Source organism: Pseudomonas sp. S2_H10 (genome assembly GCF_054668285.1).
The window spans coordinates 747,595-862,937 of the sequence record NZ_CP162754.1; the positions used below are offsets into that span (position 1 = coordinate 747,595).

89 protein-coding genes, 1 tRNA gene and 3 pseudogenes (2 of these 93 only partly in view) are annotated in these 115,343 nt (G+C 61.4%); 52 read left to right on the plus strand and 41 right to left on the minus strand.

From position 1 onward, the window contains the following. The 4 genes from AB4O16_RS03315 to cobM form a co-directional block, all read left to right on the plus strand. Nucleotides 1-144: the 3' portion of a CbtB domain-containing protein gene (locus AB4O16_RS03315; RefSeq protein ID WP_160386219.1), read on the plus strand. Its footprint begins 48 nt before the window's first position; 144 of the gene's 192 nt are visible here — the last part of the coding sequence; its start codon lies off the left edge, out of view; the stop codon is at nucleotides 142-144. An 11-nt stretch (nucleotides 145-155) separates the two neighbouring features. Then, nucleotides 156-863: a CbtA family protein gene (locus AB4O16_RS03320; RefSeq protein WP_460156984.1), complete on the plus strand. Its 708-nt coding sequence runs from the start codon at nucleotides 156-158 to the stop codon at nucleotides 861-863. Beyond that, complete coding sequence (locus tag AB4O16_RS03325) at nucleotides 860-1,273, plus strand: cobalamin biosynthesis protein (protein WP_160386221.1); 414 nt, start codon at nucleotides 860-862, stop codon at nucleotides 1,271-1,273. The genes AB4O16_RS03320 and AB4O16_RS03325 overlap by 4 nt, the downstream gene beginning before the upstream one ends. A gap of 86 nt (nucleotides 1,274-1,359) precedes the next feature. After that, complete coding sequence (cobM, locus tag AB4O16_RS03330; RefSeq protein ID WP_460156985.1) at nucleotides 1,360-2,106, plus strand: precorrin-4 C(11)-methyltransferase; 747 nt, start codon at nucleotides 1,360-1,362, stop codon at nucleotides 2,104-2,106. 142 nt (nucleotides 2,107-2,248) lie between these two features. Here the strand turns inward: cobM and nfuA are convergent, their stop codons facing one another. Then, nucleotides 2,249-2,833, minus strand: a complete 585-nt coding sequence (nfuA, locus tag AB4O16_RS03335; RefSeq protein ID WP_460154653.1) for a Fe-S biogenesis protein NfuA — start codon at nucleotides 2,831-2,833, stop codon at nucleotides 2,249-2,251. A 128-nt stretch (nucleotides 2,834-2,961) separates the two neighbouring features. Next, nucleotides 2,962-5,259 (minus strand): fatty acid cis/trans isomerase, encoded by a 2,298-nt coding sequence (locus AB4O16_RS03340; RefSeq protein ID WP_460156986.1) that lies wholly within the window; start codon nucleotides 5,257-5,259, stop codon nucleotides 2,962-2,964. Nucleotides 5,260-5,415: 156 nt separating this feature from the next. Here AB4O16_RS03340 and metH point away from each other — a divergent pair, with 156 nt between their 5' ends. Further along, nucleotides 5,416-9,126, plus strand: coding sequence for a methionine synthase (metH, locus tag AB4O16_RS03345; protein ID WP_460156987.1), 3,711 nt, complete (start codon nucleotides 5,416-5,418; stop codon nucleotides 9,124-9,126). A gap of 116 nt (nucleotides 9,127-9,242) precedes the next feature. Here metH and AB4O16_RS03350 read toward each other — a convergent pair whose 3' ends face one another. After that, nucleotides 9,243-15,836 carry an NEL-type E3 ubiquitin ligase domain-containing protein gene (locus AB4O16_RS03350; RefSeq protein WP_460156988.1) on the minus strand — a complete coding sequence of 2,198 codons (6,594 nt, stop codon included), beginning with the start codon at nucleotides 15,834-15,836 and terminating at the stop codon, nucleotides 9,243-9,245. 167 nt (nucleotides 15,837-16,003) lie between these two features. Between AB4O16_RS03350 and AB4O16_RS03355 the strand changes: the two genes are divergently transcribed. Then, nucleotides 16,004-16,222: a DUF2970 domain-containing protein gene (locus AB4O16_RS03355; RefSeq protein ID WP_160386226.1), complete on the plus strand. Its 219-nt coding sequence runs from the start codon at nucleotides 16,004-16,006 to the stop codon at nucleotides 16,220-16,222. A gap of 6 nt (nucleotides 16,223-16,228) precedes the next feature. Here the strand turns inward: AB4O16_RS03355 and AB4O16_RS03360 are convergent, their stop codons facing one another. Next, nucleotides 16,229-17,314 (minus strand): ABC transporter substrate-binding protein, encoded by a 1,086-nt coding sequence (locus tag AB4O16_RS03360; RefSeq protein ID WP_460156989.1) that lies wholly within the window; start codon nucleotides 17,312-17,314, stop codon nucleotides 16,229-16,231. A gap of 524 nt (nucleotides 17,315-17,838) precedes the next feature. Here AB4O16_RS03360 and AB4O16_RS03365 point away from each other — a divergent pair. Together AB4O16_RS03365 and AB4O16_RS03370 are read left to right on the plus strand one after the other, a co-directional pair. Beyond that, nucleotides 17,839-19,497, plus strand: a complete 1,659-nt coding sequence (locus AB4O16_RS03365; protein WP_460156990.1) for a nitrite/sulfite reductase — start codon at nucleotides 17,839-17,841, stop codon at nucleotides 19,495-19,497. Next, a complete protein-coding gene (locus tag AB4O16_RS03370; protein ID WP_150719222.1) occupies nucleotides 19,481-19,975 on the plus strand; it encodes a DUF934 domain-containing protein in 495 nt (164 codons plus the stop codon). The genes AB4O16_RS03365 and AB4O16_RS03370 overlap by 17 nt, the downstream gene beginning before the upstream one ends. Nucleotides 19,976-20,060: 85 nt before the next feature. On the opposite strand, the gene sohB is transcribed toward AB4O16_RS03370, so the two are convergent. Beyond that, nucleotides 20,061-21,083: a protease SohB gene (gene sohB, locus AB4O16_RS03375; protein WP_160386230.1), complete on the minus strand. Its 1,023-nt coding sequence runs from the start codon at nucleotides 21,081-21,083 to the stop codon at nucleotides 20,061-20,063. A 201-nt stretch (nucleotides 21,084-21,284) separates the two neighbouring features. On the opposite strand from sohB, the gene AB4O16_RS03380 reads away from it, so the two are divergent. From AB4O16_RS03380 to AB4O16_RS03400, 5 genes are all read left to right on the plus strand, one after another. Continuing rightward, entirely contained in the window at nucleotides 21,285-21,998 is a 714-nt protein-coding gene (locus AB4O16_RS03380; protein WP_460156991.1) for a histidine phosphatase family protein, read from the plus strand. Nucleotides 21,999-22,058: 60 nt separating this feature from the next. Then, the gene (locus tag AB4O16_RS03385) at nucleotides 22,059-22,373 is read left to right on the plus strand and encodes an SCP2 sterol-binding domain-containing protein (protein ID WP_007976511.1); all 315 of its coding nucleotides are present in this window, start codon (nucleotides 22,059-22,061) and stop codon (nucleotides 22,371-22,373) included. Nucleotides 22,374-22,509: 136 nt separating this feature from the next. Further along, entirely contained in the window at nucleotides 22,510-23,373 is an 864-nt protein-coding gene (locus tag AB4O16_RS03390) for a LysR family transcriptional regulator (RefSeq protein ID WP_160386234.1), read from the plus strand. Between the two features lie 106 nt (nucleotides 23,374-23,479). Next, nucleotides 23,480-24,625 carry a sterol desaturase/SRPBCC family protein gene (locus AB4O16_RS03395; protein ID WP_460156992.1) on the plus strand — a complete coding sequence of 382 codons (1,146 nt, stop codon included), beginning with the start codon at nucleotides 23,480-23,482 and terminating at the stop codon, nucleotides 24,623-24,625. After that, on the plus strand, nucleotides 24,622-25,704 hold the full coding sequence (locus tag AB4O16_RS03400; RefSeq protein ID WP_160386238.1) for an SMP-30/gluconolactonase/LRE family protein: 1,083 nt from the start codon (nucleotides 24,622-24,624) through the stop codon (nucleotides 25,702-25,704). The genes AB4O16_RS03395 and AB4O16_RS03400 overlap by 4 nt, the downstream gene beginning before the upstream one ends. A gap of 140 nt (nucleotides 25,705-25,844) precedes the next feature. On the opposite strand, the gene AB4O16_RS03405 is transcribed toward AB4O16_RS03400, so the two are convergent. Continuing rightward, nucleotides 25,845-26,078: a DUF465 domain-containing protein gene (locus AB4O16_RS03405; RefSeq protein ID WP_160386239.1), complete on the minus strand. Its 234-nt coding sequence runs from the start codon at nucleotides 26,076-26,078 to the stop codon at nucleotides 25,845-25,847. A 217-nt stretch (nucleotides 26,079-26,295) separates the two neighbouring features. Here AB4O16_RS03405 and AB4O16_RS03410 point away from each other — a divergent pair, with 217 nt between their 5' ends. Beyond that, nucleotides 26,296-26,817 carry a DUF4142 domain-containing protein gene (locus AB4O16_RS03410; protein WP_460156993.1) on the plus strand — a complete coding sequence of 174 codons (522 nt, stop codon included), beginning with the start codon at nucleotides 26,296-26,298 and terminating at the stop codon, nucleotides 26,815-26,817. Between the two features lie 16 nt (nucleotides 26,818-26,833). Here AB4O16_RS03410 and AB4O16_RS03415 read toward each other — a convergent pair whose 3' ends face one another. Next, the gene (locus AB4O16_RS03415) at nucleotides 26,834-28,945 is read right to left on the minus strand and encodes an ATP-binding protein (RefSeq protein ID WP_460156994.1); all 2,112 of its coding nucleotides are present in this window, start codon (nucleotides 28,943-28,945) and stop codon (nucleotides 26,834-26,836) included. 228 nt (nucleotides 28,946-29,173) lie between these two features. Further along, nucleotides 29,174-29,863 (minus strand): GntR family transcriptional regulator, encoded by a 690-nt coding sequence (locus AB4O16_RS03420; RefSeq protein ID WP_460156995.1) that lies wholly within the window; start codon nucleotides 29,861-29,863, stop codon nucleotides 29,174-29,176. Nucleotides 29,864-30,003: 140 nt separating this feature from the next. Here AB4O16_RS03420 and AB4O16_RS03425 point away from each other — a divergent pair, with 140 nt between their 5' ends. The 7 genes from AB4O16_RS03425 (at nucleotide 30,004) to AB4O16_RS03455 (ending at nucleotide 37,388) form a co-directional block, all read left to right on the plus strand. Beyond that, on the plus strand, nucleotides 30,004-31,089 hold the full coding sequence (locus AB4O16_RS03425) for an ABC transporter ATP-binding protein (RefSeq protein WP_160386246.1): 1,086 nt from the start codon (nucleotides 30,004-30,006) through the stop codon (nucleotides 31,087-31,089). A gap of 1 nt (nucleotide 31,090) precedes the next feature. Next, nucleotides 31,091-32,008, plus strand: a complete 918-nt coding sequence (locus AB4O16_RS03430; protein WP_160386248.1) for an ABC transporter permease — start codon at nucleotides 31,091-31,093, stop codon at nucleotides 32,006-32,008. Further along, nucleotides 32,005-32,793, plus strand: coding sequence for an ABC transporter permease (locus AB4O16_RS03435; protein ID WP_007995935.1), 789 nt, complete (start codon nucleotides 32,005-32,007; stop codon nucleotides 32,791-32,793). The genes AB4O16_RS03430 and AB4O16_RS03435 overlap by 4 nt, the downstream gene beginning before the upstream one ends. A gap of 17 nt (nucleotides 32,794-32,810) precedes the next feature. After that, the gene (locus tag AB4O16_RS03440) at nucleotides 32,811-33,878 is read left to right on the plus strand and encodes an extracellular solute-binding protein (protein WP_160386250.1); all 1,068 of its coding nucleotides are present in this window, start codon (nucleotides 32,811-32,813) and stop codon (nucleotides 33,876-33,878) included. A gap of 154 nt (nucleotides 33,879-34,032) precedes the next feature. Beyond that, the gene (locus tag AB4O16_RS03445) at nucleotides 34,033-35,229 is read left to right on the plus strand and encodes an amidohydrolase family protein (RefSeq protein ID WP_460156996.1); all 1,197 of its coding nucleotides are present in this window, start codon (nucleotides 34,033-34,035) and stop codon (nucleotides 35,227-35,229) included. After that, complete coding sequence (locus tag AB4O16_RS03450; protein ID WP_160386254.1) at nucleotides 35,226-36,713, plus strand: amidohydrolase family protein; 1,488 nt, start codon at nucleotides 35,226-35,228, stop codon at nucleotides 36,711-36,713. The genes AB4O16_RS03445 and AB4O16_RS03450 overlap by 4 nt, the downstream gene beginning before the upstream one ends. Nucleotides 36,714-36,725: 12 nt before the next feature. Continuing rightward, a complete protein-coding gene (locus tag AB4O16_RS03455) occupies nucleotides 36,726-37,388 on the plus strand; it encodes a flavin reductase family protein (protein WP_160386256.1) in 663 nt (220 codons plus the stop codon). 130 nt (nucleotides 37,389-37,518) lie between these two features. On the opposite strand, the pseudogene AB4O16_RS03460 reads toward AB4O16_RS03455, so the two are convergent. The 4 genes and pseudogenes from AB4O16_RS03460 to lexA form a co-directional block, all read right to left on the minus strand. Beyond that, nucleotides 37,519-40,595 (minus strand): annotated as a pseudogene (locus AB4O16_RS03460) (error-prone DNA polymerase). Continuing rightward, nucleotides 40,592-42,007, minus strand: coding sequence for a Y-family DNA polymerase (locus tag AB4O16_RS03465; RefSeq protein WP_460156997.1), 1,416 nt, complete (start codon nucleotides 42,005-42,007; stop codon nucleotides 40,592-40,594). Before AB4O16_RS03465 ends, AB4O16_RS03460 begins: the two are co-directional and overlap by 4 nt. A gap of 7 nt (nucleotides 42,008-42,014) precedes the next feature. Beyond that, entirely contained in the window at nucleotides 42,015-42,632 is a 618-nt protein-coding gene (gene imuA / locus AB4O16_RS03470) for a translesion DNA synthesis-associated protein ImuA (RefSeq protein WP_160386262.1), read from the minus strand. Further along, complete coding sequence (gene lexA, locus AB4O16_RS03475; protein ID WP_007987463.1) at nucleotides 42,632-43,249, minus strand: transcriptional repressor LexA; 618 nt, start codon at nucleotides 43,247-43,249, stop codon at nucleotides 42,632-42,634. The genes imuA and lexA overlap by 1 nt, the downstream gene beginning before the upstream one ends. A gap of 1,196 nt (nucleotides 43,250-44,445) precedes the next feature. On the opposite strand from lexA, the gene AB4O16_RS03480 reads away from it, so the two are divergent. After that, on the plus strand, nucleotides 44,446-45,165 hold the full coding sequence (locus AB4O16_RS03480; RefSeq protein WP_460156998.1) for an AAA family ATPase: 720 nt from the start codon (nucleotides 44,446-44,448) through the stop codon (nucleotides 45,163-45,165). A gap of 102 nt (nucleotides 45,166-45,267) precedes the next feature. On the opposite strand, the gene AB4O16_RS03485 is transcribed toward AB4O16_RS03480, so the two are convergent. The 11 genes from AB4O16_RS03485 to AB4O16_RS03535 form a co-directional block, all read right to left on the minus strand. Continuing rightward, nucleotides 45,268-45,543: a DUF971 domain-containing protein gene (locus AB4O16_RS03485; protein ID WP_460156999.1), complete on the minus strand. Its 276-nt coding sequence runs from the start codon at nucleotides 45,541-45,543 to the stop codon at nucleotides 45,268-45,270. After that, a complete protein-coding gene (locus tag AB4O16_RS03490) occupies nucleotides 45,540-46,502 on the minus strand; it encodes a HEAT repeat domain-containing protein (RefSeq protein WP_460157000.1) in 963 nt (320 codons plus the stop codon). The genes AB4O16_RS03485 and AB4O16_RS03490 overlap by 4 nt, the downstream gene beginning before the upstream one ends. Beyond that, the gene (locus AB4O16_RS03495; RefSeq protein ID WP_460157001.1) at nucleotides 46,499-47,347 is read right to left on the minus strand and encodes an ABC transporter ATP-binding protein; all 849 of its coding nucleotides are present in this window, start codon (nucleotides 47,345-47,347) and stop codon (nucleotides 46,499-46,501) included. Before AB4O16_RS03495 ends, AB4O16_RS03490 begins: the two co-directional genes overlap by 4 nt. Further along, entirely contained in the window at nucleotides 47,347-48,129 is a 783-nt protein-coding gene (locus tag AB4O16_RS03500; RefSeq protein ID WP_160386270.1) for an ABC transporter permease, read from the minus strand. The genes AB4O16_RS03495 and AB4O16_RS03500 overlap by 1 nt, the downstream gene beginning before the upstream one ends. Nucleotides 48,130-48,246: 117 nt before the next feature. Then, nucleotides 48,247-49,671 carry an ABC transporter substrate-binding protein gene (locus tag AB4O16_RS03505; RefSeq protein WP_460157002.1) on the minus strand — a complete coding sequence of 475 codons (1,425 nt, stop codon included), beginning with the start codon at nucleotides 49,669-49,671 and terminating at the stop codon, nucleotides 48,247-48,249. Between the two features lie 204 nt (nucleotides 49,672-49,875). Next, nucleotides 49,876-50,121, minus strand: a complete 246-nt coding sequence (locus tag AB4O16_RS03510) for a 4Fe-4S dicluster domain-containing protein (protein WP_007946457.1) — start codon at nucleotides 50,119-50,121, stop codon at nucleotides 49,876-49,878. A gap of 26 nt (nucleotides 50,122-50,147) precedes the next feature. Next, entirely contained in the window at nucleotides 50,148-51,878 is a 1,731-nt protein-coding gene (locus AB4O16_RS03515; RefSeq protein ID WP_160386274.1) for a fumarate reductase/succinate dehydrogenase flavoprotein subunit, read from the minus strand. A 2-nt stretch (nucleotides 51,879-51,880) separates the two neighbouring features. Beyond that, a complete protein-coding gene (locus AB4O16_RS03520) occupies nucleotides 51,881-52,627 on the minus strand; it encodes a GntR family transcriptional regulator (RefSeq protein ID WP_460157003.1) in 747 nt (248 codons plus the stop codon). Between the two features lie 210 nt (nucleotides 52,628-52,837). Then, nucleotides 52,838-53,806, minus strand: coding sequence for a Gfo/Idh/MocA family protein (locus AB4O16_RS03525; protein ID WP_460157004.1), 969 nt, complete (start codon nucleotides 53,804-53,806; stop codon nucleotides 52,838-52,840). A 15-nt stretch (nucleotides 53,807-53,821) separates the two neighbouring features. Next, complete coding sequence (locus tag AB4O16_RS03530; RefSeq protein ID WP_160386280.1) at nucleotides 53,822-54,709, minus strand: Dyp-type peroxidase; 888 nt, start codon at nucleotides 54,707-54,709, stop codon at nucleotides 53,822-53,824. Nucleotides 54,710-54,818: 109 nt separating this feature from the next. Further along, the gene (locus AB4O16_RS03535; RefSeq protein ID WP_160386282.1) at nucleotides 54,819-55,859 is read right to left on the minus strand and encodes an AraC family transcriptional regulator; all 1,041 of its coding nucleotides are present in this window, start codon (nucleotides 55,857-55,859) and stop codon (nucleotides 54,819-54,821) included. A 208-nt stretch (nucleotides 55,860-56,067) separates the two neighbouring features. Between AB4O16_RS03535 and AB4O16_RS03540 the strand changes: the two genes are divergently transcribed. Beyond that, on the plus strand, nucleotides 56,068-57,015 hold the full coding sequence (locus AB4O16_RS03540) for a SphA family protein (protein WP_160386283.1): 948 nt from the start codon (nucleotides 56,068-56,070) through the stop codon (nucleotides 57,013-57,015). A 200-nt stretch (nucleotides 57,016-57,215) separates the two neighbouring features. On the opposite strand, the gene AB4O16_RS03545 is transcribed toward AB4O16_RS03540, so the two are convergent. From AB4O16_RS03545 to AB4O16_RS03555, 3 genes are all read right to left on the minus strand, one after another. Then, nucleotides 57,216-58,424 carry a DSD1 family PLP-dependent enzyme gene (locus AB4O16_RS03545; protein ID WP_460158028.1) on the minus strand — a complete coding sequence of 403 codons (1,209 nt, stop codon included), beginning with the start codon at nucleotides 58,422-58,424 and terminating at the stop codon, nucleotides 57,216-57,218. Nucleotides 58,425-58,503: 79 nt separating this feature from the next. After that, nucleotides 58,504-59,892 carry a D-arabinono-1,4-lactone oxidase gene (locus AB4O16_RS03550; RefSeq protein WP_460157005.1) on the minus strand — a complete coding sequence of 463 codons (1,389 nt, stop codon included), beginning with the start codon at nucleotides 59,890-59,892 and terminating at the stop codon, nucleotides 58,504-58,506. Nucleotides 59,893-59,914: 22 nt separating this feature from the next. Further along, nucleotides 59,915-60,301 (minus strand): c-type cytochrome, encoded by a 387-nt coding sequence (locus AB4O16_RS03555; RefSeq protein ID WP_460157006.1) that lies wholly within the window; start codon nucleotides 60,299-60,301, stop codon nucleotides 59,915-59,917. Between the two features lie 266 nt (nucleotides 60,302-60,567). On the opposite strand from AB4O16_RS03555, the gene AB4O16_RS03560 reads away from it, so the two are divergent. After that, the gene (locus tag AB4O16_RS03560; RefSeq protein ID WP_160386286.1) at nucleotides 60,568-62,193 is read left to right on the plus strand and encodes an NADP-dependent glyceraldehyde-3-phosphate dehydrogenase; all 1,626 of its coding nucleotides are present in this window, start codon (nucleotides 60,568-60,570) and stop codon (nucleotides 62,191-62,193) included. Between the two features lie 44 nt (nucleotides 62,194-62,237). Further along, nucleotides 62,238-63,278, plus strand: coding sequence for an FUSC family protein (locus AB4O16_RS03565; RefSeq protein WP_160386396.1), 1,041 nt, complete (start codon nucleotides 62,238-62,240; stop codon nucleotides 63,276-63,278). 15 nt (nucleotides 63,279-63,293) lie between these two features. Here AB4O16_RS03565 and AB4O16_RS03570 read toward each other — a convergent pair whose 3' ends face one another. Next, on the minus strand, nucleotides 63,294-64,187 hold the full coding sequence (locus tag AB4O16_RS03570) for a DMT family transporter (protein WP_460157007.1): 894 nt from the start codon (nucleotides 64,185-64,187) through the stop codon (nucleotides 63,294-63,296). Between the two features lie 136 nt (nucleotides 64,188-64,323). Between AB4O16_RS03570 and AB4O16_RS03575 the strand changes: the two genes are divergently transcribed. Continuing rightward, on the plus strand, nucleotides 64,324-64,761 hold the full coding sequence (locus tag AB4O16_RS03575) for an Lrp/AsnC family transcriptional regulator (protein ID WP_160386290.1): 438 nt from the start codon (nucleotides 64,324-64,326) through the stop codon (nucleotides 64,759-64,761). 56 nt (nucleotides 64,762-64,817) lie between these two features. Continuing rightward, nucleotides 64,818-65,147 (plus strand): YceK/YidQ family lipoprotein, encoded by a 330-nt coding sequence (locus AB4O16_RS03580; protein WP_160386292.1) that lies wholly within the window; start codon nucleotides 64,818-64,820, stop codon nucleotides 65,145-65,147. Between the two features lie 59 nt (nucleotides 65,148-65,206). Here AB4O16_RS03580 and AB4O16_RS03585 read toward each other — a convergent pair whose 3' ends face one another. Continuing rightward, nucleotides 65,207-65,878 (minus strand): Bax inhibitor-1/YccA family protein, encoded by a 672-nt coding sequence (locus AB4O16_RS03585; protein ID WP_103393095.1) that lies wholly within the window; start codon nucleotides 65,876-65,878, stop codon nucleotides 65,207-65,209. Between the two features lie 123 nt (nucleotides 65,879-66,001). On the opposite strand from AB4O16_RS03585, the gene AB4O16_RS03590 reads away from it, so the two are divergent. From AB4O16_RS03590 to AB4O16_RS03610, 5 genes and pseudogenes are all read left to right on the plus strand, one after another. Beyond that, nucleotides 66,002-66,089, plus strand: a tRNA-Ser gene (locus tag AB4O16_RS03590). Nucleotides 66,090-66,649: 560 nt separating this feature from the next. Beyond that, nucleotides 66,650-67,156: a sigma-70 family RNA polymerase sigma factor gene (locus tag AB4O16_RS03595; protein ID WP_160386294.1), complete on the plus strand. Its 507-nt coding sequence runs from the start codon at nucleotides 66,650-66,652 to the stop codon at nucleotides 67,154-67,156. Beyond that, complete coding sequence (locus tag AB4O16_RS03600) at nucleotides 67,153-68,121, plus strand: FecR domain-containing protein (RefSeq protein ID WP_460157008.1); 969 nt, start codon at nucleotides 67,153-67,155, stop codon at nucleotides 68,119-68,121. The genes AB4O16_RS03595 and AB4O16_RS03600 overlap by 4 nt, the downstream gene beginning before the upstream one ends. Nucleotides 68,122-68,216: 95 nt before the next feature. Then, nucleotides 68,217-70,643: a TonB-dependent siderophore receptor gene (locus AB4O16_RS03605; RefSeq protein ID WP_460157009.1), complete on the plus strand. Its 2,427-nt coding sequence runs from the start codon at nucleotides 68,217-68,219 to the stop codon at nucleotides 70,641-70,643. Between the two features lie 93 nt (nucleotides 70,644-70,736). Next, a pseudogene (locus tag AB4O16_RS03610) lies at nucleotides 70,737-70,829 on the plus strand (patatin-like phospholipase family protein); the annotation flags it as partial. Between the two features lie 443 nt (nucleotides 70,830-71,272). Here AB4O16_RS03610 and AB4O16_RS03615 read toward each other — a convergent pair. Together AB4O16_RS03615 and AB4O16_RS03620 are read right to left on the minus strand one after the other, a co-directional pair. Then, nucleotides 71,273-71,752 carry a VOC family protein gene (locus tag AB4O16_RS03615; protein ID WP_460157010.1) on the minus strand — a complete coding sequence of 160 codons (480 nt, stop codon included), beginning with the start codon at nucleotides 71,750-71,752 and terminating at the stop codon, nucleotides 71,273-71,275. A 96-nt stretch (nucleotides 71,753-71,848) separates the two neighbouring features. Further along, entirely contained in the window at nucleotides 71,849-73,984 is a 2,136-nt protein-coding gene (locus AB4O16_RS03620; RefSeq protein ID WP_460157011.1) for a calcium-binding protein, read from the minus strand. Between the two features lie 632 nt (nucleotides 73,985-74,616). On the opposite strand from AB4O16_RS03620, the gene AB4O16_RS03625 reads away from it, so the two are divergent. From AB4O16_RS03625 to AB4O16_RS03635, 3 genes are all read left to right on the plus strand, one after another. Then, nucleotides 74,617-75,177 carry a lipid-binding SYLF domain-containing protein gene (locus AB4O16_RS03625; RefSeq protein WP_160386304.1) on the plus strand — a complete coding sequence of 187 codons (561 nt, stop codon included), beginning with the start codon at nucleotides 74,617-74,619 and terminating at the stop codon, nucleotides 75,175-75,177. A 193-nt stretch (nucleotides 75,178-75,370) separates the two neighbouring features. Further along, complete coding sequence (gene gltS, locus AB4O16_RS03630; protein WP_160386306.1) at nucleotides 75,371-76,585, plus strand: sodium/glutamate symporter; 1,215 nt, start codon at nucleotides 75,371-75,373, stop codon at nucleotides 76,583-76,585. A 58-nt stretch (nucleotides 76,586-76,643) separates the two neighbouring features. Continuing rightward, nucleotides 76,644-77,537, plus strand: coding sequence for a LysR family transcriptional regulator (locus tag AB4O16_RS03635; protein WP_460157012.1), 894 nt, complete (start codon nucleotides 76,644-76,646; stop codon nucleotides 77,535-77,537). Here the strand turns inward: AB4O16_RS03635 and AB4O16_RS03640 are convergent. From AB4O16_RS03640 to AB4O16_RS03650, 3 genes and pseudogenes are all read right to left on the minus strand, one after another. After that, nucleotides 77,525-78,691, minus strand: a complete 1,167-nt coding sequence (locus tag AB4O16_RS03640) for a (R)-mandelonitrile lyase (RefSeq protein WP_460157013.1) — start codon at nucleotides 78,689-78,691, stop codon at nucleotides 77,525-77,527. The two genes, AB4O16_RS03635 and AB4O16_RS03640, sit on opposite strands and share 13 nt — an antisense overlap. Before the next feature lie 18 nt (nucleotides 78,692-78,709). After that, nucleotides 78,710-79,765 (minus strand): alpha/beta hydrolase, encoded by a 1,056-nt coding sequence (locus AB4O16_RS03645; RefSeq protein WP_460157014.1) that lies wholly within the window; start codon nucleotides 79,763-79,765, stop codon nucleotides 78,710-78,712. Nucleotides 79,766-79,825: 60 nt separating this feature from the next. After that, a pseudogene (locus tag AB4O16_RS03650) lies at nucleotides 79,826-80,919 on the minus strand (alpha/beta hydrolase). Between the two features lie 207 nt (nucleotides 80,920-81,126). Between AB4O16_RS03650 and AB4O16_RS03655 the strand changes: the two are divergent. Together AB4O16_RS03655 and AB4O16_RS03660 are read left to right on the plus strand one after the other, a co-directional pair. Further along, complete coding sequence (locus AB4O16_RS03655) at nucleotides 81,127-81,426, plus strand: hypothetical protein (RefSeq protein ID WP_460157015.1); 300 nt, start codon at nucleotides 81,127-81,129, stop codon at nucleotides 81,424-81,426. A 159-nt stretch (nucleotides 81,427-81,585) separates the two neighbouring features. Continuing rightward, nucleotides 81,586-83,325 carry a dipeptidase gene (locus AB4O16_RS03660; protein ID WP_160386319.1) on the plus strand — a complete coding sequence of 580 codons (1,740 nt, stop codon included), beginning with the start codon at nucleotides 81,586-81,588 and terminating at the stop codon, nucleotides 83,323-83,325. 237 nt (nucleotides 83,326-83,562) lie between these two features. On the opposite strand, the gene AB4O16_RS03665 is transcribed toward AB4O16_RS03660, so the two are convergent. Both AB4O16_RS03665 and AB4O16_RS03670 read right to left on the minus strand, forming a co-directional pair. Continuing rightward, nucleotides 83,563-87,960: a response regulator gene (locus AB4O16_RS03665; RefSeq protein WP_460157016.1), complete on the minus strand. Its 4,398-nt coding sequence runs from the start codon at nucleotides 87,958-87,960 to the stop codon at nucleotides 83,563-83,565. Between the two features lie 51 nt (nucleotides 87,961-88,011). Next, the gene (locus AB4O16_RS03670; protein WP_460157017.1) at nucleotides 88,012-89,169 is read right to left on the minus strand and encodes an HD-GYP domain-containing protein; all 1,158 of its coding nucleotides are present in this window, start codon (nucleotides 89,167-89,169) and stop codon (nucleotides 88,012-88,014) included. Nucleotides 89,170-89,442: 273 nt separating this feature from the next. Here AB4O16_RS03670 and AB4O16_RS03675 point away from each other — a divergent pair, with 273 nt between their 5' ends. From AB4O16_RS03675 to AB4O16_RS03695, 5 genes are all read left to right on the plus strand, one after another. Beyond that, nucleotides 89,443-90,144 carry an EthD domain-containing protein gene (locus AB4O16_RS03675; RefSeq protein ID WP_160386330.1) on the plus strand — a complete coding sequence of 234 codons (702 nt, stop codon included), beginning with the start codon at nucleotides 89,443-89,445 and terminating at the stop codon, nucleotides 90,142-90,144. Between the two features lie 173 nt (nucleotides 90,145-90,317). Then, complete coding sequence (locus AB4O16_RS03680) at nucleotides 90,318-91,730, plus strand: NAD(P)/FAD-dependent oxidoreductase (protein WP_460158029.1); 1,413 nt, start codon at nucleotides 90,318-90,320, stop codon at nucleotides 91,728-91,730. Nucleotides 91,731-91,746: 16 nt separating this feature from the next. After that, nucleotides 91,747-92,706: an alpha/beta fold hydrolase gene (locus AB4O16_RS03685; RefSeq protein WP_460157018.1), complete on the plus strand. Its 960-nt coding sequence runs from the start codon at nucleotides 91,747-91,749 to the stop codon at nucleotides 92,704-92,706. A gap of 162 nt (nucleotides 92,707-92,868) precedes the next feature. Then, nucleotides 92,869-93,690 (plus strand): hypothetical protein, encoded by an 822-nt coding sequence (locus AB4O16_RS03690; protein WP_460157019.1) that lies wholly within the window; start codon nucleotides 92,869-92,871, stop codon nucleotides 93,688-93,690. Then, a complete protein-coding gene (locus AB4O16_RS03695) occupies nucleotides 93,687-96,674 on the plus strand; it encodes a beta strand repeat-containing protein (protein WP_460157020.1) in 2,988 nt (995 codons plus the stop codon). Before AB4O16_RS03690 ends, AB4O16_RS03695 begins: the two co-directional genes overlap by 4 nt. Nucleotides 96,675-96,863: 189 nt before the next feature. On the opposite strand, the gene AB4O16_RS03700 is transcribed toward AB4O16_RS03695, so the two are convergent. The 5 genes from AB4O16_RS03700 to AB4O16_RS03720 form a co-directional block, all read right to left on the minus strand. Continuing rightward, a complete protein-coding gene (locus AB4O16_RS03700; protein WP_460157021.1) occupies nucleotides 96,864-97,511 on the minus strand; it encodes an amino acid ABC transporter permease in 648 nt (215 codons plus the stop codon). 1 nt (nucleotide 97,512) lies between these two features. Beyond that, nucleotides 97,513-98,193 carry an amino acid ABC transporter permease gene (locus AB4O16_RS03705; RefSeq protein WP_460157022.1) on the minus strand — a complete coding sequence of 227 codons (681 nt, stop codon included), beginning with the start codon at nucleotides 98,191-98,193 and terminating at the stop codon, nucleotides 97,513-97,515. Nucleotides 98,194-98,196: 3 nt separating this feature from the next. Continuing rightward, nucleotides 98,197-98,973 (minus strand): amino acid ABC transporter ATP-binding protein, encoded by a 777-nt coding sequence (locus tag AB4O16_RS03710; protein WP_460157023.1) that lies wholly within the window; start codon nucleotides 98,971-98,973, stop codon nucleotides 98,197-98,199. 16 nt (nucleotides 98,974-98,989) lie between these two features. After that, on the minus strand, nucleotides 98,990-99,955 hold the full coding sequence (locus tag AB4O16_RS03715) for a substrate-binding periplasmic protein (RefSeq protein WP_460157024.1): 966 nt from the start codon (nucleotides 99,953-99,955) through the stop codon (nucleotides 98,990-98,992). Between the two features lie 85 nt (nucleotides 99,956-100,040). Then, nucleotides 100,041-101,474: an amino acid permease gene (locus AB4O16_RS03720; protein WP_460157025.1), complete on the minus strand. Its 1,434-nt coding sequence runs from the start codon at nucleotides 101,472-101,474 to the stop codon at nucleotides 100,041-100,043. A 349-nt stretch (nucleotides 101,475-101,823) separates the two neighbouring features. Here AB4O16_RS03720 and AB4O16_RS03725 point away from each other — a divergent pair, with 349 nt between their 5' ends. From AB4O16_RS03725 to AB4O16_RS03770, 10 genes are all read left to right on the plus strand, one after another. Continuing rightward, nucleotides 101,824-103,242: an aminotransferase-like domain-containing protein gene (locus AB4O16_RS03725; protein ID WP_460157026.1), complete on the plus strand. Its 1,419-nt coding sequence runs from the start codon at nucleotides 101,824-101,826 to the stop codon at nucleotides 103,240-103,242. A 4-nt stretch (nucleotides 103,243-103,246) separates the two neighbouring features. Then, the gene (locus tag AB4O16_RS03730; protein ID WP_460157027.1) at nucleotides 103,247-104,491 is read left to right on the plus strand and encodes an NAD(P)/FAD-dependent oxidoreductase; all 1,245 of its coding nucleotides are present in this window, start codon (nucleotides 103,247-103,249) and stop codon (nucleotides 104,489-104,491) included. A 28-nt stretch (nucleotides 104,492-104,519) separates the two neighbouring features. Beyond that, entirely contained in the window at nucleotides 104,520-104,870 is a 351-nt protein-coding gene (locus tag AB4O16_RS03735) for a RidA family protein (RefSeq protein WP_460157028.1), read from the plus strand. Between the two features lie 199 nt (nucleotides 104,871-105,069). Then, complete coding sequence (locus AB4O16_RS03740; RefSeq protein ID WP_460157029.1) at nucleotides 105,070-107,196, plus strand: TonB-dependent receptor family protein; 2,127 nt, start codon at nucleotides 105,070-105,072, stop codon at nucleotides 107,194-107,196. 703 nt (nucleotides 107,197-107,899) lie between these two features. Further along, nucleotides 107,900-108,364: a MarR family winged helix-turn-helix transcriptional regulator gene (locus AB4O16_RS03745; protein WP_460157030.1), complete on the plus strand. Its 465-nt coding sequence runs from the start codon at nucleotides 107,900-107,902 to the stop codon at nucleotides 108,362-108,364. Next, nucleotides 108,357-109,424 carry an HlyD family secretion protein gene (locus AB4O16_RS03750; RefSeq protein ID WP_460157031.1) on the plus strand — a complete coding sequence of 356 codons (1,068 nt, stop codon included), beginning with the start codon at nucleotides 108,357-108,359 and terminating at the stop codon, nucleotides 109,422-109,424. The genes AB4O16_RS03745 and AB4O16_RS03750 overlap by 8 nt, the downstream gene beginning before the upstream one ends. Continuing rightward, the gene (locus AB4O16_RS03755) at nucleotides 109,417-110,955 is read left to right on the plus strand and encodes a DHA2 family efflux MFS transporter permease subunit (protein ID WP_160386338.1); all 1,539 of its coding nucleotides are present in this window, start codon (nucleotides 109,417-109,419) and stop codon (nucleotides 110,953-110,955) included. The genes AB4O16_RS03750 and AB4O16_RS03755 overlap by 8 nt, the downstream gene beginning before the upstream one ends. 161 nt (nucleotides 110,956-111,116) lie before the next feature. Then, nucleotides 111,117-112,391, plus strand: coding sequence for a flavohemoglobin expression-modulating QEGLA motif protein (locus tag AB4O16_RS03760; protein ID WP_160386340.1), 1,275 nt, complete (start codon nucleotides 111,117-111,119; stop codon nucleotides 112,389-112,391). Between the two features lie 171 nt (nucleotides 112,392-112,562). Continuing rightward, on the plus strand, nucleotides 112,563-114,110 hold the full coding sequence (locus AB4O16_RS03765; RefSeq protein ID WP_460157032.1) for a DUF3300 domain-containing protein: 1,548 nt from the start codon (nucleotides 112,563-112,565) through the stop codon (nucleotides 114,108-114,110). Between the two features lie 14 nt (nucleotides 114,111-114,124). Further along, nucleotides 114,125-115,033 (plus strand): DUF2950 domain-containing protein, encoded by a 909-nt coding sequence (locus AB4O16_RS03770; RefSeq protein WP_460157033.1) that lies wholly within the window; start codon nucleotides 114,125-114,127, stop codon nucleotides 115,031-115,033. 14 nt (nucleotides 115,034-115,047) lie between these two features. Here AB4O16_RS03770 and AB4O16_RS03775 read toward each other — a convergent pair whose 3' ends face one another. Further along, a protein-coding gene (locus AB4O16_RS03775) for a GNAT family N-acetyltransferase (RefSeq protein ID WP_460157034.1) crosses the window boundary here: on the minus strand, nucleotides 115,048-115,343 show its 3' portion. Its footprint extends 205 nt past the window's final position; 296 of the gene's 501 nt are visible here — the last part of the coding sequence; the start codon falls outside the window, past its right edge; its stop codon occupies nucleotides 115,048-115,050.

Genomic DNA, 115,343 nt, shown 5'->3' on the forward strand with positions numbered 1-115,343 from the left:
ACCCTGACTCAACGTCTGACCGCCGCCGCCTGCGCGTCGATTTTGGGCGCGTGCCTTGTGTATTTCGCCGGTTTCTCGCACATCGAAGCGGTGCACAATGCCGCCCACGATACCCGTCACAGCTCCGCGTTCCCGTGCCATTGAGACCTGACGACATGATCAAGCGTATTGCGCAAACCGCAGGTTTCACCGGGCTGCTGGCCGCCCTGCTGCTGACCCTGCTGCAAAGTTTCTGGGTTTCTCCCCTGATCCTGCAGGCCGAAACCTACGAAAAAGCCGAACCGGCCGTTGTTGAAATGCATGAGCACGCCGACGGTGCGATGGCGGCCCATACTCACGATGCGCAAGCCTGGGAGCCGCAAGACGGCTGGCAGCGCGTGCTGTCGACCACCGGCGGCAACCTGGTGGTGGCCGTCGGTTTCGCCCTGATGCTGGCCGGCCTTTACACCTTGCGCGCGCCGACCAAAACCTCCCAGGGCCTGCTCTGGGGCCTGGCCGGTTATGCGACCTTCGTGCTCGCGCCGACGCTTGGCCTGCCGCCTGAACTGCCCGGCACTGCCGCCGCCGATCTGGCACAACGGCAACTGTGGTGGATCGGCACCGCCGCCTCCACCGCCGTCGGTATCGCGCTGATCGTGTTCAGCCGTCACTGGCTGATGAAAGTCCTTGGCGTGGCGATCCTTGCCGTTCCCCATGTGATTGGCGCACCGCAACCGGAAGTGCATTCGATGCTCGCTCCGGAGGCGCTGGAAGCCCAGTTCAAAATCGCTTCGCAACTGACCAACGTGGCGTTCTGGCTGGCCCTGGGCCTGATCAGCGCCTGGTTGTTCCGGCGCAAAAGCGATGGCCAGTACCACGCATGACTGATGTCAGCACAGCGCCGACCCTGGTGGTCGGCCTGGGCTGCCAGCGGGGCTGCCCCGTCAGCACGCTGCTGGCGCTGCTCGACCAGGCATTGGCGGCGCACCGGATTGCACGCCATGAAATAAAGGCGCTGGCCAGCATCGATTTGAAGCGCGACGAACCTGCGCTGGTCGAACTGGCCCAGCAGCTGGGTCTTGAATTGATGTATTTCACCAGTGAACAACTGGCCGCCTATGAGCCGCAACTCAGCCATCAATCGCAAATAGCGTTTGAACGCACCGGTTGCTACGGCGTGGCGGAAAGCGCCGCACTGGCCCTGGCTGAACAACTGGCCCAAGGCCCGGCGAAACTGCTGATTCCACGACAGAAATATGCCCAGGCAACACTGGCATTGGCCGGCGCCGCCTGAAAACCGCGATAATCCCCACCTTTGATCATGAACATTCTTCATCTGAAGCCCTGTTCAGCCCCTTTTTTTTCCGACAGGAACCGACGATGACCGTCTACTTCATTGGCGCAGGTCCCGGCGACCCCGAACTGATTACCGTCAAGGGCCAGCGGCTGATTCGCAGCTGCCCGGTGATCATCTACGCCGGCTCTCTGGTGCCTGCCGCGGTGCTGGAAGGCCACAGCGCCGAACAGGTGGTCAACAGCGCCGAGCTGCACCTGGAACAGATCATCGAGCTGATCAAGAGCGCCGACGCCAAAGGTCAGGATGTTGCCCGGGTGCACTCCGGCGATCCGAGCCTGTATGGCGCCATCGGTGAGCAGATTCGCCATCTGCGTGAGTTGGGCATTGCGTTCGAAATCGTACCCGGCGTCACGGCCACAGCCGCGTGTGCAGCGCTTTTGGGCGCGGAACTAACGCTGCCGGACATCTCCCAAAGCGTGATCCTGACGCGCTACGCCGACAAGACCGCCATGCCACCCGGCGAGGAATTCGCCAGCCTGGCGCAGCACGGGGCGACCATGGCGATTCATCTGGGGGTCAATCACCTGGCGAAGATCGTTGAGGAACTGCTGCCGCATTACGGCGCCGATTGCCCGATAGCCGTGGTTCACCGCGCAAGCTGGCCGGATCAGGATTGGGTGGTGGGCACGCTCGAGGACATTGCCGGGAAGGTTCAAGCCAAGGGCTTTCGCCGTACGGCGTTGATTCTGGTGGGTCGGGTGCTGGGCAGTGACAACTTCAGCGAGTCATCGCTGTATCGCGCCGGGCATGCGCATCTCTATCGCCCATAAGGCCCCTTCGCGAGCAGGCTCGCTCCCACATTGGAATACTGTCAACTGTGGGAGCGAGCCTGCTCGCGAAGGCGTCAGCGAAGTTCACCCATAAAAAAACGGCGCTCACGGGGCGCCGTTTTTTCAATCCGCAGCGAACACCTTAGTAGTAGGCGTTTTCTTTCTGCGTGTGGTCGGTCACGTCGCGAACGCCTTTCAGCTCAGGGATGCGCTCGAGCAAGGTGCGCTCGATCCCTTCCTTCAGCGTCACGTCGGCCTGGCCGCAGCCCCGGCAACCGCCGCCGAACTGCAGGACGGCGATGCCGTCTTCGACCACGTCGATCAGGCTGACCTGGCCGCCATGGCTGGCCAGCCCCGGGTTGATTTCGGTCTGCAGGTAATAGTTGATGCGCTCGTTGACCGGGCTGTCGGCGTTGACCATCGGTACCTTGGCGTTTGGCGCCTTGATGGTCAGCTGGCCGCCCATGCGGTCGGTCGCGTAGTCGACAACGGCATCGTCCAGGAAAGCTTCGCTGAAATGGTCGATGTACGCGGTGAAGCTTTTGAGCCCCAGCGCGGTGTCTTCGGGTTTTTCTTCGCCCGGCTTGCAGTAGGCAATGCAGGTTTCGGCGTACTGGGTGCCAGGCTGGGTGATGAAGACGCGGATGCCGATGCCCGGGGTGTTCTGCTTGGAGAGCAGATCAGCCAGATAATCGTGGGCGGCGTCAGTAATGGTAATAGCGGTCATGGAAACTCCTCGCAGGCTTGGGCGCAGTTTACGCCAATCGACGCGCCGGACAAAGTCCTAGTATTTTTGTCGGGAAAAGAAACACCGATCCCCCTGTGTCGGCGCCTCCACAGGGGGGTGGGGGTGGATCAGAGATTCTCGTAGCGGTTCATGTCCAGCACGCCCTCTTCCACCGGATCGTTTTCCTGGATGTAGCGACTCATGTCATGAAAATAAACCCAGAATTGCGGATGACTGCGACGGATCCCCCAACGTTCGACGATTTTCTCGAAGCTGGCGCTGTCCCCGGCATTTTCCATCGCATCCACAAACGCCGGCACCTGCCCGGCCGGGATGTTGAACATGAAGTTCGGGTAACTGCTGAGTACGCCCGGGAAAATCGTCAGGGTGTCGAGCCCCGGTTGATAGCGCAACGATTCACCGAGCAGGAACGCCACGTTGCTGTGGGCACGATTGCGCAGCAGGCTATAGACCTCGCGCTTGCCGCCGGCGGTTTCGATGCGCAACAGGGTCGCTTCCGGCAGTTGGTCGATGACTTTAAGCCCCGCCGCCGGGCGTGAGGTCAGGCGACTCAGCGCCTGCTCGGCACTTTGCAGGTCCGGATCGATGTTCGGCCGCGAGCAGTAGGCACCATCGCAGCGATTGATCGGATCGGGCCTGGCATTGAGGTCGCCATAGCGGTCCAGCAACTGCATGGCAAAGTCGCGCTTGGGGTCTTGTGGGTCCAGCTTCAGTGCAGTTGGCTTGTCATCGTCGATGGACTCGTAGTCCAGCCACATCTTGAATTTGCCACTGTTCTGATACCAGTCGTCGAGGTAGCCGTCGCGGGAGTCGGCGGGCATCAGCCGCAGGAAGTTCTGCTCGGCACCGTTGCGAATCAGGTCGAAATACAGGCGCGTCTGGGCCTGATGGGACACGTTGCCGAACACATCGAAGTTCACCGCCAGTTGATAGTAGGTGCGTTCCAGCAGCGGATAGTCGAACAGCCACATCGTCTGCGGCACGTCGCCGATCAGGCCCTTGGTCACCGAAGCGCTGTCGAAATGGCGGAAGATGCTCAGCAGCGCGTTATCGTTGCCGGCCCACAGGCTCGACCAGCTCGGTGCAGGCTCGTCGGCGTAGCTGTCGCGGCGCAGGGCCTCGTATTCGTTGCGTTTGTCGCGGTAGTCGTGCCACAGGCTCAGGACGCTGCCGACATCATCATTCTGCCCCGGCATCGCCAGCAACGGCGTGGCTTGCCCGCGATAGTTCGGGTCGGTGACGTAGAGGTCGTGTTCAGGCGCCTGGAACAGCGCCCAGAAGTTGTCGCGAATCACATCCGTGGCGATCTGCCCGCGGCACACCGGGCCGCGGATAAACGTGCGCACAAAGTACTCGGCGTTATCGAGCATGAACTGATAACGCGCCTGCGCCGGAATCGCTTCGAAAGTGGCAAACGGGTTGGCCCGGCTCTGCGGCCCGTAGCCCGGCAAGGCATCGACCTGCCAGTTACCGCTGTAGAACAGCGATTTGACCCGCGCCATCTTCGCCGTACTCAGTGGGTAGCTGATGTGGGTCTTGTGCACGATCACGCCCTGCACCGGCCACAGGCGGTAGTAGAACTGCGTGCCCGGGTCATCGTTGGGGCGACGGCTATTGATCAGGTCGATCGGCTGGCCGGTGGGCGTGCGCGAACGCACCCACTGGAAGAAATGCCCGGGCTCGCCATCCTTGAAGTAGTGATGGGCGAGGAACCAGTGCTCATACAGCCAGCGCCCCACCAGACTTTCACGGGCGCCCGGTGAATTGAGCAGGTTTTCCCATTGCACCACCTCCAGGGCCTCCCTGGCGCTGGGCGCCATCGCTTGCTGACCAATCGGCGCCCCTGCCGCCAGCCAGCGTTGCAGCGTCTGGTACTGCTGGTCGGTCAGGCCGGTCACCGCCAGCGGCATGCCCTCCTTCGGGTGCGCAGCGGCATAGGCGCCGAACTCCGCAGGCATGGCACACATGTTTTCCCGGTTCAGGCCCAGGACGATGTCTTGCGGCAACTTCGCATTGGGTTGCAACGGGGTGTTGTGGCCCAACTCCAGCATCCGCGCCATCAATGCGGCCTGGCTGCCCTGGGCATCGAGCACCGAATAGAAGCCCTTCTGCTGCCAGGCGGCTTTGCCGGAGGCGTCCAGAAACAGCCGCGTCGGCGCCACCGCTTTAGTGCGGTCGCCGTCATACACCGGGACTTTCGTCGCGCCCCGTGCAGCGCCCTCGCCGCTGCCCAGATTGAGCTGACAGGCGGCGTCGTTGCAGGCGTGGCAGGCCACGCACTTTTCAGTGAAGATCGGTTGAATGTCGCGGCTGTAGGAAATGGCAGAAGAAATCGCCGGGCTTTGCGCCGCAGCGCCCCAGCTAAAAAACAGCATCAATGTGCCGATGACGAAGCGATACGACATGTCCCTGGTCCTGAATCCTGAAAAAACGCCGCGATTCTACCGGTCTGTCACCCCTGCCAACATGAACGATATTCATGCAAATTCGAGTCATGCTCTAAAAGCGCACAGGTTTGCTATCATCCCGGCCCTTCGTCATGGTCTTACCGAGTAGTCCAAATGTCCGATCGCAGCGTTCGCCTTCAAGCTCTCAAGCACGCCCTCAAAGAGCGCATCCTGATTCTCGATGGCGGTATGGGCACGATGATCCAGAGCTACAAGCTCGAAGAGCAGGATTACCGTGGCAAACGCTTCGCTGACTGGCCGAGCGATGTCAAAGGCAACAACGACCTGTTGGTACTGACTCGCCCGGACGTGATTGGCGGCATTGAAAAAGCCTACCTGGACGCCGGCGCCGACATTCTGGAAACCAACACCTTCAACGCCACCCAGATCTCCCTGGCCGACTATGGCATGCAGGGCCTGGCGTATGAGTTAAACGTAGAAGGCGCGCGCCTGGCGCGCAAGGTCGCCGACGCCAAGACCCTGGAAACCCCGGACAAGCCGCGCTTCGTTGCCGGCGTGCTCGGTCCTACCAGTCGCACCTGCTCGCTGTCCCCGGACGTGAACAACCCCGGCTACCGCAACGTGACCTTCGATGAGCTGGTGGAAAACTACACCGAATCCACCAAAGGCCTGATCGAAGGCGGCGCCGACCTGATCCTGATCGAAACCATTTTCGACACGCTCAACGCCAAGGCCGCGATCTTCGCCGTGCAAGGCGTGTTCGAAGAGCTGGGCATCGAGTTGCCGATCATGATTTCCGGCACCATCACCGACGCCTCCGGCCGTACCCTGTCCGGCCAGACCACCGAAGCGTTCTGGAACTCCGTGGCCCACGCCAAGCCGATTTCCGTCGGCCTCAACTGCGCCCTCGGCGCCAGCGAGTTGCGCCCGTATCTCGAAGAGCTGTCGAACAAGGCTGGCACCCACGTTTCCGCGCACCCGAACGCCGGCCTGCCGAACGAATTCGGCGAGTACGACGAACTGCCGTCGGAAACTGCCAAGGTCATCGAAGAGTTCGCCCAAAGCGGCTTCCTCAACATCGTCGGCGGCTGCTGCGGCACCACGCCGGGCCACATCGAAGCCATCGCCAAGGCCGTGGCCGGCTATGCGCCGCGCGAGATTCCGGACATCCCCAAGGCTTGCCGCCTCTCGGGCCTGGAACCGTTCACCATCGATCGCAGCTCGCTGTTCGTCAACGTCGGCGAGCGGACCAACATCACCGGCTCGGCCAAGTTCGCCCGTCTGATCCGCGAAGACAACTACACCGAAGCCCTGGAAGTCGCCCTGCAGCAGGTCGAGGCCGGCGCCCAGGTGATCGACATCAACATGGACGAAGGGATGCTCGATTCGAAGAAGGCCATGGTGACCTTCCTCAATCTGATCGCCGGCGAACCGGACATCTCCCGCGTACCGATCATGATCGACTCCTCGAAGTGGGAAGTGATCGAAGCCGGCCTCAAATGCATCCAGGGCAAGGGCATCGTCAACTCGATCAGCATGAAGGAAGGCGTCGAGCAGTTCATTCATCACGCCAAGCTGTGCAAGCGCTACGGCGCCGCCGTGGTGGTGATGGCCTTCGACGAAGCCGGCCAGGCCGACACCGAAGCGCGCAAGAAGGAAATCTGCAAACGCTCCTATGACATCCTGGTCAACGAAGTGGACTTCCCGCCGGAAGACATCATCTTCGACCCGAACATCTTCGCCGTGGCCACCGGTATCGAAGAACACAACAACTACGCCGTGGACTTCATCAACGCCTGTGCCTACATCCGCGACGAACTGCCGTACGCGCTGACCTCGGGCGGCGTGTCCAACGTATCGTTCTCGTTCCGTGGCAACAACCCGGTGCGCGAGGCGATCCACTCGGTGTTCCTGCTGTATGCGATCCGCAGTGGCCTGACCATGGGTATCGTCAACGCCGGCCAACTGGAGATCTACGACCAGATCCCGCTGGAGCTGCGCGACGCCGTGGAGGACGTGATCCTCAACCGCACCCCGGAAGGCACCGACGCCCTCCTCGCCATCGCCGACAAGTACAAGGGCGACGGCAGCGTCAAGGAAGCCGAGACTGAAGAGTGGCGCAACTGGGACGTCAACAAGCGCCTGGAGCACGCACTGGTCAAGGGCATCACCACCCACATCGTCGAAGACACCGAAGAATCTCGTCAGTCGTTCGCCCGCCCGATCGAAGTGATCGAAGGCCCGCTGATGTCTGGCATGAACATCGTCGGCGACCTGTTCGGCGCCGGCAAAATGTTCCTGCCGCAGGTGGTGAAATCCGCCCGCGTGATGAAACAGGCCGTGGCCCACCTGATCCCATTCATCGAACTGGAGAAAGGCGACAAGCCGGAGGCCAAGGGCAAGATCCTGATGGCCACCGTAAAGGGCGACGTGCACGACATCGGCAAGAACATCGTTGGCGTCGTGCTCGGTTGCAACGGCTACGACATCGTCGACCTCGGCGTGATGGTCCCGGCGGAAAAAATCCTCCAGGTGGCCAAGGAACAGAAGTGCGACATCATCGGCCTGTCCGGCCTGATTACCCCGTCGCTGGATGAGATGGTCCACGTCGCCCGCGAAATGCAGCGCCAGGACTTCCACCTGCCGTTGATGATCGGCGGCGCGACCACCTCCAAGGCGCACACGGCGGTGAAGATCGAGCCCAAGTACAGCAACGACGCGGTGATCTACGTCACCGACGCCTCTCGCGCCGTGGGCGTGGCGACGCAGTTGCTGTCCAAGGAACTCAAGCCCGGTTTCGTCGAGAAAACCCGCCAGGACTACATCGAAGTTCGCGAGCGCACCGCCAACCGCAGCGCCCGCACCGAACGCCTGAGCTACGGCGCGGCCATCGCCAAGAAGCCGCAATTCGACTGGGCGAGCTACACGCCGGTCAAGCCGACGTTCACCGGCACGCGGGTGCTGGATAACATCGACCTCGACGTGCTGGCCGAATACATCGACTGGACGCCGTTCTTCATCTCCTGGGACCTCGCCGGCAAGTTCCCGCGCATCCTCCAGGACGAAGTGGTCGGTGAAGCCGCCACCTCGCTGTACAACGATGCCGGGGAAATGCTGCGCAAACTGATCGACGAAAAGCTGATCAGCGCTCGCGCAGTGTTCGGCTTCTGGCCGGCCAACCAGGTGCATGACGACGACATCGAGCTGTATGGCGATGACGGCAAGCCAATGGCCAAGCTGCATCACCTGCGCCAGCAGATCATCAAGACCGATGGCAAGCCGAACTTCTCCCTGGCCGACTTCGTCGCGCCCAAGGACAGTGAAGTGACCGACTACGTGGGTGGTTTCATCACCACCGCCGGCATCGGCGCCGAAGAAGTCGCCAAGGCCTACCAGGACGCGGGCGACGACTACAACTCGATCATGGTCAAGGCCCTGGCGGACCGCCTGGCCGAGGCCTGCGCCGAGTGGCTGCACCAGCAGGTGCGTAAAGAGCATTGGGGTTATGCGAAAGACGAAACGCTGGATAACGAGGCGTTGATCAAGGAGCAATACACCGGCATCCGTCCGGCACCGGGTTACCCGGCCTGCCCGGATCACACCGAAAAAGCCCAGCTGTTCGCCCTGCTCGATCCTGAGGCCGAGGAAATGCGCGCAGGCCGCAGCGGTGTGTTCCTCACCGAGCACTACGCCATGTTCCCGGCGGCAGCGGTCAGCGGCTGGTACTTCGCCCACCCGCAGGCGCAATACTTTGCCGTGGGCAAGGTCGACAAGGACCAGGTGCAGAGCTACACCTCGCGTAAATCCCAGGAGCTGAGCGTGACCGAACGCTGGCTGGCACCGAACCTGGGTTACGACAACTGAGTGCCCCCTTGTAGGAGCGAGCTCGCGATGGACTCAAGAGCGCTGTGTTTATCCAGTAAACACGCGTTATCGTTAACGACCATCGCGAGCGAGCTCGCTCCTACAGGGAGAATGAATCAGCCGTTTGAGGCGAGCTCCGCGACCTCTTTTCGAGACAACTCGATCATCTTCGCATTGCGTGCCGCCGCCTGATCGAAAAGCACGCTCAGGAACACAGGGTCGTCAGCGTTGCCAACCTCATCGGTGTCCATCTCCTGGACATCCATCTCATCGAGTGCCCTGAATTCTTCAGGGTATTTCTCCTTGAGATAGCTCACCCAGTAGTCACGCTGAATCAGGTCTTCAAAAAACCCGTCGGAGCGCTCTGCATTGCCGATCTCGATGCGCGCCTGCGCCAGTTGCCCGGGTGTGACGCCCGAGGCGTAGGTCATGTGCCTGGGTTGCCCTGGCAGGCTCAGGCCATCAGGCCAGCCATCGGTAAGGCCGATTCGATAACCCAGCCGCACTTCGGCTTCATCATGACCGGCACGCGCGGCGGTTTTTGTCGCCAGTTCGTCGACCTTGTCCAGCCGGAACAACTGCCGGGACAACCTCAATAGCGCATCACCCTTTTCACTCAGGCGTCCGACGGGAATGTCGAGCAAGGCATTGTGGGTGAACACTTTGCTTTCCAGCCCGCTGAACGTCAGGATCCGGCCATCGACACAGGTGCCATGGGTAGCGGAACCGGCGAACAGCACCTCGCGAAGTTCGCTGTTGCTCGCGGCGGCGTCCATGACTGTCCACACTCGCCGGGTCAGATCGGCTTTCGCCACCCTGAACTCCTGCGTGTCCTGCAATCGCGCAATCAAATGGAAGAACGCCGCGTTGTCCGGCTCCGCCGCCAGTTGATTCCAGGTCTCTTTTTTACCGGCCAACTCCTCAGCCGGAGCATTGGCCAGCCAGGGTTCCCTTTGAGCGGAATCAGGCTCGGTTTCAGAGAGTTCCTCATCAGTCTCAATGCTGTCGATGCTTGCTTCGTCAAAGCCATGCGCATCATCAATCAGATCATCAAGATCACTGCGCGAGAATCCCAGCACGGTGTCGTGCAGTCCCTCTTCGCGATAGGTCCTCAATCGCTCCAGGCTTTCCAGCGACAGGTTGTAGTTGTCGCTCATGTCCGTACCGCTCAGCAGAACCTCGTGGCTGCCATCCAGAACGTCCTCGGGAACCGACGTGATGTCGTTGCCACTGAGGTTCAGCGATCTCAGGCGATTGGCAGTCGCCACGCCGTCCGGCCATTCGGTCAGATTGTTGTTGCGCAGATCGAGCGTCTCCAAAGCGTCGAAATCACCGACGTCAAAAGCATCCAGCTCGTTGTAACTCAGGTCCAGCGATTGCAGCCGTTGCAGATTGCTCAACTTTGCGTACAAGCCCTCGGTATCGCTGATACGGTTCGATGAGATTTCCAGGCGCTCGAGCTTTTCCATGTGTTGAACCGGGTCGGGTACAACCTCCAGCCCATTGCCATTGAGTTCAAGTGCCTTCAGTTGAGTGAATGCCTTGAGGAACCCGTCGGAGCCTTGAGTGGTCAGTTTTACGCTCGTCAGGTTCAAGCTGCCCACATGCTCGAACATGACCGGCAGCTCCGGCAGGTCGCCCAGTTGCAGGCCATTGAGATCCAACACGGCGTGCGCAACACCCGGCGCGCCGCCCAGACCTTCACGCCAGCATTCAAGGATTCGCAAGGCACCCAGCCTGCGGGTGCTCGAGGACGTCATCCAACCCGGGCCCTGTGTCCCGCGCGTAAACAGCCAACCATTCAAACGACGGGTGAGCACCTCATAAGCTTGCTCCCATTCGGCTATTCGCTCACCGATTTGCACCTGCGTTGCCCCGCTCTCGCGCATCTGTTCGATCACTTGCAAGGCGTCATCATCGGTGAGATTCGGTTTTAGTCGTTGCAGGCGTTTTCCCAACGCCGCAGGCCCTTCTCCCACCGGAACTTTTGTCAGCGCCAGCAAATGACCTGCGATCGACTCCCGGCTCTCCGACGGCGGGAAAATCGTTGGCACCTCCTCCAGGTCAAACCGTTTCAGGGTCCCGGCTGGCAAGCCTTTGCCCATTTCCACTCGTTGTCGGGCCAAATCGAGTTCTGCGATGGACTGCGGGGTCAAGGGTGTGCCGGTCAGGTTGGTTTTGAGCAGCATGTCATCCGCAAGCGGCGTCGGCAGCGCGCTGACTTGACTGTCACGCAAATCGATCCAGTTCAGTTCTGGCAAGTGCTGCAACCCGGTTGGCCATTCCTGCAGGTCCGTGCCGCGCAGATTCAAGGCTTTGAGACGAGTCAACGCACTCACGTCCAGCGAGTGCAGCGGGTTGTTGCTCAGGTCCAGGTATTCGAGACTCTGCAGCCCCTCGAAACGTTGTGGTTCGGTTGAACCGGCACCCATGCGGTTGCCCGATAGATCCAGATAAGTCAGTTTGCCAAGTTCGCCAGGCGCAATCGGCACCTCAGTCAAACCGGTACCGGGCAAGCCGAGCCTCTGCAGTTCGGTAAAACCACCGACAAAGCGGCGAATCTGTTCCGCAGGCGCTTGAGTACCCCTCAAGTTCAATGTCTGCACATGCGAGAACTCACTGGCCGGTAGCACTGGAAGTTCACTCAGTTGCAGATTCGGCACCTCGAGCACCGAGGCATCGGCCGTAGAGCCATAACGTTTGAAGGCACCATGACGCCAGCTGACTCTCAGGGAATGGCCCAACCACTCCCGCGCCATCGTCTCTTCGATGGCTACTGGCGTCGCTTTCGAGTGGTACCAGTCATTGAGTTGCCGGTCGAGTGTTCGGTAGCCATCGCCCAAAGCCTCCAGGGCCTCGAACCTTGCTTCGGCGCCCGGCCATTGCTCGGTAAACTGACTGAATATCACCTCGACCGAGTCGTACATGCCTTCGCCAAGACGCCTTAACTCCCCCTTGCTGTAGTCCTTGACCATTTCCTGCAGATCAACCAGGTGTTCAGGATGGTGCTTGACGTAGTCATACGCTGGCTTGAAGTTTTCCCGCAGGAAGTTCGACCAGTCCAGCGACAGCCCGGACCAAAGTTTTTCATGCCCTTGGAAAACACCGTCGGGCAATGTCCTGATACCGGTCCCCCTGAGGTTCAAACGCTCAAGGCGTGGCAGCTCGAGAACCCCTGCAGGCCATTCAAACATCGAGGGAGCAAGGACTTCCAGGCTGCGCAGTTTGCGCAGTCCGCGGACATCCAGAGCAAGCGATGCGTAACTGGAGGAAGAGACACTGAGATCCTCGAGCGCCACCAAAGCGTTTAACCTCGACGGCATGTCCACGGCGTATGGCGTGGCGCAATAAAGGCTCAGGTCAGTCAGCTCGCGCATACCGCTCAATGTGGCAGGTACGTTGCTGAACTCATCCCCCGTGGCATTTATTCGCAGCCTTTTCAGCCTGGGGAAACTCGCCAAAAGGGCATCGACATTGGCGTCAGTGATGCACCGGCCGCGAACATACAAATCACGCACATGGGAGAAATCCGCCGACAATGGCGGTATCGGGTCGTCACAGACCAGATCCAGCAACCTGTACATGGGGTGACTGTCAGCCAACGGTGAGTTGCGCCAGCTTTGCTTGATGTTGTGCGCAACCGAGGCCTTGCTACCGAGCATGGATTGCAAAATGGATTCCGGCACCGGCTCGCCAACCCATTGATCGAGGGTCGATTCCAGTACTTCCCACTGACGCATGCGCTCCTGCATGAGGCTATAGACCTGTGCTTCGGTCTTGCCCGCGCGCAACTGAGCCAGGATAAATCCATTGGCCTGCTGATCGCTGAGCCCGGGATGCACATCCTGCACGCGGGCCACCAGCGAAGGATTGAACCCTTGGCCGCGACCGCTGGCGTAGTACCCCACCCGGCGCTCGGAGACGCGTACAGGTGGCTTGAACGATTGGCGGCGACCCGCTCGTTTCGCCAGCTGCTGCGACAACTCCAGTCGATGCTCGATGGCAGAGTCGATGACCGCCTGGCGCAGACCGGCACTCTGACTGACATGTGGAACGCCCAGTGCCTGACGGGATTCATCCGGCAAGGCATGCATGATCGAGGCGAAAAAATTGTCGCCACTGGCGGGCACGCCATTGAGCGTTTCTCCCCGTTCATCAAAGGCCTGAAAAGAAGGCCCCTGTTTCACCACATACTTGCGACGGCCTGCCGATTCATTGCCGATGCCATCGATGAGCGGGCCGTTGATGTGTCCGTCGCGTACCTCCAGGCGTACTTCGCCGGACCAGCCAGGCAGTTTTTCCAGCGCATGCAGCGCGAGCCATCGGCTGTCTGCCGAGGCCATGTCCTCCCTGTACAAGCCGGCGAAAGCCCTGGCCTGATGCCCTTGCTGCGTATACCAACGCGCCTCCTCGAGCATCTTCAACGGTATCCGGGCGGATGCTTTCAGGCGGTTGAGCTCTTCGGCATTGGCATCCAGCAGGATCCTGCGGGCGGCGGACTCACTCAGTCCCGGGCTGGCACGCTGCAATTTTTCGATCAGTGGCCCGCTGCTGCCAGGATCGGCTTCGAACAAGCGCAAGGCGTCCGCCAGTTCCGGTGGCGGCGGCAAATGATCCATGTGCATCTTGCGCAAGGCGCTGTCGTCCACATCACAGGCATCCGCGATGTCGAGCAGTTGCTCATCGGAAAATGCTTCGGTGATGTGGCCCATGCGCCGCAGCAGGGTCAGACGATCCCACGCCAGCGGTCGCTCCAGCGAATGGCGCCAGGCACCCTGCCCGTTGTGTTCGAGTATGGGTTGCCAGGCCTGAGTATCGCTCGGATGCTGGATGCGCCACTTGTTCAGTTCAGAGTCGAAGCGTGTTTCATAGACCTTGCCGCTCTGCCGGATCCAGGTTTTGCCGTTTACCCGGTGCAGTCCCAGCGCATCAGGCACTGAGTTGCGATCGAGCATGACATTGCCTTCATAGGCACTCAGGTCAGGTTTCCACAATCGGGTTTCGCCGTCGGCACACTTGACCGGGGCCAGGCGCTCGACCACCGGCTCGGGTGTCACCGGCGCCAACCTGGCCACCCCTTTGCCAACCCCCGCCATCACCGCGATCAGCGCCAGGTTCTCGGCCACATCGATCAGGTGCGCCTTGGCTGCATTGCGATCGCCCTCACTCCACTCGATCACGCCCTCGAAAGACTCATACAGGAGTTGACCGGCCATGACCGTCAGCATGATCTCTCCCAGTACCGGCACGAACATCGACACCATGTTCAGCCCCAACATGCCGACTTCCAGCAGATGGTTGAGCTTTTCGGCCCGAGCTTTCGCATCGACATCAGCCGTGGGGACCGCATGGCTGCGGGCATCGGCGATCGCCTTGGCGCGGTTTTGTTCGTAGAGGTAGGTCCACAGGTCAGTGTTGGCGGACCAGATGCCGTCGACGCCTTCGCGAATGATCCCGAAAGGATTGAGGTAGGGATCCTCGACCGGTTCGCGCTTGCCAGCACGCTCTGGCGGCAATTCCTTGATCCGCACAACGCTGGATAATGGCGGAAGGAATTGCGCGACTTTCACCCAGATCGAATGCAAGGGATCGGCAGGCGCATCCGCGGCTATTCGGGTGAACTGACTGAAGTAGTAAGGACGATCGGCGTAAGCAACGAACTGACTGAAAAAACGCTGGTGAGCCGTCGGGCCACCAGCGCCGGGCTGCGTTGTGCCCCGGTCCGTGAACTGGCGTTTGAATTCCTCACTCAACTGCCCGGAGGTATAGCGTTTGAGTGGATGCTCGGGATCATGGGGAATGTAGACGATGAAGTCGCTGGTGTAGCGATACTGCTCGCTGATACTGAACACGACGCAACCGGTCATCCTGCGCTTCATCAAACTCAGGTCGCGAAACCACACGGGCGTGTTACCGACTCGGGGATGGATCTGGCCTTCAACGACCGAGAGGATCATTGTGTAATCTTCAGGCTCGATATCCTTCTTCAGCAGGGCCATTTCGGCTGCGGCCCGCAATGCCGCTTTCTGGCTGGTGACGAATTGCTCGCGCAGCGCCGTTTCCTGGCGCGTATCCGCTGGATGAAAGAATGCCTCGAGACAGGCCTGATATTGGGCGCCGATATCCAGTTCGCGACACAGGGACAGGAACTGACTGACGGTCATGGCGAGGGTCGCGACCTCGTAGGTGCCGGGCGTGGACGTCTCGACCAGGAAACCCGACTTGCGATGGAAGGCCCCCTCCTCGCACTCGGCAGCTTCGAAGTTATGCAGCGCCGCCTGTAGCAACGACAGCTTCATGACCTCGAACGATGCCACTTCGATGTCAAGATCGCCGATCTCCAGCGGCCGCCTGAGGCAGAGCAGGGTTTTGTTGACGTCCAGTTCAATTGCGAACCGTTCCTTGAGGGCCTTGGCGAGCACCGGCGCGGCGAATGAGTCGATATCCGCCAGCGCGGACATCGTTTTGTCCAACCTGGCTTGCGCAGTGAAACTGGCAATGAAACTGTTCTTCAGTACTTGCTGTTGCTTGACGGAGGCGCGCTGAAACCAGTCCGCTGCAAGCGTGCCGGCGTCCTTTAACGCAGCCCGTCTTGGCGGCAGGGCGTTGATCAGCCAGGCGGGTGTTTTCTGCTCGAGAAGCTCGCCATGAATACTGCTTTGGCGCGCGATCCAATGTTGACGGGGTAAAGACGGAGGATGGGTAGACATGTTGACGTTCCTGAAAAGTGGAACGACAGAACATCATTTCAGGGAGCCCCGACTGAGGTAGATAGTTATTGCACCGGCGGATACTCATTTCCAAATGCGTCAGCCGGCTAAAATGCCAGCTGCGGTTTTGGCTATGCTCTGAAGACCTACTCAAAGGCGAGGGATTTATGGACGATCCAGTCGACAACAAGCCACCGACCTTCTGGCAGATGTTGCACAGTGTCATGGCGGCAGCGTTCGGAGTGCAGAGCGGGAAGAATCGGGCGCGTGATTTCACTCATGGCAAGCCGAGTCATTTCGTGATTCTGGGGATTGTGTTCACCGTGGTGTTTGCATTGGCGCTGTTCGGCATCGTCAAGCTGGTGCTGCTTATGGCCGGGGTTTGAAGCGACTCAATGCATCAGGGTTTGCAGGGTGAACGGATAACGATAGGAGGTCGGCCGACCCTTGGCGGACAGTTTGTGAAAGTCCACACCGAAGTCCTGCGCGGCGCCCATCGCCAGCAGCCGCTTGGCCTGTGTCCGGTCGATGAGCTGTAGCAGCGGAATCTGCCGGTCCCGGCCGCCGTACTGGCTGATGTCCACGCCTTCATCGTAATCATGCAATTGCACCAGCGCCCAGCCGCCCAGGCTGAAATGCCCGCCCAGCAACACGCTGAGGCGGCGGTCGAGCAGTGCCTGCAACGCCGCGGGTGAATTGTTGATCGCGCCGAACAACACGCCTTTGCCTGGCTCACCGCCGGCCTCGACATACGCCTGCATCACACCGAACACCATCTCGTCATTCGCGGCCCAGACCAGAGCCGTCTGCGGGTAGCGCTTGAACAACAGCCTGGCCTGCTCATAGGCGCGTTGCCGGGTCCAGCCGCCGTACACCAACTGCCGCAAACGCACTTCGGGATGCTCGGCCAGAGCACGCCGCATGCCTCTCTCGCGGTACTGCGCGGACGGGGTGATCTTCAAGCCGGAAAAGGCCAGCAGATCAATCGTCTGGCCAGGGGCTACCGGGCCGTGCTGGCGGATCAGGTCCTTGAGCATCAGGTAGCCGCCCTCCTCGTCATTGGGCACCAGGCTGCCGAGCAGGTCGGGGTATTTGTCGGGGCGTGCGCCGATGAGCTTCATCTGATCCGGGGTCAGGGCGTTGTTGACCATGAACAGCTTCACCCCGCTGCCTTTGGCCAGGCGCAGGATTTCGGGGGCGATGTATTGCTCGTTGACGAACACCAGGTAGTCGGGACGATGGTAGCCCTGAAGGGCTTCACGAGCCTGGTGGATGGTGTTTTCCGGGACGCGGTCGGAATACTGGATGCGCAGGTCCATCCCCAGGTCGGTCGCCGCGGCCTGCATGAACTGCGAGTAACTCGCCCAGAAAGCTTCCGTCGGGGTTCCAGGATTCAGGAACAGCACTGACGCCGCCTGGGCACAGGGTCCCACGACCATGCCCAGCGTCAGTAATACGCCATACAGAAACTTCAACATTGGTCGTCCGAGCCCCCGGAAATTCGCCGCGCATTATAGCCAGCGAACGTCCGTGAAACGGCGATTTTTCCGGTTTTTGTCGGACAATCGTCGCAACCGGGCCCGGGCGCAGTCGTTTACTGGTGGCTGACCCAGAAAACCGCCGTCCCCACGACCAGGATGATCAGGAACAAGATTGCCCAGGCATCAACGCTGCTATCGCTTTTCCTTGCTTTGGTTGGGTTGCTCATTGCATCGCCTCTTGTCGGTTTTATCGGTGATTGCATAAAGACACGAGCAGAGTAAAGACGACGATTGCCCTCATCACAAACAGGGTCTTTGCAACAACGATTCTCATTAGGCGATTTGGTTCTTTACATATGCTCAAACATCACTTTTACGCATAAACGCAAACTGGTATCGTGCCCCGGCTCCGTAGGGAGTGCGCGGCCGTGCGCGCAGAATTGCCGAGGTTTTATCGGACGCCAGCAAGCCAAAAAAACGCCGCTGTTTCCGACCGGCCCAAGCCTGAGAACAGGACTTATATGTACGTATACGACGAATACGATCAGCGGATCATCGAGGACCGCGTCAAGCAGTTCCGTGATCAGACCCGACGCTATCTGGCAGGCGAGCTGAGCGAAGAAGAATTCCGCCCCCTGCGCCTGCAAAATGGCCTTTACATCCAGCGTTTCGCGCCGATGTTGCGAGTCGCCGTGCCTTACGGCCAACTGACTTCGCGCCAGATGCGAATGATGGCCAAAATTGCCCGCGACTACGACAAGGGCTACGCCCACATCAGTACCCGGCAGAACGTGCAGTTCAACTGGCCGGCCGTGGAAGACATCCCGGACATTCTCGCTGAACTCGCCACCGTGCAGATGCACGCGATCCAGACCAGCGGCAACTGCCTGCGCAACGTCACCACCGACCAGTTTGCCGGTGTCGCCGCCGACGAACTGATCGACCCGCGCCCTTGGTGCGAAATCGTGCGCCAGTGGACGACTTTCCACCCGGAATTCGCCTACCTGCCGCGCAAGTTCAAGATCGCCGTCAACGGTTCGACCTCCGACCGCGCCGCCATCGAAGTCCACGACATCGGCCTTGAGCCGGTGCACAACGCCGCTGGCGAACTGGGCTTCCGTGTGCTGGTCGGCGGCGGCCTGGGCCGTACGCCAGTAGTGGGGGCTTTCATCAATGAGTTCCTGCCGTGGCAAGACCTGTTGAGCTACCTCGACGCCATCCTGCGTGTCTACAACCGCTATGGCCGTCGCGACAACAAGTACAAGGCGCGGATCAAGATCCTCGTAAAAGCGCTGACGCCTGAAGTCTTCGCACAGAAAGTCGATGCGGAAATGGAGCACCTGCGCGGTGGCCAGACCACATTGACCGAAGCCGAAGTGCATCGCGTCGCCAAACACTTCGTCGACCCGGACTACAAGGCCCTGGACAACCAGGCCGCCGCCCTGGCCGAGCTCGATCAGCAGCACCCGGGTTTTGCCCGCTGGCGCGTGCGCAACACCCTGGCCCACAAGAAGCCGGGCTACGTGGCCGTGACCCTGTCCCTGAAGCCGACCGGTGTTGCACCGGGCGACATCACCGACAAGCAGCTCGACGCCGTGGCCGATTTGGCCGAGCGTTACAGCTTCGCGCAACTGCGCACCTCCCACGAGCAGAACATCATTCTGGCCGACGTCGAGCAGGACAAGCTGTTCGTCCTGTGGGGCGAGCTGCGCGAGCAAGGCTTCGCCACGCCGAACATCGGCCTGCTGACCGACATCATCTGCTGCCCGGGTGGCGATTTCTGCTCCCTGGCCAACGCCAAGTCGATCCCGATCGCCGAATCGATCCAGCGCCGTTTCGACGACCTGGACTACCTGTTCGACATCGGCGAACTGGACCTGAACATCTCCGGTTGCATGAACGCCTGTGGTCACCACCACGTCGGCCACATCGGCATCCTCGGGGTGGACAAGAAAGGCGAAGAGTTCTATCAGGTTTCCCTCGGCGGCAGCGCCAGCCGTGACGCCAGCCTGGGCAAGATCCTCGGCCCGTCCTTTGCCCAGGAAGCCATGCCTGACGTGATCGAAAAGCTGATCGACGTGTACATCGAACAACGTACCGAAGACGAACGCTTCATCGACACCTATCAGCGTATCGGTATCGACCTCTTCAAGGAGCGTGTCTATGCAGCGAATCATTAAGAACAACGAGGTCGTCGACGAGACCTGGCACCTGCTGCCCAAGGACTTCAACATCGACGAGATCAGCAACTGCGACGACCTCATCGTGCCGTTGCAGCTGTGGCGCGAACACAGCCGCATGCTCCAGGCCCGCGACGGCGGCCTGGGCATCTGGCTGGACGCCGATGAAGAAGCCGAGGAAATCGGTGAGGACGTGGCGCAGTTCCAGGTCATTGCCCTGAACTTCCCGGCCTTCACCGACGGTCGCAACTACTCCAACGCCCGCCTGCTGCGTGACCGATATGGTTTCAAGGGCGAATTGCGGGCCATCGGCGACGTGCTGCGTGACCAGTTGTTCTACATGCATCGCTGTGGTTTCGACGCGTTCGCCATTCGCGCCGACAAGGATCCGCACGAAGCCCTTGAAGGCCTCAAGGACTTCTCGGTGACCTATCAGGCCGCTACCGACGAACCGCTGCCGCTGTTCCGTCGCCGCTAAGTACACCGCACAACAAAAAGCCCTGAGTCGCAAACCGACTCAGGGCTTTTTTGTATTCGGCGATCAATCCGCAATCAGCGTGTCGTTACCAGAAGCGTTGCTGGGTCAAACGGCTCCACCAGCTCAGCAGCACGCGATCGACCGAGCCGCTGGCAGCCATGCCGATGCGCTCCGGCAGGCTTTTGCGTTCGGCGTAATGCAAGTGATAGAGCTCGGACTTGCTGGCGCGCTCGGCCAGGTATTCGTCGCTGGTCTTGAGTTCGTCCACCAGTTGTTTGTCCAGTGCCGCGACACCGAGCCAGATTTCGCCGGTGGCCACTTCATCGATTGCCAGTTGCGGGCGATAGCGCGACACGAAGTTCTTGAACAGTTGATGGGTGATGTCCAGGTCTTCCTGGAACTTCTCCCGCCCCTTCTCGGTGTTTTCGCCAAACACGGTCAGGGTGCGTTTGTATTCACCGGCGGTCAGCACTTCGAAGTCGATGTCGTGCTTCTTCAGCAGGCGATTGACGTTAGGCAACTGTGCCACCACCCCGATCGAGCCGAGGATCGCGAACGGCGCGCTGATGATCTTCTCGCCGATGCAAGCCATCATGTAGCCGCCACTGGCCGCGACCTTGTCGATGCACACGGTCAGGGGAACGCCGGCGTCACGGATACGCGCCAGTTGCGAGGACGCCAGGCCGTAGCTGTGAACCATGCCACCGCCGCTTTCCAGACGCAGCACCACTTCATCCTTGGGCGTGGCGAGGGTCAGCAGTGCGGTGATTTCATGGCGCAGGCTCTCGGTGGCCGAAGCCTTGATATCGCCGTTGAAATCCAGCACGAACACCCGGGGTTTGGCTTCGGGTTTTTTCTTCTGTTTCTTGTCGGTCTTGGCCTGGGTCTTGCGCAGGGCCTTGAGCTGATCCTTGTCGAGCAAGGTCTGCTCCAGGCGCTCACGCAGCCCCTTGTAGAAATCATTGAGCTTGCTGACCTGCAACTGGCCGGCGGACTTGCGCCGCCCCTTGCTGCGCAATGCGGCAAAACTGGCCAGGACCACCAGAATGGCGATCACCAGGGTCACGGTCTTGGCCAGGAAAATGGCGTACTCGGACAAAAACTCCACAGGGACTCCTTAGACGATGCGCGGCATCAACGCGCGCGGGATACCACCAGCATACTCATGCACCGGCCTTGCGACCAGCCGTGACACCTCTGGTTACAGGCGTGTAACGAGCATTTCAAACAAGCGTATGTTTTTTCATTGACAGCTCAACGCCATCCTCATAACCTCGCCAAACCTTCAACGTACCGGGATGACGCGGACGTGGGCAGCATCTACTTGATTCGACATGGCCAGGCCTCCTTTGGTGCAGACGACTACGACGTCCTGTCGCCAACCGGTATTCGTCAGGCTGAAATCCTTGGCCGGCACCTGGCTGAACTCGGGATCAGCTTCGACCGCTGCCTGGCAGGGGATCTGCGCCGCCAGCAGCACACGGCCAATAGCGCGCTGGAACAATTCGCCGCCGTGGGCCTGCCGGTGCCGTTGCTGGAAACCGACTCCGCCTTCAACGAATTCGATGCCGACGCGGTGATCCGCGCGCTGTTGCCGGCGATGCTGGCTGACGAACCCGAAGCGCTGCATATCTTGCGCAACGCCGCGCAAAACCGTGCCGAGTTCCAGCGAATCTTCGCCCTGATCATCGAGCGCTGGCTCGCCGGCACCTACGACACGCCGGGGCTGGAAAGCTGGCTGGGATTTGTCGAGCGGGTTCAGGCCGGTTTGCAGCGTATCCTCGACCAGGCCGACGACAACACCCAGAAGATCGCCGTGTTCACCTCCGGCGGCACCATCACCGCCCTGCTCCACCTGATTACACAAATGCCTGCCCGGCAGGCCTTTGAATTGAATTGGCAAATCGTCAACACCTCGCTCAACCAGCTCAAGTTTCGTGGTCGCGAGGTGGCGCTGGCTTCCTTCAACAGTCATGCGCACCTGCAACTGTTGAAGGCCCCGGAACTCATCACGTTTCGCTGAGTCCGGACTATTGTGACCCTGGCTGTAATCAGCTTCTATTACCCAAGAAAGGATCGAACCATGACCTCCGTAGCAGACGCCGTACAAGCAATGAAAGCCAAGTTCAACCCAGCCGCTGCTGCCGGTCTGGACCTGGTCTTCGGTTTCCGCATCGACGACACCAAGAACTTCTCGCTGATCGTCAAGAACAGCACTTGCGAGCTGCAGGAAGGCGAGAACCCGGACGCCCAGGTGACCCTGGTGATGGATGGCGAAACCCTGGAAGGCATCGTCGACGGTTCGACTGACGGCATGCAAGCGTTCATGGGCGGCAAGCTGCGCGCTGAAGGCGACATGATGCTGGCGATGAAACTGTCCGAGCTGTTCCCGTCGTAAGCACCCGGCTCCCGGTCTTCGGGAGCGTGCCTGCTGCAAACGAATCCCGCCCTTAGTGGCGGGATTCGTCGTTTTTGGCCTGCCACATTTTTGGTGGTGCTCTTACAATGCGAGCACTTACAACACCGGCCACCCCATGGACATCGACCTCGCCCGCACCTTCCTCGAAATCGTCCGCCACGGCAGCCTGGCCGCGGCTGCCGAGAAGCTCCATGTCACCCAGACCGCCATCACCGCGCGGGTGCAGAAACTCGAGAGCCAGCTGGGTAGCACCCTGTTCGTGCGCAATCGCGCCGGCGCTCGCCTGACGCCCAACGGTGAAGCCTTCGTGGTGTACGCCAATCAACTGGTGCAAACCTGGGAAGCGGCGCGGCGTGACCTGCCCCTGCCCGAGGGTTATCGCGACGTGCTGCACATCGGTGGCGAGGTGAGCCTGTGCAACCCGTTGATGCTCGGCTGGGCCGGCGAAATCCGCGAGCACATTCCCAGCCACGCCTTGCGCATGGAAATCCGTGACGGCGAAAACCTGCTGCGCCAACTCGAGTTGGGCGTTCTGGATGCCGCGCTGGTGTATCAACCCGAGTATTGGCCACGCTTGCAGGTCGAGCAGATTCTTGAAGAAAAGCTGATTCTCGTGCGCCTGGCCGACAAGCCCGATCCCTATGTGTACATCGACTGGGGCGCCGATTTCCGACGCCAGCACGATGCCGCCCTGCCGGAAAAAGCCAAGGCCGCACTGAGTTTCAACCTGGGCCCGCTGGGTTTGCAGTACCTTCTGGAAAACGGCGGCAGCGGTTATTTCCGCACCCGTGTCGTGCAGAGTTATCTCGATAGCGGCGCCCTGGAGCGGGTGCCCAAGGCTCCGGAATTCAACTACCCGACCTATCTGGTCTACTCCCGCGATCGTGACTCGCCGACGCTGCAACACGCCTTTGATTTGCTGCGCAAGGTGATCGATTCCGACGAAGACTGGTCGCAACGCTGGGACCCGCTGACCTGAGTCCGGTTTGCACCGGATCATGGCGGTTGTGTCCTCAAGGTTCGCTCCGCCAGGACACTGGAATCGACTAATCTGCTGGAGATAACAATAACCACAGGTGATTGCAGTGAGGCAGACCACCGAAGGATTCCGAAGCCGTTACCGCGCCGCCATTCATCCTCTCTACAACCCTTGGCTGCACGGGGCTTTTGTCCTGTTGTTCGGGGCACTGGCGATCAGCGTTTTCTGGAGCAACGTGCATCAGGTACGGCCGGCGCAATGGCTGGCAGTGCCCGTCACGCTGCTGCTGTTCAACCTCGGCGTGTACACGGTGCATCGCCACCTGGGTCATCATAAAAAAAGCTTCGCCCGGCTGTTTTATGCCCGTCACGCCGGCGACCACCACAGCTTTTTCACCCCCGGCCACATGACCTGGGACGGTGCCCGCGACTGGCGGGTGATTCTGTTTCCGGCATGGCTGATCGTTTTGCACACCCTGGCCGTCGCCCTGCCCCTGTGGTGGCTGCTCAAGCACATCGACACCAACGTCGCCGGGTTGGTCGGCGGCGTTCTTGTCCTCGGTTACCTGGCTTATGAAGTGTTTCACGCCTGCGAGCATCTGCCGCCAAACAACCCGGTCACGCGGTTGCCATGGATCCGCCAGATGCGCCGGCTGCACGAACTGCATCACCGCCGCGAACTGATGCAGGAGCGTAATTTCAACATCGTTTTCCCGCTGATGGACTACCTGTTCGGCACCCTGTACTGGGAGCCGGAACCTGCGCCGCTCAACCCTGCGAGGACGCCCATGACCCGCATGCAGCATCAGATCGTGATTACCGGAAAGCCCGTCGATGTCCTGGCCTACGCCAGTACCGTGACCCTTTGGCCGCAATGGCACCCGTCGTCGCTGCATATCGATGGGCCAAAAGGTCCGTTGCATGCCGGCGCACGTTTCGAGGAAGACATCCGCGCCGGGGGCCGCGACGGGCACTTGAGCTGGGAGGTGGCGGAGTATCTGCCCGGAAGGCGCTGGAGTGCCCGGGCCCGGGGTGATCATGGCCTGTCGCTGGTGGTGACCTACGAATGCGAAGGCAGCGGCGCGGACACACGTTTCGTGCGCACCCTGGAGTATCAATTCAGCGGCCTGGCGATGCGGATTGCCAACCGCTTGTTGCTCAAGCGGCGCATCGACCGGGAATCGGCGGCATCGATGCTGGCCTTGCGCAACATGGCCCACAAATACCTGGCGGCGACAGGGGTCAGCGCGTGAGCAAAATCTTCAAGAGCCTGTTGCTGGCCATAGTCGTCATCGGCGCGTTCCTGCTGTTGATGCCGACCAAGGTTCGACCGGTGGCCTGGGCACCCCAACCGGCGCCATCCCTCACCAGCGGCATCTACGCTGAGAATCAGCGACTGCGGGGAATGGAGCGCGTCGGCGCCGCTGACATCGACGGACCGGAAGCCTTGTTGCTGGAAAACGACGACACCCTCATCACCGGCCTGCACGACGGTCGCCTGATCAGCACCAGCGTGGATGGCAAGAGCAGAAAAGTCCTGGCCGACACCGGTGGCCGGCCACTGGGCCTGGCCCGGCATCCCAATGGTCTGCTGGTGATCGCCGATGCCGTCAAGGGCCTGTTGTCACTCGACGCCCAGGGTCGCCTAGTGGCCCTGACCACAGAGGCCGGCGGTGTGCCCTTCGGTTTTACCGACGATGTGGTCATCGACAAACCCGGTCACTACGCCTATTTCAGCGATGCTTCGAGCCGCTTCGGTTATGGCCACGACGGTGAGGCCGTGATCGAACACGGCGGCGACGGTCGACTGCTGCGTTATGACTTCCAGAGCGGCAAGACCACGGTGGTGCTGGACAAGCTGGAGTTTGCCAACGGCGTGGCCATGGGACCGGACGATGCCTACGTGCTGGTCAACGAAACCGGCGCCTACCGCATCAGCCGCTATTGGCTGACCGGCCCCAAGGCCGGCACCCATGACCTGTTCATCGACAACCTGCCGGGCCTGCCGGACAACCTGTCGTTCAATGGGCACGACCGGTTCTGGGTAGCGCTGTATGCCCCCCGAAACGCCTTGCTGGACGGCACGGCGGCGCATCCGTTCGTGCGCAAGATGATCGTGCGGGCCCTGACCATTTTGCCCAAACCCGTGGAAAAACGCGGTTTTGCCCTGGGCCTGGACCTTGAAGGCAAAGTGATCGCCAACCTGCAGGACAACAGCAGCGACAGCTACGCACCGATCACCACGGTGCGCGAGTATGGGGACTGGTTGTATTTTGGCTCGCTGAAAGCGCAGCACATGGCGCGGTTGCCTTTAAGCAAGGCATTGCAATGATCAGTTCGCCGGGATATCCGGGCGGGGTCATGAGGCACCTCGTTGAGAGCCGTTATATCGGTCCCTGTGCATTCGAGGTGCCGGTTCGGTTTGCCGTTCCAACTTTTCAGCCACCGATCGTCGGTGGCAGGCACGCTGGATCAGGACGACGGGCCAAGCTGCCTGACGATCTTGTCCTTGACCAGTAGACGCGCCTCCTTGAGTTTCCTTACGGTGTCATCGTTGGATTTGGCCTCCTCTGCTTTCACCACTTCGGCATCCGCCTGGGAATACTTGTTAAGCAGTGAATCCAGTAACGGATCCTTGGTGCGTTTCTGCTGGATTTCTTCCTTTGAGCGTTTCAGATCCTGATAAAGGTCATGTGGCACCGGCATGGAACACCTCCGTTTGTTGATCGGTAGCGAAACGCGATCAATTGCGTTCACCAACTATCAGAATGGCCTCGGATAGCCCGTTATGTCGACCACCCGTCAGACCAGCGGTGCCCGTTCGTCGTCCTGTCGCAAATGCGATAAAACCTTTGCCGACGCTGGCGCCTCCACCGGTTAACGATCATTCGATCTTCTTTGAAACCTGCGTGGAGAAACATCAATGGACGGATTCAACGTGCGTCACCTGGCCCTGGTCATCGCAATGAGCAGTTTCATGGGCAGCGCCCTGGCTGCCACTTCCAATGATTTTGTCGACAAAGCGGCTGCCGGCGGGATCGCCGAAGTCGAGGCCAGTCGGCTTGCCCTGGAAAAAAGCGGATCGGCCGACATCAAGAAGTTCGCCAACATGATGATCAGCGATCATTCCAAGGCCAACGATGAGCTGGCCGCCCTGGCGAAAAAACACGACATCGAAGTGCCGGACAGCACGACGCTGACCAAGCAGGCCAAGGAAAAAATCCTCGACATGCGCGATGAATCCTTCGATGCGGCCTATGCCGACAATCAGGTCAAGGCGCATGAAGAAGCCATTGAGCTGTTCAAGAAAGAAGCCAATACGGTGACGGACGACAAGGTCAAGGGCGCCACCGAGCTCAAGGGCTTCGCGCAAAAAATGCTGCCGGCCCTGGAAAAACACCTGGAGATGGCGAAGGCACTGCAAGCCGCCCATCCGGATAAATAGACGCCATCAATACAGCTCAGCCGTTCAGCACCCTGCGCACCATCTGCCTGAGCGCGTCCGGATTGTAGGGCTTGCTCAGCAGGTGGGTGTCGGGGCTGAGCTGGTGATTGCGCGAGATGATGTCGCGGGTATGCCCCGAGGTGAACAGCACGGCCACCGGCGGCTCCTGTACTTTGGCCCAGGCCGCCAGGTCCGAACTCTTGATCAGGCCGGGCATCACCACGTCGGTGAATATCATGTCCACCGCCAGCCCTTCCATCAGCATTTGCATGGCGACGTCACCGTTGGTGGCCGTGAGAATCTGATAACCCTCTTCGCGCAACAACTCCACCACCGATACCCGCACGGCCTCGTTGTCTTCAACCACCAGGATGCGTTCGTGCCCGCCCCGTTGCGGCACATCGGGGCTCGGGGTTTCACTGGCTGCCGCGCGCAAGGTGCGCGGGAAGAACAACTGCACCCGCGTGCCCTGCCCGACGTCGCTGGCGATTTCGATATGCCCGCCACTCTGCTTGACGAAGCCGAACACCATGCTCAAGCCCAGTCCGGTGCCCTGCCCGTCGGCCTTGGTGGTGAAGAACGGCTCGAACGCCTGGGCCAGTACCTGCGGCGGCATGCCGACGCCGGTATCCGCCACGGACACCCGCACGTAGTCCCCGGGGGCAATGCCCCTGCCGGCACAAAATTCGCGATCGAGGACGATGTTTTCCGCACAGAGGTCGATCACGCCTTCGCCTTCAAGGGCATCCCGGGCGTTGATCGCCAGATTGAGAATGGCGTTCTCCAGTTGGTTGCGATCGACAAACACGCTCCACGAATCTTCCGGCGCCGCCATGTGCACCTGCAGGGTTTCACCCAAGGCACGCAGCAACAATTCCGCCAGGCCATCGAAAATCTGCCGCAACGTGAACACCGCCGGCGACAAGGGTTGGCGACGGGCGAATGCAAGCAATTGCGAGGACAGCTTGGCACCGCGCTCGACCGCGGCAATCGAAGCCGCGACGCGGCGCTGCACATTGGCGTTGTCCGGCTCATGGCGCGCGAGCAGGTGCAGGTTGCCGGCGATCACTTGCAACAGGTTGTTGAAGTCATGGGCCACACCACCGGTGAGCCCGCCGATGGCTTCGAGTTTCTGTGACTGGCGCAGTTGTTCTTCCGCCGTCAGCCGCGCCTCGACCTCATCGGCCACCCGCTGTTCGAGATTGCGGGTGAACTTGAGCAGGGACTCTTCGGCGATCTTGCGCTCGTGAATGTCGATCAGCACGCCGGGAAAACGAAACGCCTTGCCCTGCTCGTCGAATTCGCAACAACCGCTGGCAAGCACCCAGAGGTAATGGCCGTCGGGGCTCTGGATCCGGTACTCGACGTTGTAGGGCTCGCCAGTCTCGACCGACAGAGTGACACGTTCCTGAACCCAGCCGCGGTCGTCCGGATGGATCCGGCCTTGTGCGATGTCCTGGGGCAGATTTTGCAAGTCTTGTCCGGGCGGATAGGAAAACGTGCTGGCGAAGCGCTCGTCACCCGACAACACGTTGCTCTTGATGTCCCAGACGAATGAGCCGAGCAAGGCGCCGGCGTTCAATGCCAGGCGCACTCGTTCGTTATCCGCGCGATAAGCGTCTTCGGCCGCCTGTCGCCGACTTTCGGAGATCACCCGTTCCGTGGTTTCCACCACCATGGCCATGACCCCGGCCGGACGCCCGTCGTCGCCGGCCACCGGGCTGTAGTAGAGGTCGAGCCAGACATCCTCGGGAACGCCGTCACGCAGTAACACCAGGTCTTTGTTGCGATAGGACAAGGTGCCGCCCGCCAGGCAAGTGTCCACCACGTGGCGATTGAATTCGGCGACCTCGGGCCAGCCCAGTTCGACCGCGGAACCCAGCAGGTAGGGATGACGCCCACCGGCAAACTTCGAGTAGGCGTCGTTGTAGATCATGTACCCCGACTGTCCCCAGAGCATCACCATCGGCAGCGGCGAAGCGAGCATCAACTGCACCGCGCTGCTCAGGCTCTTCGACCATGAATCGAGCGGGCCCAGTTCGGTCAGGCTCCAGTCGAACGCACGAATGCGCCCGGCCATTTCGCCGTTCCACCCGGCACACCCGTGGCTATCCTCTAGAAACTGCATCGGCTGGCTCTATCCCGGTAAATTGCACCCGTTTGTTTCGAGCGTCGCGAAGACTATTCGTTTCATAGAGGTATAGCTGATTCTCGCGGGCCACCGGAGATCCCCTGTGGGAGCGGGCTTGCCCGCGAAGGCGGTGTGTCAGAAGACATCAATGTTGAATGTACCATCGCCTTCGTCGGAACGCCGCCCGGAGCCGGCTCGCTCCCACAGTTTGAGCTTCGGTGTGGTTTACACCTCAATCAAATGCTTGAGCGGGTTGTAACTGCTTTTCAGCGTGGCCGCGACATCCAGGATGGCCTTCTCGATGCCATTCAAATGCATGCAGGTCAGTTCGATCGCCGCGCTCTGGTTGCCCGCTTCGATGTACTCGATCAACCGCAGGTGTTCATCGTCGCGGCAGGCTTCATGGCTGTCGTCATCCAGCGCGGCGGCATACAGCGACGCCCGGGAAATCAGCTTCTGGAACCAGTCGAGCAGCACCGGATTGTTCAGGCTGCGGGCCAGTTTGATATGGAACTCGCCGAGCAGGTGAATCAGCCGTTCGTGATCGCCGCTCTGATGCGCTTCATCCTCCAGCAGCAGGTGATCGCGCAGGTCCCGGGTCACCGCTGTATCGCGACGGCGGCACAGTTCGCTGACGATGCCGATCTCGACCAGGCGCCGGGTTTCGAACAGCGAGCGGATCTCTTCGTCACTCGGCAACGACACCGATGCACCTTTATTGGGCTCGGTGGTGACCAGTCCGTCGGCTTCCAATTGCTTCAGCGCGGCCCGAACGGAGGTGCGGCTGACATTGAACAGTTCGGCCAAAGACGCTTCGCCAAGCTTCATTCCCGGACGCAGCGAGCGCTTGCTGATTGCCTCGTAAACCCCTTGGTAGACACGGTCGACCGTGGTTTCCAGTTTCTTTTCCGTCATTCATCAACTCCTTACATCCAGTGCAACCGACCCTGGCGGATGAACAGCCATTGAAAAAGGGGCTTGCACGGGCAGATTAATCCGGGTATTTCTAAATTGCATCCAGATTTTGCATACAATAATTAGAGGAATGCACCATTATGGGTCATCCAGTTGCAATCGAAGTGCGTAACGTCTCCAAGCGGTATTCCGACGACCCGGGCTTGGCACCCGCGCTGGATAACGTTTCTGTCGATATTGCCGACAACGAATTCTTCACCCTGCTCGGCCCCTCGGGCTGCGGCAAGACCACCTTGTTGCGCACCATCGCCGGCTTCGAGCATGTCAGCGAAGGCGAGATCCGTCTGGCGGGCGAGCCGGTGAACGATTTGCCGCCATTCAAGCGTCGGGTCAACACGGTGTTCCAGAGTTACGCGCTGTTTCCGCACATGAGTGTTGCGCAGAATATCGCCTTCGGCCTCGAGATGCAGGGCCTTGATCGCAAACTGATCCCGCAGCGCGTCGAGGAAATGCTCGCACTGGTGCAAATGCAGCACCTGGCACGGCGCAAACCGGCCGAACTGTCCGGTGGCCAACAGCAGCGTGTGGCTCTGGCCCGGGCCCTGGCGCCGAAACCAAAGGTGCTGCTGCTCGACGAACCGTTGTCGGCCCTGGATCTCAAGCTGCGCAAGGAAATGCAGGTCGAACTCAAGCGCGTGCAGAAAGAAGCCGGGATCACCTTCATTTTCGTCACCCACGATCAGGAAGAAGCGCTGACCCTGTCCGATCGCATTGCCGTGATGTCCGCCGGCAAGATCCTGCAGATCGGCACGCCCAACGAGATCTACGAGCGGCCGCAGCACCAGTTCGTCGCGCAATTCATCGGCGACATCAACTTCCTCCCCGGCCACCTCAAGCGCGGCCAGCAGAATGAAAACATCTTCGTGCCCAACGGCATGCCAGTGGAGATCCCCTGCGCGGCCCAGGGCTTTGACGGTAGCAACGTGCAACTGGCGTTCCGCCCCGAGCGCTCGCAACTGGTCGAGCCGACGCAACCGCATCACCTGCGCGGCGTGATCGAAGCCGTGCTGTATGTCGGCACGGCCACGCTCTATCAGTGCCGCCTGAACAATGACATCAAGGTCATGCTGCGCGAGAACAACGAAGGCCTGAACCATGGGCGGGTGGTCGGTGATCGCGTCGCGGTCAACCTGCCGCCTCACGCCTGCCTGTTGATGGAGGCCTGAGATGAGCGTCAGCAGCACTTCCCCGGCTCTTAACCGCGCGCTGTTGCTCAGCCCGGTAGTCCTGACCCTGCTGGCCCTGATCGCCATTCCGCTGGGCATCATGGGCTACATCAGCCTGTTGCCGCGCAACGTCTATGGCGGCGTCGACTGGCAGGCCGACTGGCAATTGCAAAGTTATGTGCAGTTGTTTTTCCAGGAAGGTTTCGACGGCGAACTGGAGCTGAACTGGGTCTACGCCCAGGCGCTGCTGCGTTCGGTGTTCCAGGCCGGCGGCACCACGGTCCTGTGTTTCCTGTTCGGCTTCCCGGTGGCGTTGTGGATGTCGAGCCTGACACCGCGCCGGCGCAACCTGATGGTGCTGCTGATCACCATCCCGTTCTGGACCAACCTGCTGATCCGCAACTACGCGTGGCTGATCATCCTGCGCGAGCACGGCTGGGTCGCCCAGAGCCTCAACGCGCTGTTGCCCCAGGCCGGCGGCATCACCCTGCTCTACAACGATTTCGCGGTCAGCGTCGGCCTGGTCTACAGCTTCCTGCCGTTCATGATTTTGCCGATCTACTCGACCCTGGAAAAACTCGACTGGCGCCTGGTGGAAGCCGCCTACGACCTGGGCGCCAACCGCTGGCACGCATTGCGCCGGATCATCCTGCCGCTGTCGATGCCGGGGGTGATTGCCGGTGCCTTGCTGGTGTTCGTGCCGAGTCTCGGTGCGTTCATCACGCCGGCGATTCTCGGCGGCGGCAAGACCTTGATGATCGGCAACCTGATCCAGCAGCAGTTCGGCACCGCACGCAACTGGCCGCTGGGCAGTTCGCTGTCGTTCCTGTTGCTGGGGATCATGCTGGTGTCCCTGGTGCTCTACGCCCTCTATAGCCGCAATGCCGCCAAGGCCCAACGCCCGGGAGCCCAAGCATGATTGCCCTGCACCTGAAGAAACTGCCGCTGACCCGCGAAGTCAGCCTGCTGATGCTGGCCTATCTGTACCTGCCGATCTTCGTGCTGATCGCCTACAGCTTCAACGCCAACCGTTCGGCGACGGTGTGGACCGAGTTTTCGTTCGCCTGGTACGGACGCATCCTCGCCAACCCGTCGATTCAGACAGCGGCGCTGAACTCGATCATCGTCGCCAGCATCGCCACGGTCTGCGCCACGGCGATTGCCCTGCTCGCGGCGCTGGCGACCTACCGGCCGTTCTATGGGCAGAAGATGGTCGAGGGCGGGATCAACCTGCCGCTGATCCTGCCGGAGATCGTCACCGCCGTGGCCACCCTGCTGCTGTTCATGGCGCTGGGGATCAAGCTCGGCTTGCTGACCGTGATCGTCGCGCACATCGGCTTCTGCATTCCGTTTGCCTACCTGCCGATCCGTGCGCGGCTCAATGACCTGGACAAGAGCCTGCTGGAAGCGGCGAACGACCTGTACGCCAACCCCTGGCAGGTGTTTCGCCGGGTGACCTTGCCGTTGCTGTGGCCAGCGGTGCTGTCCGGTTCGGTGCTGGCGTTCGTGGTCAGCCTCGACGATTTCATCATGACCTTCTTCGTCGCAGGTCCCGGCTCGACCACCTTGCCGGTGTACATCTTCTCGGCGATCAAGGCCGGGGTGACGCCCGAGATCAATGCGATTTCAACGCTGATGCTGGTGATTTCCATCGTGCTGGTGGTGCTGGCCTTCTGGCTGGGACAGCGCGGCAAACAACAATGAGCCTGGAGCCTTCCGATATGAGCAAGAAAGTCAAAAGCATGCGTTTCGCCGTTGCCGGTCTGGCCTTGAGTTGCTTCACCGCACTCACTTCGTTCGGCGCCCAGGCCGCCGAGCCCAAGGAACTGTTTTTCTACAACTGGACCGACTACTACCCGGTCGAGCTGCTGGCCAAGTTCGAAAAGGAGACCGGCATCAAGGTCACCATGGACGGCTACGACAGCAATGAAACCCTGCTGGCCAAGTTGCAGGCTGGCGGCGCGGCCTATGACGTGATCGTGCCGTCGCAGTCGATCATGCGCACCCTGATCAACCAGGACCTGCTGCTGGAAATCGACGCTTCCGCCCTGCCCAACTTCCAGTACGTCAAACCGGCATTCCGCGACCCCAGTTTCGACCCTGGCCGCAAGTTCTCGGCACCGTACCTGTGGGGCACCACCGGGTTCTCCTATGACAGCGCGCGGGTGCCTGGCGGCAAGCTCGACGACTCGTGGAAAGAGTTCTTCGAGCCGCGCAAGGAACTGCAGGGCCAGCTCGCCGCGCTCGACACCTCCAGCAGCGTGATCAACGCGGCCAGCCACTACCTGAATGTCGACGAATGCAGCGAAAACCCGCAGGACGCCAAGCGCATCCTTGAACTGCTGCAGAAACAGAAACCCTTCCTGAAGATGTACAGCTCGGACAACACCGTCGACCGCATGGCCTCCGGCGAGGTGATCATGATGCAGAACTGGAACGGTTCGACAGCGCGGGCCACCTTGCAGAAGAGCACCATCAAGTACGTGTATCCGAAGGAAGGCCTGGCGATGTTCCAGGACAACTTCGCCGTGCCGAAAAGCGCACCGCACCCCGGCAACGCGAAGATCTTCATCGACTGGATGATGAAGCCGGAAAACGCCGCCGCCGTGTCCAACGCCATCGCCTACGACAACGGCATCCAGAGCGACAAGCTGATCGACGCCAAGTGGCGGGTCATGGATGCCATCAACATGCCCGACGAATTCGCCTCGCGCCTGCGCCCGGAAAAGGAATGCAGCAACAAGGCGCGGGAGTTGCAGGACCGCATCTGGGCCAAGCTCAAGGGCTGATTGCCTGACTTGAAACCGCGGTGCGGCCATCGCTGGCAAGCCAGCTCCCACAGTTTTTGTGTTGATCACAAAATGTGTGCCCCCCCCAATCCCTGTGGGAGCGGGCTTGCCCGCGATGAGGCCCGTCCAGACACCATTGAATTAGAGGTTTGCAATGAATCAACCCCGCTGGCTGCGCAACGTGCGCCCCTACGGCTCCCCCGCCGAAGACCTGCTGATCGAAAACGGCCGCTTCAGCCAACGCCGCCCCGCCTCGACCACCGAGCTGCTCCCCACCGACATCGACGGCCAGAACCAGTTGCTCACTCCCGCCTTGGTGGAAAGCCACGTGCACCTGGACAAAACCCTCTGGGGCCAGCCCTGGCGCCCCAACAGCGCCGGCCCGACCCTCAAGGACTACATCGCCAACGAGCGGCGCATCCTGCGCGAAGTCACCACGCCCATCGCGCAACGCGCCGGTGCCCTGCTGGAAAACTGCATCGCCCGTGGCTCGCTGACCATGCGCTGCCACGTCGACATCGACCCGGAGTTTGGCCTGCGGCATGTCGAGGCCATGCAGCAACTGCGTGAACACTACCGCGACCTGATCGACCTGCAACTGGTGGTGTTCCCGCAAACCGGCCTGATCAGCCGCCCCGGCACCGCCGAACTGATGCGCGAGGCCATGGCCCTGGGCGTGGAGAACGTCGGTGGCCTGGACCCGTGCGGTATCGATAACGATCCGGTTGCGCAACTCGATTTCGTCTTCAAGCTGGCCAGCGAATTCGACCGTGGCGTCGACATTCACCTGCACGACAAGGGTGAGCTGGGCCTGTGGCAGATCGCGCTGATCGCCGACTACACCGAGCGCTTCGGTCGCCAGGGCCGGGTGATGATCAGTCACGCGTATTGCCTGGGCATGTTGCCGTGGAGCCGGGTCAAACCGGTGGCCGAACGTCTGGCCAGATTGGGCATTTCACTGATGAGTTCGGCCCCTGCCGACTGCGCGGTGCCGCCGTTCCTGGCCCTGCGCGAAACCGGCGTGAATGTCTGCCTGGGTTCGGACGGCATTCGTGATGCCTGGTCGCCCATGGGCAACGGCGACATGCTGGAGCGGGCGATGTTGCTGGCGTTCCGCTTCGACTTGAACAAGGACGAAGAACTCGCGGCAGCGTTCGAGGCGGCGACCGTAAGTGGCGCCCAGGCCCTGGGCTGCGAAGCCAATCGCCTGGAGATCGGCCAGCCGGCGGACTTCCTGTTGATGCCAGTGCAGACACTGGGTGAGGCAGTGGTTTCGCGACCACCGCGCCAGGTCTATCGCGCGGGCCGGTTGATTGCCGCCGGTGGCCGTTTGCTGGATAGCCGCCTGTGAAGCGCATCGGCTTGCGGGCCAGTTGCGTGGTCGGCTTCGACGGCACCCGGCATGTCCTGTGGCGTGACGGCGAAGTGGTGTTCGCAGGCTCGCGCATCGAGTTTGTCGGGCGCGGTTATCCGGGGCCGGTGGATCAGTGGATCGATTACGGCAACGCGCTGATCGGCCCCGGCTTCATCGATCTGGATGCCTTGGGCGATCTCGATTCCACGGTGTTGACCCTGGACAACGGTGACGAGCGCGACATGGGCCGGATGTGGTCGGCGCAGTATCTGGCGCGTGGATCGCGGGACAGCTACAGCCCCGAAGAAGAAGTCTTCAAGTACCGCTACGCCTTCACGCAACTGATCCGCAACGGCATCACCACGGCCATGCCGATCACCTCGATGTATTACCGCGAATGGGCCGAGACCTACGACGAGTTTGCCGCGGTCGCCGGCGTGGCGGCGGAACTGGGGCTGCGCACTTACCTCGGCCCTTGCTACATGAGCGGCATGAGCTACTGGCAGGCCGATGGAACCCTGGCGCACCACTGGGACGAAAACCGGGGCATGGGTGGCCTCGATGCCGCCGAACGGTTTTTCCAGGATTTCGATGGCGCGCATAACGGTCTGATTCGCGGCGCGCTGCTGCCCGACCGCATCCAGACCTGCACACCGGCGCTGCTGCAACGCACCGCCGCACTGAGCCGGGAACTCAACGCGCCGATGCGCCTGCATTGCTGCCAGGGCCTCGGTGAAGTAGCGATGGTCGAGCAACGGCGCGGCACCTCGCCGCTGGGCTGGCTACAGCAGCTTGACCTGTTGAACCCGCGCAGTCTGCTGCCCCACGGCATCTACACCCGAGGTGATGAAGACCTTCAGCGAGTAGTGGATGGCGGCGCCAGCCTGGTGCATTGCCCGGTGGTGTTCGCCCGGGACGGCGAGGCGCTGAATTCGTTCGGACGCTACCGGGTCAGGGGCATCAACTTCGCCCTGGGCACCGACACCTGGCCGGCGGACCTGCTGGACAACATGCGCCAGGGCTTGAACATCGCGCGCCTGATGGAGGGCGGCAACGACCTGACCAGCACGCTGGACATGTACAACGCCGCGACCCTGGGTGGCGCCAAGGCACTGGGGCGCGATGATATCGGTCGCCTCGCACCGGGCTGCAAGGCCGACATCACGGTATTCAACCTGCGCGGGATGCATCTGGGGCCGCTATTCGATCCGCTGAAGAATCTTGTACTGGCCGGGCGTGGTGACGATTGCATCGCCAGTTACATCGATGGCCGTTGCGTGATGCACGAAGGCCAGGTCCTGGGCATCGACTACCCCGCCCTGCAACGCCAGGCCCAACAACAATTCGAAAAACTGATGCGCAGCCATAGCGACCGGGCCTTCGGCCAACCGGACTGGAAAAGTCTTTTCCAACCGGCCATCCCGTTCGCCGACAACTACAGCGCACAGGCGCCGCTGTGCGCCAGTGACCCTCTCCTTTAGAGATTTCTGCCTATGCAAAGCTTCGATTTCAGCCAACTGAGCCCACGGGACAAATACAAGATTCTGATCGGCAGCGTCGTGCCACGGCCGATTGCCCTGGTCACCACCGTCGACGGTGAAGGCCGGATCAACGCCGCGCCGTTCAGCTTCTTCAATGCGCTGTCGGCCGATCCGCCCATCCTCGCCCTGGGCGTGGAAAACTACGGCGACCAAAGCCCCAAGGACACCACCCGCAACATCCAGCTCAACCAGGAATTCACCGTGAACATCGTCAGCGACGCGCTGGTAGAGGCCATGAACGTCTGCGCCGTGCCTTTCGCCCCCGGCTTCGATGAACTGACCGCCGCCGGCCTCACCGCCATCCCCGGCACCACGGTCAAATGCCCGCGCATCGGCGAAGCCCCGGTGGCGCTGGAATGCCGGCGGATGATGGCGCTGTCCATCGGCCAATCCCGGGAGATCATCTTTGGTGAAGTGCTGATGGCCCATGTGCGGGACGAATTGATCGATCCGAAAACCCTGTACATCGATCAATTGGGGCTCGACGCCATCGGACGCATGGGCGGGCACGGCTATGCGCGCACACGGGATTACTTCGACTTGCCGACCCGTTCGCTGCAGGCCTGGACAGATGCGCCGGGGGGTGGCGAGCGGTTTTGGCCTGTTACCAAGTAACCCGCAATGTCACAACCCTGTAGGAGCGAGCCTGCTCGCGATGGTGGATAACGATAACGCGGGCTTTCTGAATGAACGCGGCGCTCTCAAGTCCATCGCGAGCAGGCTCGCTCCTACAGGATTTGCAGCGTTAGTGGAAATCCCGGCTCCGCACAGTGATGCCATCGAGCAATGAACTCAGGTCACTCAAGCGTCCGGCTATCAAATGCCGGACCTCCCCCTCCTTCTCCCAGCGCCCATCGACCTTGAGCAACTGCGAGCCGACCAGCACCTGGCGCTGGCGCTCGGCCAGGTCGCGCCAGACCACCACGTTGACGTTGCCGAACTCGTCCTCAAGGGTGACGAACGTCACGCCGCTGGCGGTGGCCGGGCGTTGTCGGCCGGTGACCAGCCCGGCGATGCTGACCGGTCGGCCGTGCTCGACGTCCAGCAACTCCTCGAACTGCGGCAGCGCCGCGCCTTCAATTCATCGCGCAACAGGGCCAACGGATGCGGCCCCAGGGTGGTGCCAACACTGGCGTAATCGGCTTGCAGGTCCTCGCCCACGGTAGGCTTGGGCAACGCCACCGCGTCCTCCTCCTGGCGCGGCAGGCCGGCGAACAGACCCAGTTGCTTTTGGACCCCGGCCACTTCCCAGCGGGCCCGGTGCCGGTCGCCCGCCAGACCTCGCAGCGCGCCGGCATCGGCCAGTTGCTCGCGGGCGCGGGCATCGAGTCGCGCCCGTTCGCCGAGGTCGGCGATGTCGGCAAACGCGCCCTGCAAGCGGACCGCCTCGATGCGTCGGGCATCGTCCTCGCGAAAGCCCTTGATCATGCGCAGCCCCAAGCGAATCGCCGGTTGCCCGCCGCTGATCGGCTCCAGGCTGCAATCCCAGTCGCTGGCACGCACGTCCACCGGGCGAACCTGCAAATGATGCCGGCGAACGTCCTGCAGAATCTGGTCCGGGCTGTAGAACCCCATCGGCCAACTGTTGATCAGCGCACAGGCGAAGGCCGCCGGCTCGTGGCATTTCAACCAGCAACTGGCGTACGTCAGCAAGGCAAAACTGGCCGCGTGGGACTCGGGAAAACCGTAGCTGCCAAAGCCCTTGATCTGCTCGAAGATCTGCGCGGCGAACTCCGCCGTGTAGCCGTTTTTCTTCATCCCGGCAGCCAGCCGTTCCTTGTGCGGTTCGAGCCCGCCGTGGCGTTTCCACGCAGCCATGGAACGACGCAGCTGGTCGGCCTCGCCGGGACTGTAGTCGGCGGCGACGATGGCGATCTGCATGACCTGCTCCTGAAACAACGGCACGCCGAGGGTGCGCTTGAGCACCACTTCCAGTTCCGGTGACGGATAGACCTCCGGTTCTTCCTTGTTCCGTCGCCGCAGGTACGGATGCACCATGCCGCCCTGGATCGGCCCCGGTCGAACGATGGCGACCTCGATCACCAGATCGTAAAACGTCTTCGGCCTGAGCCTCGGCAGCATCGACATCTGCGCCCCGGACTCGATCTGGAACACGCCGATGGTGTCGGCCCGACCGATCATTTCGTAGGTGGCCGCGTCTTCGGACGGGATGGTCGCCAGGCTCAGGTCCAGGCCCCGGTGCTTGCGCAGCAGATCGAAACATCGGCGAATCGCGCTGAGCATGCCCAGCGCCAGGATATCGACCTTGAGCAAACCGACCGCGTCGAGGTCGTCCTTGTCCCACTGGATGATGGTGCGCTCGGCCATGGCGGCATTTTCCACCGGCACCAGGCTGTCCAGCGGCTGCTCGGAAATCACGAAACCGCCGGGGTGCTGGGACAAATGCCGGGGGAAGCCGATCAACTGCCCCGTCAGGCTGAGCACCCGGTGCAGCACCGGGCTCTCGGGGTCGAACCCGCCCTCGCGCAGACGCTCCACGGGCGGTGTTTCATCGCTCCAGTGACCGCAGCAATCGGCCAGGGCGTTGATCTGGTCCGGCGGCAAGCCCAAGGCCTTGGCCACATCGCGCACCGCACCGGCCGCATGGTAAGTGCTGACGACCGCCGTCAGCGCGGCCCGGGCCCGGCCATAACGCTGGAACACGTACTGCAAGACTTCCTCGCGGCGCTCATGCTCGAAATCGACATCGATGTCCGGCGGCTCGTTGCGCTCTTTGGAAAGAAAACGCTCGAACAACAACGTGGTGCGATCCGGGTCGATTTCGGTGATCCCCAGGGCGAAGCACACGGCCGAGTTGGCGGCAGAACCACGCCCCTGACACAGAATGTGCTGGGTGCGGGCGAAACGCACGATGTCGTGGACCGTCAGGAAATAGCTTTCATAGCCCAGCTCCGCGATCAGGTGCAGCTCCTTGTCGATCTGCCCCAGCACTGCGCGTTTCGGTCCTTTTGGCCAGCGCCACTGGATGCCTTCGTCGGTCAAATGACGCAGCCACGAGGTGGCCGAGTGCCCTTGCGGCACCAGTTCGCGAGGATATTGATAGCGCAACTGGCCAAGATCGAAGGTGCAGCGCCGGGCAATGGTCAGCGTTTCGGCCAGCAAGCCCGGCGGATACAGCGCCTGCAGCACGTCGGGGCTGCGCAGATGACGCTCGCCGTTGGGGTGCAGGCGTAACCCGGCATCGGCCACCGGCAGGTGATGACGGATCGCGGTCATGGTGTCCTGCAAGGCACGCCGGCCGCGAGCGTGCATATGCACATCGCCACTGGCCACCGCCGCAATCTGCAACGCCCTGGCCAGTGTCAGCAGATCGTCCAGGCGCCGCGCATCATCCTGGCCGCGATGCAACTGCACGGCCAGCCACAGGCGCTCGGCGAAGACCTGCTTGAGCCAGTGGCCCTGCGCGAAGGGATCGACGGCGTCCGGCACCCACAACGCCAACAACCCCGGCAAGGGTTCGCTGAAGTCTTCGCGCAGCACCTGGTACTGGCCTTTCGGCGTGCGGCGTCGGGCGCGGGTGATCAATCGGCACAGCGCCTGATAGCCTTCGAGGTTCTCCACCAGCAGCACCACTTTCGGACCGTTCTCGATGCGTATCTCGCTGCCGATGATCAGCGGCAATTCCACGGACTTCGCCGCTTGCCAGGCGCGCACGATGCCCGCCAGGGTGCACTCATCCGTGATCGCCAGGGCTTGATAGCCCTGTTTTTTCGCGCGTTGGAACAGTTCGAGGGCACTGGAGGCACCGCGCTGGAAACTGAAGTTCGACAGGCAGTGCAATTCGGCATATTCGCAGCTCATGCGAACCAGCCCTGCAACCACAACGGGCCGTCCTCGCCGACCGCCCGGTAGGCCCAGCCCTGTTGGCCGGCTCGGGTTTCGATCAGGTAATAGTCACGGCGTATGTCGCCGCCGTCCCACCAGCCGGACTCGATACGTTCCGGCCCCATGAGAATGCGTGCCGAGCCCTGATGCACGGCCAGCGGCTCGGTCAGCAGCCAGCCCGGCCGCTTCACGGCGGCCGGCACCGTGCAAGGCTGGCTGTCGGCACGGGCCTGCCACGCGCACTCGGGGCGGTGATCGGCCTGAAAACGCAAGTCGTGCACCGCGTCATCCCCCAGCCGTGCACGCAGGCGTTCGCGCAGTTGTTCCCAGGGCAAGGTCTGCTGCGGGCGCTCGTCGAACAGCTCCTGAAACTGGGGCACGAAGGTCGGCAAATCTTCGGCGCGCAGGCGAAAGCCACGCACCGGCGCCTCGACCTGGACTTGCTCCAGCCGCCCCCGGGCCAGCTCGAAGAGCATCGCCGGATCGCGCTCGGCGCTGAGCAGGCCGACCTTGATGACGGTGTCCGGCAACCCGGCGTGCTCCAGGTGCAGGTCGAAACGCTGTACGCCGCTGTCGCGACCGCAGAGGAACGCCGACAGGTCGCCCGTCAACCGGCGCAACGGAAACAGCAAGGCCTGATGGGACTGCACATCGAAATTGAGCTCGATGCGCACATCGAAGCGGTCCGGCGGCAGGTAGAACGTCAGCGCCAGCCGCCGCAAACCGGACAGGGCATCCAGATGCTTGAGCACCTGGGCCTCGAAACGCCGGGCCAGGCTATGCCGGGGCAACGCCTGCACCTGGCTCAAGGTGCGCAGGCCCATGCGCGACAAGGCCGTGGCGACCGAGGCTTCGAGACCGACCCGGTCGACGGGCATTTGCCCCAGGTGATGCTGCAAGGCTTGATCGTCCGGCACCACCAGACCGTCATAGGCGTTGGCCAGCACCCGCGCCGCCACCGGGTTGGGCGCGGCCACGATGCGGTGCCGAAACCCCAGTTCACCAAGCTCTCGGCGCAAAAGCGCTTCGAATTGCGGCCAGGCGCCGAACAGGCCGAGGCTGGACTCGATCTCGAACACCACGGCCCGGGGGTAATGCACGCTGACCTGGGAACTGAAGCGATAGGCCCAGGCGGCGAGAAACTGCTGCCAGTGTTCGATGTCAGCGGCGTCGTATTCGGCCGTGACAAAGCCTTTGCTCAAGGCCTGTGCCGCGCTCATGGACTGGCCGGGACGCAACCCCAGCGCCCGCGCCGCGTCGTTGACCGCCTGCAGCACCCGGCGCTGAGCCGGGCCGGTCAGCAACGCCAGGGGTTGATCGGGATCGGTGCGCTGACGCAGTACCGCGTCCAGCGCCAATTGCGGGAAAACAATGCAGACCCAGCGCATGGCAACCTCAATGCCCCACGGCGAAGGCAATCGGCGTCGACCGAGCCAGGCCGCCGCGACACTTGAGCACGCGCAGTTGTGCCGGTCGGGCATCGATGGCGATGCGCAGGGCCGCCGGCGAAGGGTTGATCGCTTCACTGAGGGGGCGATAGGCGAAGGCCAGGGTCTGGCCGGTTTCCGCCGCCACCTGCAAGCGGCGCAAGGCGCGGTCATCGACCTTGTGCGGCCAGCACAGCACCGCGCCGCAACTGCCCGAGCGCAGGCATTGTTCGGCGGCCCACAGCGCATCGCGCTCGCTGGCGCGGATGATCGACAACTGCCGCAGATCGACCCCGGCGCCCTGCCACGCCTGGGGATACGGCACATAAGGCGGCGCCACCAGCACGATACGCTCGCCCGCCGCCGACAGCCGTGCCAGCGTCGGCCACACCAGTTGCAACTCGCCCACGCCCTGCCCGGCCAACAGGATCTCCGTCAGCGCCGCCTCCGGCCAGCCACCGCTGGGCAATGCCGCGTCGAGCGCGGCATGCCCGGTGGGTTGCGGGCTGGCGGCCGGTGGCGCAGGCCGGCCCCTCCAGACCTGGCCGCCATTGAACAGCGTATCCAGCGCAACGACGGCACCCATCAGCCTTGCCTCACCAGGCCACAGAACACGCCTTCGATGGCCAGGTCCCGGTCGGCCTCGACAATGATCGGCTGGTAGGCCGGGTTGCGTGGCAGCAGCCGAACCACATCGCCGACCCGCTCGAAGCGCTTGATGGTGACCTCGCCGTCGAGCCGCGCGACGACGATCTGGCCGTTGAGCGCCTCGGGGTTGCGGTGCACGCCCACCAGATCGCCGTCGAGAATGCCGTCCTCGATCATCGAATCACCGCGCACCCGCAGCATGTAGTCCGGCACCCGCGAGAAGATCGACGGATCGAGCAGCAAGCGGCTGTGTACCTCGGCATCAGCCCCGATCGGCGCACCGGCCGCCACCCGGCCAAGCACCGGGATGTCCAGCAACTCGGGCCGCGGCGGCTGCCCAAGCAGGCGAATGCCCCGGGCCTGATGCGGGTTGACCTCGATAAACCCGGCTTCGGTCAGCGCCAGCACATGCTTGCGCGCCACACTGCGGGAGGCGAAACCGAACGCCTCGCTGATTTCAGCGAGGCTCGGAGGCTGACCGTGCTCGGCGATGCGATCTCGGATAAAGGTCAGGATGGCGGTACGGCGGGGAGTCAGAGTCGTCATGGAGTACATTTGTACTCTTTTGGCTTTTTTCTGGCAAGGGCCGTCAGTCATCTGCCGGACAGTTCGCTCCCACATTCAAGGCCTACCGTTCGTCGCCTTTTTTTTAAAAAAACAGGCTCTAAAAAAATAAAAACCATAGAAAAAATAGAAATCGCACATTGTTCCTACAGAAATATTCTACCCAACATAGAAGATCATTTTTGCTTGCCGAAAACTAAACCGCAGTTTCAAAAAGGAATTTCACAATTCACGCTAAAAAGTGCCAACACCACGATAAACCAAGACTCCTGACATCGTGCAGGACGCATCTTAAAAACATGCAGGAATACCCCTACAAACACAAAATTCTCTCGCTTGCACCCAGCAGCAAAATCAATTAATCCTTGCAATACCACTCAACGCCAAACGCCAAACGCCAAACGCCAAAAAATATAAAAAACAAATCTAAAAAGGTGCTACCCCATGACTAGAAACATTGCACCCAGAGCTTTTGTCCTAACTTCAATATTTATAAAAGAACAACTAAAAGAACCCACCGCCCTTTTCTGGATCATGATATCGCCTTGCGCGATGTTCTATTTTTTTGCAATAACCAGACAAGGCCTTAGCTATTTTTCCAGCAATTACATTACAGCCTCAGCATGGTTTTATGCCTACATCTCTTCAAGTGTCGCATTATTCGGATTCGCCTTTTACATAATCGGAAGAAGGGAAAGTGGATTCACCCGATCATTTATTTACTCCAAGGAATCGAAACTGATTTTTCTTTTATCGCACTTCATTGCCTACTCGCTAATATCGATATCTTATTGCGCAACCTTTTACTTAACGACCAAATTACCATTCGGAAACTACGATCTCAATGAACTACTGAATATCACACCACGCTTTTACATCTGCTTTATCATGTTTTGCGCGATCGGGGCTGTATTCTCATTATTACCGATCAACTTTCAGAACTCGAACACTTTGCTTTCCATTTTTTCGTTCTGCATGTTGATTCTCGGCGTAATGAGTGCCAGCAGATCAAACCCCATCACCGACACTTTGAACCTCGCAAACCCACTGACACTTGCAAGCCAGATAATGGAACAAGGTCTTGAGTCCAACAAACTCATCACAGCAGCAATAATTCTTTTATTCATTTTTTCACTGCACAAAACTTTCAAACACCTAAGAATCAATCCCGTATGGAGCCGATACTGATGAAAAAATTTACGGCGCAGAGCATTGACTTCTCCTATACAGACAACCCCCTCTTGACCCAGGCATCTCTTGAGGTTGCTCAAGGCGACATTGTCGGCATTCTGGGGCCCAACGGATCTGGAAAAACAACTTTTTTCGATATCGTCTGTGACCTTAAAAAAGCAAAGTCCGGCTTCATAAAAAACGACTTCAGTCAGTTTTTATACCTTTCTCAAATCATCACCACTCCCCCGCCGCTGCGCATGCGAGACATTTTTAGAATGGTGACTGCGCTGTCATCAAGCGAACCGATGACACAGGATAAGACCTTGAAAAAATTAAGTGCATGGAGCCCCGCGATAGTTGACCGATATCAAGACATATGGAACAAAAAATCATCGCTATGCAGCTACGGAGAGACACGCTGGTTCTTTACGCTCTCTCTTCTTTCAATTTCTGCAGACTTCGTGATTCTCGACGAACCTACCGCCGGTGTAGATCCGGAATTTCGGCGCTATATTTGGCAGTGCCTACGCGGCGCCGCCAGTGAGGGCACCGCTATTCTGGTTTCCTCGCACAATGTTGATGAGGTCATTAACCATTGTGATTATTTCTACATGATTAGCCAGAAGCGCTTCAATCGCTTTGCCAATGGTAGGGTGTTCATGCATCGGTATAACGTGAAGACTGTGGACGATGCGTTTATCCGAGCCGTTACTGAGCCTGTATTCACCGCATAAAGCCGGTCGACTGTTGGCGAAAAGCGTCCAGGCGTACCGATTCCTCCAACGGCATCGCTTTATCGTTCACGTCCATCGCGAGCAGGCTCGCTCCTACAGGGATCAGGCCAGAGCAGAGAGATACGCCCAAGGATAAATCCCCCGCTCATGCCCATCGCTGAACACCAGTTGCAGGCCATACCCTTGCGGATTCAGTTCGATCACCTGAACCCGCGCATCGACCATCGGTGTCATCCCCCGCAATCGAAACGCCCGGCACTGTGAACACGGGCACTGCCGGCGCAGTTCGGCATGATCCAGCAGTTGCTCGCGACCATCCGGCCAGTTCAGGCGCAACTGCTGTTTGCTGCGGGAGTTGCCGATCGCCAGCGGGTTCATTGCAGTTGACTCAAGGCAATGCGCACGGCCTTGCGCACTTCCGGGTCGCCGTCGTCCTGCGCGGCCTGCAACGGCGCAATGGCCCGTGGGTCGTTCAATTCGCCGAGGGCCAGCGCGGCTTCCTTGCGCAGGTTGCTGATGCGGTGGCCGAGGGTGTCGATCAGCGCTTCGAGCGCCGGTGTAAAACGCAGGCGGCCGAGGCTGCGGGTGGCGCGCAGGCGCACTTGCCAGTAATCGTCGCCCAGGGCGTCGATCAGGGCCGGGCCGGCGTCGGGGTGGCCGACCTTGCCCAGGGTGGTGGCGGCTTCTTCGCGCACTTGCCAGGCTGCGTCGCGCAAGGCCTGACGCAGGGCCGGCAGCACCTGGGCGTCAGACGCCAGGCCCAATGCGCCGGTGGCTGCACGCCGCACCTCGGTGTCCGGGTCAGCGCTGGCCAACTGCGCCAGCGCCGGCAAGGCATCAAGCTGCTTGAGCCAGCCGAGCACGCCCACCGCTTCGCGGCGCACACTGGCGCTTTCATCGGCCAATGCAGCGACAGCCGCCGAGGCGGCATCGGGGCAACGCAACTCGCGCAACGCCCTGAACGCGGCAATGCGCACGCCGCTGTCGGCGTGCCCGGTCCACGGCAGAATGACCCGTCCCGCCGCTTCGCTCTTGAGCAGGCTGAGGCTTTGCGCGGCGGCCGCCTGCACCGCCGGGGACGGATCGGTCAGGGCCTGGCACAGCGCTTCAACCACCGGCTCGTCCTCCCAGGCTTCCAGCAACCGCGCGGCTTCGGCCCGAACGTCTGCAATCGGGTCTTCGGCCAGTCGATCGGTCAGCCACAGCAGGCCGTCCGGTTCCTCGAGATCGGCCAGTTCGATCAGTGCGATCCGGCGTACACCGGGGTCGTCATCGGTCAGGCGCGGTTGCAGGGCAAGGATGTCGTCGTTATCGGTTACATCGAATAGTGAGGTCATAGGGCAAATCGCGGCAGTTTGTTTTCAGGAGGAAGCCCCAGCGGGTTCAGGCGCGGCAGTTGCCGACCGTCTTCGTGGCGCAGGAGTTCGAGGCAATGACGCTTGAGGTGCGAGAATTCAGGGCTGGTCACCAGTTCGGTGCTGCGCGGCCTCGGGAAGTCCAGGCGCAGGTCTTCGATGATCCGCCCGGGGCGCGGTCCCATGACCAGCAAGCGGTCGGCGAGGAACAGCGCTTCGTCGATGTCATGGGTGACGAACACCACGGTGGTGCGGATGCGCGTCCAGATGTCCAGCAGCAGTTCCTGCATGTTCAACCGGGTCAGGGCATCGAGGGCGCCGAAGGGTTCGTCCATAAGCAACAGGCGCGGACGGTTGACCAGCACCCGGGCGATTTCCACCCGTTGCTGCATGCCGCCGGAGAGCTGATCGGGCCAGCGCTCGGCAAAACCTTCGAGGCCCACCAGCGCGAGGATGTCATCCGCCGCCTTGTGCCGTTCGCGCTTGCCGACGCCACGCATCTTCAAGCCGAACGCCACGTTGTCACGCACCGTGCGCCACGGAAACAAGGTGTGCTGCTGGAACACCATGCCGCGTTGTGGCGAGGGCCCCGACACCGGCGCGCCATCCACGTTCAAGGTGCCGGTGCGCGGTTGCAGGTGACCGGCCAGTGCGCCGAGCAAGGTGGACTTGCCGCAACCGGACGGCCCGAGAATGCACACGAACTGCCCCGGTTCGATCTGGCAATCGAGGCCCTGCACCGCTTCGAAAGCCGCGGCCCCTTCGCCCAGGCTGATCGACAGCCCGCGAATGTCGATGCGCCCTTCCATGTGTTGAAAAACGCTCATCAGGCTTTTCCTCGTGGTCGATGCCAGGGCGTGAACAGCCCGCCCAGACGCTTGATCAGCAGGCTGCTGCCCATGCCGAGCACGCCGATCAGCAACATGCCGACGACGATGTCGGCGTAGTTCTGGATGGTGTAGGACTCCCAGGTGTAATAGCCGATGCCGAATTGGCCGGAGATCATTTCCGCCGTTACCAGGCAGAACCACGAGGTGCCCATGCCGATGGCCAGGCCGGTGATGATGCTCGGCGCAGCGCCCGGAAGAATCACCTCCAGCAGGATGGCCCGGCGCCCTGCCCCGAGGCTTTTCGCCGAGGCGATCAGCCGTGGGTCGACGCCTTCGACGCCATGCACGGTGTTGAGCAGGATCGGGAACAGTGCGCCGGTGAAGGTGATGAACACCATCGACAGTTCCGACGAGGGAAACATCAGGATGGCCAGGGGAATCCACGCCACCGCCGGAATCGGGCGCAGCACTTCAAGGGGCGGCAGCAGCAGATCTTCGGCCCATTTCGAGCGGCCGATGGCCAGGCCCAGGGCAACGCCAATGACCAGCGCTGCGAGGTAACCGGCGAACACCCGGCCGAGGCTGCTGCCCAGGTGCTGCGCGAGCTTGCCGGAGTCGCCGAGGCCGAGGGCGGCTTCAACGACCGCCACGGGTGTCGGGACGTTGGCGAAAGTCACCAGGCCGAGGTTCCAGTGGTGGCTGGCGGCGAGTTGCCAGAACAGCAGGCAGAGCAGCAGTGAAGCGGCTCTGGGGAGCCAGCGAGAATAGGATCGGTACACAATTATTCCTCTCAACCAAAAACCCGTAGGAGCCGGCTTGCTGGCGATAGCGGCGGGTCAGTCGACATCAATGTTGAATGTCAGTCAGCAATCGCCAGCAAGCCGGCTCCTACAGGGTTAGCGAACGGCCACGGCCTGCGCTGTGGCATCGGTGAAGTCGAAGACCTTGCCGCCCTGGGCCGTAGCGAACTGCTGGGCCTGGCCCTTGAGCAGGAACGCGCTCAGCTGGCCTTTGCTATCGGTGGCAAACCACGCCTGATCCGCCAGCAGCTTGATCCCGCTGTCACTGGCCTGGGTGTACACCGCGCGGATGTTTTTGCCTTCCTGTTTCAGCGCTGTCAGCGCGCTGAATGCGGCTTCCGCCGAGGCGTATTGACGGACTTTCGGCTCGCCACGCACCCAGATTTCCGCCACGTGGCGCACGTCGGTGATGGCTTTGCCGCTGGCGGCATCGACGGCCTTGAGCGGCGTCTGCCGGTAGTCGGCAAGCTGCGCGTTGTAGTCCAGGTTCGAGGCCTTGAAGGCGGCGCGGATGTACTGGTCGTCGATGAAGGTGTTGAGATCGAGACCGCGATCGGCCTTCTTCAACAACTTCAGGGTATCGATGGCGGTGCCCACGGCCTGACGGTATTCCGGCTTCCAGCTCAGGTCGCGGGTTTGCACGCCGAGGGGGCCATGGAACAGGTAGTTGACCTCGGCATCGACCCCGGTGACCTTGGCGATCAGCTCGCTGTATTTCTCCGGTTCAGCCGCCAGCAGTTGGTTGGCTTCGATGCTCGCGCGCAGGTAAGCGACGACGATTTCCGGGTACTTTTTCGCATAGGCCTGATCGACCAGCGCACCGTGGAAGGTCGGCGCATTGGCTTGGGAACCGTCATAGATCTTGCGGGCGAATCCACGGCTGGGGAACAGTTCGGCGAACGGCACGAAGTCAGCATGGGCATCGATCTTGCCGGCCTGCAACGCGGAGCCGGCGACTTCCGGCGGCTGGGCGATGATGTTCACGTCCTTGAGCGGGTCCCAGCCCTGGGCCGCCACGGCTCGCAGCAACATGCCATGGGCGGTGGAAGCGAACGGAACGGAAATGGTCTTGCCCTTGAGCTCGGCCAGCGACTGCACGCCCGACGCACTCGGCACCACGATGCCGTTGCCACTGCCCTTGGTGCTGCCCGACAGGACGCTGATGAACAGGCTGTGCTTGCCGGCGGTTTCAAACGCCACGCCGTTGAACGAACCGGGGAAATCGGCCATGGCGCCAAAGTCGAGCTTGCCGGCGACCATCTCGTTGGTCAGCGGTGCGCCGCTGGTGAAGTTCTTCCACTGCACGTCGTATTGGGCGTCTTTGTATTGGCCGTCGTGGGGCAGGTATTTGTCCAGCAGACCGAGCTCGCGAATCAACAAACCGCCGGCGGCGCAGTTGATGGTGGTGTCCTGGGTGCCGATGGCAATGCGGATGGTTTCGGCCGAGGCCGACAAAGTGAATGAAGCCAGTACCAGACCGGCCAAAGTTGCACGCAACATGAGTGTTTCCCCTCGAATCATTTATAGGATGTTCGTCTCCGCCACGATCAGGGCGTGGTGGGAAACGAGGGGTGTTGTGAATCAGGCGTCCGGTGGTGGCCGGATGGCGTTTTAGCGTTGTTTGGGCTGGCCTCATCGCTGGCAAGCCAGCTCCCACAGGGTTCTTTGGTGTTTTCAGATGTTGAGGTGCTGCACAAATCATTGTGGGAGCAACTGTGTTCACATTCAGCGCAATAAATAGGGGATCTCGACTTTCACCGCGCCCGTCGGGCAGTCCTTTTCACAGGGCATGCAGTACCAGCATTCATCGAAGGCCATGTAGGCCTTTTGCGTGGCCGGGTTGATCGCCAGCAGGTCCATCGGGCAAACGTCGACGCATACGGTGCAGCCTTTGTGGGCGATGCAAAGGTCCTCGTCGACCGTGACCGGTGCGTTGGAGCGGAAGAAGATTTCCTGGGGTTGGTAAGCCATGTTCGGTCTCTCTTTGATTGTCGGCATCAAGCCGCATCGGCACCGACCCGCAACCGGTCGTAAGCCTGCATCTCGTCGGCATCCAGCGGGATGATGTAAGGCTCGACGGCTTTCTTGAAGCTGCTCATCAAACCGTTCTGGTCTTTCTTCAGGTGGCAATGGCAGAACCAGTCGCGATCGTTGCGTTGCGGGTGATCGACGCGATGGTGGTACAGCCCCCAGCGGCTCTCGGCGCGGAACAATGAAGCGCGGGCGGCCATTTCGGCGCAGTCGCGGATCATGCTGACTTCCATGGCGCGCATCAGCTCATGGGCGTTGTGGGCCTTGATCTGGTCGAGGTCGCGCTGGATGTCGCTGAAGCGTTGCAGTCCGATCTGCATCTTCTTGGTCACTTTCGGCGGTTGCAGGTAGTCGTTGACGAAGCGCCGCAGCTTGTACTCGACCTGGGCCGGTGGCAGGCCGTGTTCGCGATCGAGCGGCGCGTAGACCCGCTGTTTTTCCGCTTCGATCTGTGCCACATCGAGGGCGGAAAACTCACGCCCGGCGACAAAATCCGCCGCGTTGTTGCCGGCGAACCAGCCGTAGGTGAAGGCGCCGAGCATGTAGTTGTGCGGCACCGCGGCCATGTCACCGGCCGAGTACAAACCCTTGACCGAGGTCTCGGCCTTCTCGTTGACCCACACCCCCGACGCCGAATGCCCGCTGCAAAAGCCGATCTCGGAGATGTGCATCTCGACCATCTGCGTGCGGTAGTCCGTACCGCGATTGGCGTGGAACTGGCCGCGACTCGGACGCTCGTTGCTGTGCAGGATCTCTTCGATGTTCTGGATGGTTTCCTCGGCCAGGTGATCGAGCTTGAGGAACACCGGGCCGTTGCCGCTTTCCAGTTCCTGATGGAACTCCCACATCATCTGCCCGCTCCAGTAGTCGCACTCGATGAAGCGCTCGCCCTTGTTGTTGGCGGTGTAGCCGCCCAGGGGACCGGTGACGTAGGCGCAGGCCGGGCCGTTGTAGTCCTTGATCAGCGGGTTGATCTGGAAGCACTCCAGGTTCGCCAGCTCGGCCCCGGCGTGGTAGGCCATCGAGTAGCCGTCGCCGGCATTGGTCGGGTTTTCGTAGGTGCCCATCAGGTAACCCGAGGACGGCAAGCCGAGGCGTCCGGCGGCACCGCAGGCGAGGATCACCGCCTTGGCCTTGATCACATGGAAGTCCGCGGTGCGGCAATCGAAGCCCATCACGCCGTTGACCGCGCCCTCTTCATCCGTCAGCAAGCGCGTGCAGACCAGGCGATTGGTGATGCTCACCCGCGCGCGTTTCAACTGGCGGTACAGGACTTTCTTGATGTCGTGCCCTTCCGGCATCGGCAGCACGTAGGCGCCCATGTGGTGGACCTTCTTCACCGCGTAGTCGCCGGTTTCGTCCTTCTCGAACTTCACGCCCCAGCGGTCCAGTTGCTCGATGGTCTCGAAGCTGTGGGTGGCATAGGCGTACACCGCGGCCTGGTTGACGATGCCGTCGTTGGCGATGGTGATTTCCTTGGTGTACTGCTCCGGCGTCGAGTGGCCGGGAATGATCGCGTTGTTCAGGCCGTCCATGCCCATGCTGATCGCGCCGCTGCGCTTGACGTTGGCCTTGTCGATCAACAACACCCGCAGGTCGCGGTTGCGTTCCTTGGCCTTGATCGCCGCCATGGGGCCGGCGGTGCCGCCGCCGATCACGACGATGTCGTATTCCTGTTCGAGGGTGTTGCGTGTCATGTTCAAGCCCCTTTGTGCCGGTCGATCCGCAGGCGGTACTGGAAGGCATCGCCACGGTAGTAAAGGTGTTCGAAGTCCAGCGGCTGGCCGGCACAGTCGTGGGTCAGGCGCTCGATACGCATGATCGGCGAGCCGGGTTCGACGTTCAGCGCCTGGGTCAGGTCGCTGTCGGCCAGTACCGCATCGATGGCCAGGTCAGCGTGGCCCAGGGCCAGGCCGCAGTCGTTTTCCAGGATCAGGAAGATGTCGCGGGTGACCAGGTCGGCCTTTTCCAGACGCTCACCAATGGTCTTGGGCAGGTAAGTGACCTCCAGGGACACCGGCTCGCGATTGATCAGGCGCACCCGTTTGATCTGCGCCACGATCTCGCCTTCGGCGACCTGCAAACGCTCGGCGACGAGCTTGTCGGCGGCGATGAACTTGAAGCTGCGCAGACGGTTGATCACCTCATAGCCACGCCCGGTCATGGACTCGGCCAGGCCTTGCAGGGTGCTGACGTTCTGGAAGGTTTTCGGCTTGGCGACGAAGGTGCCTTTGCCGTGGATCTTGAAGATCAGCCCTTCCTTCTGCAGGTCGCCCAAGGCCTGGCGCACGGTGATGCGACTGACCTTGAACAACGCGCCAAGCTCGCTTTCGGAAGGCATCTGGCTGTCTTGCGGGTACTCGCCGTCGAGGATGCGCGCACGCAGCACGTCTCGCAGCTGGGTGTGCAGCGGGACGCTGCTCAGGGATAGAACGTTATCGGTCATGGCAGATCACTTGTTATAACGAGTTATGACGTGATCTTAGAGAGGTTATGGCAGGCTTGAGAAATACCGAATGCGCATAAGGTTAGATGCGCAACGCAATCCGAAACTGTAGGAGCGAGCCTGCTCGCGATAAACCCGAGAACGCCGTGGGGTGTCAGACTTCCAGCGTTATCGTTGACGACCATCGCGAGCAGGCTCGCTCCTACAGGTTCAGTGGCGCTTGAGGATCTGGTCCATGACCCAATCGGTCTTCAGCGCTTCGCCGGCCACGGCCGGATGCTGTGCCTCGCCACGAATATGTGCATTCATGCCCAATACGTGGTGCCACTGGATGTGGGCGTGATGCTCGATGGTCAGGCTCAGGTGTTCATCGGCGTGCAGTTCGACCGGGTGCTCATCGAACACCGAGAACGTGATCCGGCCTTGGCTGCCGATCACTTCGACGCGGTCTTCGCGACGGTCTGCAACGAAGTTCCAGCAGCCCATGCCCAGTGCCCCGCTGGCAAACCGCCAAGTGGCGCTGACGGCATCTTCGGCGGCATACAAACCGGCCTGCCGGGCGGTGAACCCGGCCACTTCGACGATATCGCCGAACAGGTACTGGAACAGGTCCAGGCCATGGCTGGCCAGGTCGGCGAAGTAACCGCCACCGGCAATCGCCGGGGCGGTGCGCCAATTGTTCGCGCCCTCCAGATCCGCCGCCGACGGGGTTTTGGTGAGGGTCCAGGTCAAGTGCCGGACCTCGCCGATCCGCCCCTCCTCCAGCCATTGCCGCACTTGCCGGAAGCGTGGCAGCGAACGCCGGTAATAGGAGACGAACAGGTGCAGCCCGGCATCGGCGAACACCTGCTGCATCTCGCGGCTTTGCCCGGCGTTCAGCGCCATCGGTTTTTCCACGCAGCAATGCTTGCCGGCGGCGGCCACCTGCAAGGCGTAGGCGTGATGACTGTCGGGCGGCGTGGCGATGTACACCGCGTCGACCTCGGGATCGTTGATCAACGCTTGCGCATCGGTGTAGACCCGCGCGATGCCGTGGCGAGCGGCGTAGTCGGTGACGGCTTCCAGGCGCCGGCCCATGACCGCCACCAAGGCCGATCCGGGCGCCTTGTAGAAAGCCGGGCCGCTTTTGCGTTCAGCGACACTGCCACAACCGATCATGCCCCAGCGCACCCGGTTCATAAGCTCTCCTTTTGCTCAGCCGACGCGCAATGCGCGCAGGTCCAGTCGACCGTCCTTGAGCGGCGGGCACCAGTAGTAGCCACCGGTGAGCGGACGGCTGATGCGGTACAGACCGTCGGTGATGCCGTCTTCCAGGCCGCTCATGCGACGCAGTTGAGCTTCGAAGGCGTCGAGGGAAAAACCGAAGGCCAGGAACATCAGGCCGGCACGCTCGCCTTCGATCCACGGCATCGAGCGGCGCACCACGAAGGCCTCGGGCGCGAAGCTTTCCTGGGCGGTGCGTTTGACGTGGGCGGAAACCGGCGCGTCGTCGATCTCTTCGTTGTCGCTCAGGCGGCGGCCCATGATGTTGTCCTTGTCATCGGCCGACAGCGCATGGAAACCTTGCAAGTCGTGCTGCCATTGCTGGATCGCGGCGAAGCTGCCACCGACCGTGCCGTCCGCGCCCTCACCCACCAGGGCGGCAGCGGCTGCGGCTTCATCGTGGGGGTTTTCGGTGCCGTCTTCGTAGCCGGTCAGGTCATGGCCGGTCATGTGGCGGAAGGTTTCGTTCATCTGCACCAGGCGCAACGCCGGAGCCAATGCGGCGGCGATGGCATTGCTGCGGTTGAGCAACTCACCACGGTCTTCGCCGTGCAGCCAGCACCAGAGCGCGTGCTGGGTCGACGGGTTGTCGACGCCTACGCCGGTCAGTGCCGGGAATGGCCGCAGACCTTCGATCTGCCCGTCCAGCGCCTTGACCAGGGACTCGCCGAAGCCGACCACCACCGACTTGCCGTCCACCAGCCCTTGCAGCTTATCGAGCGCGGCCGGCAGTGCAGCGGCGGATTCGAGCGCGAAGAACATATGGCGGGCTTGAGGCGGAACGGGGGTGGCGAGAATGCCCGGCTGGTAATGACTCATATGAACTCCTTGAAAAAGAGCACGGAGTTTAACCGGAGTATGAGGGTTTGTGTGCCGTCGGAGGCCAGGAACCTGTGGTGAAAAGCCAAGCCCTTTCACCACAAAGAGATCAAACCAGGCTGGGGCTGTCGTTGCGGAACGCGCTCGGGCTCATGCCGGTCCAGCGCTTGAACGCCCGGCGAAAGCTGCGCACGTCGCTGTAGCCGACTTCTTCGGTGATGCGTTCGATGGACATGTCCGGGTTGGCCAGCAGGCTCATGGTGCGGGCCTGGCGCACCTGTTCCAGCAAGGTTTCGAACGTCAGCGCGTGTTCGGTGAGACGGCGGCGCAAGGTGCGGCTACTCATGTTCAGGTCGCCGGCGATTTTCTCGATGTGGCTGCCCTCGGTCAGGTCCCGGGCAATCGCCCGTTCCACCGCCTGGATCAGATCCATTTTCTGGTGCACTTGCGCCGCTTCCAGCTCGAGCAGTTTCACTGCCTGGCGCAGGGCCAGGGAATGGTGATTGGGCAACTGCACGTCCAACCAATGGGCATCGATCAGCATGCGGTTTTGCAGGCAGCCGAAACGCACGTCCGGCCCCAGCAGGCGTGCATATTCGTCGAGATAGCCCGGCGCGGCATGCATGAATTCCACGGCCACCGGCTTGAAATCCGCCCCGACCAGCGCCCGGCCGTAGACCAGCAGGCTGGCGAAAAACTCCTCGACCGCGAACAACTGCACGTCGGCGAACGGCAAGCGGCATTCAACGTCGACAAACACCCGATCACCCGCCTCCTCCACACTCGATACGACAATGCCCCCCGACGTGTGTTGATGGCGGATGCCCAGTTCAAAGGCATCGCGCAGGGTCTTGCACAGCGACAACACGTGCCCCAGCAGCCCCAGCGTACCGAGCACGTTCTGCGCGCCGACCCACAGGCCCAGGCCCTGATTGGGCAGGACTTTGAGCGCGCGCTGAATCATGGCCACGGCCTGGCGATAGGAAATGCGCTGCGCGGGGTCCTGAAGGTCTTCGAAGTTGAAACCCAAGCCTCGGCACAGGCTCTGTGGGTCGATGCCTTTTTGCTCGGCCACGTCGGCCAGGGTCTGCAGGAGAAACGGCGACACCAGCGCCAGTTCAAAGGTGGGGTCAATCACTTTCATTTGCATGGGGCTATACATTCCGGGTCGAGCTGCATTCTTATTTTTGTAACCGGTTATGTCGAAGGAAGTTAGCACAGGGTGCAAAGGCTGTCCGCAGAAGTCCCCCTAAATGGCCGCCAATACCCTGCCTTGCAGGGCGCAGACAGCTTATTTCTATGTTGCGGCCCTCGTATGGATGCCGGACAGCCCGCCAACAATAATAACGAGTACACCCATGACCCCGATCCGCAAGACACTTCCCCTGATGGTCATCAGCCTGGCCGGCGTCTGCGCCCTGCAACCGGCACTGGCCACCGAGGCCGGCGTGGACAACATCGGCCCCGGCACCGACGGCTACTTCATGTTGCCGCTGTCGCCCGACAGCCTTCCGGACAACATGCTTGCCTTCAACCTCTACTACAACCACTACAAGGCCACGAAGCTGAACATCAGCTCGTTCGGCGGCAAGGTGCCGAACGTCGAGATCGAATCCACGGCGGTCATTCCGCGCCTGGATTACCTCAGCCCGGTGCGCGTGTTCGGCGGCCGGCTGGCGGGTTACATCGCGCAGCCCTGGCTCAAGCAGGAAGTCTCGGTGTTCGGCCTGCCGCAGGACACCCGTGAAGGCATGGGTGACACAACGTTTGCGCCGATCATTCTCTGGGACATGGGCCCGAACCTGACCCTGGGCGCCGCCATTGAAGTCACGGTGCCGACCGGCGAATACAGCGTCGATCGCCTGGCCAACACCAGCAACAACTTCTACACCTACAAACCGCTGTTCTCCTTCACCTGGCTGCCGACGGACAGAACCGAGGTGTCGATGAAGACCACCTACAGCTTCAACGAGAAGAACAAGGACACCGACTACAAGTCGGGGCAGATTTTCCACTTCGACTATTCCGCCAGTTTCAAGATCACCGATGACCTGATGTTCGGGCTGAACGGCTACTACCTCAAGCAGACCACCGACGACAAACAGTTCGGCCACACCGTGCAGTTCAATGGCGAGGACGTGAACGACGGAGTGCGTGGGCAGGTGTTTGCGATCGGTCCGGCACTGCACTGGACCTTTCTCAAATATGCCAGCGCGGAGATTCGCTGGGCCAAGGAGTTCGACGTGGAGAACCGGCCTGAAGGGGAAATGCTTTGGGCCAAGGTCAGTATTCCCTATGCGTTTTGACTGAACTGACGCCATCGCTGGCAAGCCAGCTCCCACAGGTATCTGCGGCGTACAAAAATTTGTGTACGACAAAATTCACTGTAGGAGCTGGCTTGCCAGCTCCCACAGGTATCTACGGCGTACAAAAATTTGTGTACGACAAAATTCACTGTGGGAGCTGGCTTGCCAGCGATGGCGGCGGCACAGCCACAAAAAATCCCTCAGGAATACACCGGCCAGCTCTCCACAATCTTCCCACCCCGAACCGCCAGCAAATCCCCGAACTGCAACAACACCGACTCCGTCTGGGTCGGGCGCAAGAACACCTGATCTTCAACCGCCAACCCCACCGCCGCCGAGCCGTTGACCATTTCCTGGTTCGAACTGCGGCCATACACACCATTGCTCTGCAACCCCGCTGGCGATTCGAGCTCGGCCATCCAGTTACCGCCATAGATGAAATACGTCTCGCGCTGATTGGTGTCCCACCAGGAGAACAGCCTGGATTTGTCGTCCAGCGCCGGAATGTTCACCGCCCCGGTGCTTTTCAATACCGGCGTGGCGATGTAGGCCGCTGGCACATGCTCGATCAGTGACGGCAAATCATAGTGAGTGGGCTTGAGCATCGCGGTCCCCACCGACACTTCGCTGCTGAGCTGTTCGCGTTCATGCATGCCATAGCTCGGGCTGCCGGCCGTATTGAGCGTCAGCCCTGCATGCCACAAACCGGGGTACTGTTGACGGGTGAAATCGACACAGCGCTTGTAGATCACCATCACCTTGGCAAACAGCTCTTCGGGCGAGCCCAGAATCCCCGGCACGCCCATGCCCACGAACGGGTCGTAGCCCATGAACCCGGCGAACTCCAGGTGCTGCGGGTGCTGGCTGATCAGCGCCAGCATCTGCCCGAGTACGCCAAGGTCGCTGACACCGCCGCGATGCAGGCCGACATCCAGTTCAATGTTCACCCGCAACCGCGTGCCCAGCCCCTGGGCCAGGGCGAGGTATTGCTGCAAGCGCTGCGGCGTATCGAGCAGCCATTGCAATTGCTTCGCCGGGTCGAAGGGCCCCTTGTGCGATTGATAGAACAGCTCGGCCGAACGCACCGGCAGCGGCTTGCCCAACAGGATGTCGGCGGCGGGAAACTGCACGGCGTCATGATTGAGGAACGGTTGGTGAAACGACATCAGGCGTTGCGTGCCGGCGCGCCGGGCGATGTAGCTCAAGAGTCCCGGTGCCGGCAGTGATTTTTCCACCAGGCGCAGGTGTTTGCCGCCACGCTTGACCGACTGCATCACCACATCGACGTTGTGATCGAGCCGGTCGAGATCGATCAGCATCACCGGGCGCATCGGCCCGTGGTCCTTGAGTTCGGCGTTCAGCATGCGGAAGTAATCGCTGTACGGCGCACCCCGGTCACCCGGGCGCAGCCACGCCCCGACACCCACCAGCAAGGCGCCGACACCCGCAGTGCCGAGCAGGAAATTGCGGCGATTGACGGCCATCAGCTCACCCCAGGATCGATGACAAATGCGCATTGAGGAATTTGCCGCTGGGGTCGAGCGCCTGCCGCACCTCGATGAACTCCTGCCAGCGCGGGTACAGCGGCTGCAGGTTTTTCGCGTTCAGCGTGTGCAACTTGCCCCAGTGCGGCCGGCCGTTGTACTTCCAGAAGATCGGCTCGATGGCGGCGAAGAAGTTGTGATGGTCCATCTGGTAATGCTGGTGCACCGAGATCGAACAACTGTCGCGGCCTTCGAACATGCTCAGAGGAATGTCGTCGGCCTTTACGTAGCGGTACTCGATCGGAAACCAGGTGCGCAGGTCCTTGTCCTGGATCAGCTTGAGGATCTCGCGCAAACAGGCCGGGCCGTATTCGGCCGGCACGGAATACTCCATTTCGTTGAAACGCACAGTACGCACGTTGGCGTAGATGTCGAACGAATCGCCCACCCGGTCATCGAAACTGGCCAGGTGGCGCAGGCTGTTGAGCATGCTGCGGCGCAAGTCCGGAAAATCACTGCCGTATTTGTCGATCTTCTCGATCAGCGTGACAAACTCGTTGCCACCCTCCTCATCCGCCGGCACCGGCGGTGTGGCCGGGTCGGTGGTTTCGTTCAAGGCGATCGACAAGGCGTAATCGGAATGGGTCACCACGAGCATTTCCCAGTGCTGGTTTTCCCTGGTGTTCTTGTCCAGGTCTTCCAGCAGCTCTTCGGTTTTAGCGATCCACTGGCGCTCCCGCAAGCGATACGCCGGGCGATTTTGCAGACGAACTTTCGTGGCCACCCCGAGTGCGCCGAGTGATACCCGGGCGGCGTTGAACACTTCAGGATGACGCGTGCTGTCGCAGTCCACGACCTCGCCGCTGGCGGTCACCAACTGCAAGCCACAGACATGCGCCGAATAGGATTGAAAGTGCTTGCCGGTACCGTGGGTCGAGGTCGAGATCGCACCGGCCAGGGTCTGGTAATCGATATCGGCCATGTTCTGCAGGGCCTGACCGATGTCCTTGAGCGGCGTGCCCATGCGTGACATCGGCGTGCCGGCGGCGAACTCGGCTTGCAGGGTCTGCGGGTCGTGATCGAGCAAGCCCGTGAAATAGCTCAGCGACAGCAAGGTGCCGTCGGTGGGCACCAGCGCGCTGAAGGAATGCGCCGAGCCCACCGGGCGAATCCTGCCGGGGGCCTGGCGCACCACTTGCGTCAACTCATCCAGGTTCTTTGGCGCCAGTCGCGCCGCCGGCAGGCAGCTCTGGCCGCCCGACCAGTTGCGCCAGGGAATCAGTCGTGGCGCGCGCAGCAACTCGGCCAGTGCCGGCGTCGAGCCGAGCGCGGTAAAGGCGCCAATGACGCTCGCCCGTTGCAACAACTGACGCCGTGTCAGGTCCATCGTCATGAATCGCACCCTGCCGTTCTTGTTATTGGATGGGCTGGCCGGACATAAAGGCAATCAGCGCCAGGAACTGTTCTTGCGAACACTGCATGCACATGCCCATCGGCGGCATGCCGTTGTAACCGTTGATCGCGTGATCGAGCAGCGTGTCGGCACCCTGCAATACCCGTGGTTGCCAGGCCTTGATGTCGCCGGTCAGCGGCGCCCCGGCCGCCGGGTTGGCATGGCACAGCTTGCAGCTGTTGTCGTAGACCTGCGCCAGCTCGGCGTCGGCGGGCCGTGCGGCGCCTGCTTCGCTGCGGGTCGGCGGGGTGTTCGACTGTTCGCCGCACCCCGCCAGCAACACCGCGAAGATGCACCCCGCCAAGGCCAAACAAAGGCTAGGCTTTTCAGTTAATCGGCTTGCCCGCATGGCGGTCCTCTCATGGGCTGCCCGGCCAGCCGGGTGCAGCTTTTTTATTGTGATCAAGCTGAGGTCAACACTAAGGCACCCGGCGTGGGTGGGTTGAGGGCATTGGGGGCCAACTAGGGGCGCTTCTGAGGCCATGACGCAGGGCGTCGATAAATCGGCAATCCGTCACGCCGTGGGGCAAAACCCTGAGATGAGTCATGACAAGGGTAACCGGGGTCTGCTAAAACGATTCATCAGTGCATCACCCAATCCAGAGGGGTAGCGACATGACCACAGCCAACATTCTCCAGAACCTGTTCCCGAGCCCCGCCGACATCCCGGAAAAATACCGCCTCGACGGCCAGACCGAGCAGCGCGAGTACCTGGTCGATGGCGTGCTGAAAACCTGGAACGGGCCGCTGGCCCAGGTCCGCAGCCCGGTGTACTTGAACGGCCCGGATGGCGACGAGCAAGTGATCCTCGGCAGCACGCCGCTGCTGGATGCCGAGACCGCATTGACCGCCCTCGACGCCGCCGTCCGTGCTTATGACCGCGGTCAGGGCCTGTGGCCGACCATGCGCGTGGCCGAGCGCATCCAGCACGTCGAAACCTTCCTGGGGCGCATGCGCGAGCAGCGCGAAGCCGTGGTCAAGCTGCTGATGTGGGAGATCGGCAAGAACCTCAAGGATTCGGAAAAAGAGTTCGACCGCACCTGCGACTACATCGTCGACACCATCAACGCGCTGAAGGAACTCGACCGCCGCTCCAGCCGCTTTGAACTGGAACAGGACACCCTCGGCCAGATCCGTCGCGTGCCGATGGGCGTGGCCCTGTGCATGGGGCCTTACAACTATCCGTTGAACGAAACCTTCACCACGCTGATCCCGGCGCTGATCATGGGCAACACCGTGGTGTTCAAGCCGGCCAAACTCGGCGTGCTGCTGATTCGCCCGCTGCTGGAGGCCTTCCGCGACAGCTTCCCGGCCGGAGTGATCAACGTCATCTACGGCAGCGGCCGCGAGACGGTCAGCGCGCTGATGGCCAGCGGCAAGATCGACATCTTTGCCTTCATCGGCACCAACAAGGCCGCCAGCGACCTGAAAAAACTCCACCCCCGACCTCACCGCTTGCGCGCGGCGCTGGGCCTGGATGCGAAAAACCCGGGCATCGTCCTGCCGGAAGTGGACCTGGACAACGCGGTCAGTGAAGCGCTGACCGGCTCGCTGTCATTCAATGGCCAGCGCTGCACCGCCCTGAAAATCCTGTTCGTTCACGAAGACGTGGTCGAGTCCTTCATCGACAAGTTCAATGCCAGGCTCGCCAGCCTCAAGCCCGGCATGCCCTGGGAAAGCGGCGTCGCCCTGACACCCCTGCCGGAATCGGGCAAGGTCGCCTATCTGCACGCACTGGTGGCGGATGCCGAGAGCAAAGGCGCCAGGGTGGTCAACCCCAACGGCGGCGAGGCCCGGGCGTCGTTCTTCTACCCGGCGGTGCTGTACCCGGTCACGCCGCAGATGCGCGTTTATCAGGAAGAACAGTTTGGCCCGGTCGTCCCGATCGTGCCGTACCGTCATCTGGATACCGTGATCGATTACGTGCTCGAGTCGGACTTCGGCCAGCAGCTGAGCATCTTCGGCACCAACCCGGTGGCGGTCGGCCGCCTGGTGGACACCTTCGCCAATCAGGTCGGGCGCATCAACCTCAATGCGCAATGCCAGCGCGGCCCGGACACCTATCCTTTCAATGGGCGCAAGAACTCGGCCGAAGGCACCTTGTCGGTGCATGACGCACTGCGGGTGTTTTCGATCCGCACCCTGGTGGCCACCAAATTCCAGGAGACCAACAAGGACCTGATCAGCGAGATCATCAGCGGCCGCAGTTCGAGTTTCCTGACCACCGACTACATCTTCTGAGGAGCGCCAGCCTGAGTACGTCCACAGCCCAACGTTTGCCACCGCTGCTGCGCCGCTTGTTGCGGCCCTTGCTCGACCCGTACCGGCGCTACCGCCATGCCCGGGTGATCCATGCGGTGCGCGTATCGCTGGGGTTGCTGGCGACGATCCTGCTGACCACCGGGATCAACCTGCCCCATGGTGAGTGGGCCTCGGTGACGATGCTGGTGGTGATCGGCGGCTTGCAGCACCACGGCAACATCGGCAAGAAAGCCGCCGAGCGCGCCATCGGCACCTTGATCGGCGCCGGTGTCGGCCTGGCGCTGGTGGCACAACACGCCTGGCTCGGGATGCCTTGGCTGACTTATTTCGCGATGTCGGTGGTCTGCGGGTTTTTCTCGTATCACGCCATCGGCAAGGGGGGTTACACGGCGCTGCTGTCGGCGATTACCGTGTTCATCGTCGCGGGGCACGGCGACAACCCGGTCACCGACGGCTTGTGGCGCGGGGTGGACATCCTGATCGGCATTGCCCTGGCCCTGGCGTTTTCCTTCGCCCTGCCGCTGTACGCGGTATATTCCTGGCGCTACAACCTGGCCGATGCGCTACGTGATTGCGCGAAAGTCTACGGGCGCATCATTGACGGCCAGGCCATCACCGCCGACGAACACCTCAAGCTCATGACTCGCCTGAACGCGGCGATGGTGCAACTGCGCTCGTTGATGCCGTCCGTGTCCAAGGAAGTGAAGATTTCCATGACCGAACTGGACGCCATCCAGCGCAACCTGCGCATGTGCGTGAGCACCCTGGAGATCCTCGCCAATACCCGACCCGACGCCAATGATCCCGAGGCGATGAGGCTGATGCAAACGGCATTGAAAGCCGAGCATCGACAGATTCGCGTGCAATTGATCGGCATGGCCAGGGCGTTGAAATCGGGCGCCGCCCAGCGGCTCAATCGTCCTGTGGATGTGCCGCTTGTCAGCCTCGATGCCCCGGTCTACAACACGCTGGATGGCTATCGTTTGTTGACTCAACAACTGGCCGCCAACGTCGGCGAGATGCGCCAACGCCTGGCCAAAAGCGCGCCGCGCTGGAACATCTGACGCCTGGCTCGCGGGTTACGGCGTCACCGTGCGCCGAAACTTCAACGACCAGCCTTGTTGCATGCCGGCAGCCGCCAGCAGAATCGCCGCGACACCGAGCCATTGCAGCGGCTCCAGGCGATGGCCAAAGGCAAACCAGTCGACGAAAATCGCCGCGATCGGGTAGATGAAGGACAGCGCCCCCGTCAGCGCAGTCGGCAGTTTCTGGATGGCACCGTACAGCAACACGTACATCACGCCGGTGTGCACCATGCCCAGCGTCACCAGGCTGGCCCACGCGCTCGGCGCCTGCGGCAATACGGAAAGATTGGCGAAGGGCGCGAGCAACAACACACCGGTGCTGACCTGGATCAGCGCGATCAAGTGCGGTGGTGTCCCCGTCAAACGCTTGATGATCAGCGCGGCAATCGCGTACAGAAGCGCCGCGCCCAAGGCCAGGGCAATCCCCGTCAGGTAATCGCTGCCGCTCTCGCCCTGGCTGCCATGGGCGCTGACGATTGCCAGCATCCCGAGGAACGACACGCCCAGCCAGAGCAGTTTCTGCGTGGTGATCTTTTCGTTGAGGAACAGCGCCGCCAACCCGACCAGCATGAACGGCTGGACGTTATAGACGGCGGTGCCGATGGCAATCGACGCCCGGGAATAGGACGCGAACAACAGCACCCAGTTGCCGACAATCGCCAAACCGCTGAGCACCGCCAGCAAGAAGGTCGTGCGGGTCAGAATGCCGGGGCGCAGAAAGCCGAATGCCGCGCAAATCAGCAGCAAGGTGCCGGCACCGAACAGGCAGCGCCAGAACACCACATCGAGCACCGGTTGCCCGGACACCAGCACGAACCAGCCGATGGTGCCGGAGATCAGCATGGCGGCCGTCATTTCGAGCGAGCCGCGGCGTAGGGTTTTGTCCATCATCAGACTCCTGTGTTTGTGGGCAAAGTATGCCAATGCACCCAGGCACCACTCCATAGCAAAAAGCAGGCTAAACTCGGGATCTGCCTTTTTTATCAAGGCCGTTTTGAATAAATGCCTAACAGAGGATTTCGCCATGACCGATGACATCGACCAGGTGCTGATCGCGGCCCTGATGGAAGATTCGCGACGTTCGCTCAAGGCCCTGGCGCAGATCAGCGGCCTGTCCTCCCCCAGTGTCGCCGAGCGTCTGCGCCGCCTGGAAGAGCGTGGTGTGCTCAAGGGCTACACCGTGGAGATCGACCCGAAGAGCTTTGGTTATCAACTCCAGGCCATCGTGCGCATTCGCCCGTTGCCCGGGCAACTGCAGGAAGTGGAGCGGCAAATCATGGCCATTCCCGAATTCACCGAGTGCGACAAGGTCACCGGCGACGACTGTTTCATTGCGCGCCTGCATGTGCGCTCGATGGAACAACTGGACACCCTGCTCGACCGCCTCAACACCCACGCTGAAACCAATACGGCCATCGTCAAGAAAACTCCGGTCAAGCGCCGGTTGCCGCCCATGGCGTAAGTGATATTTGTTTCAGAGTGAAGTAGATTGGCGTTTTCCGGCGAAGGATTGACGGTATGAAAACTCAGGCAATGCTGCTCGCGGCAATGATGCTGGCGGGTTGCGGCACGATTCAGACGGTTGTGCGCAGTGACGAAGTGGCCTCCAAAAGCCTCAGGGAACAGAAGAGTTATTGCGGCGCCGTACCACGTATCTACAGCGGCGTGACCTACGATTTCTGCTACCTGAACGCCCCCCTCGAAGACGGTCGGGATGCCCAGGTACATGGTCCCGCCCCCGCCGTGGTGTTGCTCGACGTGGTCGTGTCCGGGGCGATGGATACCTTGCTGCTGCCCTACACCATCTACCGCCAGCAAGCCGATGGCAGCATTGTCATTACAGAGTAGTGCTGAATTTCAGGTAATAAAAAACCCGCCTGGGCGGGTTTTTTACTCAATGCCGACGATCAGTCATCGCGACCCATGATGCCGAACAGCTGCAACAGGCTGATGAACAGGTTGTAGATCGACACATACAGGCTGATGGTAGCCATGATGTAGTTACGCTCGCCGCCATGAATGATGGCGCTGGTCTGGAACAGGATGCAGACCGAGGAGAACAGCACGAAACCTGCGCTGATCGCCAGTTGCAGGCCGCTGATCTGGAAGAACATGCCCGCCAGCGTCGCACCCAGCAGCACGAAGAAGCCCGCCGTGATGAAACCGCCGAGGAAGCTCATGTCCTTGCGGGTGATCAGCACATACGCCGACAGACCGCCGAACACCAGCGCCGTCATTGCGAACGCCGAGCTGACCACTTCCGCGCCGCCCTGCATACCCAGGTAACGGTTGAGGATCGGGCCGAGCAGGAAACCCATGAAACCGGTCAGGGCAAATGCCGACACCAGGCCCCAGGCCGAATCACGGAGTTTGTTGGTGAGGAAGAAAAGACCGTAGAAGCCGATCAGCACCACGAAAATATTCGGGTAGCCAACACGCATCTGCTGGGCAACAAAGGCCATTACACCGCTGAAAGCCAGGGTCAGGGCGAGCAAGCCGTATGTGTTGCGCAGGACGCGGCTAACCTCTAGCTGCTCAGCCTGCACGCTGTTATTAACTGCGTAATCCTGTTCGCGCATGGCGACACTCCTGTTGGTTTGAAACGTTCAGTCGCAAAGATCATAACAGACGCCCTGTAACAAGCTATGCAGAGAGTTTGACAGTGTGTTTCATTCAGGTATTATGGCGCCCGCAACGCAAACGGAGGTGTGGCCGAGTGGTTTAAGGCAACGGTCTTGAAAACCGTCGACTGTAACAGGTCCATGAGTTCGAATCCCATCGCCTCCGCCATCTTTATACGACAAAGCCCTGATTATTCAGGGCTTTGTCGTTTCTGGCTTTCCGCTTTTCACATCCAGATCCTGATCCGTTACAAAACTCTCCTGATTCAACCCCTACTCCGGCGTTCTGCTGACCGTTAAAAAGCCTTCATGAAATACAGTGCTTCACTGACCTCATAACCGAGGAGCTCAAGGTGATGAGCAACGGTGCTCAACACAACTCGCACCAAAACAGGACCATGCTCGTCGCCAGGCCGCTAGCGGAGATCCCGATTCCAAACATCACGCCGCAAAACAGAGTTTTTGCCCACATGGCCCGAACCTCCGGATACCGCATTCAATGAATGCTTGAGTATGAGTACCTGAGCAAAATCCAGGCCATTTGGCATAGGTACAGTCCTGGCTCGGCAATTGCTCTGAGACGGTCTCTTCGAGTGGTGAAAATTCCCCGGAAAAGGGTTCGCTCCCCCTGCATTTTTGGGTAAACCACCCAAAGGACAGGATTGCACTGGCGCTCATCCCACAGGTACTATTGAGAACGATTTACACTAACATCTGGAAAGCCGACCAGTGCAATCTCCTCCGTCCAGCAAGCTGGGATTCTTTTTCAGCGATCACCACCGTTGGCTGCTGCAGCATATTCATCGACACCTGCGCAATCACGCGGACGCAGAGGACACCGCCGCCGATACGTTTTGCCAGTTACTGGTGGCGCGGGTCGATCCCGACAGCATCGAACAACCTCGCGCTTACCTTTCGACCATTGCCCGGCGGCTGATCTTTGACCGTCATCGCCGGCGCAAGCTGGAGCTGGCCTACCTTGAGCGCTTGTCCAACCTGCCCGAGGCGCTGGCCCCCTCCCCCGAAGAACAGCTGCTGTTGATCGAAGCCCTGGTGGCCATCGACCGGGCTATCGACGGCTTGCCGATGCTCGTCAAGGCCACGTTCCTCTATAGCCAACTGGATGGCCTGAGCTATGTCGCGATTGCGCAGAAGCTGGGGCTGTCGGAGCGCACTGTCAGTCGCTACATGAAACAGGCATTGCGTCAGTGCTATCTGAGCGAAGTATCGCCATGAGCAAGCCGCGCCTGGACCCCGTCAGTGAGCAGGCCATCGACTGGATGGTCAGGCTTCGCGCCGGTACGCCCGATGCAGCACTGCAGGAACGTTTCAACGCGTGGCTGGCGATGGATCGTGCGCACAGCCAGGCCTGGGCAACGTTGCAGGATCGTCTCGGCGGTTCGTTCAACACGGTTCGCGCGCTGGATCGGCGTTTGCCCGGTCAGGCCAGCGAAGCCCGGCAAGTGCTCTTGCAGCCTCATGGTTCGCGGCGCGACGCCTTGCGCGTGATCGCGGGTCTGGGCCTGCTCGGCGGCGGTGTGTGGCTGGGCGCCGGGAGTCAGCTGGGTGACGCGCTGCTGGCTGACCTGCACACCGGACGCGGCGAGCGTCAAGACTTCAATCTGGCCGACGGCAGTCGCCTGAGCTTGAACGCCAACAGCGCGGTGGACCTGCGCTTCGATGACAAGCAACGGCTGGTGATCCTGCGCCACGGTGAACTGGTGATTGACGTGGCGCCCGATCCCCGCCGGCCGTTGCGCGTGCGCACCGCTGAAGGTGAAGTGCGCGCGCTGGGTACCCGGTTTCTCGTGGCCCAGGAGCAAGAAGCCAGCCGACTGGTGGTGTTGCAGCATTCGGTCGAAGCACGGTTGTTCGACGGCACAGTGCAAGTTGTGCAGGAAGGTCAGTCGGCGCTGCTGCATGCCCGGCAAATTGCCCTCCTTGCCGGCGATCAGCGCAGGCGAGCCGACTGGTTGAACGGCAGGCTGAATGTGCTGGACGAATCCCTTGAGCAAGTGGTCGACGCCCTGCGCCCTTACAGTCGCGGTTTTGTCCGCGTGGCACCCCAGGTTCGCGGCTTGCGTGTCCAGGGTGTGTTTCCGCTTGACGATCCCGACCGCGCGTTCAATGCCCTGGCAGAAACCCTGCCCATACGGGTGGATCGCTACAGCCCCTGGCTGACGCTGATCGGTTCGAAGTAAAACGCTGTTTTTTTGATAATCGATCTTATTCGTGTCCGGTTTTCATTTCTCATCCCACCTATCTCCTGACACTTCCAAACAAACAGGAGAATGTTGTGTTCAACACATGGCCCCACGCCCTTTCCGCCGCCGTTGCCCTGGCAACCCTGGCGACCCCTGCCCTGGCGCAAAACCTGACCTTCAATCTGCCGGCCGGCCCACTCGCCGGCACGCTTAATGCGATCGCCGGCCAGAGCGGGCAAATCATCTCGCTGGAGCCAGCGCTGGTGCAGGGCAAACAGGCGCCATCGGTGATCGGCCAGATGTCGGCCGAGCAAGCGATGCAGAGGGCTCTATCGGGCAGCGACTTGCAGTTGCGCGTGACGGATCAAGGCAACTTCAGCGTTGAACCGGCTCCGCAGAGCGGCGCGGCACTGCAATTGGGTGTCACCAACATCGTTGAACGCAACACCGACGCCACTACCGAAGGCTCGGGTTCCTATGCCGCGCGGGCAGTGACCATCGGCAAAGGCACCCACACCCTCAAGGAAATTCCGCAGTCGGTCACGGTGATGACCCGCAAGCAGATGGACGATCAGGATATTGTCGATCTCAAGGACGCGGCCAACAAGACCACCGGCCTGGTCGGGGCCCAAGGCGTCGGCCGAGGCTTGATCCTCAGTTCCCGCGGTTTCCAGATCGATGACTGGCAATACGACGGCGTGCCGATTCCGCGCAACACCTACGCGCTGGGCAACTGGGCCACGCAGGACATGATCTTCTTCGATCGCATGGAAGTACTGCGTGGCGCATCCGGTCTGCTGCAAGGCACCGGCAGCCCTGGCGGCGCGGTCAACCTGGTGCGCAAACGCGGCCAGGCCGCACCGACAGTGACCCTCACCGGCAAGGCCGGCTCCTGGGATCATTACGGCCTGCAACTGGACGCCGGCGGGCCGCTGAACCAGAGCGGCACCGTCCGTGGACGCTTCATTGCCGACCAGGACGACAGCCACTCCTTCATCGATTCCGAATGGTACAAGACCACCTCGCTCTACGGCGCGCTGGACTTCGATCTGCGTGAAGACACCACCCTGGGTTTTGCGGTCAGCCAGTCCGACGGCGAATCGCGCTCGAACGTCCGCGGCTTCCCGCGCTACGCTGACGGCAAACCGATCGACCTGCCGCGCAAGACCTACACCGGTGCGAAGTGGAACCATTCGGACATCGATGTCACCACCCTCTACACCGACCTGGAACACCGTTTCAATGACGAATGGGCCTTCAAGGCCGGCGCCGTGCGCATGACGGAAACCAACAAAGCGAAGAACCAGCGGGTGCAAACCATCGACAACGGCATCGAGCCCGATGGCACCGGCGTGGAGTACGCCGACTTCGTGACAGACCTGGACTCCACCAAGATCGGCCTGGACATGAACCTCAATGGCAAGTTCGAAGCCTTGTCCATGCAGCAGGAAATCATGGTGGGCGGCAACTATTCCAAGTACCGCTCAGACGACAAATTCGCCCGGACCTTCAATGACGGCACCGACAATATCTTCGACATTGATCACGACCGTCCGGAGATCAGTTACGAAGGCTTGCTCGATTCCGGTGGATTCGGCACTCAGAGCAAATATGACATCCGCCAGAAAGGCCTGTATGGCAGTTGGCGAGTCAAGCCGATCGATCCGCTGACCCTGGTGCTCGGCTCGCGGGTCAGTTGGTACGACTACAGCTACACATCGTGGAGGCAGAACGCGACCAGCATGACCGCCGACCCTGAAAGCACCAGCAACGAAAACGGCGAAGTGACGCCCTACGCCGGCATTGTCTATGACCTGAGCCGCGAATGGGCGGTCTATGCCAGCTACACCGACGTGTTCACACCGCAAACCGAACGCGACACGGGCGGCTCGGTGCTCAAACCGATTATCGGCACCAACTACGAAATCGGCCTCAAGGGCGAGTTGCTCGATGGTCGGGTCAATACGTCCTTGGCCTTGTTCCGTTACGACCAGGAAAACCGCGCCACTCTCGATACAGAGGGTGAGCAATCCTGTAACGGTTGGTACTGCTCGAAGGCCTCGGGCAAAGTGCGCAGCCAGGGCCTCGACGCGGAAATCAGCGGTGAAGTGATCGACAACCTGCAACTGTTCGCCGGTTACACCTACAACACCACCAAGTACCTCAAGGACCCGGACAATGAAGGCAAAGTCTTCAGTTGGTGGACGCCCAAACACATGCTGCGCGTGTGGGGCAACTACCAGTTCAGCGGCGACTGGAACCGTGTGAGCACCGGTCTGGGCTTCACCGCCCAAACCCACACGCTGGGTTACGACCACGCCGTCAACGTACCGGGTTACGCCGTGTGGAATGCCCGTCTCGGCTACCAGCTCACGTCGGAAATCGAGCTGGCGATGAACGCCAACAACCTGTTTGACAAGACGTACTTCACGGCGGCCTACAACCAGATCAATGGCAACAACAACTACGGCGAACCGCGCAACGTGATGTTCAGCGTGAAGTACACCCCGACGTTCTGACCCCCATCGAGCCGGAATCCGTTTCCGGCAAGAGGGCCTTGCCGACCCGCCAGCGACACTTGTTCGAGACATTGGCGCACAGAGACTTCCGTCATGGCGAGCAAGACCGCAAGCGTATTCGCCGGCGGTGGCAGCCTGGGGGCGGTGCAGGTGGGAATGTTGCGGGCCCCCGTAGGAGCCGGCTTGCCGGCGATGGATTCAGGTGCGCCGCGTTTATCCGGGTTACACGCGTTATCGTTGACGACCATCGCTGGCAAGCCAGCTCCTACAAGGGACCGCGTCCGGATCGAAACACGCCATACCTGTAGGAGCCGGCTTGCTGGCGATGGATTCAGGTACGCCGCGTTTATCCGGGTTACACGCGTTATCGTTGACGATCATCGCTGGCAAGCCAGCTCCTACAAGGGACCGCGTCCGGATCGAAACACGCCATACCTGTAGGAGCCGGCTTGCCGGCGATGGACTCAGGTGCGCCGCGTTCATCCGGGTACACGCGTTATCGTTGACGACCATCGCTGGCAAGCCAGCTCCTACAAGGGACCGCGTGCTGGTCGAAACACGCAATACCTGTAGGAGCCGGCTTGCTGGCGATGAACTCAGGTGCGCCGCGTTTATCCGGATTACACGCGTTATCGTTGACGACCATCGCTGCGATGCGGCGACCCGACAGGCTGCCCTAGTTCCTGGGCCAACCCGATGAGTATTCCCTCGGGCCCCCGGATGTAGCAGAGACGATAGGCATCTTCGTAGCGGGCCACTTTGCCGACAAGCTGTGCGCCGCGCTTTTGCAGCCGGGCGAGTGTGTCGTCGATGTCCTCCACGGTGAACATCACGCGCAGGTATCCGAGGGCGTTCACCGGGGCGTTGCGGTGATCGGCGATCACGGGGGGTGCCAGAAACCGGGATATCTCGAGCCGGCTGTGACCGTCCGGCGTGCGCATCATGGCAATCTCGACGCGCATGTCATGCAATCCTGTGACGCCATCGGCCCACTCGCCTTCGATCGGAGCGCGGCCCTCGAGCTCAAGGCCCAGCTCGGTGAAGAACCCGATGGCAGCGTCGATGTCCTCTACAACGATGCCGATGTTGTCCATACGCTTGACCGTCATGATGTCTCCCTGGCACTTGAAGGCGCGTGCGGTACCTCTGCAACCGCGCCTGAGGCATGCTCACGCCATCACCTGGCGCGAGCATACGTCGTTCACTCAGGTAAAGGCGAAATCCGCTTCGCCGATGCTGGCCTGTGCCACGCCGCTCAAGGTGATGGTTCCCACATCCGGCTGGCCAGTGACGCTGATGACGGCCTCGCCGAACTGTTCTGCGATGGTGAGATTGGCGAAGGTCAAACCGCTGGTGCTCAGGTCGATCAGGTCTGTGCCGTCCTCGAAGTCGGCGATGGTGTCCGTTCCCCAGAGGGCCCCGAACTGGAACCTGTCCGCATCGAGGCCGGGTTCGAACTGCAGGCTGCCGACCATGAAGTCATCCGCCGCGCTGCCTACCAGCCGGTCATCCCCCGTGCCACCGATCATGAAGGCGCCTGCGCTGCCCGATTGCAGTGTGTCGTTGCCTTCATTGCCCTCGAGGGTCGTCTGGAAGGCGAACTCGGCGCTGCTGCCGATCACCAGGTCATTGCCGGCACCGCCGAAGGCACTGCCGAAATCCTCGATGGTGAGCGTGTCGTTACCCTCGCCGCCGAACAGATTGTCCAGGCCCGTGCCGCTGAGCAGCACGTCGTCCCCCGTACCGCCATCGAGCAGGTCCTCCCCTGCCTGGCCGAACAACTGGTCGTTGCCGCCGAGGCCGAAGATCTTGTCGTCGCCATCAGTGCCGACGATGATGTCGTTGCCGTCGGTGCCCGCCGTGACGAATTCGGTATTGTTACCGAAGTCGCCCACCGTGAAATTCTTGACGCCGAGGAACTTCACCGTGAAGTCGGTGCTGTCGAGCCGGCCGTTGTCATCCTCGTCCGCAATCAGCCAGGTGTTGCCCTGGCGGACCGTGTAGAGCAGATCGGTGATGCCGTTGCCGCCGCCGACCAGCACCGCGCCCAACTGTGGATTGAGCGTGACCTGGCCACGAAATACGAACTCATTGAACAGCTCGAGCGTATCGCCCCCGGCCACGCCTGCGCCCTGGAAGTCCTGGACGGTATCGAAGGTCGCGAAAGGTGTGTTCGGGTTGAACGAGCCAAGGAAGAACTCGAACTCGTCATTGCCGGCCCCGCCATTCAATTGGTCCGTCCCGGCGTCGCCTTCGAGCGTGTCGTCACCATTGCCGCCGAACAACTGGTCGTTACCGGCATCGCCAAACAGTTCGTCGTCGCCGTCCTCGCCAAACATCTGGTCGTTGCCGTCTTCACCGAACAGGTCATCGTTACCGATGCCGCCGAACAACTGGTCGTTGCCGGCATCGCCGTCCAGCGTGTCGTTGCCTGCACCGCCACTGACTATGTCGTTGCCGTTGCCGCCGGCAAGCAGCGAGTCATTACCGGCACCACCGTCAATGATGTCGGCGCCGTCGTTGCCCGTGATGCTATCGCGGTCGTCGCCACCGTTGAGGATGTCATTGCCCAGCCCACCGGTAAGCAGATCGTTGCCCGCGCCACCGTTCAGGATGTCGTTGCCGGCGCCGCCGTCGACGATGTCATTGCCGTTGCCAGCGTTAATCACATCGTTGCCACCGAGCGCGAAGATCCTGTCGACCTCTGCGGTGCCGTTGATCACGTCATTGCCTTCGGTGCCACGCACGACAAAGGTCGTGGTGCCGAAATCGGCTTTTACGAGGTTGTGCCGGCCCGTCAGTTGTACAGAGAAGTCCGTAGCGTCAAACACGCCGTTGTTATTGGAGTCCGCGAATAGTAGCGTGCTGGCGGCACCTGCGACATAGAAGACCTCGGTGAAGCCATTGCCGCCGAAACCGAGCGAAGCACCCAGCGTCGGCACCGTGGTGCGAGCCCCCTCGAAAACCATCCGGTTGCTCGCGGTGAGAAGCAGGTTGTCACCTCCGGCAACGCCGGCACCCTGGAAGTCGGTCACCGTGTCGCGGGCCAGGGACGTGGAGTCCGCGCCATTGCCGATAAACCAGTTGAAAGAATCGTTGTCAGCCCCCCCGGTCAGGGTATCGGCACCGACATTGCCCGTGAGGCTGTCGAGTCCGGCGCCACCGCGAAGCAGATCGTTGCCGTCGCCACCGGAAAGTTCATCGTTGCCATCGCCACCTTCTACCGTGTCGTTGCCTCCGTCACCCAGGATAAAGTCGTCGCCGCCGAGACCGAAGATCTGATCAGCCTCCGGGTTGCCGAATATGAAGTCGCCTTGTTCAGTCCCATTGATAACAGCCATGGTACTACCCTCCATTAAAGGAAATGGTAAGCGTTAACTGCGTTACAGCGGGTTGAGGCAAGTTAGACAAACCCGAGGGGGCACAAGTGCGCCATTTTGGCTCACCGTTTATCGTGAATGCAGGCGCGTGTTCTGGCGTCTTTTTCACCCCTGGAAGGCGGCAACATGGCTAGCTCCTGAGCTCCAGGGCCGGAGGTTCAGAAAAGCCGCCATCTCCCGGCGCCCCGAGGAAACATTCGGAAACAGTTAAGACTTCCCTTGTAGGAGCCAGCCTGCTGGCGATGGTCGTTAACGATAACGCGCGTAACCTGGATAAACGCGGCGCACTTGAGTCCATCGCCGGCAAGCCGGCTCCTACAGGTGGGCGTGAACCGGATAAAACCGGCGCACTTGGGTTCATCGCCGGCAGGTATTGCGTTATCTGTGTCCTGGCGAACGAACACGGCCATCACGCAGTGGTCATAACAGGTGATGGCATCGCAAATGACAGGTGGTCGCGAACCCACTTCATTCAGGAGCGCTGCTTGCAATTCACACATTTCAGGGTGCGACGGATAACCTCAGCGGGTTCGGTTCCTGCCTGACGCAGGTGCTTGCTGCTCTCGTCCAATGCTCCCTCAGCGGAGTACCAAATGACTCGATCAATACGCTTGTTCCTCTCGTTCTTCCTCGCGACCGCAGCATTGGCATCGGCCGGTTTACTGAACAATGCAGCAGCGGCCACCGCCGAGGATCTCAACGCCGATGCTCGACAAGCCTTGCAATCGCTGTACAAGACCAATCCTTTTTCCGAAACCATCTCGCACGAAGCCAAGGCGGTGCTGGTGTTCCCGAAAATCATCAAGGCGGGTCTCGTGTTCGGTGGCAGCTACGGTGAAGGCGTCCTGATGAAAGGCAGCAAAGTCGAGAACTACTACAACTCCGTCAGCGGTTCCTGGGGGCTGCAGGCCGGCGCCCAGTCGTACGGCTATGTGGTTTTCCTGATGACCGATAAAGCCGTGAAATACGTGGCCGAAACCAAGGGCTGGGAAATCGGTGTGGGGCCAACGGTCGTCGTGGTTGACGAAGGGGTTGCGAAGAACCTGTCCAGCTCGACGCTGAAAGATGACGCCTACGCGTTCATCTTCGACCAGCAAGGGCTGATGGCGGGTGTCAGTATCGAGGGAACGAAGATTTCCCTGATCAAGCGCTGAAGTCCGTCGTTTGATTGGCCATCGGGAGCGTGATGACGACTTGGCCGTTTAGGCTAGGCTGTCATCACTCCCGGCACACAAATGTACCTGGTGATTGCGGCACAGGCCTGTATCGACCGTTCATTGATACAGGTCCATATATTGAATGTGCGAATCCTGATAATGATTTTTCAGTTTTCCAGGTAGGCCTTAAATGACTTCACAGCTCTTCCAGGTTCACGGCCTCGTGAGCTTCACCCTCGCCATCCTTCTGCTTTTCCTCGGCAAGACCCTCGTCCAGCACAACACCTTTCTGCGTCAATACTGTATTCCCGAATCGGTCGTTGGCGGCTTCGTCTGTGCGGCCGTGACGTCCTTGCTCTACTTCGGCCTGAATATCCAGATCGAATTCGATCTGCAGGTACGCGACACCCTGCTGCTGTATTTCTTCGCCGGCATCGGCTTGAAATCGGACATGCGCCAACTGCTCAAGGGTGGCCGCCCGCTGCTGATCCTGCTGGTGCTCGCCGCTGTCTTCATTCTCCTGCAGAACTCGCTGGGCATGGGTGTGGCCCAGGCGTTTGGACTCGATCCCAAGGCCGGCTTGATGGTGGGCTCCATTTCCCTCACCGGCGGAGTGGGCACCACCCTGGCCTGGGCACCGCTGTTCGTCGATAAGCTGGGCATCGGCAACGCGCACGAACTGGGCATCGCCAGCAACACCGTCGGCCTGATTGCCGCCTGCGTCATTGGCGGCCCGATCGCCAACCGACTGATACGCCGCTATCAACTGACGCCGTCCCGGGATGCGGAACTGGAAGTCGGCATTCTCGAGCAACAACCGGGCAAGGCACTGGATTACTACGATGTGCTCTGGGCGTGGATGTGGCTCAACCTGACCCTGATGCTCGGTTATGGGCTGAATCTGCTGCTGGTCGATGCCGGCGTCACCCTGCCCAAGTTTGTCAGCTGCCTGTTCGCGGGTATCGTCATTCACCACCTGGTACTGGCGTTTGTGGGCGATCAACGCCTGAAAAGCTGGAGCGGCGCCAGCCTGGGTCTGTCGCTGATCTCCGACATCTGCCTGGGCATGTTCCTGACCATGGCCCTGATGGGGCTTCAGCTATGGCAACTGAGCGGCGCCTTGATGTTCATCCTGTGCGCATTGACCCTGCAGATCCTGCTGACGGTCCTCTATACGTACTTTGTGGTGTTCCGCTGCATGGGACGCGATTACGAAGCCAGCGTGATTGCCTCAGGATTCGGCGGGATCGCCCTCGGCTCCACCGCGACGGCCATCGTCAACATGTCGACCGTGACGCAAAAGTACGGCGCGGCGCACCAGGCCTTCCTGATCGTGCCACTGGTCTGTGGCTTTTTCATTGACTTGGTCAATGCCGTGATCATCAGTATGTTCAGTGGTTTGTAACGCTACGATGGGTTACAGGAATGGCATAATCGCACCGGCTCATAACAGGTGCGTATAAATGACCGTCGAAAGCTACGATCAACTGGCGATCTTCTCCGCCGTGGCTCAGGAACGCAGCTTCACCCGTGCCGCCGCCAGGCTGGGCATGTCGCAGCCGGCCTTGAGCCGGGCCATGCGCCAACTCGAGGATCGGCTGGGCGTCAGGTTGCTGGCTCGCACCACACGCAGCGTTTCACCGACGCAAGCCGGAGAGCATTTACTGCGAGTGATCGCCCCCAGATTCGAAGAAATCGACAGCGAACTGGCCTTGCTCAGCGAATTCCGCGACAAGCCCGCAGGCAAACTGCGGATCACCGCCGGCGAGCATTCGGCGATCACCGTTCTGCACCCCGTGCTCGCAAAATTGCTGCCGGACAATCCCGATCTCAACATCGAAATCATCGTCGACTACGGCTTCACCGATATCGTCGCGGAAGGCTTCGACGCCGGCGTTCGATTGGGTGAGCAGGTCGCCAAGGACATGATCGCGATGCGCATCGGCCCTGACATGCGCATGGCGGTGGTCGGCTCTGCGGCGTATTTCGCCCGCTATCCAAAACCGGTTGTCCCGATGGATCTGATGCAGCACAACTGCATCACCCTGCGCATGCCGACCTACGGAGGGCTGTATCTGTGGGAATTCGAGAAGAACGGCCAGGAACTGAAAGTCCGCGTCGAAGGCCAACTGGTGTTCAACAACATTGCCATGCGCCTGGAAGCCGCCCTTCAGGGGTTGGGCCTGGCCTATATGCCGCAGGACCTGGTGCAGGAGCATGTCGCGCAGGGCCGGTTGATCCACGTGCTCGCGGACTGGTGCGAGCCGTTCTCCGGCTACCACCTTTATTACCCGAGCCGGCGCCAGAGCTCGCCGGCCTTTACCTTGCTGCGCGAAGCCCTGCGCTATTCGGGCTGATTGGCCAGGGTGGTGTCGAGCGCCTCGGCGGCGCGTTTCGCCGCATCGGCATCGCCCTGATCGGCCAATAGCCGGGTCAGTTGACGCAATTGCGCGACACTCAGCCCTACCCGCAGGCTGGCGGCCATGTGCGAGCGCAGTTGGGACTCCACGCCCGGCGTAGCAGCCAGCGCTGCGACTGTCGCCAGCTCCCGGCTTTGCCAGTCGAGGTTGTCGCGCTCGAAAATGTCACCGAACAAATGCGCTTGCAGGTACTGGTTGATCACAGGGACGAAGTCGAACAGCGGCCCCTGCACCGGCGCCCCGGCAATGCGCGTCTGGTTGGCCTTGCCCCGCGCCAGCAGTTCATCGCCGACGGGAATGACGCGACCAGGCTCACGGCCCGGCTCGTCCTCAACGCCGCGCTGTTTACGCGCCTCCAGCACTTTCAGCAACTCGCCAAGGGCATTGAGGCTGCGAGGAAAGCCGCTGTAGGCGTAGAGCTGCACCAGGATTTCCTTGGCCTCGCTAACCGTCAGCCCGGCATCCAGGCCCTGGTTCAGGGCAACGTTGAGGCGCGCAATATTGCTCGAGGCCATGGCGGCGGCTATCAACGGGATGGCCTGCTGCTTGGCCGACAATGTCTGCGAGGCAGGTTGCACCACCGTCTGCGGCACCACCGGACGTTGGGCGTCGTACTGGGCATCGGTGACTTTCTCCAGCCACTGCACGCTTTTGCCCTCAACCGAACCGGTCACGGCCAGGTGCGTCATGCTGCTCGCCGGAGCGGCCCCGTGCCAATGCTTGACGCCCGGCGGGCAGACAATCACATCGCCCGGATGGATTTCCTGCACGGGCTTGCCCCACTCCTGCGTCAGGCCGACGCCGGACGTCACCACCAGGCGCTGACCGGCGGGATGGGTATGCCAGGCCGAACGCGCACCCGCTTCGAAGGTGACGTAGGCGCCGGAGGCATTGTTCTCGCCGGTGGCCGGAAACAATGGATCGACCCGTACCCGCCCGGTGAAATAGTCCCCGGGCCCTGCGACCGAAGCCTGGCTGCCAGCACGGTTGATCTGCTGGGCGGCCCCGGGCTCACTGATACTGCCTGCATCGGCGGCACCGGCGAAGGGAGCCGCGGCGCACACCGCGATGCCAAAAAGCGTGTTTTTCATATTGGCGAATCCTTCAAGTCACAGCGTTCTGGCATAGAACGCATTCAATTGGCCGATGGCGACGTCCACATACTCAGGCACCCAATAGGTTTCGATATGGGTCGCGCCATCGATGGTGAACAGCTTCTTGTCCCGGGTTCCGGTGGCCTTGGCGAACGCCTGCTCCGACATGTACAGGCTGTCGGCCTTGCTGCCGGCGATCATCAGCAACGGCTTGTCGATCAGTTCGATCTGGTCCGTGGCATCGAAACTCATCAGGTCCAGCAGACTGCTCTGGGTATAACGGAAGGTCGAATTCGGGTGTGCGTGGGTCTTGCCGTAATACTCGAACCCCTGCCGATACAGATCGAACGGCAGCCTGGCAATCTGCTCATCGGTCAGTTTGGCGTCGCCGACATAGCGCACCTCCCCGCCCGCCGCTTCCTGAGCGCGGGCAGCTGAAGCCTGTTGCAAACGCTCCTGGATCGTCGCCACTTGCGAGTCCTGGTACCCATTGCGGCGCACCAGCCCGGAGTTGAACATGCTCAGGGTCGCGATCGACTGGAAGCGCTTGTCGGTCTGCGCGGCCTTCAACGAATAACCACCGCCGCCGCAGATGCCGAGCAAGCCCAGGCGCGTGCTGTCGACACCGGGAAAGCTGGCGATGAAGTCCGCCATGCCATGGATGTCCTCGATGCGGTAAGCGGGCTTGTCGATGTTGCGCGGCTCGCCACCGCTGGCGCCCTGATACGCCGCATCCGCCGTGATGGTGATGTAGCCCTGGTCCGCCAGACGCTGGGCGTACAGTCCCGCCACCTGTTCCTTGACGCCGCCATTGGGGTGCGCCACGACGACGGCGGGATACTGCTTCGCCGCATCATAATTGGCCGGGGTATAGACGTTGGCGGCAATGTCCAGACCGTTGAGCTTGTAGCTGACCGGGTGGATGTTGACCTTGCCCGGCTCGTTCTTCACCAACGCACCAGCGTAGGTCAAGGTGTAGGGATTGTGCTTGTAGTCGGCGGCCTCGACTTCAACCCCCGACATGCCGATCATGGCAGCCATGAGCGTGGCCTTCAGCGTGGTTCGCATCATGTGAATCCTCCTGACAATTGCTGTTTCCAAAGGTGTGTGCAGCGATGGCCATGCACACTGTCAATCGAGGTTTTTCTCGGTGAGAAACTGCGAAACCAGATCCGCGATCTGCACGTTGTTCAGGTCTGAAAAGGGAAAATGGCTGTTGCCCCGGATGCCGATCTCCGGCAAGTGAACGAGCCGCACGTCTCCACCCTGGCGGTTCACGGCGTCTCGCCACAGCCGGGCCATCTCAAGGCGGGCACGCCAGCTGTCCTGTGCCGGCAATCGAACCGGTTTGTCCGGGATGTTGTCGCCGTAGATGATCAGGATGGGGATATGCGTCAGCGCCTGGAACTGCGCCTTCGATACGACCTGCGCGATGAGCGTGTCGAACGCGCTGGGAATCGGCGCCGGCGCCTCGCCTTCGGGAAACACGAAGCTGCTTCCCGGTTCGAACGCCACGATCCCTCGTACTTTCTGAGTCTTGATCGCAGTCATCCAGCCGGGCCCACCGCCCTGCGAATGAGTGAACAGGATGGCCGGCCCGGTTTTTTCCAGCAGCGCGGACACGCCATCGGAGGCCACTTCAATGTCATAAGGGCCGGTGTTGGGTGTCATGGAACGGAAGAACTGCTCCAGAGCCTGCGGTCCACGGGGAAACTGGCTGCCCTCGAAGGTCTCGGGCCACAGGCCGATACGGAACTGGTTGAACCACAGTTGCTCGTCCGGCACTGGCTTGATCGTCGTTTCCACCAGGCTGCGCCCGGCATCGCCACGGCGCGGCTGGTCGATCAGGTAAGTGGAGAAACCGCGTCGCAGGAAGATGTTCTGGAAACCCTCCCGGCCATCGGCCGTGGTTTCCAGGACTTCGCGGATTGCCCCGCGCCATGCCACATGACGATGGGCAACGGGTGAGCGTCGACCGGTACCTGATAGAACGCATACACATGGTCGCCATGGTAGGTCTGGCCATCAGGCATCATCGGTTTGTAAGGATCAAAACTCCCTGGCCGGGTGATCATTCCCCCGCCGGCGATCAGGCTTCCCTGATCCTTGATCATCAGCGGGCTGCGCTCCTCGGCGTCCACCAGTGCACCGCCAGTCAGGGTGACACAGAGCGTACCCGCCTTGATTGCAGCGTGCGCGTAGTTGCGGATGGAATCGCGGGTCATGAGTGGCTCTCGACTTGTTATCGCAGAGTTGCAACTTACCGCCCGGTTATTAATTAATGAATAGACCCAATCGAATAGCACTAATACCAAAAACACATAACTATCTTGATTGCAGCAACACCCGCGCCGAGGTGGCTGATGTCTTCAAACGGGCCTAATCTGAACAGGCAGGACCTTGAGCACGCCTCTCGATACAGGGGAACCCGGATGACTGGAACAATTGCGTGCCATGGTCCGTCCTGGATCCTGCTTTCCCTGCTCGCCGCCAATCTGGCGCTGACCAGCGGGTGTTCAGGCAAAACCAGCACAGCGCGTTATTCAGCGTCGAACATCGGTTCGGCCTGCTATGCCAAAGCCCTCCCCACGGTCGGCGAAGGTGGCCTTGCCTGGGGCGATACCCTGAACATGGCCCGGCAAAAATCCCTGAGCAATTGCGCCCGCTATGCCGGCCGATCGGGCGGCACACCGAGCACCTGCCAAGTGGTGCTGGCAGAATGTAAGCACTGATGGGCGGTTTTTCGTTTCTGCGCCGCTTTTGCGTTTCTGTGCGACAGATCCCACTTCAGGGGCTCCCGCTTCACAGGCTCGCGGTGTTAGTTTTGAGATGTTTCTGACAAAGCGATCAGATATTTCTTACAACCCGCCTGCAAAGGAATGCCCCCAGCAATGGATTTTTCACTCAAGCACCTGGCTGCGACCACCCTCATGCTCGCCAGCCTTTCGTCGTTCACCTCGGCTGCGCAAGCCAACATCACGCCAGAACAGAGCGCGGTCATCCTCAAGACTTTCAATGATGCGTCGGTCAAGGATTTCAGGCAGTTCCTCGCAAGCCTGGCCAAGAGCGATATCGCCAGGACCGACAACCTCGGCGCGGCCATCGGTGCCTTCCTCGACAACAAGACGCTGTCCGCCGAACAGCAGAACGAAATCCATCGTTTGCTCGGTCTTTATGCCCGGGTGAAATACGGCAGCGCGGCCACCGAAACCTTGAAGGAACTGGTAGCCATTCCGACAGTGAACGTGGAAGGGGTGGCCCAGCACGACAACCCTGAATTCATCAAGATTGCCGAGAAGATCAAGGGGCTCGCCCAGGCGTTCAACCTGAACTTCCGCAACATCGACAATCGCGTCTACGAGATTTCCCTCGAAGGCAGCGGCGATGAAGTCGTGGGCATTCACGCCCACGCCGATGTGGTGCCGGTGACACCGGAGAACTGGGTGTTGCAGGACGGCACCCGCCTCGACCCGTTCAAGGTCACCCTGATCGGCGATCGCATGTATGGCCGCGGCACCGAGGACGACAAGAACGGCATCGTGGTGGCGCTCTATGCCATGAAAATCATCAAGGAAGAAAAGCTGCCGCTGGCGCGCAACTTCAAGTTGCTGGTCGACACCACCGAAGAGACCACGGGCGACGCCATCCCCTACTATTTCGAACGCAACCCGACGCCCAACTACAACCTGGCGCTCGATGGCGGCTACCCGGTGGTGATCGCCGAGAAAGGCTACGGCACCGTCATGGCCAGCTTCGCCAAGCGCGCTGGCGAGGGCAAAGGCGCAGAGATCATCTCGATGACCGGCGGCCTGGCCACCAACCAGATTCCGTCGACCTCGGTCGCGACCCTGGTGACCGACAAGCCCGCCGAACTGGCCGCCAGCCTGCAAACCGCCGGCAGCGAATACGCCAAGCGCAACGGCGGCAACTTCGAGGTGGCTGCCAAGGTCGACGGCAAGGACGTCAAGTTGACGGTCACCGGCGTGTCCGCGCACTCCTCGGAACCTGAATCCGGCGTCAACCCGGTGGCCAGGATGCTCGATTTCATCAATGGCCTCGACGGCAAGGTGGCGCTCAAGCACAACCACATCACCGATGCCGCGCGCTACGCCGCCGACAACTGGGGCCTGGATTACCTGGGTGGCAAGTTGGGGGTCGGTTTTGCCGATGAGTTCATGGGCCCGCTGACCACTTCCCTGACCTATGTCGGGATGGACGACAAAGCCTTCAAGCTCGCGGTCAACCTGCGCGTGCCGAAGGGTAAGTCGCCTGAGGCGCTCAAGTCGGAGATCGCCGGCAAGCTGGACGCCTGGAGCAAGAAGACCCGCATCGCACCGACCTTCGAGCTGTCGATCGCCGAACCGATGTACCGCAACCCCGAGGGTGAATGGGTCAAGGCGCTGCTCGCGGTGGCCAGCGAAAACCTCGGCATGGAACACAAGTTCGGCACCTCGGCCGGCGCCACGTCCGTGCATGAACTGCCTAACGGCGTGCAATTCGGCCTGGCCATGCCGGACGTCAAATACACCGGGCACAACGACAACGAGTTCAAGACCACCGGGCAGTTCCTGCTGGACTTGCAGATCGTCACCGAAATGATGGGCCGCATCGGCCAATTGCCGAAACTGTGACACCTCTTCGGACCCGCCGCACTGGCGGGTCCTTTGCTTTCACTCCAAAATCACCTGCCGGCCCTTGTAGGAGCGAGCTTGCTCGCGAAAAACCCAAGGGCGCCACGGTGCGTCCGGTTTCCCGCGTCATCGTTACCCTCCATCGCGAGCAAGCTCGCTCCTACGGGTCGATTTGATCGTTGGAAATCCCCGGCAAGGCATTGCGCGACCCACCGTCCAGGTGATCCACCAACTTGATCAGGACAGGCTTTCCAGTAGCTCCAGCGCCTGATCGAAATCGAAGCACTGCGCTTGCTCGACAACCCGGTGCAACTGCTCGGCCATCTTCGGGTCCGAAGCCAGCCCCTGGAGTTTGAGCAAGGCCGTCAGGGCCTGGGTGTCGCTCTCGGCCAGCAGAGACCGGGTGTGGGCCAATTGCACATGCCATGCGCTGTCGAGTGGCGTGGTTGATGAGTCTGCGGACGATGTCGCTTCGCCGAGTACCGATAGTCCTTCCAGCACCGGTGTCAGGTGGCGTTCAACCTCCGCCAGCCGCTCGGCCAGCGCTTGCTCGGCGCCAGCGCTTTGGCACGCCTGCTCCAGCGCAGCGGCCGCGTTCGCCACTGCAACGGCACCAATGTTGCCCGCCGTGCCTCGCAAGGTATGGGCCAGCCTGGCAGCCGCCAAAGGATCGCCCGGGCCTCGGGCAGCGAGGAATTCGCTGCAAAAAGCCTGGTGGCTGGAGCGAAACTTGCGCAGCAGGCGCAGGTAGAGTTCAACCTTGCCCATGCAGGTGCCCAGGCCCGCTTTCAAATCAATACCGGGAAGGCTGGCGGGCAGGCTCGTCGCTGACGCCGTGGTGACCGGCGAAACTTCCGCCGACACCGCGCCACGGTCAGGACGCGGATGTATCCACTTGGCGATCGTGGCGAACATATCCTCGACGTTCAAGGGCTTGGAGATGTGGTCGTTCATGCCGCAGGACAGCGCCCGCTCACGGTCTCCCGCCATGGCGTTGGCCGTCATGGCGATCACCGGCAGGTTCGCCCAGCGTGGCTGCTCACGTATCTTGCGGGTCGCGGTATAACCGTCCATCACCGGCATCTGGCAGTCCATCAACACGCCATCGAAGTCGGCGTCACGCGCCAGTTGCTCAAGCGCTTCTGCGCCGTGAACGGCCAGACACAGCTCGATACCGGCGCTTTCCAGCAGTTCACAGGCGAGCTCGCGGTTCAGCTCATTGTCTTCCACCAACAGCAATCGCGCGCCACGCAGGCTGGCCATGGCGCTGGCGCTCTGACCGAGTCGTTCGCTGGTGCGGGTATCGGCCTGGGGTATCTTGCCGAGCACTGTGCCCAGCGCCTCAAGCAAAGTGGACGGCGTCACCGGTTTGGTCAGGACCACCGGCAGTTGAATGCCGTGCCGGCTGGCCACTTCACGAGCCTCCTCGCGACCGAACGCCGTGACCATGATCACCGACGGCGTTTGCGCCAGTTTGGCGGCACGCATCTGCCGTACCGTCTCCACACCATCCATGCCCGGCATGCGCCAATCCATCAGCACCAGATCATAGGGCAGTGTCTTCGCCTCAGCCTCCAGCAGCATGTCCAGTGCGGCCCGGCCACTGTGCGCGACGTCCACCTCCACGCCAAAGCTACGCGCCATGCTGGACAAGATCTCGCGCGCGCTGGCGTTGTCATCGACCACCAATACACGGCTGCCCAGCAACTCATCGGCAGTCACCATGCGCCGCAACTGGCTGTCGCGCTGCACGCCCAGGCTCACCTCGAAATGAAAAGTGGAGCCCTGGCCCGGCTCGCTCTCGACCCAGATGTGACCGCCCATCAACTCCACCAGATGCCGGGAGATGGCCAGGCCCAACCCCGTGCCACCATACTTGCGGGTGGTCGAGCTATCGGCCTGGCTGAACGGTTGAAACAGGCGCGAGCACTGTTCGGTGCTCATGCCAATCCCGCTGTCACGTACCCAGAAATGCAATTGCACCTGCTCTGCTGCCGAACCTCGCCGCTCTACTCCGAGCACGATCTCGCCCTGCTCGGTGAACTTCGTCGCATTGTTGCCCAGATTGATCAGCACCTGGCCGAGACGCAATGGATCGCCGATCAAGGCAGTCGGCAGTTCGGCATCGGTGCTGAACAGCAACTCCAGGCCTTTGTCCTCGGCTTTCAGTCCAATCATGCTGGCAAAGCCGTCGAGCACGTCCTCGAGGTGGAAGGGAATGTGCTCCAGGTGCATCTTGCCGGCCTCGATCCTGGAGAAGTCGAGGATGTCGTTGATGATCACCAGCAGGTATTCCGCTGAACGATGGACCTTTTCGATGTAGTTGCGCTGGCGGTGGTCGAGTTCGGTTCGCAGTGCCAGGTAGCTCATGCCGATGATGGCGTTCATCGGCGTGCGGATCTCATGACTCATGGTGGCGAGGAAATTGCTCTTGGCCCGGGTCGCCTCTTCCGCGGCCTCGCGTGCGCGCTGCACCTCGGCCTCGGCGATCTTGCGCGCGGTGATGTCGAAGTACCAGTTGGCCCCCATGCCCCGCTCTCCCGGCGTCATCGCGACAGACGAAACCAGAACGTCGACGCGCCCGCCTGTGGCACGTTGCAGGGTCGTCTCGAAGTTCAGCACCGGACCTTGCGATGCCGCTTCAAGAAAGCGCTGGTGCGCCGCAGGGTCGACCCAGAACTGCCCCGGATCCACACCCTCGAGCTCAGCCAGACGCGTTCCGAACAAGCTGTCGAACTGCGGATTACAGTAGGTCGGACGGCCATCGACGTCTCTGATCACCATGGCCACCGGGCTGCTGTCCAGGACCGAGCGCAACTGTGCCTCGCTGGCCTTGAGTGCCGCCTGCAGATGACGGCGTTCGCTCACGTCACGCACCGATGCGCACACGCATGCACCACCCCCCTCCAGGCTCGGCAGGTGCGACAGGCTGATCTCTGCCGAGAACAGACTGCCGTCCTTGCGCACGCCTTGCAGGTCGTCGAGGTTGGCGCCCATCTGGCGGGTTTCGCCGTGGGCCATGAAGCCCTTGCGCAGTGCCACGTGGCGCCCTCGACTGGCCAACGGCACCAGGCGATCGATGGACTCGCCGAGCAGCTCGCCGGCGCTATAGCCGAACAGCTGATCCAGTTGGCGATTGGTGCGCAGGATTTGTCCTTCGGCATCCACCACCAGCATGCCGTCCGGCGCAGCTTCGATAATCCCGCGATACCAGGCCTCGGTCGCGCGCAACGCCGATTGCTGGGATTCGAGTGCTTGCGCCTGCTGCTCCAGTTGCAGCGCCTGTGCCGACATTTCATTGGCCTGGCGCCGGGTTTCGGCCAACAGGGTCTTGACCGCCTGATTACGCTCCAGAATCGCCATGGCCGCGGCCAAACGCGGGGTAGCTTCCTGCAACAGCAGCATTTCGCGCTCGCCCAAAGGTTCCAGGCCAGCCAGTTCGAGCACTCCCAGCAAGCGCTCGCCACGCACAATGGGTTGCAGTAGCAGGCAACGGGCCGGGACCTCGCCCAGCGGCGAGCGCAAGCGCCAGTATTGCTCCGGCATCGCCTGAAACTGACGTGGCAGGCGATCCACCGCGCACTGCCCCAGCAGGCCATCGCCGAACATGACTTGCGCCTCGGGTGGCCGCTCGGGATCGGTGGCATAACGCCCCATCAGCTGCAGCGTCCCGGCGTCCTCCTGTGCGCTGTACAGCACCCCTTGGCAAATTCCGTGCAGGCTCGCCAAACATTGCAGGAACACCTGCGCCAGTTCCTCCGGCGTTTCTGCCTGCTGCAGATCGACCTGCAATTGTGCGGTATGCGCCTTGATCCAGCGTTGACGCTCAAGCTGTTGGGACTCGGTCTGCAGTTTGGCGATGGCGCGCGCCAGGTCGCCCGTTTCGTTGTTCAGGTCGGTGTGGGGAATCGGTTGATCGAGCTGCCCCGAGGCCAAGTGATCGACCGCCACCCGCACCCGGTTGAGCGGATTGCGAATCGACTGGCTGACGACCCAGGACAACAGCAACGCCAGCGACAAGCCACCGAACAACAGTACATAAGTGAGCATGGTGCTGTGCTCGGCAAACTCGGCGATGTCCTTGGCCGTGTCGCGAATCGAGGCTTCCTTGATCTGGGCGATCGCATACAAAAGGGCGTCGGCCTGCTCGGCGATTTGCTGGAACTCGGTGCTGTTGAGCAACAACAGCGCCTTGCTCTGCTGGCCCTGATCGATCAACACGAAGGCCCGGTCGCTTTGGCCCTGCAATTGTTGCAGCAGCAGGTCGAATTCAGCCAGACGCGCCAGGTTTTCCGCACGCTTGAGGGTCACTTTTGCTTGGGCCACAGACTGCTGCAGGCGGTCTTGGGTATCACGCAACCGCTGCAGGGATTCGACGCGAATCTGTGCGCTGTCGGTGCCCACCGCGCGCTGCAATCCTTGCATCATTTGCGGCAGGAGCACCCGTGCTTCCTGCAGGTGCTCCATGCCGACCAGTTCCTGCAGATAGAGGTTCTGCATGTCCTGCTTCAGCGATTGCTGGGTACGCAGGCTTTGCACGCCGAGCACCAGCACCAACAGCAGCAGCGCAGCGAAACCAAGGATCAGTTTGTGAAGCAGCGCCAGGCGCTCAAGCAGGTTGCGCAATCGGGCCATGACTATCCTCAAGGACCTGGTGAAAACACTGACAAAGGGGTAACAGCGGGTTCACGGAGTCTGGCCGGTACGCTCCAGGGCCGCCCGCTTGGCGGCCATGTCCTGATCGGTATCGACGAAACGCGCGGCAATGGTCTGGAACTGTTCAACGCAATCGAGGAAGGCATCGCAGACGTCCGGATCGAAGTGCGTTCCTCGCCCCTGACGAATGATCTCGACTGCCTGCCCATGGGGCATCCCCGATTTATAGACCCGACGGCTGATCAACGCGTCATAGACGTCCGCCACTGCCATCAACCGGGCGCTGATGGGGATGTCGTCACCGGCCAGCGCTTGGGGATAGCCGCTACCGTCCCACTTCTCCTGGTGACTGTAGGCAATTTCCTTGGCCAGGCTGAGGAACTCGGCGCGAATGCCAAGTTGGTCCTCGGCATGCTGGATGGCGTCACGCCCAAGCGTCGTATGAGTCTTCATGATTTCGAACTCTTCCTCGGTGTAGCGTCCCGGCTTGAGCAGGATATGGTCGGGAATGCCGATTTTGCCGATGTCGTGCAGCGGCGCCGACTTGAACAGCAAGGCGATGGTGTCGTCGGTAAGAAAATGACTGAAACGCGGATGATCACGCAGATGCTCGGCCAGCACCTTGATGTAGTGCTGGGTCCGCCGGATATGGTTGCCCGTTTCGTTATCGCGAGTCTCGGCCAGTGAAGCCATGGCCTGGATGGCCACATCCTGGATCGCACTCACCTCGCGGGTCCGGCGTGCCACTTCCTTTTCCAGATAGTCGTTGTGATCACGCAGGAATGCTTGAGCGGCCTTGAGCTTGAGCTGGGTATCCACCCGCGCCAGGACCAGCGCCGGCCTGATCGGTTTGGTGATGTAGTCGACGGCGCCCAGCTCCAGGCCAAGGATCTCGTCTTCGGTGGCGGCCATGGCCGTCAGAAAGATGATCGGGATATCGCGGGTACGCGGGTCGCGCTTTAGCTGCTGCGCCACCTCATGGCCCGATAGCCCAGGCATCATCACATCAAGCAGGATAAGGTCCGGAAGCGTGTCGCCCTGAAGTACGCGTAGAGCCTTTTCACCGCTGTTGGCGGCCTTGACCCGGTAGCGATCCTTGAGCAGATCAGTCATCAGCATCAGGTTATCGGGTGTGTCATCGACCACCAGGAGGGTCGGCGGGCTGTAATGACTCTGTTGTGCACTCATGGCGCAGGCTCCCTTGCCCGAAATAGACGCTCCAAGGCAACACTTCTGACTGCCGCCCCAGCGCACGAAAGCTTAGCTGCAGGGCTGCCCGACGTCGAGCGTGGCCATTACCCCCTCATTGTTGGTCAATAGTCTGTTTGAGGTATTACCGGGGGCTGACCTTGATTGACTATGGCGCCAGAGGGTTTCCCGCATGCGGGCCAGACCATTCGGACGGACCAGGCAGCACGACGGCGGGTCCAGCCATCAACCGCAACGAGGAGCTCGATAGCGATGGAAAAAGTCATCTACCTGCTGTGGCGTGATACTCAAGTCAGTCCTGCTACCTTCGCCCACCGCCTGCGCAGTGAGGTCGCCGGGCAATTGCAGGCACTCGGTGCCCGTGGCGTGCAATTGAACCTGTGCGACGCACATGTGCAGCCTGCAGCCGGCCTGCGCCAGGAAAACAACCGACCATTGCCCGATGGCAGCCTGTCGCTGTGGCTGGACAGTGCCAACGGCCCGGCACGTCGCCCTTTCGATGACGTGATCAATGCGGTAACGGCGCGCATGGCCGCCTACCTGGTCTGCGAATCGGTGGCCATCGCCAATACGCGCTTCCCCGCGACGCCCGGTGAGCGTACCCACGGGTTTGCCCAGCTGGCCCTGCTGACCCGCCCGCCACGCCTGACCCCCGAGGCCTGGCTGGATATCTGGCGCAACCATCACACAGCGGTGGCCGTGGATACCCAAGACAACTTCCAGTACGTGCAAAACCTGGTGGTGCTGGCACTGACCCACGGCGCCCCACGGATCGATGCCATAGTCGAAGAATGTTTTCCGCCGGCAGCCATGACCGATCCCCAGGCCTTTTTCGATGCAGTGGGCGACGATGCGAAATTCCAGCGCAACCTGGCCACGATGATGGACAGCTGCAGCCGCTTCCTTGATTTCGACAAGATCGACGTGCTGCCCACCAGCCAGTACTGCCTGTAGGCGCGGCAGATCGAAGCCCGGATACGCCAGTCCGGGCCCTTGATTATCGAGACTGCAGCGCTTTGCGCATGAAAACCTTCCATCGGTTGTGCTCGTGATACGCATTCGTTCTATTGGGCCGGGTATTGCTAGCTACTCTACTCAGGTCGAGGGGGGACGAAAGGCACATGCATATGGAAGAAAATCTGATCGAAACCGACTATCTGGTCATCGGTGCTGGCGCGATGGCCATGGCTTTCGTCGATACACTGCTCAAGGAAACGACAGCACACATCGTGATCGTGGATCGACACGACCGGCCTGGCGGGCACTGGAACGATGCCTACCCTTTCGTGCGGCTGCACCAACCCTCGGCCTTTTATGGCGTCAACTCACGCGAACTGGACAACGCAACGAAACACCCTGCGAAACTGAACGAGGGCTTGCACGAGATGGCCTCCGGCGCCGAGGTGTTGAGCTACTTCGACCAGGTGATGAACCAGCAGTTTTTGCCGTCAGGTCGAGTCCGTTACTTCCCCATGTGCAACTACACCGGCGATCGCCTTGACGACCACCGCTTTGCCTCGCTGGTCAGCGGCACACGCCATCGGGTGCGGGTGCACAAAAAGCTGGTCGACGCCACCCACACCCAGACGGCAGTTCCCTCGACCCACCCGCCCAGGTTCAGGGTGGAGCCCGGCGCGCAATGCGTGCCACCCAACCACCTGCCGAAGATCGAGCACCCACACGCGGGCTACGTTGTGGTGGGAGCGGGCAAGACCGGGATCGACGCTTGCCTGTGGCTTCTGCAAAACGCTGTCGAGCCGGCAAAAATCTGCTGGATCATGCCGAGCGATCCATGGCTGATCGACCGGGCCAACCTGCAACCCGGCCTCGATAACTTCGAACGAACCATCGGCGGCCTCACGGCACAATTCGAGGCCATCGCGGCCGCTGACTCGATCCCTGACCTGTTCGCCAGGCTTGAGGCGTCCGGCCAGTTGCTGCGCCTGGACACGTCGGTCGAACCCACGGCTTATCGCTGCGCCACCGTCACCCAGACAGAACTGCGCGAGCTGCGGCGCATCGACAACATCGTGCGCCTGGGCAAGGTGCAGGTGATCGAGCCAACGCGCATCGTGCTCGATCAGGGCAGCATCGCCACCCGCCCGGATGCCCTGCACATCGACTGCAGCGCCAGTGCCATCCCGTCACTGCCCGAGATGACGGTGTTCGAGGCGAGCAAGATCAACCTGTTGATGATCAGCAGCTGCCAACCCTTGTTCAGCGCGGCCCTGATCGCTTATGTCGAAAGCCACCTGGCCGATCAGGCGCAAATGAACGCGCTGTGCACCATGGTCCCCCCGCCTCACCTCCCCACGGACTGGCTCAGGATGTGGGCGGTCAACCTGGGTAACCAACTACGCTGGGCAGAGCGCGAAGACCTGACCCGCTGGATCAGGCAGTCGCGCCTGTATTTCCTGACCTCGGTGGTCAGGGGCTTGAAAGAAACCGACACCGGCAAACTGGCTCAGCTGCATCGGCTCTCTGTCTGCAAGCAGCAGGCGCTGGTGAATCTGCCACGGTTGCTGGAGTCCATCGCTTGATTTGCAGGAAGCACACATGAACGAGCCCCACCTGGAAATACTCGACATCAACGGCATCCGCATGCAGATAGCGTCCCAGGGTTCAGGGCCGTTGGTGCTGCTATGCCACGGCTTCCCGGAGCTGTGGTATTCGTGGCGCCATCAGCTCGCTGCGCTGGCGGGGGCCGGTTATAGAGCGGTCGCGCCCGACATGCGCGGCTATGGCGGCACGCAAGCCCCCGCCGAGCCTGACGCCTACACCACCCTGCACCTGGTCGGCGACATGGTGGAGCTGGTCAACGCACTCGGCGAACGGCAAGCCGTGATCGTCGGTCATGACTGGGGCGCACTGGTGGCCTGGAGCGCAGCCATGATGCGACCCGACATGTTCCGCGCAGTGGTCGGCATGAGCGTGCCCTTCTCGCCGCCGGGCCGTGTGGAACTCCTGAGCGCGCTGGCCTCGCGGGGTATCAGCGACTTCTATATCCAGTATTTCCAGACACCGGGTGTGGCCGAGGCCGAACTGGAAAGGGATGTCGAGTCGTCGCTGCGGCGGATCTACTTCAATGGCTCGGGTGACGGGCCCGACTGGCCTGTGTTCGGCCAGTTGCTGCCGGGCAAAGGCTTCCTGGGACGGATGATCGAGCCCGACACCTTGCCGGCCTGGCTGAGCCTCGACGACATCGCCTACTACACCCGCGAATTCACCCGCAGCGGATTTCGCGGCGGCTTGAACTGGTACCGCAACATGACACGCTCATGGGCACTGCTGGCGCCCTGGCGCGACTGCATCATCCGCCAGCCGTCGATGTTCATTGCCGGAAGCCGCGACGGCGTACTGAAGTTTCCGGGCTCCGCGCGGCAGATCGAAGCCTTCGCGCAGACACTGCCAGGACTGCGCGGCTGCCATATCCTTGAAGAGGCCGGTCACTGGATACAACGAGAACGCGCGACAGAGGTGAATGAACTGCTACTGGGCTTCCTGAAGGAACTGTGATCAGGCGGTCACAGCGGCCCCAACCCTAACAGCAATAGGCCACTATGCTGTTTCAGTGCATCTCTATAAAGTGTCCTGCACGATTCAAACCCGTCCGGCAGCGTTCAGTGAACACGCCATTGCCTGGGCTCCACCTGCTACCTGGAAGAAAGGAAATCAACTTTGGCCACAGTCATCGGCACAACGGAAAACGATAACCTCTCAGGGACAAGTGGACCTGACAGCATGACGGGCGCCGCAGGAAACGACACCCTCGACGGCGGCGCGGGCCAGGATACGGCTATCTATACGGGCAACGCCGGCGACTACCGTTTTGGATGGAGCAACGGCCAGCTGACGATCACCGACCTGAATGTCGCTGATGGCGATGAGGGTACCGATTACCTGCGCAATATCGAAAGCCTGCAATTCGCCGACAGGGTTCTGAGCGTCAAGGCGGGCGGTGAAAGCCGGGTCAGTACGCTGACGCCGATGACTGTGGACAGTATCTCCATTACCGGACTGGCCGACGGTGGGTGGCTGGTGTCCATGCAGTCCTCTGATTCGGGCGATATTTTAATCCAACGTTACAGTGCAGCAGGCGAGAAGCTGGGCGATGAGATTACTGTCGCGCCTTTGAATTCGCTATACGCTCAGCAAAATTCCGATGTCGCCGGGCTGGCTGACGGTGGCTGGGTGGTTACCTGGTTCTACACTGGGGGGAGTGGTGACATCTATGCCCGGCGGTTCAGCGCGGCTGGTGATCCCATGGGCGATGAATGGCGCGTCAATACCCACACGGTTGAAAGCCAGGACAGCCCGGCTGTTACAGCACTGAATGACGGTGGTTGGCTGGTGGTATGGATGTCCCGGGACGTCGCTGGCAATAACTTCACGATCGAGTCCCAACGCTATAACGCAGCGGGCACGGCTGTGGGGGGGGGGAAACCCAGGTCAACACGACGACTGGGGATAATCAGATCGTACACGGCAGCTCTGACGTGACGGCCCTGAAGGACGGTGGCTGGCTGGTGACCTGGCATGCGACTCACCCGGGCGACAACCTCTTCGATATTTATGCCCAGCGTTACGATGCAACAGGTAACAGGGTAGGCAGCGAAACTCAGGTAAACACCAATACGCTGAATGACCAGTACTTTCCTGCGGTCACGGCCTTGAACGATGGTGGCTGGCTGGTGAGCTGGTCATCCTTCAGCGTAGCTGCCAATGGTAGCGATATCTACTTCCAGCGCTATAACGCCAATGGTCAGGCGGTCGGCGGTGAAACCCACGTCATAAACAGCCCTGACTATGCCACTCAGTCTCAGAGTTTCTCCGATGTAACGGCATTGGCTGATGGCGGCTGGGTGGTGACCTGGGAAGCGGGCGGCGCGCAGGATGGCAGCGATATGGCTATCTATGCCCAGCGCTACAATGCCGCGGGCCAAACCGTCGGTGGCGAAACGCTGGTCAACACCACCACCGACGGCTATCAGGTTGTCGCCAAGGTCACGTCTCTGGAAGACGGCGGCTGGGCGGTGACTTGGGTGTCTCAAGGACAGTCCAGTCATGTCAATGACGGTGTCCATGTCCAGCGCTTCAGTGCCGATGGCACCGCGGTACGGCTGGAGGTCACTGGCGGGAGCGCTGATGACACGCTGAACGGTCAGGGCAACATGCTGCTGGCCGGGGGCGCTGGCAATGATACTTATGCAGTGGGCGACAGCCTGATTCAACTTCGTGAAGAGCTGGGTGCCGGCACTGACACGGTCAAGTCGGCGGTGAGCTGGGTGCTGGGGGCCAACCTGGAGAACCTGACGCTTACCGGAACTTCGGCGATCAATGGCACCGGTAACGGCCTCGCCAACACGCTGACCGGTAACGCTGCCGCCAACACGCTCAATGGCGGTGCCGGCGCCGATGTGATGATCGGCGGCCTGGGCAATGACATCTACTACGTCGACCATGCCAGCGACGTGGTCAGCGAAACCTCCGCCGCCGGCGGCGTCGACACCGTCGTTTCCAGCGTCAGCCGCACCCTCGGCAACTACCAGGAGAACCTGACCCTCACGGGCAGCGCAGCGCTCACAGGCACCGGTAACGATCTCGCCAACACACTGACCGGCAACGCCGCCACCAATCACCTCTACGGCGGTGCCGGCAATGACTTTTTGAATGGCGGCGCAGGCGTCGACAGGATGACGGGGGATGATGGTTCCGACATCTACTACGTCGACAACGCGGCTGACGTCGTGGTTGAAACCAATGCCACGGCCAGCACCGGCGGCAGCGACACGGTCTACAGCTTTCTCAACGCCTACACCCTCGGTGCCAACGTCGAGAACGGGCGCGTCCTCGCCACCGGGATCGCCGGCCTGACGGGTAACGGCCTCGACAACACCCTCTATGCCGGGGTCGGCAACAACGTCCTCAATGGTGGTACCGGCGTCGACACCGCCTCCTACATCTATGCCGCCAGCGCAATCACCGCCAGCCTGGCCGTGACCACGGCCCAGGCCACCGGCGGCTCGGGCGCCGACACCCTGATCGCTATCGAAAACCTCACTGGTTCCAGCTACGACGACACGCTCACGGGCAACGCCGCCGCCAACCTGCTGAGCGGTGGTGCCGGAAACGATACGCTCGCCGGTGGTGCGGGCAATGACATCTTGAATGGCGGCACTGGCGCCGACGGCATGACCGGCGGCGATGGCTCCGACATTTTCTACGTCGACAACGCCAGCGACGCCGTGGTTGAAACCAATGCCACGGCCAGCAGCGGCGGCAGCGACACGGTCTACAGCGCTCTCGGCGCCTACACCCTCGGCGACAATGTCGAGAACGGTCGCATCCTCGCCACCGGGGTCGCCGCCCTCACGGGCAACGGCCTCAACAACACCCTCTACGACGGGACCGGCAACAACGTCCTCGATGGCGGCACCGGCGTCGATACGGCGTCCTGGCTCTATGCCGGCAGTGCCGTCAGCGTCAGCCTCGCCGTGACCACGGCCCAGGCCACCGGCGGCTCGGGCTCAGACACCCTGATCGCCATCGAAAACCTCACCGGCTCCAACTACAACGACACGCTCACGGGCAACGCCGCGGCCAACTTTCTGAACGGTGGCAGCGGTAACGATACCCTCGACGGGGGGGCGGGCAATGACGTTCTGGATGGCGGCGCAGGCGTTGACAGGATGACAGGCGGTGATGGCTCCGACCTCTACTACGTCGACAACGCGGGCGACGTCGTTATCGAAACCAATGCCACGGCCGGCACCGGCGGCAGCGACACGGTCTACAGTTCTCTCGGCGCCTACACCCTCGGCGCCAATGTCGAATACGGTCGGGTCCTCGCCACCGGGGCCGCCGCCTTGTCAGGCAACAGCCTCAACAACACCCTCTATGCCGGCGCCGGCAACAACGTGCTCAATGGCAGCACCGGCGTCGACACCGCCTCCTACCTCTATGCCGGCAGCGCCGTCACCGCCAGCCTGGCCGTGACCACGGCCCAGGCCACCGGCGGCTCAGGCTCGGACACCCTGCTGGGCATGGAAAACCTCACGGGCTCCAACTACAACGACACCCTCACGGGCAGCGCCGCCGCCAACCAGCTGAACGGCGGCGCCGGCAATGACATCCTGATCGGCGGGATGGGCAAGGATGTTCTCACCGGCGGCGCCGGCAACGACATCTTCGACTTCAACGCCGTCGCTGAAACGGGGCTGACCAGCTCCACCTGGGACATCATCAGCGACTTCGTCCAGGGAGCCGACAAGATCGATCTGTCGACGCTCGATGCCATCACGGCGACGGCCACCAATGAAGCCTTCACCTCGATCATCGGCAGTACCGCAGCCTTCAGTGCGGCCGGCCAGTTGAAGCTTTCTGGGGGCGTGCTCTACGGCAATACCGATGCCGACAGCGCCGCCGAATTCGCCATCCAGATAGTCGGACTCAACAGCGCGACCACGGCGGACTTTATACTTTAACTGGCGGTTCTGGCATCTGGCAGGCTCCATGATGACGATGTCCGGATCGAGTGTTGCCAGACACCGGCGTCTGCCGACGCTATTGAGCCGAAAGCGGCCACCGATGGTGATCTCTAGCGTTCTTTCCGGACCTCTACAGCTATCTGGTCGCCGAACTCGACAAGCTGCGGCTGGCCGCACAATGTAGAATCAATGCCTGGTTCTGCGTTCAAGCATGCGCACGGCAAGTGAAAGCGGATAACACAGTGCAAAGTAGATCGCGCCAACCAGGATGTAGATTTCCAGCGGCATGAAATACACCGAGCTCAAATCCTGCGCCCGCAGCATCAGGTCTGGCGCGGCGATCAGTGACGCCACCGAGGTATCTTTCAACAACGAGATCGCGACGTTGCCAATCGGCGCCAGCACGATACGGATGGCCTGGGGCAACACGACCCAACGCAGCACGTTGTGGCGTGCCATGCCGATCGCTTTCGCCGCTTCCACCTGCCCTTTGGGCACAGCCTCCAACCCTGCACGGTAAATCTCTGCCAGGTATGCCGCAGCGTTCAGCCCCAGGCCGATCATGGCGGCCTGGAACGAGCTGAAATGAACGCCGATTTCGGTGAGGCTGAAATAGACGATGAACAACTGCACCAATGCTGGAGTGCCACGAAACAGCTCGATGTAGTAGAGCGCCGCACGCCTCATTGCCCGGTTACCGGACAGTCGTGCCAGCGCCACCAGCAAACCGACGATCAAGCCGATGACCAACGCCCCGAACGCCAACTGAAGCGTGGCCCAGGCGGCCGCCAGCAATTCGACATGGGTCGCGCCCCACAACTCGCCATAGCCCATATCAATTCTCCTTGACGACTTTGAGACGGCGCTCGGTGCGCGCCGCCCAGTGGGAAAGCACCAGGCTGAGGATCAGGTAGATCGTCGCCAGCAAGAAGTAGATCAGGTTGGTCTGGTAGGTTTCGCTGACCAGCATTTTCGCCTTGAACGTCAGTTCCGGCACCGCCGCCGCAGACGCCAGGGACGTGTCCTTGAGCAGCCCGATGGCAAAGTTGGCCATCCCCGGAATCGCCACCTTGAACGCCTGCGGCAGCACGATCATGCGCATCGCCAATGACCGGGTCATGCCAATGGAAAACGCAGCTTCGCTTTGCCCACGGTCAATGGTGCGGATGCTCGAGCGAAAAACCTCCGACAGAATGGCTGCACCGTTCAGGCCGAAACCAATGATCGCCGCGCCAATTGCCGGCAACGTAATGCCGATATAGGTCAACCCGAAGTACAGAATGAACAGTTGAGTCAGGATCGGTATGTTGCGGAAAACCTCCAGGTACAGACTGGCGATCAGGCTCAAGATGCGGCTGCGCGAAAGTCGCATCAACGCCAGGCAAAAACCCAGCAGTGCCGCCACTGCAAACGCAGCAGCGGTCAAGCCGATGGTGGTCAGCGCACCGATTCCCAGCACGTTCAAAAAGTACGGCAGCATCTCGATGGCTTTGTTCAGCGCAGTGGTATCGAACATCGATCAATGCTCCTGCACGGCGCGAATGAAGGAGCGGGTGCGTTCGATCTGGCTCTCGCGGAAGATCTGCCGCGGCGGTCCCTGTTCGACGATGTTGCCGTCGGCCATGAAGATCACCTGATCGGAGACGCTTTCGGCAAAACGCATTTCGTGGGTCACGATGATCATCGTCATGCCCTCCTCCGCCAGCCTGCGCATGACGCCCAGCACTTCCCCGACCAACTCCGGGTCCAGCGCCGAGGTGGCCTCATCGAACAGCATCAGCTTGGGTTTCATCGCCAGCGCCCGGGCGATGGCGATCCTTTGCTGCTGCCCACCCGACAGTTGCTCGGGAAATGCATCGCGCTTGGCGAACATGCCGACCTTGTTCAGCAGGTCCTCGGCCAGCTCCACCGCTTCGGCGCGATTGCGCTGTTGGACCTTGAGCGGGCCGAGGATGATGTTTTCCAGTACCGAGAGGTGCGGGAACAGATTGAAACGCTGGAACACCATGCCGATTTCGGCGCGCATCCGCGCCAGCTCCTTGTCGCTCATGGGCACTTTTCGAGTGCCCGCCAGACGCTGGCCGATCAGCTTGTCATCGATGTAGATGTTGCCTTGGGTCGGTTCTTCGAGATAGTTGACGCAGCGCAGCAAAGTGGTCTTGCCCGAGCCACTGGGGCCGATCAGCGAGATCTTCTGGCCTTGCTGCACATTGAGGTCGATGCCTTTGAGAACATCCAGGGTACCGAAGGACTTGTGCAGCCCCTCGATGCGTACCAGGGGGGTTGATTCAGCCATGAACTATGTCCTCGACTCAGGCAAAGGCCTGACTGAAATCACGCGGTGGGTGCTCGAATGGCCCGATGAGGTTGCCCTTCTCGTCGCGGTCCACGCCGATGCGCGGATTTTTGGCCGGTGGCACGAGATAGTCCGGGTTCTTGATACCGTACCTGGCAAGGACCGGCTTGATCTGATCCGTTGCCTTCAACCAGCGCAACCCCTGGTTCACGCCATCGAACAAGTCCTGGTTCTGCGGATGAACCCCCCAGATCGCCTCGAACTTGGCGGTCAGGCTGGGGAACTTCTCATCGTAGGCCATGGGGATCTGCTTGAGCTTGAGGCTGGGGTCCTGAAGGATCATGTAGTCGATGGTCGGCGCATCCAGTACGGCAAAATCCAGGCGCCCGGCGCGCACGTCACGCAGGCAGGAGTCGGTGTTGTCGTAGAGCTTGACCTCCTTCACGCCCTCGATTTTCTTCATGTCGGGGATGGTGAAATAACCGGTGATGGCGCCGATGGTACGGCCCTTCACATCGTTGACCGCGATCGAGGTATCGAACGGCTCGCTGTCGCGCATGATCACGTAGGCACCGGTGTAGAACACGGGGTCAGTCAGCAGCAGGATTTTCGAACGCATCGGGTTCCAGGCGAAGTTGCCGCCGAACCAGTCGGCACGTCCCGATCTCACCGCTTCAACCACCGCCGGGAAGCCCATGGTCAGTACATCGAGCTTGAGTTCGAGGCGGTCGGCAATCAGCTTGAGCAACTCCAGATCAGTGCCGACCGGCACACCTTCACGCAGCGCGCCCAAGGGCATGTCGCCCAGGCACGCTGCCGTCAGGTAGCCGGGGCGCACGGTCTTGATCGGCTGACCGGCCCCGAAAGCGCAAGACATCGGCCCCAGTGCGCCGCCCACCAACGCCGCCAGCGAACCATAACCCGTGGCCTTGAGCAGCCCGCGGCGGGAAAAACCCTGGGTATCAAACTTGAAGTCGGACATAGATCACCTATAGGCAAATATTATTGTTTTGACCGGTACAAGCTTTACAACTCAACCACCGTCCGTGGCTCGATGTCCCTGTGATTCATGACCGTGCCGGCAGTCCCGCGAGGATGTCGATGGCATTGACAGGCGGCTTGTTGGCCTGCGTGCGTCGGCGCTTGAGTATCAGATAGGCAGCGGACACAACACCGAGGCTGACGAGGCTGGCCAGGAACTGCGTACGCAAGGATTCCTGAAACGCCATGGCCACCAAAACACCCGCAATCACTGCCACCACAGCATAGGAGAGCCACGGAAACAGCCACATCCTGAGGGTCAGCCGCGCCGGTGCCGCAGCCTCCACCTGACGACGCACCCTGATCTGCGCCAACGCCACCGCCAGGTACACAAACAGCATCACCGCACCCGACGCGTTGACCAGGAACAGGAACACGCCTTCAGGAGAAATGATCGCTGCCATGATGGCGATGTAGCCGATCACACTGCTGAGCAGTACGGCGGCCCGGGGCACTTTGCGCCCGGTCAGCACCGACAGTTTCGCGGGCGCGTCACCGCGCTGACTGAGGCCGAACAGAATCCGCGAAGACACATACAAACCTGAGTTCAGCGCCGACAGCACGGCCACCAGCACCACCGCTTGCATGATCATTGCCGCACCCGGAATGCGCATGACCTCCAGCGCCGCAACGAACGGTGAATGACCGGCGACGATCTGGCCCCACGGCACCACGCAGACAATCAGGAATATCGAACCGACATAAAAGGTGATGACGCGGAAGATCACCGAACGAGTCATGTTCGCCACGTTCTTCGAAGGGTCGTCGGATTCGGCGGCGGCAATCGTCGCGATCTCGGCGCCACCGACGGCGAAAATCACCGTCGGCACGCCGGCCAGGATCGCACTCACGCCGTAAGGCATGAACCCGCGGTCATTCACCAGATTGCCCAGCAGAGCGCTGGTGCTCGGCGCGAACCCGAACAGGTAGGCACCGACGACAAAGATGAAGACGATGATTGCGAAAACCTTCAATGAAGCGAACCAGTACTCGAACTCGCCATAGGATTTCACCGACAGGCAATTGATGGCGGTCATGACGGCCAGCAGGGTCAGGCCGATCATCCAGGCCGGCAGCGGTATCCACTGTTCGAGGATATTGGCGCCGACCACCGCTTCCACCGCCACCACGATCACCCAGAAATACCAGTACAACCAGCCACTGGTGAACCCGACCCAATTGCCCAGGCCGATCCGCGCGTATTCGGTAAAGGAACCCACGCCGGGCAACGCCACGGCCATTTCACCGAGCATGCGCATGACCAGCATCACCACAATGCCGGCAGCGAGATAACTGAGAAACGCGGCAGGCCCGATCGCCTGAATCGTTGCGCTACTGCCGACAAACAGTCCGGCACCAATGATCCCGCCCAGGGAGATCATGGTGATATGGCGCTGACGCAGGGCCCCGCTGAGGCGTTGTTGGCCGGGTTTTGTCTTGCTTGGCTGAGCGTTGCTCATCGGAGGACCTCCGCTGCGGTGGATAGGGTCGATCGACCGGATAAATTCATCGAAAACTTTGCGCGTGGGGTACAACTCACCGGATACTCTGTGCCGCCCACTATCAGGGACAAGAGTCGGTGGTGTCGGGTCGCCAAGGCTGAGCCCGGCTGGAATGTTTCATAAGTCATGTGCTTACCCGTTTGGGCTGATCATGGCAGCCATTTTCTTATTGTGTTGCATGACAAGCATTACAACTCACACACTAATCACGGTTTTTTAGCTTGTCAATGGGCTTTGTATCGGATAAAAAGCAATACAAATTTGCTTATTGTCTGGCTTAAAGCATGACAAGCAGGGATAAAGCACCATGAGTCAATTCGAACAACTGCTGGACGAACTCAAAGCCAGCGCGGCGTTGCAACGTGACAAGGCAGAAACCCTTTACGCCCAACTGGCCGAATCACTGGCCGAAGCGATTGGCAACGGCAAGCTCAAGCCGGGTGAACGTCTGCCACCCCATCGCGATTTCGCCAGCGCACTGGGGGTGAACATCACCACGGTGACCAAAGCCATGGCGGTGCTGCAGCAAAAAGGCCTGGTGGAAAGTCGTCCGGGACGCGGTACCCAAGTCGCACAGCCTCGGCATCCGGCGGCGCAGTTTCAGTCGGCCCCCAGTAATGACCCGGGCACCGTCGACCTGAGCGTCAACCGCCCCGCCACCCATGGCTTCAATCGGGTGTTGGCGCAGCTGTTGCCGCGCCTTGCCAGTGATCCGCGCTTTGTGGACATGAAGGACTATCACCCGTCCGAAGGTCCGCTTTGGGCTCGTGAAGCTGCAGCGCAATGGCTACGCCACACCGGTGTCGATGCCCAGGCCTCGCAGATGCTGATCTGCGAAGGCGCCCAGCACGGGATCGCCAGCACCTTGCGCAGCTTGACCAACAGCGGCGATACCGTGCTGGCCGACAGCGTCACCTATCAAGGCATCAATGCGTTATGCCGCTCGTTGGGCCTGATCCTTGTCGGCGTCGATGCCGATGAGCGAGGCATGTCTCCACGAGCCCTGCGCCAGGCCTGCGCCGAACACCAGCCACGTCTGTTGTTTCTGGTGCCGTCGATCCATAACCCGACCGCCATCACCCTCGATGCCGAGCGCCGTAAAGAGCTGGCGACGGTCATTCGCGAAACCCGCCTGCTGGTCATCGAAGACGACGTCTATCGTCCCCTGCTGGACAAGTCGCCGCCGCCTTTCGCCGCGCTGATGCCGGAGCGCACGATCTATATCTCGGCCCTGTCCAAATGCATCGCACCGGGTCTGCGCATGGGTTTTGTCATGGCCCCGCAACCCTTGGTGCAAGACATCGCTGCCATGCAGCGCATCGACTGTTGGAGCACCTCGCCACTGACGGCGCTGATTGCCGCCCGGTTGATCGAGGACGGTCATGCCGAGCAACTGGTCTCGGAACAGCGCGAAGAACTGCGCATCCGCCAGGCGCTGCTGGCCACGCACCTTGAAGGCCTGGAGTTCCAGCACAGCGCCACCGGCACCCACGCCTGGCTGGTGCTGCCGGAACCCTGGACCGGCTCGCGTTTCGCCCGCCTGTGTCAGGACCGCGGTGTGGTGCTGCTTGCCGGTGGCGCCTTCACCTTGCGTCCGGAACTCTCGCCGCAAGCCGTACGAATCAATATCTCCGCTGCCCTGTCACGCGAGCAGTTGATCAAAGCCTTGACCATCATCAGCCAATTGGCGCGTCAGGGTCACCTCCATATGCACAACCGGATCTGAGGACATGACACAACCCGTTCATTGCGAAATTGCCGTTATCGGTGCCGGCGTTGTCGGCGTTGCCACCGCACTCTGGCTACGCCGCCAGGGTTACCAGGTCTTGTTGTTGGAGCGCGATGCGATTGCCAGTGGCGCGTCCTACGGCAATGCCGGCACTCTGGCACCGTACGGCGTGATGCCCATTGCCCAGCCGTCGCTGCTGAAGGCGATTCCGTCACTGCTGTTTTCCAGGGAATCGCCCTTCGTCATCAACTGGGCACGGCTGCCAAGGTTGATGCCGTGGCTACTGCGGTTTCTCAATGAATGTCGCACTTCGCGTTGTGAGGCCAACACCCTGGCCCTGAGCAGGATTCTCCAGCACACCTACAGCGGTTATGCGCCGCTGCTGGCCGACGCTCCGCTGGCCGATCAGCATTTGCGCCACAACGGTTGCATCTACGCCTACGGCACCGGGCAAGGTTTGGCCGGCGCGCAATCGGCCATCGAATTGCGCCGCTCCCTGGGCATTGCCCAGCAAGTGCTGAGCGCGGCGGACATCGAGCAACTGGAGCCTGCGTTGGCAGGCAAAGCCGTCGGCGGCATCCTGTTTCCCGAGTCATCGCACATGGATGACCCGCGCGCTTTCATCGAAGCGTTGGCCGCGCCGCTGATCGCTGAAGGCGCATTGCATCAGGCGACCATCACCCAGTTACAACGCAAGAATGACGGCCTGTACCTGAACAGTGCCGAAGGCAACAGCTGGCGAGCCGACCGCGTCGTGCTGTGTGGCGGCGCCTGGTCCGCAGCACTCGCGCGGCAGGTAGGCGATCACATTCCACTGGATACCGAGCGCGGCTACCACATTGAATTCGACCTGCAAGACACCCTGCTCAACCGCCCCTGCTGCCCGGTGGAAAGTGCCTTCTACATGACGCCCATGGCGGGTCGCCTGAGAGTCGCGGGCACGGTGGAACTTGGCTCGATCAACGACCCGGCCAATCCGCAGCGCTTCGACTACCTGGAGCGACACGTACGCCGGGTCATGGGCCTGACCCAACCGGTCTCGCGCAAGTGGCTGGGATTTCGTCCTTCGCTGCCCGACTCGTTGCCGGTCGTCGGCCCATCGCCGAACGAACCGCGGTTGATCTACGCCTTCGGCCATCAGCACCTGGGCTTGACCCTGGCCGGAGCCACCGGCCAGTTGGTCGCCGACTGCATCGCCGGCAAGGCCCCGTCATGGCTGGACAGTTTTTCCGTACAACGCTTCTGAACAACGCCTTTTGACAGGAGAAACAAGGATGCAAACCATCGAGCGCAAACAGACCAAGCAGCGCATGAGCCAGATCGTCATCCACGGCGATACCGTGTATCTGGCCGGGCAAGTGGGAGAACCCCATCACGACGTTGCCGATCAGACCCGCGACGCACTGGCGCGGGTGGATGCCTTGCTCGAGCAGGCCGGCTCGTCCAGGCAACACCTGCTGCAGACCACCATCTGGCTGGCCGACATGGCGGACTTTGCCGCGATGAACGCCGTTTGGGATACCTGGGTTCCGGCGGGGCATGCGCCGGCCCGTGCCTGCGGCGAGGCGAAACTCGCCGATCCGGGCCTGCTGGTCGAGGTGATTGTCTGCGCGGCGAAGGGGTAGTTTTTTCGGCTTGCCGGCAGGCAGCAATCAGCGCGAATCGGCCACGGCATCAGTCCGGCTACGCCCCCGGGTTTTGCAGTGACGTCAACGCCACCGGAAATATCCGGTGGGCAAAAAACAAAATTTCCATGTGCTCCCTTCGTTCATCCTTGCGTCGCACTGTTCATTGCCCATTCCCTGCACGCCTGGAGTTTCCCCGATGCCCTCGCCTAATTCATTGCCCGCCGCGCTGCTGGGCCTGGCCCTGGTTTGTCCGGCCATGACCGAGGCTCAGGGTCTGGAGCTCGGGCAAGTGCTGATCGGGGCCGAGGACCCGAGCGACGAAGACCGCACGATCGAGGACGCCAGGGCCCGGCTGGACCAGGTGCCCGGCGGCACCAACGTGGTCGACATGCGCCGCCCGTTGCAGGGGCGCGTGGCCAGCAATCAGGATGTGCTGGCCTACCAGCCGGGGATCTATGCCCAGTCGGCGGGCAACGAAGGGGTGAAGGTTTCGATCCGCGGATCGGGCATCAACCGCGCCCCGGGCGCCCATGCCTCGGGGCTGTACACCCTGCTCGACGGCCTGCCGCTGACCGGCCCGGGCGGTACGCCCTATGAGTTGCTGGAGCCGCTGTGGCTCGACCATGTGGAAGTGCTGCGCGGCGCCAACGGTTTCGACCGGGGTGCCCTGGCCCTGGGCGGGGCCATCGATTACGTCAGCCACACCGGCTACGACGCGCCGAAGCTGCAAGTGCGCTATGCGACCGGCAGCCACGGTTACCAGCAACGCCAGGTCAGCTCCGGCCAGGTGCTGGGCGACTTCGATTACTACATGGCTTTGACCGACGCAAACGCAAACGGCTACCAGGACCACACGGCCAGCGAGAGCCAAGGCGTGATCGCCAACTTCGGTTATCGCTTCAATCCAAACCTGGAAACACGCTTCTACCTGCGCCACCGTCAGACCGACAACGACCTCGCGGGACGGGTGACCAAGCACTCCATCGAGCACGACCCACGGGCGGCCAACCCGGCCTACGTGGCGCGGGACGACCGTCGCGACGAGCCCGGCAGCACCTTTATCGGCAACAAGACCACCTGGTACATCGATGACGATTCGAGCATCCAGACCGGCCTCGTCTACCACGACTACCCCATGGACTTGCGTGAGGGGCCCAACCGCCTGAAGGTGGCGTACACGGATGTCAGCGGTACGTTCGACTACAAGCGTCGCGACACGCTCTGGGGACTGCAAAGCCAAAGCATCGTGGGCCTGCGAACGACCAAACATCTGCCCAATGCCGGCGCCAGCGAGTTCGTGCGCATCCCCACCGGCAACACTGCCGGTTACGCACCGGGTACGCTGATGCGCAACTTCACCTACCAGGGCTCGGACACGGTCCTGCACGCGGGCAACGACCTGGAAATCGCCGACGACCTGTGGCTGACCACGGGCCTGGCCGCCATCTATACACGTCGTGAAAGTGACGTGACCTACCCGCAAGAAGGCGGCAAGACCAGCCTCAACGACTGGGACTACGCTCCGCGCGTGGGCCTGCGCTACCAACTGACACCCGACCTGCAACTGTTCGGCAATCTCAGCCGTTCGGTCGAGGCACCGCATCCGTGGTCGCTGATCTATAGCTCCAACATTCGTTTCCCCGCAGGCAGCGGCCCTGCCACGGGCGCCCAGCGCGATCCGGTCAAGCTGCAAAACCAGACCGCCACCACCCTGGAAATCGGTGGCCGCGGTGACAGCACGCTGGGGCAATGGAGCCTGGCCTGGTACTACGCCCAGGTGCACCATGAATTGCTTTCGGTGCTGCCGGACGCCAACGCCACCACGCCCTACGAACTCAATGCCAGCCCCACCGTGCACCAGGGCGTTGAAGCCAGCCTGCTCAGCCCCCTATGGTCGCCGGGCGATGGCGGCCAGTTGAGCCTGCGCCAGAGCTATACCTTCAGTGACTTCCACTACCGCGACGATGAGCGCTTCGGCGACAACCGCCTGCCCGGCCTGCCGATGCATTACTACCAGGGCGAACTGCGTTACGACTGGCCGCAAGGCTTCTTCGCCGCCGTCAACACGCAGTGGACGTCGAAAGTGGCGGTCGATTATGCCAACAGCTACTACGCCGATCCCTACGCCATATTCGGCGCGACCCTGGGCTACAACGCACCCAAGGGCGACTGGCAGACCTGGCTGGACCTGCGCAACCTGACCGACAAACACTATGCCGCCACCGTCACGCCTGGCTACGACGACAAAGGGCTGGACGCAGCACGCTCCACGCCTGGCGAAGGCATGGCGATGTACGTCGGAGTGTCGTGGAGCCTGCTCTGAGACCGGGTTTACCGGCCGCAGGCATAGTGCCTGTGTAGAAACTGGCTTGCCGACGAAGGCGGAGTGTCAGGCGACATTGATGTTGAATGTGAGGGCCTCATCGCTGGCAAGCCAGCTCCCACAGTAATTGCGGTTGTTCACAGAATTTTTGTATACCCGCCAATCCTGTGGGAGCTGGCTTGCCAGCGATGGCGGTGTGTCGGGCGACAGTGATGTTGAATGTGAGGGCCTCATCGCTGGCAAGCCAGCTCCCACAGTAATTGCGGTTGTTCACAGAATTTTTGTATACCCGCCAATCCTGTAGGAGCTGGCTTGCCAGCGATGGCGGAATGACAGGCAACATTGATGTTGAATGTGAGGGCCTCATCGCTGGCAAGCCAGCTCCTACAGTAATTGCGGTTGTTCACAGAATTTTTGTATACCCGCCAATCCTGTGGGAGCTGGCTTGCCAGCGATGGCGGTGTGTCGGGCGACATTGATGTTGAATGTGAGGGCCTCATCGCTGGCAAGCCAGCTCCCACAGTAATTGCGGTTGTTCACAGAATTTTTGTATACCCGCCAATCCTGTGGGAGCTGACTTGCCAGCGATGGCGGCGGGCCGCGTCCAGAGAATCGATTCACCTCAATTATTCCGCAAATATAGATAGCTGACTAATTACAAGCTCAACTATGATGAGCTAACTCTCCAGCAGCAGATATCACCATGACCGACCCATTGACCCTTGGTTTTGCCCTGCACGACAGCGCCCGGCTGATGCGCAAGCGGTTCGAGCAACGCGCGCGGCATGTCGGCCTCACTCGCTCGCAGTGGCAAGTGCTGGCCATGTTGTCGACCAACGAGGGCATTCATCAGAAGGGCCTCGCGGATTTACTGGAACTGGAGTCGATCACTCTCGTGCGCCTGCTGGACAAGATGGCCGAACGCGGATTGATCGAGCGTCGCAGTCATCCCACGGATCGACGCCTGTCCCTGCTGTTCCTGACGGAGCAGGCCCACCCACTGCTGCAACTGATGCGAGACATGGGCCGAACGACCCGCCAGGAAGCCACGTGCGGATTCTCTGCCGAGGAGGAACAACTGCTGTTGCAGATGATGAAGCGCATGAGGTCCAACCTGATCGAAGCCTGCAGTCTTCCCGTTGAAGAACAGGAGCATCGTCATGCTTGAGAGACGTCAGTTCGTGCGTACCACGCTCTTTGCCTTGCTACCGATCGCGTTGGTGCTCGGCGGCTATTTGTATGTCACCGGCGGGCAGATCATTTCCACCGACAATGCCTACATACAGGCCGATCGTGTCGGCGTCTCCACCGATGTCTCGGGCCTGGTCGCCTCGATCGATGTCAAGGACAACCAGCGGGTGGTCAAGGGTCAAGTCCTGTTCACGTTGAAGACGGAGCCCTTCGAGATTGCGTTGGCCAGTACCAGGGCGCAGCTGAGCAACGTGCGCAACCAGATCCTCAATCTCCAGGCCAATTACAAGCAAGCGCTGGCCGAAATCGACCAGGCGCAAATCGACCTCGCCTACTACCAGGCCAGCTTCCAGCGCCAGCAAACCCTGCTCAGCGTCTCGGCGGTGTCCAGGACCAACTACGACGATGCCAAGCACGCGCTGGACAGCACCCGGCAAAAAATCACCGTGGCCAGGGCTACCGCGCAGATGGTGCTGGCGCAACTGGGCGGAAACATCGAGACCCCGGTCGAACGTCAATCCACGTACCTGATCGCCCAGGCTGCCGTCGACGAGGCGCAGCGCAACCTCGACAACTCGGTGGTCAGGGCTTCGTTCGACGGCGTCGTGACCAACGTCGATTCGCTGCAGGTCGGCGCCTACCTGCAACCACCGCAATCGGGTATCAGCCTGGTGTCGGCCGATCACCTGTGGGTGGCGGCGTCCCCCAAGGAAACCGAACTGACCCACATGAAACCCGGCCAACCGGTCGCGATCAGCGTCGACAGTTACCCCGGCGTGCAGTGGCACGGCACCGTCGACAGCATCAGCCCGGCGTCGGGTTCGAGCTTCTCGTTGTTGCCCGCGCAAAACACCACGGGTAACTGGGTCAAGGTCGTGCAACGGATTCCGGTGCGCATCAGCATCGATGATGCCGGGGAAAAACCGCCGCTGCGCACCGGCATGAGTGTGCAGGCCGAAATCGACACCGGCTCGGCCCGTGGCCTGCCACCTATGTTCTCGGGCCTGCTGGCGAGCAAGGCCGCCCCCCATGAGTAGCGAGGCACCGAGCGAAGCGGTGGCCCATCGCGGCATGATCACCGCTTGCGTGGTGCTGGCGGTGATCATGCAGGCGCTCGACACCACCATCGCCAACGTCGCTCTGCCCTACATGCAAGGCAGCATCTCGGCCAGTTCCGACCAGATCAACTGGGTGCTGACGTCCTACATCGTCGCCGCGGCGATCATGACGCCGCCGTCGGCCTTCCTGGCCCGGCGCTTCGGGCGCAAACGCGTGCTGCTGTGGGCGATTGTCGGTTTTGTGGTCTCGTCGATCCTTTGCGGGCTGGCGCAGTCGCTGGAAGAAATCATCCTCGCCCGCCTGCTCCAGGGCCTGGCGGGCGCGGCGCTGGTGCCGCTGTCCCAGGGCATTCTGCTGGACATCTACAGCCTCAAGGAACGCGGCTCGGCCATGGCGCTGTTCGGCGTGTCGGTCATGGTCGGCCCGGTGTTGGGGCCGATGCTCGGCGGCTGGCTGACGGACAATTTCAGCTGGCGCTGGGTGTTCTTCATCAACTTGCCCATTGGTTTGCTGGCGCTGGCCGGGATCGTCTATTACGTCAGCGAAACCACCACCGACACCTCGAGCCGCCTGGACTGGCTCGGCTTCGGCTCGCTGAGCGTGGCGATCATGGCCCTGCAACTGTTTCTGGATCGGGGCGAACAACTGGGCTGGTTCTCTTCCGGTGAAATCCTCGTCGAAGCGATAGTGGCCGCTGTCGCCCTGTATGTGTTCCTGGTCCACACCTTCACCACCGACACGCCCTTCATCAGCCCGCAGCTGTTCAAGGACCGTAATTTTTCGATCAGCGTCATCTTCATTTTTATCGTCGGCATCACCTACCTGGCCTCACTGGCGCTGATGACGCCCTACCTGCAAACCCTGATGGGCTACCCGGTGCTGACCGCCGGCATGGTGATGGGCCCACGTGGCCTGGGCACGATGCTGACCATGTTCCTCGCCGGGCGCCTGTTGGGCAAAGTCGATACCCGCCTGTTGCTGCTGACGGGCCTGGGACTGTCAGCGCTGTCGATGGGGCTGATGACCGGCTGGACGCCGGATGTATCGATGCAAACCGTCATCTGGGTCGGTTTCATCCAGGGCACCAGCCTGGGCATGCTGTTCGTGCCGCTGACCACGGTGGCCTTCGCCACCCTGCCGGCTTCCTTGCGCGCCGAAGGCACCGGGCTTTACAGCCTCTCGCGCAATGTCGGTTCCAGCGTCGGCATCTCCATCGTCACCGTGCTGCTGACCCAGAACATCCAGGCCAACCACGAGCAGATCGGCGCCTACATCACGCCCTTCAACCGCGCCTTCGACGCAGGGCTGATCAAGAGTTACCTCGACCCGATGGCCGCCTCCGGCCGCGCCGCCCTGGACGCAATGGTCAACGTGCAGGCCAGCTGGATCGCCTACGTGAACGACTTCAAGCTGCTGATGCTGTTGTCGCTGGCGGTCATGCCGTTGTTGCTGATTATCAAACCGCCAAAAACCCAGGCCAATGAAGAGCCGGCGCCGGTGATGGAGTAAAAACCTGCGCAACTCGTTAAATCCAGCCGCTTCAGACCTGCGCCTGACGGCAGGTCGACAGGCATTCATCGACTTCGCCCGAGCGGCTCGCCAGCACCCCACATGACCGCGCGCGGCGACTACGCTTTTATAACGTCACTTCGTCCCTCAAGGAACTGTCCATGAGCGCCGCCCTGTCCGAACTCGATGCCGCCCTGCCCGGCCTGACCCGCAAGATCCGCGTGCTCGATGCCCTGTCCTGGCCGGATGGCGTCGAGGAAGACTTCCTGGCGAAATGGCGCGGCGGGCGTGCCGAACTGCCCAGGGTCCAGTTGCAGCCCCGCGACCACAGCGCCGACATCGCCGCCCTGGAAAGCTTCATCAGCCAGTGCGATGTGGGGCATCCGGCCGGGAATTACCTCGCCATGACCGCGCGCAGCTATGCCACCGCCGGGCACATGCTCGGGGCCATTGGCACGCCGGCCTTTACCCAGTATTCATCCGCGCTGTACCGGCGCCCGGACTTCTACTACACGCGCTTGCAACTGAGCATGCTCGACGCCGCGCGTTTCTTCCTCGATACCACCGACGCCCTGCTCGGCGGCGCGCGGATTCCACCGAGCCCGGCGGAGATTCCGGCCAAGGCCTTCGCCGCCTGGATTCAACCGGAACTGGACCGCTTCTTCGGCGTCGGCCAGATCACCGTCGTGCTCGATCCGAACCTGGCCGCCAAGGCCATCGCCGGTTCGAGCCGCATTCGCCTGCGGGCCAGCGCGCTGTTCACGGAGCTGGACAAAAACCAGCTGCTGCAACACGAAGCCTTCGTGCACGTCGCCACCGCACAGAACGGCGCACGGCAGCCCAACCTCATGAGCCTGGGCCTGGGCGCACCCCGCACCACCCAGACCCAGGAAGGCATTGCCACCCTGGCCGAGCTGTTCACCGGCAGCATGGACATCAACCGCCTGCGTCGCCTGGCCCTGCGCGTGCTCGCCGTCCAGCAGGCGCTGGAGGGCGCCGACTTCATCCAGGTGTTCGAAGGTTTCCTGGCGGCCGGGCAGACACAGGAAGAGTCCTTCCGCTCAACCCAACGGGTGTTCCGCGGCGCCGACCTGCGCGGTGGTTCGGCGTTCACCAAGGATGCCGCCTACCTGACCGGTCTGCTCGGCGTCCACACCTTGCTGCGCATAGCGATCCGCGATAATCGGCCGGAACTGGTCGGGCATTTGTTTGCCGGGCGCCTCAGCCTGGCGGACACCGTGCGCCTGGCGCCGCTGTTCGAGTCCGGCTGGCTCAAGGGCCCCACCTACCTGCCGGCCTGGGCCTCTGACCTGCGCCTGCTGGCCGCCAACCTGGCGTTCTCCGCGTTCATCTCGCGGATCAAGCTGGATGTGCTGGACCTCGACGTCTTCATGGCATTTGCCGAAGAACACGAAAGCGATGCCAGTGCACCTTGATCGGAAACAGGACCGGCATCACACCCTTTCAAAGCCGGACGGGGTCTTTGAAATCTGCTGCTACCATTAGGAAGCGGTGTCGAGGCCGGGCTCTGTGGCTTGCAAAGTCGGCTTTCACTGCAAGGGATTGCTCCATTCATTTCAAGCCTGCCTGACCACGTGGGGGGTGCAATGCACATTCCATTACTGTATGCGCTGTCGGCCGTACTCTTGTTGAGCGGATCTTCCAGCCTGGCACTGGCTGCGAATGAAAGCGCTGCCACACCCGCCGTTCCGGCCCAGGCAACGGCGGACAATACCGCGCCCGTCGCCCCGGTGGCCAAGGATCCGGTGTTCACCCAGGAACAGCTGGACCAGATGCTCGCGCCCATCGCCCTTTACCCGGACCCACTGTTTGCACAGGTACTGATGGCCACCACCTACCCGGGGGAAGTCGGCGAGGCGGTCAGCTGGTCCAAGGCGCACCCGGACGCCAAGGGTGACGACGCGGTCAAACAGGTGGCGAACCAGCCCTGGGACCCGAGCGTGCAAGCGCTGGTGGCCTTCCCGCAGGTGCTGGCAACCCTGGGGCAGGATCCGGTGTGGGTGCAACGCCTGGGTGATGCCTTCCTGGCGCAACCCGACGATGTCATGGAAAGCGCGCAACGCTTGCGTCGCCAGGCACAGGCCGCCGGCAACCTGCAGAGCAACCAATATCAGAACGTGACGATTCAGAACGTTGCCGCACCCGCCCCTGCACCCGCTCCCGCGGCCACGACTTCAGCTCCCGCTGCGGAGCCTGCCCCTGCCGCCAGCACTTCCACCATCATCATTCAGCCTGCCGATCCGCAGGTGGTGTACGTCCCCACGTACAACCCGACTACAACCTACGGCACCTGGCCCTACCCGGCGTCGCCGCCCGCGTACTATCCACCGCCACCGGCCTACTACCCTGGCCAGGCGCTGATGGCCGGACTGGCGTTCGGCGCCGGCGTGGCGATCGTGGGATCGTTGTGGGGGGAATGTGACTGGGGCAACAACGACATCGACATCGACGTCAATCGCTACAACAACATCAATGCCAACAACCGGATCAATAACAACAAATGGCAGCACAACCCGGTGCATCGCAATGGCGTGCCCTATCGGGACAATGCGAGCCGTGCGCAGTACGGCCGGCAACTGAACGGCGCCAACCAGCGCGAAGCCTATCGCGGAGACAACGCCCAGCGCGCCCGGGCACGTGAAAACGCCCGCAGCTCGATGGACCGGCACGGCATCGAACGACCCGCCACCAGCAACCTCGAAGCCCGCGATCAAACGCGCAAGCTCCAGTCCGCAAACGCGGGGGCCAATCGCTCGCAGGCCGGTGCCGACAGACCGAGGGCCGCCGACCGAAGCCAGGGCACGGCCAGAAACACCCGGGAGAATCAGCAGCCGAGGAACCAGGCCCGTCAGGAACCCAGGAACCAGAGCGCTCAGCTGAATCAGCGCAGAGAGGGTCAGGCGCAGACACGACAGGCGACGAACAAACGGCCGGCCGCCAGTGCCGGCAGTGCCGGCAGTGCCCGCAACAATGCGTTCGCCGGTGCACGCTCGCCGTCCCAGGCCAACCTGCAGGCCAATCGTGGCCGGGCCAGCCAGGCCTCCGCCCATCGCCCCAATGCCTCGCGAGCGGCCGGTCACCAGATCAGTCGGCCGTCCAGTCCACCAGCACGTCAAAGGGGGGGCCGTCGTTGAAAAACCATCCTCGAATGAAAGGATTCAAGGGCTTGCGGCCTCATGTCCTCGCAATAGCTGCCGGCTTGATGTGGTCGTGCCTGGCGACGGCCCAGCAGGCCTTTCCAACCCCGGAAAAGGCCGCAGAGGCCTTTGTCCAGGCACTGGGCACGGAACAGGCCGACCAGGCACGCCTGACCGAGTTGCTGGGCGATAACTGGCACAATTACATCCCGCGTGAAGGCGTGCAGCGCAAGGACGTCGATGCGTTCTTGGAGCAATACCGCGAGCAGCACCACATTGAAAAAAGCGGCGAGCGCAAGGGCATCCTCGCGGTCGGTCCCGAGAACTGGACACTGCCTATTCCCCTGGTAAAAGTCGCGAGCGGTTGGCGCTTCGACATGAAGGCCGGCAGTGCCGAGATCCGCGCACGCCAGATCGGCCGCAATGAACTGGCGGCGGTGCAATCGGTGCTGGCCTATCACGACGCGCAGATGGACTACGCAGCAGTCGATCGGGACGGTGATGGCGCACTCGAGTATGCGCAGAAAATCGTCAGCACCCCCGGCAAGCACGACGGGCTCTACTGGGCAGAAGACGACAGCGACCAGATCAGCCCGTTGGGGCCTTCATTCGGCAAGGCGATTGACGAAGAAGAGTGGCATGGCTACCGCTTCCGCATCCTCAATGGCCAGGGGCCTTCGGCACCGGGTGGCGCCTACAGCTACCTCATCGGCGACAAGATGAGCCGCGGTTTTGCCCTGATCGCCTGGCCGGCGATATACAACGACACCGGGGTGATGAGTTTCATGATCAGCCATGAAGGCCAGGTGTTCGAAAAAGACCTGGGCCCCGGCGGCGAAAAACTCGCGCAGTCGATGAAGCGCTTTGATCCGGACGACAGCTGGAAAGAGGTGCCTGCAGATCAAGCGCAGCAGGACTGACCGGGGGATTTTGTCTATATCGACAGGACGAACCGGTCTTCGTTGCCCGTATTTTCGTGACAAGCGGCCTGCTCAAGCTGGAATCCGCAGCGCTCGAGGACTTTTCTTGAGCCCAGGTTTTCCTTGAAGGCAAAGGCAACCAGTTGCGTAATCCCCCAGCGCATCCTTGCCTGCTGGATCAGATGCCTCAGCGCCAGTGTTGCCAGCCCCTGACCGCACGAACGCTGATCGATTCGATAACCCACCTCGGCGGAGCCCGTCGCCAGGTCGATGCTTTTCAGATTGGCTCGACCAATGATTGCCTGGCTGC

Coding starts and splice junctions, on each gene's coding strand:
- AB4O16_RS03320 (WP_460156984.1), top strand. CDS start 156: ATGATCAAGCGTATTGCGCAAACCGCAGGTTTCACCGGGCTGCTGGCC.
- AB4O16_RS03325 (WP_160386221.1), top strand. CDS start 860: ATGACTGATGTCAGCACAGCGCCGACCCTGGTGGTCGGCCTGGGCTGC.
- cobM (WP_460156985.1), top strand. CDS start 1,360: ATGACCGTCTACTTCATTGGCGCAGGTCCCGGCGACCCCGAACTGATT.
- nfuA (WP_460154653.1), bottom strand. CDS start 2,833: ATGACCGCTATTACCATTACTGACGCCGCCCACGATTATCTGGCTGAT.
- AB4O16_RS03340 (WP_460156986.1), bottom strand. CDS start 5,259: ATGTCGTATCGCTTCGTCATCGGCACATTGATGCTGTTTTTTAGCTGG.
- metH (WP_460156987.1), top strand. CDS start 5,416: ATGTCCGATCGCAGCGTTCGCCTTCAAGCTCTCAAGCACGCCCTCAAA.
- AB4O16_RS03350 (WP_460156988.1), bottom strand. CDS start 15,836: ATGTCTACCCATCCTCCGTCTTTACCCCGTCAACATTGGATCGCGCGC.
- AB4O16_RS03355 (WP_160386226.1), top strand. CDS start 16,004: ATGGACGATCCAGTCGACAACAAGCCACCGACCTTCTGGCAGATGTTG.
- AB4O16_RS03360 (WP_460156989.1), bottom strand. CDS start 17,314: ATGTTGAAGTTTCTGTATGGCGTATTACTGACGCTGGGCATGGTCGTG.
- AB4O16_RS03365 (WP_460156990.1), top strand. CDS start 17,839: ATGTACGTATACGACGAATACGATCAGCGGATCATCGAGGACCGCGTC.
- AB4O16_RS03370 (WP_150719222.1), top strand. CDS start 19,481: ATGCAGCGAATCATTAAGAACAACGAGGTCGTCGACGAGACCTGGCAC.
- AB4O16_RS03385 (WP_007976511.1), top strand. CDS start 22,059: ATGACCTCCGTAGCAGACGCCGTACAAGCAATGAAAGCCAAGTTCAAC.
- AB4O16_RS03390 (WP_160386234.1), top strand. CDS start 22,510: ATGGACATCGACCTCGCCCGCACCTTCCTCGAAATCGTCCGCCACGGC.
- AB4O16_RS03405 (WP_160386239.1), bottom strand. CDS start 26,078: ATGCCGGTGCCACATGACCTTTATCAGGATCTGAAACGCTCAAAGGAA.
- AB4O16_RS03410 (WP_460156993.1), top strand. CDS start 26,296: ATGGACGGATTCAACGTGCGTCACCTGGCCCTGGTCATCGCAATGAGC.
- AB4O16_RS03415 (WP_460156994.1), bottom strand. CDS start 28,945: ATGCAGTTTCTAGAGGATAGCCACGGGTGTGCCGGGTGGAACGGCGAA.
- AB4O16_RS03420 (WP_460156995.1), bottom strand. CDS start 29,863: ATGACGGAAAAGAAACTGGAAACCACGGTCGACCGTGTCTACCAAGGG.
- AB4O16_RS03425 (WP_160386246.1), top strand. CDS start 30,004: ATGGGTCATCCAGTTGCAATCGAAGTGCGTAACGTCTCCAAGCGGTAT.
- AB4O16_RS03430 (WP_160386248.1), top strand. CDS start 31,091: ATGAGCGTCAGCAGCACTTCCCCGGCTCTTAACCGCGCGCTGTTGCTC.
- AB4O16_RS03435 (WP_007995935.1), top strand. CDS start 32,005: ATGATTGCCCTGCACCTGAAGAAACTGCCGCTGACCCGCGAAGTCAGC.
- AB4O16_RS03440 (WP_160386250.1), top strand. CDS start 32,811: ATGAGCAAGAAAGTCAAAAGCATGCGTTTCGCCGTTGCCGGTCTGGCC.
- AB4O16_RS03445 (WP_460156996.1), top strand. CDS start 34,033: ATGAATCAACCCCGCTGGCTGCGCAACGTGCGCCCCTACGGCTCCCCC.
- AB4O16_RS03455 (WP_160386256.1), top strand. CDS start 36,726: ATGCAAAGCTTCGATTTCAGCCAACTGAGCCCACGGGACAAATACAAG.
- AB4O16_RS03465 (WP_460156997.1), bottom strand. CDS start 42,007: ATGCGCTGGGTCTGCATTGTTTTCCCGCAATTGGCGCTGGACGCGGTA.
- imuA (WP_160386262.1), bottom strand. CDS start 42,632: ATGGGTGCCGTCGTTGCGCTGGATACGCTGTTCAATGGCGGCCAGGTC.
- lexA (WP_007987463.1), bottom strand. CDS start 43,249: ATGTACTCCATGACGACTCTGACTCCCCGCCGTACCGCCATCCTGACC.
- AB4O16_RS03480 (WP_460156998.1), top strand. CDS start 44,446: ATGAAAAAATTTACGGCGCAGAGCATTGACTTCTCCTATACAGACAAC.
- AB4O16_RS03485 (WP_460156999.1), bottom strand. CDS start 45,543: ATGAACCCGCTGGCGATCGGCAACTCCCGCAGCAAACAGCAGTTGCGC.
- AB4O16_RS03490 (WP_460157000.1), bottom strand. CDS start 46,502: ATGACCTCACTATTCGATGTAACCGATAACGACGACATCCTTGCCCTG.
- AB4O16_RS03495 (WP_460157001.1), bottom strand. CDS start 47,347: ATGAGCGTTTTTCAACACATGGAAGGGCGCATCGACATTCGCGGGCTG.
- AB4O16_RS03505 (WP_460157002.1), bottom strand. CDS start 49,671: ATGATTCGAGGGGAAACACTCATGTTGCGTGCAACTTTGGCCGGTCTG.
- AB4O16_RS03510 (WP_007946457.1), bottom strand. CDS start 50,121: ATGGCTTACCAACCCCAGGAAATCTTCTTCCGCTCCAACGCACCGGTC.
- AB4O16_RS03515 (WP_160386274.1), bottom strand. CDS start 51,878: ATGACACGCAACACCCTCGAACAGGAATACGACATCGTCGTGATCGGC.
- AB4O16_RS03520 (WP_460157003.1), bottom strand. CDS start 52,627: ATGACCGATAACGTTCTATCCCTGAGCAGCGTCCCGCTGCACACCCAG.
- AB4O16_RS03525 (WP_460157004.1), bottom strand. CDS start 53,806: ATGAACCGGGTGCGCTGGGGCATGATCGGTTGTGGCAGTGTCGCTGAA.
- AB4O16_RS03530 (WP_160386280.1), bottom strand. CDS start 54,709: ATGAGTCATTACCAGCCGGGCATTCTCGCCACCCCCGTTCCGCCTCAA.
- AB4O16_RS03535 (WP_160386282.1), bottom strand. CDS start 55,859: ATGCAAATGAAAGTGATTGACCCCACCTTTGAACTGGCGCTGGTGTCG.
- AB4O16_RS03540 (WP_160386283.1), top strand. CDS start 56,068: ATGACCCCGATCCGCAAGACACTTCCCCTGATGGTCATCAGCCTGGCC.
- AB4O16_RS03550 (WP_460157005.1), bottom strand. CDS start 59,892: ATGACGATGGACCTGACACGGCGTCAGTTGTTGCAACGGGCGAGCGTC.
- AB4O16_RS03555 (WP_460157006.1), bottom strand. CDS start 60,301: ATGCGGGCAAGCCGATTAACTGAAAAGCCTAGCCTTTGTTTGGCCTTG.
- AB4O16_RS03560 (WP_160386286.1), top strand. CDS start 60,568: ATGACCACAGCCAACATTCTCCAGAACCTGTTCCCGAGCCCCGCCGAC.
- AB4O16_RS03570 (WP_460157007.1), bottom strand. CDS start 64,187: ATGGACAAAACCCTACGCCGCGGCTCGCTCGAAATGACGGCCGCCATG.
- AB4O16_RS03575 (WP_160386290.1), top strand. CDS start 64,324: ATGACCGATGACATCGACCAGGTGCTGATCGCGGCCCTGATGGAAGAT.
- AB4O16_RS03580 (WP_160386292.1), top strand. CDS start 64,818: ATGAAAACTCAGGCAATGCTGCTCGCGGCAATGATGCTGGCGGGTTGC.
- AB4O16_RS03585 (WP_103393095.1), bottom strand. CDS start 65,878: ATGCGCGAACAGGATTACGCAGTTAATAACAGCGTGCAGGCTGAGCAG.
- AB4O16_RS03600 (WP_460157008.1), top strand. CDS start 67,153: ATGAGCAAGCCGCGCCTGGACCCCGTCAGTGAGCAGGCCATCGACTGG.
- AB4O16_RS03615 (WP_460157010.1), bottom strand. CDS start 71,752: ATGACGGTCAAGCGTATGGACAACATCGGCATCGTTGTAGAGGACATC.
- AB4O16_RS03620 (WP_460157011.1), bottom strand. CDS start 73,984: ATGGCTGTTATCAATGGGACTGAACAAGGCGACTTCATATTCGGCAAC.
- AB4O16_RS03625 (WP_160386304.1), top strand. CDS start 74,617: ATGACTCGATCAATACGCTTGTTCCTCTCGTTCTTCCTCGCGACCGCA.
- gltS (WP_160386306.1), top strand. CDS start 75,371: ATGACTTCACAGCTCTTCCAGGTTCACGGCCTCGTGAGCTTCACCCTC.
- AB4O16_RS03635 (WP_460157012.1), top strand. CDS start 76,644: ATGACCGTCGAAAGCTACGATCAACTGGCGATCTTCTCCGCCGTGGCT.
- AB4O16_RS03640 (WP_460157013.1), bottom strand. CDS start 78,691: ATGAAAAACACGCTTTTTGGCATCGCGGTGTGCGCCGCGGCTCCCTTC.
- AB4O16_RS03645 (WP_460157014.1), bottom strand. CDS start 79,765: ATGATGCGAACCACGCTGAAGGCCACGCTCATGGCTGCCATGATCGGC.
- AB4O16_RS03655 (WP_460157015.1), top strand. CDS start 81,127: ATGACTGGAACAATTGCGTGCCATGGTCCGTCCTGGATCCTGCTTTCC.
- AB4O16_RS03660 (WP_160386319.1), top strand. CDS start 81,586: ATGGATTTTTCACTCAAGCACCTGGCTGCGACCACCCTCATGCTCGCC.
- AB4O16_RS03665 (WP_460157016.1), bottom strand. CDS start 87,960: ATGGCCCGATTGCGCAACCTGCTTGAGCGCCTGGCGCTGCTTCACAAA.
- AB4O16_RS03670 (WP_460157017.1), bottom strand. CDS start 89,169: ATGAGTGCACAACAGAGTCATTACAGCCCGCCGACCCTCCTGGTGGTC.
- AB4O16_RS03675 (WP_160386330.1), top strand. CDS start 89,443: ATGGAAAAAGTCATCTACCTGCTGTGGCGTGATACTCAAGTCAGTCCT.
- AB4O16_RS03680 (WP_460158029.1), top strand. CDS start 90,318: ATGGAAGAAAATCTGATCGAAACCGACTATCTGGTCATCGGTGCTGGC.
- AB4O16_RS03685 (WP_460157018.1), top strand. CDS start 91,747: ATGAACGAGCCCCACCTGGAAATACTCGACATCAACGGCATCCGCATG.
- AB4O16_RS03700 (WP_460157021.1), bottom strand. CDS start 97,511: ATGGGCTATGGCGAGTTGTGGGGCGCGACCCATGTCGAATTGCTGGCG.
- AB4O16_RS03705 (WP_460157022.1), bottom strand. CDS start 98,193: ATGTTCGATACCACTGCGCTGAACAAAGCCATCGAGATGCTGCCGTAC.
- AB4O16_RS03710 (WP_460157023.1), bottom strand. CDS start 98,973: ATGGCTGAATCAACCCCCCTGGTACGCATCGAGGGGCTGCACAAGTCC.
- AB4O16_RS03715 (WP_460157024.1), bottom strand. CDS start 99,955: ATGTCCGACTTCAAGTTTGATACCCAGGGTTTTTCCCGCCGCGGGCTG.
- AB4O16_RS03720 (WP_460157025.1), bottom strand. CDS start 101,474: ATGAGCAACGCTCAGCCAAGCAAGACAAAACCCGGCCAACAACGCCTC.
- AB4O16_RS03725 (WP_460157026.1), top strand. CDS start 101,824: ATGAGTCAATTCGAACAACTGCTGGACGAACTCAAAGCCAGCGCGGCG.
- AB4O16_RS03730 (WP_460157027.1), top strand. CDS start 103,247: ATGACACAACCCGTTCATTGCGAAATTGCCGTTATCGGTGCCGGCGTT.
- AB4O16_RS03735 (WP_460157028.1), top strand. CDS start 104,520: ATGCAAACCATCGAGCGCAAACAGACCAAGCAGCGCATGAGCCAGATC.
- AB4O16_RS03740 (WP_460157029.1), top strand. CDS start 105,070: ATGCCCTCGCCTAATTCATTGCCCGCCGCGCTGCTGGGCCTGGCCCTG.
- AB4O16_RS03745 (WP_460157030.1), top strand. CDS start 107,900: ATGACCGACCCATTGACCCTTGGTTTTGCCCTGCACGACAGCGCCCGG.
- AB4O16_RS03750 (WP_460157031.1), top strand. CDS start 108,357: ATGCTTGAGAGACGTCAGTTCGTGCGTACCACGCTCTTTGCCTTGCTA.
- AB4O16_RS03755 (WP_160386338.1), top strand. CDS start 109,417: ATGAGTAGCGAGGCACCGAGCGAAGCGGTGGCCCATCGCGGCATGATC.
- AB4O16_RS03760 (WP_160386340.1), top strand. CDS start 111,117: ATGAGCGCCGCCCTGTCCGAACTCGATGCCGCCCTGCCCGGCCTGACC.
- AB4O16_RS03765 (WP_460157032.1), top strand. CDS start 112,563: ATGCACATTCCATTACTGTATGCGCTGTCGGCCGTACTCTTGTTGAGC.
- AB4O16_RS03770 (WP_460157033.1), top strand. CDS start 114,125: ATGAAAGGATTCAAGGGCTTGCGGCCTCATGTCCTCGCAATAGCTGCC.